The following is an 88,319-nucleotide window of genomic DNA, read 5'->3' as shown; positions in this document are numbered from 1 at the left end:
AACTCCGGCGGCGACTACGGCCTCCTGCCCTACCGGCCCGGACTGCTCACGCTCCAGCGCTGATCCGGCCGATCGAGGAGAGAGAGGTCCGATGAGAAGGCACCAGACGACCCGTACCGCGGTGTTGTCGGCCGGGGCCGTCCTGCTGGCGTCGACGGCGGTGGCCGCGGCGCTGCCGGCCGGGGCGGCGGCCGCCGGCTGCGCGGTCACCTACGCCGTGTCGTCGCAGTGGCAGGGCGGCTTCGGCGCGAACGTCACGGTCACCAACCTCGGCGACCCGGTCAACGGCTGGACGCTCACCTGGTCCTACGCCGCCGGTCAGACGGTCACCCAGGCGTGGAACGCCACCGTGACGCAGAGCGGGGCGGCGGTCAGCGCCCGCAACGTCGACTACAACGGGTCCATCCCCACGAACGGCAGCACGTCGTTCGGCTTCAACGGGGCCTGGACCGGCAGCAACCCCGCGCCGACCAGCTTCGCGCTCAACGGGGTGACCTGCACCGGTGGCACGACACCGACGACGTCGCCGTCCACGTCACCGTCCACCTCGCCGACGAGTTCGCCGACCAGCTCACCCAGCAGCCCGCCGCCCACCGGGGCGGCGGACATCACGGTCAACACCGCCAGCCGCTACCAGACCATCGACGGGTTCGGCGCCGCCGTGTCGATCTGGGGCGGCGCGTGGTCGACGGCGGAGACGCAGACCCTCGTCGGGCTCGGCCCCAACCAGCTCGGCCTGTCCATCGTGCGTACCGGCGTCTCGCCGGTGTCCGGCGAGTGGGGAACTCAGGTCAGCGCGCTGCGGACGGCGAAGTCGTACGGGTCGAACGTGAAGATCATGGCGTCGCCGTGGACCGCCCCGGCAGCCTGGAAGACGAACAACAGCCGGATCAACGGCGGCAAGCTGCGCACCGACTACTACGACGACTACGCCGGCCACCTCAACAGCTACGTCCAGTACATGCGCAACCAGGGCGTAACGATCGACGTCACCTCCGTGCAGAACGAGCCGGACTGGCACCCGGACTACGACTCGATGGACTGGAGCGGCACCGAGCTGCAGACGTTCGTGCGGGAGCAGGGCGCCAAGGTGCAGAACACGAAGCTGATGGTCGCCGAGGCGGTGAACCTGAACTACGGCTACACCGACCCGACGCTCAACGACGCGGCGGCCCGCAACAACATCGGCTACATCGGCGGTCACCTCTACGGCACCGAGGCGTCCGGTCGACTGAAGCCGTACACGCTGGCGCAGCAGTACAACAAGCCGGTGTGGATGACCGAGTGGAACCTGCACGAGGCCGACGGCGGCGGCTCGAACATCTGGGGCAACCCGGCCAACGCCACGGTCTGGAACGAGACGCTCGACGACATCATGCGCACCGTGCACAAGTCGATGGAGTCGAACTGGAGCGCGTACGTCTGGTGGTACGGCAAGCGCTACTACTCGTTCATCGGTGACGGGGAGTCCGCGTACGGCACCGTGGCGGGCGCGCCGCTCAAGCGCGGGTACGCGTTCTCGCAGTACGCGAAGTACGTGCGGCCCGGCTACCAGCGGGTCGCCCTGACCAAGAGCTCGAAGGCCTCCCCGCTGGAGGTGACCGCCTACTCCGGCGACGGGAAGGTCACGCTGGTGATCCTCAACCGGTCCACGAGCGCGGTGAACAACGCGGTCATCCAGGCGCCGCAGAACGTCAGCCGGGCGGAGTACGTGGCCACGTCGCAGAACGCCAGCGCGGCGAGCCAGCCGGTGGGCGTGAACGGCAACCAGGTGACGGTGAACGTCGGCGCGCGGAGCATCTCCACGGTCGTGCTCACCCTCTGACCGGGGGCGCGCACGAGGGCGGGGGCGGCCGGATCGGCCGCCCCCGCTCGTGTGTGACCGCTAACTGGCGTACGTCTCGAACTCGCCGACTCTCGGCGTACCGCCGGAGCTGTTGATCTTGAAGTTGATCTTCTTCAGCGACGTCGCGCCGAAGGTGATCTGGCCGGCCCCGCTGCCGGAGGCGAGCACCGCCCCGGTGTCGTTGTTGACGAGCTGCCACGACCCGATCGAACCCGAGGTGCCCGACGGCTCGCGGATGACCACGCGGGACACCGTGGTGGCCGAGCCCCACTTGATCGAGACGGTGCCGGTCGACCCGGACGGCGACCAGTACGTGCTCAGGTTGCCGTCGCGCACGTTGCCGTAGCTGGTGCCGTCGGCCTTGCTGGACCCGTCCGCGCCGGCCCCGGAGACCAGGCTCAGGTTGGTCCCGCCGGACGGCGGCGGGGCGGTCGTCCCGGGCGGCGGCGTGGTGGGTGCGGGCGTGGTCGGCCCCGGCGTGGTCGGGGCCGGGGACTGCGGAGTGCAGTTGCCGTCGGACACCCGCAGGCCGGTGTTGGCGCCCGCCGTCTGCCGCACGATGTCCGGCACGCAGCTCGCCGCGTCGAGCCGGTACGAGTACGGGACGCTCACCGTGGTCGTGGACGTCACGTTCGGACCCGCCGGGTAGTTGTCGCTCCCGGGCGAGGACCAGGTCACGTTGTCGAAGATGTTGCCGCTGACCTGCCACGTGCCGCGTTCGCTGGTGTAGAACGTGCCGAGCACGTCCTTGGAGTTGCGGAAGTAGTTGTTGTCCACCTTGGCCCGCGCGCCGGCCCGGGAGTTGATGCCCGACTCGTGCAGCCCGTTGTAGTGGTTGTTGAACATGTGGGCGATGCCGCCGCGCAGCAACGGCGTACGGGAGTCGATGTTCTCGTACAGGTTGTGCTCGAACGTGATGTAGCCGTTGCCGCGGTCGCTCTCGCTGGACCCGATGAGGCCGCCGCGGCCGGAGTTGCGCAGGATGCTGTACGACAGCGTCACGTACTGGGTGTCGTCCTTCATGTCGAACAGGCCGTCGTAGCCCTCGGACTCCCCGCCGGACGCCTCCAGCGTGACGTGGTCCACCCACACGTTGCGGACGCTGCTCTCCATGCCGATCGCGTCGCCGCCGTTGGAGGTGGGCGAGCCCGACTTCTTGACGTTCCGCACCGTCACGTTGCGGATGATGATGTTGCGGGAGTCGCGGATGTGGATGCCGAGCTGGTCGAAGACGGCACCGCTGCCCACGCCGATGATGGTGACGTTGCTGATCTGCTTCAGCTCGATCACGCCGTCGGCGGTGTTGCAGCTCGATCCGGAGACCTTGCTGGTGTTGCCGTGGTTGATGGTCCCGGTCACCTCGATGATGATCGGGGTGCTGCTGCTGGCCCGGCCGCACAGCGCGGCGTGGATGGCGGTGCCGGTGGTGGCGCGTACGGTCTGCCCGCCCGCGCCGCCGGTAGTGCCGCCGTTCTGGGTGGCGTAGCCGGTGGCGCTGCCGGCCGCCGCCGACGCCTGCGGGGACGGCAGCACCACGGCGACGGCGATCCCCACGACCGCCGTGGCCAGTGCCGCGTGGAGTCGCAGCACGACTGGTCTTCTCATGTCGCCTCATTCCTTTTTCGAGCATGCGGGAATTGCCGCCGAGCAGCGGCAGTCACCGAATGGGAATAATGAGGAGCCGCGACGCGATCAGGCGCGTCGCCGGCGAATGTCGTTCATCTGCGATGCCCGGCCCGCATATGAAACATCGATGTAACGCAATCGTATGAAAGCGCTTTCCAAGAAGGCAAGGGCTGGCGTTTGCAGGTTTTTTGCACTGCTCGGGGCGTCGCGCGCGAGGGACGGCGCCTTGACGGGATGTGGGATCGGTGGTTGCCTGCACGTCACCCTGAGATCGAAGTCTGTCTACTTCCCGCCCCCACGAGGAGCGCCATGCCCCGTCCCCGCACGAGCCGCCCGCTGACAGTGGTCGCCGGCGCGATCGCCGCCGTCCTGGCCGTCTCGCCGGCACCCGCCGCACCCCTGTCGGAACCGGCAGCGACCGGCAACACGTGGCACGCCGACCTCACCGTCGTCGACGCCGACGACGTCAACGTCCGCTGGTCCGGCGCCGGACTGCGCCTCGCCGGCGCGGAGAGCCGACCGGCCGCGCAGCGCCGGCACGCGGCCGAGGGCATGCTCGTCACCGCACCCCACCCGCTCGCCGTACCGGCCAACCGGGTCCGGGCCGACATCGCCGCGACCTCCGGCCGGGACGGCGCCGTCGAGGTGGCGGCGCGCGGCTGGCGGTCGGGCGCGTGGACCGAGTGGCGGTCCGTGTCCGGCGAGGCCGTCTTCGACCAGCCGGTCACCCGGGTGCAGATCCGGGTCGCCCTCACCGCCGAACGGCCGACCGCCACGCCCACCCTGCGCACGGTCCGGCTCGTCGCCGACTCGGTCGCCGCCGTCACGGCCGCCACCCCGGGCCTCACCTACCGGGTGTACGCCACCCGCGAGGGCCTGGTCGGCGGCACCACCGCCAACGGGCACGTGATCGTCTCGCGGGACCACTTCGTCGCGCTGCCGTCGGCCCGTGGCCTCGCACCGAAGAACACCGGCGACTACACCGTGCGGGTCTGCACCACCACCCGGAGCCGCTGCGAGTACGCGCCGGTCTGGGACATCGGGCCGTGGAACACCAGGGACGACTACTGGAATCCCAGCAGCACCCGGGAGATGTGGAAGGACCTGCCGCAGGGCCGGCTCGAGGCGCAGGCCGCGTACCAGAGCGGCTACAACGGCGGCCGGGACCAGTTCGGGCGCGTGGTGGGCAGCCCGGCCGGCATCGACCTCGCCGACGGCACGTTCTGGGACGGTCTGCTGCTGACCGACAACGCCTGGGTCGACGTCGCCTACCTCTGGACCGGCACCGGCACCCGGGGCCGGATCGGCAGCGGCCCGCTCAACATCCGCTCCGGCCCCGGCACGAGCAACCCCGTCGTCGGCCTGGCCGCCACCTACGCCAACGTGCCGATCGAGTGCTCGGTCGTCGGCCAGTCGGTGAGCGGCCCGTACCGGACCACCACCCAGTGGAACCGCCTCGCGTCAGGACACTTCGTCAGCCACGCGTACGTCTCCGGCGTGACCGGCACCATCGCGGCCTGCTGAGGACGGCCCGCCCGGGGCGGGCCGGTCCGCTGAGGACGGCCCGCCCGGGGCACGCGCCGGTGTCGCGCCGCCCCGGGTGCGCTGGATGAGCACGACGCAGGCGAGCACCGCGCCCGCCACCACCAGCGAGCCGGGCGTGACCGCCTCGCCCAGCAGCACTGCCGACCAGAACAGCGTGAGCACCGGCTGGACGAGCTGGATCTGGCCGACCTTGGCGATGCCGCCCCGGGCCAGCCCCGCGTACCAGGCGAAGAAGCCGAGGAACATCGACACCACCGTGAGGTAGCCGAACCCGGCCCAGGCGGCGGCGCCGCCCTGCGGAGGGTGGACGGCAGCGGCCACCGCCGTGACCGGCACGGTGACCGGGAGCGACAGCAGCAGCGCCCAGCAGATCGTCCGGGCGCCGCCGAGTTCGCGGGCCAGCCGGCCGCCCTCGGCGTACCCGAGGCCGCAGAGCACCACGGCGGCGAGCAGGAACAGGTCGGCGAACGACAGCGCGCCGCGCATCGAGCCGCCGGCGGCGAGGAAGGCGAGCACCAGCGCCAGCCCGGCGGCACCGGCGATCCAGAACAGCGGCGGCGGCCGTTCGCCCGCGCGCAGCACCGCGAACACGGCGGTCATGGCGGGCAGCACGGTGACGACCACCGCGCCGTGCGCTGATGTCTGCGTGGTGAGCGCCAGCGAGGTGAACAGCGGGAACCCGACCACGACGCCGAGCGCGACGATCGACAGCCCTCGCCACTGGTCCCGGGTGGGGCGCGGCGCGCCGGTCAGCCGCAGGTAGCCCCACGCGAGCAGCGCCGCCCCGACCGCCCGTCCGAACGCGACGAACCAGGGATCGAGTGTGTGCACCGCGACGCGGGTGGCCGGCAGCGACATGCTGAAGGCCAGCACACCCAGCGTGCCGAGGGCGACCCCGGCGCCCGGTCTCACCGTTACCGTCGTCGTAGTAGTAGTGCTACTCTTTACCGTCATGAATGATGGTAGCGCTATCGACCGTGTGGTCCGGCATCTGGGTGCGCTGGCTGCCGACGCTACTCCCGGCACGCGGCTGCCGTCGGTACGGGAACTGACCGCGCACCATCACGTCTCCCCCGTGACAGTCGCCGAGGCGACCCGGCGGCTCGTCGCGGACGGGCTGGTGGAGACGCGGCCGGGCCGTGGCGCGTACGTGGCGGCCCGGCGCACCGGACCGCCGCTGGCGGACCTGTCGTGGCAGACAGTCGCGCTGGGCTCGCGGCGGGGCGGCGAGGAGGAGATGCAGGCGCTACTGGCGTTGCCGCCCTCCGGCGCGATCCCGCTGACCGGAGGCTACCTGGACCCGGACCTCCAGCCGGCCGCCGCACTCGGTCCGGCACTCGCCCGCGCGGCCCGGCAACCCGCCGCCTGGCAGCGCGGCCCGGTCGAGGGGCGCCTCGACCTGCGCGCCTGGTTCGCCCGCGAGGCGGGCGGCGGCCTGCGCGCCGACGACATGGTGATCTGCCCGGGCGGTCAGGCCGCGCTCTCCTCCACGCTGCGGGCGCTCACCATCCCCGGCGACACGATCCTGGTCGAGTCCCCCACCTACCTGGGCGCGCTCGCCGCCGCGCGCGCCGCCGGGCTGCGGGTGGTGCCCGTCCCCGCCGACGCCGACGGGGTACGCCCCGACCAGCTCGCGGCCGCGTTCGCCCGTACCGGCGCCCGCCTGTTCTACTGCCAGCCGCTGTACGCCAACCCGCACGGCGCGACGCTCTCCCCCGCCCGGCGCGCCCAGGTCGCCGACGCCGTTCGCGAGGCCGGAGCGTTCCTGGTCGAGGACGACTACGCCCGCGACCTCACCATCGACGGCGAAGCCCCGCCTCCGCTGGCCGCCGACGACCCGGACGGCCACGTCGTCCACCTGCGCTCGCTCACCAAGTCGACGGCGCCCGGCCTGCGGATCGCCGCGATCGGCGCGCGCGGACCGGCCGGGGCGCGGCTGCGCGCCGCCCGCCTGCTCGACGACCTCTTCGTCGCCGGGCCGCTGCAACAGGCGGCGCTGGAGTTCCTCACCGCGCCGGCGTGGGACCGGCACCGCCGTACGCTGCGCCGCGAGCTGCGGGCCCGCCGGGAGGCGCTGCTCGCGGCGCTGGACCGGCACCTGCCGTCGCTGGCACCGCGCGACGTCCCACGCGGTGGCCTGCACCTGTGGGTACGGCTGCCCGACGGCACCGACGACGTCGCGGTGACAGCGGCGGCCGCCGCGGCGGGCGTCGCCGTCTTCCCCGGCCGCCCCTGGTACGCCGCAGAACCCCCCGCCCCGCACCTGCGCCTGACCTACGCCGCCGCCCCGCCCGACCAGATGGACGAGGCCATCCGCCGCCTCTCCACCACCCTCTCCCACTGACCACGGCGACGGCTCACACCGCCGTCGATCTTGGACTTGTGGTGCCACATCTTGTCGGCTTCGCCCGCTATCAGAGGTGCCACAACTCCAAGATCGGCGTTCGGCCCGCCCCGGCCCCCGCCCCGGCCCCCGCCCCGCCCCGCCCCGCCCCGCCCCGCCCCGCGATCTTGCAGTTCGGTGCCCCTCATTCCAGGAGTAATCCGGCATCGCGGGGGCCGAAAGTGCAAGATCGCGGGGGTGGGAGAGGGCGTGGCGGGGACGGAGGTCAGTTGCGGGTGATGGTGAAGGTTGTCGTGGTGTTCTTGATGTCCTGGGCGTTGTCGGTCAGCCGGAGGTTGGTGAAGGTCGCCGCGCCGACCGCGGGGCCCTGACCCGCCTCGGGCATCTCGTTGACCCAGATGCCGAAGCCGGACTTCGCGTCGAACGCGTCACCGCTGCGCCGCGCACCGGAGATCGACACGTTCGTCAGCACCGTGTCGGTGATCGGGTTCTCCGGCTGGCTGCCGTTGTACTTGGTCTGGAACATGATTCCCGAGTAGGTCGGATCGACGATGTCCACGTCGCTCACCCGGATGCCACGGAACTCCTTCGACGCCGAGAACAACCACATCGCCGGGAACGTCTGCGCGCCCCAGAAGTGGCCGCCGGAGCGGATCAGCGAGATGTTCTCGAACCGGGTGGGCGGGCTGGCGCCGAACCCGACGAACGGGTAGCCGAAGTCCAGCGAGCTGATCGTGATGCCCGAGTACGTGAGCTGGTCGGCGATGTAGAGGTTGCGGAACACGTTGTCGTACCCGCCGTACACCGCCAGCCCCGCCGCCCGCCAGGTCAGCGTGGCGGTCAGGTTCTCGAACACGTTGCCGTGGTTGCCGCCGGAGCCGCCCTGGTCGGTGGCGGAGAACAGCGCGAACGCATCGTCGCCGTTGGACCGGCCCTCCGAGTTGGTGACCAGGTTGTTCGTGCTGCCGTTGGTCATGTTCACCGCGTCGGCGAAGGTGTTGCGGAACCGGCTGTCCCGGATGGTCAGCCCATCCACGCTCACCCCCCAGTACGCGCAGACGGTGTGCTCCACCCAGACGTTGTCCAGGGTCAGGTCGTCCACGTCCTTCAGCTCGCCCCACACCTTGCCGGGACCGTCGATCCGGTTGGTGTAGTTGCCGAAGAACGCCAGGTGGGCGAACGTCGACCCGCTCGCCGAGGACTCGACCCGGAAACCCGCGTCGGTGTTCTGCTGGTTGCGCGGCGTCTGGAACCGGGTGTACCACATGCCGGCGCCGACGACCTTCACCGCCTTGCCGTACACCTGGAACTTCTGCGCCGTCTCGTACGTGCCGGCGGGCAGGTAGACGCCGACCAGGGTGCCGGTGGTGTCCATCCGTACCGCGTCCAGCGCGTTCTGCACGTCGGCGTGGCTGAACCCGGTGGGCACCTTGTAGCGGGCCGGGTCGGGGTTGGCACGCGGCGACACCAGTTCGGTGTCGACGAAGTCGATCGCGTACGTGGTGCTGTTCGCCGGGTCCTTCTGGAGCCGGATCCGGCTGCCCGCCGGGACCGTGGTGTCGAGCAGCACGTTCGCCTCGTCGTACAGGTGCCGGGGGGCACCGGCGCTCGGTGAGTCGCTCGGCCCGGCTTCGGCGCCGTAGAGCCAGATGTGCTTGGAGGTGAGGCTCATCGGCTTGTGCAGCACGCCGTTGACGTAGACGTTGATGGTCGAGTCGATCCCGCCGCCGCCCGGGGCGTCCGGGATGGAGAAGCGGGCGACCAGGGCGTTCGCGGCCGACCGGGTGGTCCACTCGACGTACGCGCCGGTGGTGTTGAGCGTGACCCCACGGCGGCCGGACGCCTCCCCGGCGAGGTCGCCGATGGTGCGGTTCGGGCCGATCACCTGCGCGCCGCCGCCGGTCGTACCGTCCTCGGCCTCGTACGCGTCGTACGGCAGGTTCGCCCCGCGGCCGACGAACAGCGCCCGGTCGCTGGTGTTGTTCTGCCGCTTCACCGGCAGTTCGTTGGCGTCGTCGGCGAGCACCACCCGCACCGTGTACCGGCCGTTGGCGGCGGTCCAGGTGCCCAGCGACACCGGGCCGGCGGTGGCCCCGGCCGCGATCGTGCCGCTGTACGAGCCGGTGAGCGTACGGACCACCGTGCCGGACTGGTCGCGGACCGTCAGCGTGATGCCGTGCGCGCCGCCGGCCGACGCGATCGTGCCCTGGTTGCGCAGCGTCACCGCGAAGGAGACGGCGGCGCCGGCGCTCGGCGTGCCGGGTGACCAGGTGACGGCGGACGCGACCAGGTCGGAGCTGGCAACCGGGCTGACGGTCAGCGCGGTCGGGCTGGTGTACGAGTTGTTCGCCTCGTTCTGCTCGATCACCGCGTTCGACTCGTCGACCTTCGCGGTGACCTGGTAGCTGCCGGCGTCGCGTACGCCGATGTTCGCCGAGACGGTGCTCGACGCGCCCGCGGCGAGCGCGCCGACGGCGGCGGTGCCGACCTTCGTCGTACCCAGGTAGAGGGTGACGGCGGTGGCCGCGGAGGCCGCGGTGCCGGCGTTGCGCACGGTGGCGGACAGCGTGATCGCGTCGGTCTCCACCGGCGTGGACGGCGACACGGTGACGGCCGTGACGGTGAGGTCCGGGTTCGGTGCCGGCACGCCGATGACCTGGAGTTCGGCGACCTGCCCGTTGGAGGAGCCGGAGTTCGCGGCGAACTGGAGCCGCACGTCGGCGGCGGTCGCGGAGACCGGGACGGTCACCGTGTTGGCGCTGTTCGGGTTGAAGGAGTACGTCGCGGAACCGGCCAGGCTGGTGAACCCGGACGCGGACTGTTCCCGGCCGAGCACCTGGAACGTCTGGGTGCGCGCGCCCCACGCCGGGTCCGGGTTGAGCTTCACCACCACCGCGCTGATGCTGGCGTTGGCGCCGAGCGCGACGGTGAGCGTGCTCGGGTACGCGCCGGGCGCACCCTCCCAGTACGTGGTGACGTCGTTGTCGACGGCGTTGGCGGCGGCGAACACGTGCACCATCGACGACGCGGTGGCGGGCTTGCCGACCGCCAGGTTCGTGCCGCCGGTGCCGCTGCCGGTACGGGTGACGGTGTTGCTGTTCGCCGACACGTTCCCGGCCGCGTCGCGGGCCCGGACGTGGTACGAGACGGTGGCGCTGTCCGGCTGGCTGTCGGTGTAGGCGAGCGTGGAGCCGCTGACTGTGGTGCGCAGCGTGCCGTTGGCGTACACCTCGTAGCCGGTGACGCCCACGTTGTCGGTGGACGCGGTCCAGGTGAGCCGGATCTGCCCGCCCGCCGGCTGCGTGTAGGCCAGGTTGCCGGGCGCTGTCGGTGCGACCGTGTCCCCGGTGTTGCCGGTACGGGTCACCGTGTTGCTGTTCGTCGACACGTTCCCGGCCGCGTCCCGCGCCCGCACGTAGTAGGAGACGGTGGTCCCGGCCGGCTGGGTGTCGGTGTACGTGAGCGTGGTGCCGCCGACGCTCGTGCGCAGCACGCCGTCGGCGTACACGTCGTAACCGGTGACGCCGACGTTGTCGGTGGACGCGGTCCAGGTCAGTCGCACCTGGTCGGTGGCGGGCTCGGTGAACGCGAGGTTGCCCGGCGCGCTCGGCGCCTGGGTGTCACCGGTGGCCGGTCCGTAGATCTCCAGCTCGGCGAGCTGGCCGGCGGGCCAGGCGCTGTTCGCGGTGAACAGCAGCCGCAGGTAGCGGGTGGACGCGGTGGGCACGGTGACCGTCACCGTGTTGCCGCCGCCCGGGTCGAACGCGTACGCGGCGGAGGCGACGAGCGTGCCGAACGTGGAGCCGTTCGTGCTGCCCTGCACGGTGATCGTCTGGGTGCGTGCGCCCCAGCCGGACGGCAGCCGCAGCACGAGCCGGTTGACGCTGGTGGGGGCGCCCAGGTCGGCCTGGATCCACTGCGGGAACGCGTTGTTCGGGCTCTCCCAGTAGGTGGCCGCGTTGCCGTCGTTGGCGTTGCCCGCGCCGTACACGTCGGCGTGGCCGCTCTCGGTCATGGCCCGGCCGAGCGCCAGGTTGGTCGAGGAGGTGGCCGCGCCGTACACCTCCAGCTCGGCGAGCTGCGCGGCGGCCCAGCCGGTGTTCGCGGTGATCACGACCCGCAGGTAGCGGGTGTTCGTGGCGGTGAAGCCGAGCGTCACGGTGTTGCCGGTGGCCGGACTGAACGAACGGCCCGCCGCGGCGACGACTGTGGTGAAGCCGCTGCCGTCGGCGCTTGCCTGCACGGACAGCGTCTGGGTTCGCGCCTCCCAGGCGGCCGGGAGCTTCAGCACGACCTGGTCGACGGCGCGGCTGGTGTCGAGGTCGACCTGCGCCCACTGGGGCAGCGCGCCGCTGCTCTCCCAGTAGCTGCCCTGGTTGCCGTCGGTCAGGTTGGCCGCGACGTAGGGACCGTTGACGCTGCTGGCGGTGGCGGTGCGTCCGGCGGCGAGGTTCGGGCCGCCGGCGGCGAGGGCCGGTGGGGCCGGGGCCGCGGTGACGGCCAGGCCGACCGCGGCGAGCACCGCGACGATTCGGGTACGGAATCTGGACATGGTGGACGGACACCTTCTTCCCGGGGGAGGTGGAGAGGCGTTCGGGGTGGGGGTGCGGTGCCGCGGCGGGGACCGGGATGGTCCCCGCCGCGCCGGGTCAGGAGGCGTACACCTCGAACTCGGACAGCTGACCGGCCGGCCAGCCGGTGTTGCCGGTGAAGGTCAGCCGCACGAAGCGGCGCTCCCCGGCGGGCAGCGTGATCGACACGCTGTTGCCGCCCGCCGGGTCGAACGTGTAGCCCGCCGCCGCCTTCAGGGTCGAGAACGACGAGCCGTCGGTGGAGCCGAGCACCGACACGGTCTGGGTGCGGGTCTGCCAGGCCGCCGACGGGGGCAGCTTCAGCACCACCCGGGAGACCGGCCGGGCGCTGCCCAGGTCGACAGTCACCGACTGGGGGAAGGCGTTGCCGGCGCTCTCCCAGTAGGTGTTCGCGTTGCCGTCGACGGTGTTGGCGGCGCCGTACACGTCGGCGTGGCTGGTCTCCGCGACCGGACGGCCCGCCGCCAGGTTCCCGGCCGGCGGCGCGGTGGTGGGCGGCGGTGTCGTGGCGGGCGGCGGCGTGGTCGTGCCGCCGCCGTACACCTCCAGCTCGGCGAGCTGGCCCGCCGGCCAGCCGGTGTTGCCGGTGACGGTGACCCGGACGAACCGCCGGTCGCCGGACGGCAGCGCGATCGACACGGTGTTGCCCGCGGCCGGGTTGAAGACGCGGCCCGCCGACGCGGCGAGCGTGCTGTACGAGGAGCCGTCGGTGGAGCCGAGCACCGACAGCGTCTGGGTGCGCCGTTCCCAGCCGGGCGGGAGCTTGAGCACCACCCGGTCGACGGTGCGGGACGCGCCGAGGTCGACGGTGAGCGACTGCGGGAACGCGTTGTTGGCGCTCTCCCAGTAGCTGGCGGCGTTGCCGTCGACGGCGTTGCCGGCGGCGTACGTCTGGGTGGTGCTGGTGGCGGTCGCCGGGCGGCCCAGGGCCAGGTTCCCACCGGTTGGCGGCGGCGTGGTCGGCGGCGCGGTGGTGGGTGGCGCGGTCGTCGGCGGTGCGGTGGTGGGCGGCGGCGGGCTGGTGGGCGGCGGGCTGGACGGGCCGTTGCCCCACTGCGGCTGCGGCCACGGCCCGCAGTACGGGGTGGGCGTGTACCAGCCGGAGTTGCCGGTGCCCTGGGTGATCTGGAAGCCGCTGCCGACGCAGTTGTGGATCGGGTTGGCCTGGGCGATGCCGGTGGCCCGCACGTTGGAGAACCGGACCTGGCTGGGCGCCTGCACCTGGAGCGCGTACGTGCCCGCGCCGTCGATGCGCACGTTGTCGAACGAGATGCCGCTGGTCTGCCCCTCGATCCAGTGCAGCGCCGCGTACGAGCTGTCCAGGATGTCGGTGTCGGTGACGGCGATCGTGGCGCCCTGGATCGGCTCGTTGAGCGCGGAGAACCAGATCGCGCCCACCCCGAACTGCCAGTTGTAGTCGGAGTTGCCGTTGCGGATCAGCGTGTTGCGGGCGACCGTGATCGTCCCGGCCACGGCGGTCGGCCCGGTGACGCCCGGATAGCGGTTCGCCACGTGGATGCCGCCGCCGTTGGTGACCGAGTCGGCGGTGACGTTGTCCGCGATGGTGATGTCCCGCCCGCCGTAGGTGACCAGGTGGTTGGCCAGGATCGTCACGCCGATGGTGTTGCGGGTGAAGGAGTTGCCGACGTTGGGCACGCTCTGCGCCCACATGGCCAGCGCGTCGTCGCCGGTGTTGCGGACGAACGTGTTGGTCACAGTGGAGTTGGTGACGCCCCAGTGGAAGTTCACCCCGTCGGCGGTCTGGTCGAGGATGCGGCTGTTGCGGATGGTGAAGTTGTCCATCGGCCCGTCCATCCAGGCGCCGACCTTGGTGTGCTGCAACCACAGGTTGTCCACCACCGAGTTCGTCATCGCGCCGCCGATGGCGTTCACCTGGTCCTCGTCCACCCGTTCCCGGATGTCGCCGATGATCGCGAAGTCCCGCAGCGTGACGTTGCGGCTGGGCCCGCCGGCCTCGTGCGGGCGGATCTCACCGGAGTAGCCGCCGCCCGGCACGTACTTGCCGTAGATGCCGGCGGCCCGTTTGCGGTCGGTGGGGTGCCGGCCGCCGAGCACCGAGTACCAGGGGCCGGCGCCGCGCAGCGTCACGCCGTCGACCACCACGTGATCCCAGAGCGTGAACGTGCCGGCCGGGATCCACACCGCCCGGCCCTGCGCCCTGCCGGCGTCCACGGCGGCCTGGAACTTCGCCGTCGAGTCGGTGGCGCCGGTCGGGTCCGCGCCGAAGTCGGTGACCACGTCCAGCACGCCGGACGGTTTGCTGATCGGCGCCCCGACCAGCTCGAAATCGGCCAGGTCGATGGTGAAGGTGGGCGACTGGGCGGTCGAGGAGACCTGGAGGCGGATCTTCGTGCCGGCCGGGTAGGTGGCGCCGAACATGGCCCGGGTCTCGTCGTAGAAGTGGTGCGGGTTGGTGTCGCCCGGGTTGTTGTTGAACGGGTAGCCGCCGTAGTACCAGCCGTACCGGGAGGTGACCGGCACGGCCTTGACCAGGGTGCCGTTGGCGCGCAGGTCGATGGTGGCGTCCCGGCCGGTGCCGGCGGCGTTGTCCGGGAGGCTGTACCGGAACGTGACCGCGTTCGCCGGGGCGGTGAGCGTGAACTCGACGTACTCGCCGACGGCGTCGAGGGTGACCGCCTCCCGGCCGGACGCCTCGGACGGCAGCGTGCCGTACCGCCGGTCGGGGCCGATCCTCGTGCCGGTGTGTGCGGCCTGCTCGGCCTCCTGCTCCCGGAACGGCACAGTGGCGCCGCGTCCGGTGATGTCGAACGGGGACAGCCCGGCGGCGCGCGCCGGGGTGGCGGTCGTGGTGAGCGCCACGACGACGAGTGTCGAGGCGGCGAGCGCGGCGGCGGCCAGGGCGGCCACGCCTGTGGTGCGGTGGCGGTGCGCGGTGCGGTGCTCGGCCATGCGGGGCGTACTCCCTTTCGTCGGTGCCGGATCCCCCGTGCGGCGTTGCCTCTCCTTCCTCCTCCCCAGGTGTGCGGCGTGGTGGCGGCCGGGACGGGCCGCCGGGTGTTTCGGCGGCGCCGGCGGCGGGACGGGGCCGCCGGCGCCGCGGTCAGACCGATCGGGTACGCAGCCAGACCGCGGTGTCCGGTGGCAGCCGGTCGTCGTCGAGTGGGCCGCTGGCGAGCAGCAGCTCGTCGTGCGCGGGCAGCGGAACGGCCGCGCCGCCGAGGTTGACCAGGCAGGTGAAGCCGGGTTCGCGGGCGAACGCGAGCACCCCGTGCGATGCGGGCAGCCAGGTCAGCGTGCCGTCGCCGAGCGCGGGTTCGGCGCGGCGCAGCGTCAGCGCGGCCCGGTACAGCTCCAGCATCGAGTGCGGGTCGCCGGTCTGGGCGCGGACCGTGCGGTCCTTCCAGTCGGCCGGTTGCGGCAGCCACGGCGCGGCGCTCGCGCCGTCGGGGCTGAACCCGAACGGCGGGGTGTCGCCCTGCCAGGGCAGCGGCACCCGGCAGCCGTCGCGGCCCGGGTCGACCCGCCCGGACCGCTCCCACATCGGGTCCTGCCGCAGCTCGTACGGGATGTCCTCGACCTCCCAGAGGCCCAGCTCCTCACCCTGGTACACGTAGGCGGCGCCGGGCAGCGCGAGCGACAGCAGCGCGGCGGCGCGGGCCCGGCGGGTGCCCAGTTCCAGGTCGGTGGGGATGCCCTCGCGCTTGGCGGCGAAGCTGAACCGGGTGTCCGCGCGGCCGTACCGGGTGACGTGGCGGGTGACGTCGTGGTTGGACAGCACCCAGGTGGCCGGCGCGCCGACCGGGGCGTGAGCGCCGAGCGTGCCGTCGATGCTCTCCCGCAGCGCCGTGGCGTCCCAGGCGCAGCCGAGGAAGTCGAAGTTGAACGCGGTGTGCAGCTCGTCCGGGCGCAGGTAGTTCGCGAACCGCTGCCGGTCGGGCAGCCACACCTCGCCGACGAGCGCCCGGCCGCCCGGGTAGGAGTCGGCGATGCGCCGCCACGCGCGGTAGACGTCGTGCACGCCGTCCTGGTCGCGGAACGGGTGCGGCCGGTCCGGGTGGACCTCGGGCAGCGTGCCGTCCTTGACCAGCAGACCGGCCGAGTCGATGCGGATGCCGTCCACGCCCCGGTCGAACCAGAAGCGCAGGATGTCCTCGAACTCGGCGCGGACCCGGGGGTGGTCCCAGTTGAAGTCGGGTTGCTGCGGGGCGAACAGGTGCAGGTACCAGTCGCCGGGGGTGCCGTCCGGGTCGGTGGTGCGGGTCCAGGTCGGTCCGCCGAACTCGCCGGTCCAGTCGGTGGGCGGCAGGTCGCCTCCCGGTCCCCGCCCGGTGCGGAACCAGAACAGATCCCGCTCGGGCGCGGCCGGTCCGCCGGCGAGCGCGGCCTGGAACCACGGATGCGCGTCGGAGCAGTGGTTGGGCACCACGTCGACGATGGTCCGGATGCCGAGCGCGTGCGCCTCGTCGATCAGCGCCTCCACCTCGGCGAGCGTGCCGAAGACCGGGTCGATGTCGCGGTAGTCGGACACGTCGTAGCCGGCGTCGGCCATCGGCGACGGGTACCAGGGGCTGAACCAGATCGCGTCGACGCCGAGCGCGGCGAGGTGATCCAGGCGGGACCGGATACCGGCGACGTCGCCGATCCCGTCCCCGTCGCCGTCGGCGAAGCTGCGCGGATAGACCTGGTAGATCACCGCGGAGCGCCACCACGGGCTGTTGTCGGCCATGGACACGGGCACCTGCTTTCTGCGGGGTCGGTTCTGCGGCGGCGGGCTCGCGGCCGGTCGCCGGCTCACGGCGGCGGCGCCCGGTCAGCCCTTGAGGCCGCCGGTGGTCAGGCCGGACATGATGTTGCGCTGGAAGATCAGGAACAGCACGACGGTGGGGATCGCGGCGATCACCGACGCGGCGATGACCACGTTCATCGGGGTGCCGCCGGCGAAGGCGTAGATGCCGACGCTGACGGTCCGCGTCTCCGGTGACGGCATGACCAGCTTCGGCCAGAGGAAGTCCTTCCAGACCGCCGTCACCGCGAAGATCGCCACCACGCCGAGGATCGGACGGGACATCGGCAGGACGATGGACCAGAGCGTGCGCAGCGGCGAGGCGCCGTCCATCACGGCGGCGGCCATCAGGTCCTCCGGGATGGAGTCGAAGAACCGTTTCAGCAGGAAGATGTTGAACGCGTTCGCCACCAGCGGCAGCCAGATCGCGAACGGCGAGTCGAGCAGGTTGACGTGCACGATCGGCAGGTCGATCACCGTGACGTACTGCGGGACGATCAGCACCATCGCCGGGATCATCAGCGTCGCCAGCATCATGCCGAGGATCAGCCTGCCCAGCACCGGGCGCAGCTTCGACAGCGCGTACGCCGCGGCGGTGTCGAACACGAGCTGGAACAGCACCGCGCCGGTCGCGTAGTAGAACGTGTTGAACAGCAGCTTCGCGAGATCCAGGTTGGTCCAGGCGTCGACGTAGTTGCCCGGCTGCGGGTCGCGCGGGAACAGCGTCGGCGGTGTCTGGGCGATCTCCTGGCCGGACTTCAGCGCGCCCGTGACCATCCAGTACAGCGGGCCGAGGAACACCAGCGTGAACCCGGCCACGACCACGGAGAGCACGGCCCAGTAGAGGACGCGGCCGCGACCGCGGCGCAGCTGGGCGTGGGAGATGAGGGTACGGGTGGTGGCGTCGGCGGCCATGTCCTAGTCCTGTCTCGCGGTCAGTCGCAGGTAGACGGCGGAGAACCCGGCCAGCACCACCAGCATGATCACGCCGAGCGCGGCGGCACCGTTGAGGTCGTTCTGGAAGAACCCGTGCTGGTAGATCAGGTATGCCACGGAGGTCGCCGAGTCCTGCGTACCGGCGCCGTTGGCGAGGATCAGCGGCTCGATGAACAGCTGCATGGTGGCGACGATCTGGAGCATCGCCAGCAGCGCCAGGATCAGCCGGGTCTGCGGCACGGTGACGTGCCGGATGCGCCGCCACACCCCGGCGCCGTCGATCTCGGCGGCCTCGTACAGCTCGCCGGGGATGTTCTGCAACGCGGCCAGGTAGATCAGCACGGCGCCGCCCATGTTCATCCAGGTCGACGCGATCACCATGGCCGGCATCGTCATCGTGGGCGACTGCATCCACTCCGACGTGGGCAGTCCCAGCGCGGTGAGGATCGCGTTGAACAGGCCCGCCTCGCTCGGGTCGTACGCGTAGAACTTGAACAGGAACAGCGCGGACGCCGGCGGCAGCATCACCGGCAGGTAGACCAGCACCCGCAGGTAGCCCTTCGCGTGGCGCAGCTCGTTGAGCAGGATCGCCACCACGAACGGCACCGCGTAGCCGAGCACCAGCGCCAGGCCGGTGAAGACGAAGGTGTTCTTCCAGGCGGTCCAGAAGCTCGGATCGGCGATGATCCGGCTGTAGTTGTCCCAGCCGACCCAGGTGGTCTCGCCCCTGCGGGTGCGCTGGAAGCTCATCACGACGCCGCGGACCATCGGGTACCAGGAGAAGACGGCGAAGCAGACGACAGCGCCGATGAGGAACGTGTGCCCGGTGAGGTTGTCCCGGACCTTGCGGCCGAGACCGGCGCGGCGTCCGGCGGTACGCGACGACGGCGGCGCGACGGGGCCGGGACGGCGGGTGGCACCGGGGGCGGCGGTGAGCGCCAAGGCGACTCCTGTGGTGCTCGGGGAGGTGGGGCCGGTGCGCCGGCCCCACCTCCGGTGGGGTCAGCTCTGCGCGGCCAGCAGCTGGTTGACCTTGTCTTCGGCGGTCTTGAGCAGCGCGTCGATGTTCGCGTTCGGGTTGGTCAGCACCCCGGACATCGCGGCGTCGAGCACCGCGTAGATCGCCTGCGCGTTGCGCGGCTCCCCCTTGATCGGCACCGGGTTCGCCTCGAAGACCGCGAAGTTGCTGGTGTCCACGTTCGCGTTGGCCTTGCGTAGCTCCAGTTCCTGCTTCTGGGCGTCGCTGCCGTTCGTGAACAGCAGCGGCTGGGGCAGGCCGACCGGGTAGTTCTGCGGCTTGGCGCGCACGTAGTCGAACTGGCCCTTACCAGGGGTGAGCTTCTGGTAGGCGAGCCACTTCAGACCGGCCTCGACCTGCTCCGGGCTCAGGCCCTTCTTGAAGAAGTAGCCCTCGCCGCCACCGAGCGTGGCCTTGGCCTGCCCGTCCTGGCCGGGCAGCGGGCCCATCGCCCAGTCCTGGTACTTGCCCTGGAACTGGCTGACGATCGCCTGGGTCGCGTCCGGGGCGCCGATGAACATGCCGACCTTGCCGGCGCCGGCGTTGGTGAGCAGGTCACCCCACTGGAGCAACTGCCGGGTGCCCATGCTGTTGTCGCCGTAGCGCATGTCCTTGAGGTTCTGCAGGACCTGCTTGCCCATGGCGTTGTTGAAGTCGGCCTTCTTGCCGTCGTCGCTGAGCACCTGGCCGCCCTGGGAGTAGAGCAGCGAGGTGAAGTGCCAGCCGCCGGTGTTGCCGGCGCTGTACTCGGCGTACCCGGCGATGCCGTCGCCGAGCGCGGCGATCTTCCTCGCCGCGGCCCGCACCTCGGGCCAGGTCTTCGGCGGGTTGTTCACGTCGAGCCCGGCCCGCTGGAACAGCGCCTTGTTGTAGATCAGGCCCATCGAGTAGTTCTTCACCGGTACGGCGTAGAGCTTGCCGCCGTCGGTGAAGACGTCCTTGAGCGCCGGGTCGACGCTGTCCCAGGTGGGGATGGTGTCCTTCGTGGCGTACCGGCCGATGTCCATCGCCTGGCCGGAGTCCAGCACCTGCTGGAGGTCGGTCATGTAGCCGTAGAACACGTCCGTGACGGTGCCGCCGGCCAGACGGGCGGTGAAGTCCGGCGGGTTGTTGCACTGCTCGCCGACGCTGACGCTCTTGACGACGATGTCCGGGTTCTGCCGCTGGAACTCGGCGACGTCGTCGTTCCAGTTCTTCAGCAGTTCCTTCTGCGCGCCGACCGGCTGGCAGTCGACGGTGATGGTGACCTTGCCGCCGGCGTCGCTGCTGTCGTCGCTCTTGGTGGAGCACGCCGCAAGGCTGAGCCCGAGGCCGGCCGCGAGCGTGAGCGCCGCGACCTTCCGATACTGCGGTACGGACATCTGTCCATCCCTTCGGGAACGGGTGTATCCATGGCCTTCACTGATGTGCGGTGACCGCGCGGCTGCCTGTGGTGGTGGAACGGCAACCGGCGCGCGCCCTGCCTCCGGAAACCGCGCCCCGGGTCAGGTGTGAGTGGAGTCACTGTAACGACGCGAACTGTCGACAGCAAGATGCCGACTCAACAACGCAAGAACACGACTTGGTCACGCAGATCGCGGAGTCGGTGTCACCTCGGGGAACGACGGCCGGCCCCGGGTCCTGGATGGACGCGGGGCGAGGCAGGAGAGGGTCGGGTCAGCGGCGGGGGGCGGGGGCGGTGGAGCCGCGTACCACCAGCTCAGGCTCGAACAGCAGCTCGTCGTGCAGCACGCCGGCGCCCTCGATCTGGGTCACCAGCAGGTCGACGGCGGCCTGGCCCATCGTCTCGATCGGCTGCCGCACCGTGGTCAGCGGCGGGTCGGTGCAGGTCATGAACGCCGAGTCGTCGAAACCGACCACCGACACGTCGGCCGGCACGGCGCAGCCCAGGCGGCGGGCGGCCCGGATGGTGCCCAGCGCCAGCACGTCGCTGGCGCAGACGATCCCGGTGGCGCCACGCTCGATCAGTTTCGTGGCGGCGACCCGCGCGCCCTCCATGGAGAAGCTGGACCGCTCCACCAGGGACCGGTCCTCGCCCCAGCCGGCCGCCCGGACCATGGCGTCGAGCTTGCGGCGCGAGGGCACGTGGTCGGCGGGGCCGAGCACCATGCCGATCCGCTCGTGACCGAGGGAGCGCAGGTGCCCGTACGCCTGCTCGACGGCGACCGCGTCGTCGGTGGACACCCGCGGGAAGCCCAGTTCCTCGACCCCGGCGTTCACCAGCACCACCGGCAGGCCCCGGTCGGTCAGGCGCCGGTAGTGCTCGTGCGAGGCGTCGGCCAGGGCGTACGAGCCGCCGGCGAAGATGACGCCGCTGACCTGGTGGTCGAGCAGCATCTCCACGTACCCGGACTCCGGCACGCCGCCGATGGTGCGGGCGCACAGCGCGGGGGTGAAGCCGCGCTGCGCGAGCGAGCCGGTGACCACCTCGGCCAGCGCCGGGAAGATCGGGTTCTGCAACTCCGGCAGCACCAGGCCGACCAGGCGGGCGCGCTCGCCGCGCAGCTTCGTCGGGCGCTCGTAACCGAGCACGTCGAGGGCGGTCAGCACGGCGGTCCGGGTCGCCTCGGACACGCCGCCGCGGCCGTTGAGCACCCGGCTCACGGTCGCCTCGCTGACACCCGCCTTGCGGGCCACCTCGGTCAGGCGCTTCGTCACGGCGGCAATCGTACGTCGGATTCTTGCAAGAAATGAACAGCCGGAGCGGTCAGTTCTTGCCGTCCGGGCGCCCAGCGGGTCCGAAAGATGCGAGCAGATTGATGCTTGAAAGCCAACAGAGCGCCGGAATAACATGAGGAGCCTTGTCGATGGCCTGCGCCGCCGAGGCCACCCGTCCCCCGAGAAAGTGGGTGCTCCGATGTCGCGGAGCGTGCCGAGGATCCTCACGGCGCTGGTCGCCGCCGCCCTGCTCGTACCGCCCGGCACCGCCACTGCGGGCCCGCCGCGCGGCCCGGCTCCCGTGGTGACCCGCGCCGGGCTCGACCCCGCGCTCGTCGCCGGTCGGGGTGCGACTGTGGACTACGTCGAACAGGAGGCGGAACACGGCCGGACCACCGGCACCGTGATCGGGCCGGACCGGTCGGCGTACACACTGGCCGGCGAGGCGTCCGGCCGCCGGGCCGTGCGCCTGCTGCCCGGTCAGTACGTCGAACTCACGCTCCCCCGGGCCACGAACGCGCTGACCGTGCGCTACAGCATCCCGGACGCGCCCGGCGGCGGCGGGATCACCGCGCCGCTGCGGGTCTCCGTCGGGCACGCGCCCGCCCGCACCATGACGCTGACCTCGCAGTACGCCTGGCTGTACAACCAGTACCCGTTCACCAACGACCCCGGCGCCGACCTGCTGCACCCGGACTGGTGGATCACCGAGTGCTCCTGCGTCCCGGCCGCCACCACGCCCGCGCCGGTGATCGGCAAGCCGTTCCGGCCGCACCACTTCTACGACGAGCAGCGGATGCTCCTCGGCCGCACCCACCGGGCCGGCGAGGTGGTCCGGCTGACCGCGCCGCCCGGCACGGCGGCCGCGTGGACGGTGATCGACCTGATGGACGCGCACCTCGTCGCGCCGCCCCGCGTGGTACCTCGCGCGGTGAACGCGCTGTCGTTCGGCGCCGACCCGACCGGCCGGCGGGAGTCCGCCGGCGCGTTCGACCGCGCGATCGCGTACGCCCGCCGGGTGGACCGCCCGCTCTACCTGCCGCCCGGCACCTACCAGGTCAACCGTCACGTCGTCGTCGACGACGTGACGATCGCCGGGGCGGGCAGCTGGTACACGATCGTGCGGGGACGCGAGGTCGTCCTGGACACGCCCGCTCCCGACGGCTCCCGCCACACCGGCGTCGGCTTCTACGGCCGCGACGCCGCCGACGGCGGCAGCAGCGACGTGCACCTGTCCGGCTTCGCGATCGAGGGCGACGTCCGGGAGCGGATCGACACCGACCAGGTCAACGCCGTCGGCGGAGCGCTCAACCACAGCACGATCGACGGCCTCTACCTGCACCACACGAAGGTCGGCATGTGGTTCGACGGGCCGATGACCGGCCTGCGGGTCACGAACACGGTGATCGCGGACCAGATCGCCGACGGGCTGAACCTCCACACCGGCGTCACGCACTCGTCGGTGACGAACTCGGTGGTCCGCAACAGCGGCGACGACGCGCTGGCGATGTGGTCGGAGGGCACTGCCAACGCGTCGAACACGTTCGCGTACAACACCGTGCAGTCACCGGTGCTCGCCAACGGCATCGCGCTGTACGGCGGCGCCGACCTGACCGTGGCGCACAACCTGATCGCCGACCCGGTGCGAGAGGGCAGCGCGATCCAGGTGGGCTCCCGGTTCGGGGCCGAGCCGTTCACCGGCCGGCTGCGGATCACCGGCAACACCACGGTCCGGGCTGGCACGTACGACCTGAACTGGAACATCGGCCTCGGCGCGATCTGGTTCTACGCGCTGGACCGCAGCATCGACGCCGCGGACATCGAAGTGAGCGGCGACGTGTACCTGGACAGCACCTACAACGCGATCATGCTGGTCAGCGACTGGCCGGTGAAGGACAGCGTCCGCATCGACAACGTCCGCTTCCGCGACATCCGGGTCGACGGCACCGGCACGTCGGTGGTCAGCGCGCGTACGGCGGGCGGGGCGAGCTTCGCGAACGTCGACGCCCGCAACGTGGGCGCGGTGGGCGTGAACAACTGCGGGTCGTTCCGCTTCACCCCGGCGGGGTCGGAGTTCGGCCTGACCGACCTCGGCGGCAACGACGGCGGCTGGCTGGCGCCGTGGCTGCTGCCGAACACCGTCACCTGCGACGACCGGCCGCCCGTGGTGCCGCCGCCTCCGCCCTCGCGCTGGTGACAGACGACGCGACCCCCGCCGGCCGGGCCGGCGGGGGTCGCGGTACGGGTGGCTCAGGCCTCGGTGAGCTGGCCGCGCAGCTTGGTCAGGGCGCGGGCGAGCAGCCGGGACACGTGCATCTGGGAGACACCGACCCGGGCGGCGATCTCGCTCTGGGTCAGGTTGCCGTAGAAGCGCAGCGTGAGGATCTTCTGCTCCCGCTCGTCGAGCGTGGCGAGCGCCGGGCCCAGCGAGGCGCGCAGGTCGGCCAGCTCGTACTCGTTGTCCTCGGTGCCGAGCGTGTCGCCCAGCTCGGTGGCGCTGTCGCCGTCGCCGATCGGGGTGGACAGCGAGACCGCGTTGTACGCGCGGGCACCCTCCAGGCCCTCCAGCACCTCTTCCTCGGTGACGTCGAGGTGGGCGGCGATGTCGGCGACGGTCGGGGCCCGGTTGAGCGTCTGGGTCAGCGTGCTGTTGGCCTCGGAGATGCGCAGCCGCAGCTCCTGGAGGCGACGCGGAACCCGGATGTTCCAGGTGCGGTCGCGGAAGTGCCGCTTGATCTCGCCGAGGATGGTCGGGATGGCGAAACCGGCGAAGTCGACGCCGCGCGAGGCGTCGAACCGGTCGACGGCCTTGATCAGGCCGAGCGCCGCGGTCTGGGCCAGGTCGCCGGCCGGCTCGCCGCGACCGCTGTAGCGGGCGGCCAGGTGGTTCGCCAGCGGCAGCCACGCCTCGATGACCTGGTTGCGCAGGGCGGCCCGCTGCGGGTGGTCGGCGGGCAGCGCGGCGAGCGCCGCGATCAGCTCACTGGCGCGGCTCTCCTCACCGGTCTGCGGCGCGCGCTGCACCTCGGTCGCGGTCGATGCCATGGTCATCGTGGTCATGCTGCCCTTCCTGTCCTCGGAGAACGGGTGGCCTCCCACACCGGTCGTGCCAGCCACACTAGACCAAAGGCCACTGCCAAATCAACCGAACGGACGATGGAGATTTCGTCTCATATCCGGACACATCGGCGAGGAAGGGTGTCAGCGAGGTAACAGCGGCCGGTAGTCGGCGGCGGTGAGCGGCAGCGCGGAGAGGCTTCCGTCCGCGCGCGGCACCTCCAGCGGCTGCCCGTCCCGGCGGAACGCCACGCTGTAGACGTCCGGCCGCTGAGTGAGGCTGCACACGATCTGCCCGAAGGCCAGCACCTCGTCGTTGCGACCGGTCTCCTCCCCCGCCTGGCGCACGTCGACGGTCGCCAGCGTGCCGGCCAGCGTCGCACCGGCCACCGCCACCGTCCCCGGCAGCGCCGTGGCCAGCCCCTGACGGCGCTCGCCGCCGTCCGGCCCGGCCAGCAGGTGCTGCAGGTGCGCGTCCACGCCGGGCAGCCCGTCCACGCGGCGCGTGACCACGACCAGCCCGTCGTCGCGGACGAAGCAGAACGGCTCGTCCACCCGCCCGTCCCCGTCGGCGGTCGAGGACACCGTGGGGGTCGGGAACGCCCCAGGCGGCGTCTGCACCAGGCGGGGCTCGTCGTCCACCGGCACCCCGCAGCCGGCCAGCAGCACGACCGCGAGCAGGCCCGGCAGGAGCCGCCGGCGGCTCATCGCAGCGCCCCGGGCAGCTCGACCCGGAACCGGGCGCCGGGCTCGCGGTCCAGCACCGCGGCCGTACCGCCGTGCGCGGCGGCGTGCTGCGCCACCAGCGCGAGCCCGAGGCCGGTGCCGTCGGTGCCGGCCCGGTCGTGCGCCGCCCGCCCCCTGACGAACCGGTCGAAGATGATCTCCCGGTCGCCGGGTGGCACGCCCGGACCGTCGTCGTCGACCTCCAGCACGCCCACGCCGTCGCGCCCGCCGAGGCGTACCGCGACCGGCCCGCCGCCGTACCGCTCGGCGTTCTCCAGCAGGTTCAGCAGCGTCTGGGCGAACCGGCGCCGGTCGACCCACCACAGGCGCGGGGCGGCGCCGTCGAGCGTCACCAGGCTCTCCGGCAGCGACCGTTCCCGGCAGGCGGCCCGGGCCAGCTCCACCACGTCGACCGTCTCGCGGTGCGCCGGCTGCTCGGTACGGGCCAGCTGGATCAGGTCGTCGACCAGGCGCTGGAACCGGGTCACCTCGTCGGCGACCAGGCCCGCCGCGGTAGCGGTGCGTTCGTCCTGGTGCTCCCGGCGGCGGTTGAGCACGCTCGCGGCGGCGGCCAGGGTCTGCAACGGCGAGCGCAGCTCGTGGCTCACGTCGGCGGCGAAGCGCCGGTCCCGCTCGATGCGGTGCACCAGCTTGTCGACCATCTCGTTGAACGAGCTGGACAGGCGGGTGAGGTCGGGATCGGTGGTCGGGTCGAGCCGGGTGGCGAAGTCGCCGGACGCGATCCGTTCCGCCGCGTCGGCGACCGCGGTGAGCGGCCGCAGGCTGTGCCGGGTGGCGTACCAGCCGAGCGCCGCCCCGGCCCCGGCGACCATGATCGCCACCGCGATCAGCGCCAGGCCCACCACCTGGAACGTCTCCTCGACCTCCCGCAGCGAGGTCAGCTCGTAGTAGCCGAGCGCGCCGGGCAGCGGCACGCCCACCAGCAGCGCGGGCTGCCCGTCGAGCCGGATCCGCTGCACAGCGGGCTTGCCGTCGGCCACCATGCGCTGCAACTCCACCGGCACCGAGCTGGCGCCCACGTCGGCGGTACGGGCGTACCAGCCGTCGGGCAGGTGCAGCAGCGGGCGGCGGGCGCTGCCGGTGTCGAGCGAGCGCAGCACGGCCACCACGTCCGGGGTGCCGGTGTCCAGGCCGGAGCGGACCACAGCGGCGTCGTAGTACGCGGCCCGGACCGCGGTGCGCTCCCGCTCGTCGAGCAGCGAGCGCCGGGTCAGGTCGTACGAGAAGAGGGCCATCAGCGCGGACAGCAGCAAAGCCCCCACGGCGAACGCCGCGGTGACCCGGGCGCGCAGGCCGGGGCGGGTCATCGCTGGAGCTTGTAGCCGAGGCCGCGCAGGGTGACCAGGTGGCGCGGGTTGGCCGGGTCGGGTTCGATCTTCTGCCGCAGCCGGCCCACGTGCACGTCGACGAGCCGCTCGTCGCCGGTCTCGTAACCCCAGACCCGGCTGAGCAGCTGCTGACGCGACAGCACCCGGCCGGCGTGCTCGGCCAGCTCGCACAGCAGCCGGAACTCGGTGCGGGTGACCGGCACCGGCTGTCCCGAGCGCCGTACCTCGCCGGCCTCCGCGCTGATCTCCAGGTCACCGAAGAACTGGGCGGGCACCGGCCCGGCCACCGTGCGTACGCGCCGGCGCAGCGCCCGCAGCCGGGCCGACAGCTCCTTGATCGCGACCGGCTTGACCACGTAGTCGTCGGCGCCCGCCTCCAGCGCGGCGACGATGTCGTGGGTGTCGTCGCGGGCGCTGATCACCACGACCGGCACGTCGTCGTCGCGGCGCAGCTGACGGATGCAGTCGAACCCGTTCATGCCGGGCAGCATCAGGTCGACGAGCACGTAGTCGGCCGGCTTCTCCCGCTGCCGGCGCAGGCCGTCCTCGGCGGTCGGCGCGCCGTACGCCTCGTAGCCCTCCTCCTCCAGGGCGAGCTGCAGCGCGAGCCGGATGCGGTCGTCGTCCTCGATCACCAGTACGGCCGTCATATGGGCATCATGACCGGCGCGCCACGGGTCGCCCAATCGCGTGGGCCGTTCGTGGTTTTTGTCATCGAACCGTCATACAACCGTCCGGTGACCTCCAAGATCCCTGCGCAGAGTGGGGTCTGACCCGATCCCGTCACGGAAGCGACCCGATGCCTGCCAGCCTGCCGTCCCCGCCGGAGTCCGCGGTGCCGCACGTGCGCGTGGACATCACCGACGAGCTGGGCCTCGCCGGGCTGCCCGAGGTCGCCCACGTGCTGGACCGCATCCTCGCGCTACGGCCCCGCGAGCTGACGATCGACCTCGCCGGGTGCCGGCATGTGGACGCGGCCGCCGTCGCGCTGCTGCTGGACGTGCACCGCCGGCTGGCCCGGCAGGGCGGCCTGCTCACGCTGAGCAATCCACATCCGCGGATCCGGCGCATCCTGGAGAACTCCGGGCTCGGTGCCGTGCCCGTCGTCGACACGCCCCGTCCGGCCGCGCGCGGCCGGGCCCGGGTCGCGTCCGCATCACGCTGAGGAGGAGTGGTGACCGGCAGCACGCTCGTCGGAGCGCTCGTGGTTGGTCTGGCCGTGGGCGGGCTGGGACGCCTCGTCCTGCCGGGGCGCAAGGCCGTCCCGGTGTGGCTGACACTCGCGCTCGGCGTGGCGGCCGCGCTGCTCGGCGCGATCGTGGTCGGGCTGGTGGACCACCGCACCGACGGATCGCCGGTGCTGCCGCTGATGGTGCAGACCGGCTTCGCCGCCGTGGCGGTCGTGCTGGCGGTGGTCGCCGCGGGCCGGCCGGAGGCCCAGGGGCAGACGCCTCCCGGCACGGGCGGCCGGCGGAAGGAGGAGGTGTGACTGTCGTACCCGCGGACCACCTGATGATGCTCATCTGCGACGGCTGCGGCGACAGCGTCACCGGCGCGGGCGCCACGCTGCCGGACGCCGAGGTGGTGTGGACGCTCGTGTTCGAGCACGACTGGGTCGGCTCGCCGTTCGCGTCCGGGCCGCATCACTGTCCCCGGTGCAGCGCCCGGGCGGCCATCGCCGACGACGGCCTGGGCACCGAGGATCTGGAGCAGGTGGGCGGCACCCCGGCCGCCCACGACGTCGACCCGGCCACGGCGGTCCGCCGCGCCCTCGACGAGCGCTCCCACCGCGACGACATGGAGCTGGTCGACCTGTCCGGCCTGGAGGTGATCGACTCCGCCGGGCTCAGCCTGCTGGTGCGCGCGCACCAGGACGCCCGGCGCGACGGCCGGCGGTTGTGCCTGCTGTCCCCGTCGCGGTTCGTGCTCACCGTGCTGCACACCATGCGGCTCGACGGCGTCTTCACAGTCGTCGACGGCCGCGTCCCGGCGCCGGGCCCCGCGCCCCGGCAGCCGGTCCTGACCGAACAGAAGGAGCCCTCCCCGTGGTGATGCCCTGGCCGTACCCCGAGTTCCCGTTCACCGGCGGCGGACCGGAGCCCGACGACGCGGACACCCGCCTCGCGTCGCTCGTCGCTCAGCGGCTCAGCGCCGACTGGACCACCCGCCGGCAGCAGATCACCGTGACCGTGCAGAACCGGGTAGTCATCCTCGCCGGCCTGGTGGCCGATCCGCAGACGCGCCTGGTCGCCGCCGAGCTGGCCTGGGACGTGCCGGGTGTGTACGACGTCTGCAACGCGTTGCGGCTCTACGGCGGGCGCCGCGGCGGCCGCTGACCGGCGGCGGTTGCATGCATCGGCATCCACCTCTACGCTCGGCCGTGGGAGCGCTCCCCCAGGCCGCCGCGTCGGGCTTTCCGGGCAGGTTCACGACGGGCACCGTCCGATCACCATCCAGACGATGGGACCTTCCCGCATGTTCTCGATTCCCCGCCCGTCCCGGCGGCACCTGCTCGTCGGCGGCGCGGTCGGCGCGCTCGCCCTGGCGGCCACGGCCGCCCTGCCGTCGCCGGACGCGATGGCGGCGACCGGCTGCGCCGTCACCTACACCACCAACTCCTGGCCCGGTGGCTTCACCGCGACGGTGGCGGTGCGCAACCTCGGTGACCCGGTGAGCAACTGGACGCTGGGCTTCACCTTCCCCGACGGCGGCCAGCGCGTGGTGCAGGGCTGGTCGGCCACCTGGCAGCAGAGCGGCTCGGCGGTCACCGCGCGCAGCCTCGACTACAACGGCGCGCTCGGCACCGGCGCGAGCACCACAGTCGGCTTCAACGGCTCGTGGACCGGGTCGAACCCGAACCCCACGTCGTTCACGCTCAACGGCACCGTCTGCACCGGCGGCACGAGCACACCGCCGCCGAGCACCCCGCCACCGCCGACCACTCCCCCGCCCACCACGCCGCCGCCGACCGGCACCACGCCGGTCGCGATCAACGGCCAGCTCCAGGTGTGCGGGGTCAACCTCTGCAACCAGTACGGGCGACCGATCCAGCTACGCGGCATGAGCACGCACGGGTTGCAGTGGTTCGCCAACTGCTACACCGACGCCTCGCTGGACGTGCTCGCGAACGAGTGGCGGTCCGACCTGCTGCGCATCTCCATGTACGTGCAGGAGCAGGGCTACGAGACCAACCCGGCCGGGTTCACCAACCAGGTGAACACGCTCGTGGACAAGGCCGAGGCCCGGGGCATGTACGCCCTCATCGACTTCCACACGCTGACGCCCGGTGACCCGATGTACAACCTGGACCGGGCCAAGACGTTCTTCGCCAACGTGTCGGCGCGCAACGCCGCGAAGAAGAACGTGATCTACGAGATCACCAACGAGCCCAACGGGGTGAGCTGGTCGACCATCCGCGACTACGCCGAGCAGGTCATCCCGGTGATCCGGGCCAACGACCCGGACGCGGTGGTCATCGTCGGCACCCGGGGCTGGTCCTCACTGGGCGTGTCCGAGGGCGGCAACTCCGACGAGATCGTGAACAACCCGGTGCGGGCGCAGAACATCATGTACACGTTCCACTTCTACGCCGCGTCGCACAAGGACAACTACCGCAACGAGGTGCAGCGGGCGGCGAGCCGGCTCCCGCTGTTCGTCACCGAGTTCGGCACCGTCACCTACACCGGTGACGGCGCTGTCGACACCGCCAGCAGCAACGCCTGGCTCGACCTGCTGGACCGGTTGAAGATCAGCTACGCGAACTGGACGCTCTCCGACGCCCCCGAGGGCTCGGCGGCGCTGCGGCCGGGCACCTGCGCGTCCGGCTCGTTCAGCGGGACGTCGGTGCTCACCGAGTCCGGCGCGTACATGCGCGAGCGCATCCGCACCGCCGACGACTTCCCCACCTCCTGACCGGGCGGCCGGCGGCGATCCTTTCCCCTTCGGGTCGCCGCCGGTCAGCCCTCCACCAGCCCGGCCCGGCGCCACAGCACCCGGCCCGGCCCGGCGACCAGGCCCAGCTCGGTCAGGTGGTCGGCGATCCGCTGCGCGGACCAGCGCAGCGTGGCCCGCCAGTGCGGGTTGGCCCGCGCCGCGGCCCGGCCGGCCGCCGGGTCGATCCCGACCGCCGCGTACGCCCGCGGGTGCACCAGGCGCCGCGTGATCGAGTACGCGGCCCGGCCGATCACCAGCCGCGCGTACGCCAGCGCCACCGGCCCGGCCGCCTCCACCTGCCGGGTCAGCTCGTCGCGGGCGAAACGCACGTGCCGGGCCTCCTCCACCACGTGGATGCGCGACACCATCCGGATCAGCGGCTGCAACGACTCGTCGGCCATGATCTCGCGCTGGAACGAGTCGAGGATCTCCTCGGCGATCAGGATGGCCGCGTACATCTGCGGGCCGGTCGCCGTGGACTTGAGCCAGCGCCCGAGCAGGTGGTCGAACGGCTCGGCGCGGTAGACCGGCGCGCCGGCGGCCTCGATGAGCCGACCGAACATGATGGAGTGCCGGCACTCGTCGGCGACCTCGGTGAGCGCGTACTGGGCGTGCCGGCTGGTCGGGTCGGCGTCGTAGTAGTGCCGGATCAGCATCTGCATGAGGATCGTCTCGAACCAGATCCCGGCGCTGGCCGCGCTGGCGACCTCGTGCTTGGTCAGCTCGACCCGCTGGTCCTCGGTCATGGCGTCCCACAGTGGCGTGCCGTAGAGGCTGCTGCGCGACGGCGGAAGCCAGTACGCGCCGGGCACCGGCGGCGCCGACCAGTCGATGTCGACGACCGGGTCGTAGCTGGTGCGTACCGAGGCGGAGAGCAGGCGATCGGCGACCGCCTCGCGCGGGAATCCGGCCGTGGTCCGCTCCATGACCCCTCCATATTGACGTAACTTCGAGTAACTGTTACGAGTGGTAGCATGCGACGGACCACCACCGATGTCAATGGCCCCGACGGTCCCCCGGAGCCGGCCGGACCCCGCCGAGGCGGGCGGCGCGACCGCTGGGCCGACCACCGCGAACAGCGACGGCAGGAACTGGTCGCGGCCGCCGTGCAGGCGCTGCTGCGGCACGGCCCGAGCGTCGACATGGACCAGGTCGCCGCCACCGCCGGGGTCAGCAAACCGGTGCTCTACCGATACTTCGCCGACAAGGCGCAACTCTGGCTGGCGGTGAGCGAGGTGGTCGCGGCGCGCGTGGTGGCCGCCATCGCACCCGCGGTCGAGCAGGTACGCGAGGAGCGCGCGCTGGTCGAGGCGACGATCGACGCGTACCTGAGCGTGGTGGAGTACGAGCCGTCGCTCTACCGGTTCCTCGTGCACGAGTCCGGGCATCCCGGCATCCAGCAGGTGGTCACCGGCACCAGCCGGCAGGTCGCGACCGGGCTGGCCCGGGTCATCGGCGACCGGCTGCGCGCGCTCGGCCTCGACGCCGGCCCGGCCGAGCCGTGGGCGTACGGTCTGGTCGGATTCGTGCAGGCGGTCGGCGACTGGTGGACCACACACGGGCAGCCGATCCACCGGGCCGCGCTCACCGAATACCTGACCACGCTGCTGTGGAGCGGCATCGAAGGGGTCCGCCGGGGCGCCGACCTGCCGCCGGAGCTGACCCGCGCGCACGAACGGATCGACAGGTGACCTGGCAGGGCACGGCCGAGATCGCCGGCACCACGGTACGGCTGCACGCCGGCGGGCGGTTCGAGCCGGTCGACGGCCGGTACCACTGGGCCGGGCGGGTCGAGCCGGAACCGCGCCTGGTGCGGCTGCTGCGCTCCGGCCGCCGGGACGTGGAGGTCCGGATCGGCGGGCGGGTCGCCCGGGCCCGGCTGGCCGAGGTGGACCCGTGGGGCGGCGTCCGGATCACCGGCGTCGGCACCCCACCCTGGCCGCCGGACGACGAGTGATCCGGCCCGTACCGTGAAGGGATGACGCCTCCCGCCACCGTGCTGCTGGTCTTCGGCCGTGGGGTGGTGGCCGGCGACGACGGCTACCGGCTGACCGCGGAGAGCGTCGCGCGCACCGAGGCCGCGGTGGCCTACGTCCGCGCGCACGCCGAGGCGTTCCGACGTACGCCCGGAGCCCGGGTGGTGTTCACCGGCGGCTGGCCGCACGGCTCGGCCGGCGCGCCCGCCCCGCCCGCCGGATACCGGGAGGCGGAGCTGATGCGGGCGCTGGCGCGCGACGCCGGGCTCGACGCGTACGCCCGGTCGGCGGCCGAGACCCGCTCCCGCACCACTGTGCAGAACCTGGCGCACACGGTGCAGGACGGGCTGCTCGGCGCGGCGGAGTTCACCGCCCAGCGGCCACTCGGGCTGGTCTCCCACCCGTGGCACCTGCCCCGCGTCCGGCTGCTCGCCGCGCGCGTGCTCGGGCTGTCCGGCCGGGCGCTGGCCGACGTGCCGGTGACCGCGCCCGACCCGGTGCCCGTCCGGCGGGAGCGGGCCGCCCGGGCGTTCAGCCGGATCGGCTTCCTCGGCGTGCGTACCCCGGAGGCGTCGCTGCGCCGCGAGCGCGCGCTGACCCGCGCCGCCGACCGGATCGGACGCCTCACGCCCCGGCGGTGATTCGCCGGAGCGGGCGCGGGGTACGACGGTCCTCGATCGACCCGGCGGGCCGTGCCGGCGGGCGAGTCCACCCGGGAGGTTCCGTGATCGTGCTCGTGCCGGTGTACCGGCCCGGTGACCGGCTTCCGCCGCTGGTCGGCGACCTGCGGGCCGCGCTGCCCGGCGCCGACGTGCTCGTCGTCGACGACGGCAGCGGCCCGGCCGCCGCCGGGGTGCTGGGCGCGGCCCGCGCCGAGGGGGCGACGGTGCTGCGCCGCCGGGTCAACCGGGGCAAGGGCGTGGTGCTGCGCACCGGCTTCCGGTACGCCTCGACGCACCGTCCCGGACGCGACGTGGTGTGTGTGGACGCCGACGGCCAGCACGGCGTGACCGACGTGTGCCGCGTGGCGGACCGGATGCGCGCCACCGGGGCGCCGACGCTCGGCGTACGCCGCTTCGACGGTGAGGTCCCGGCGCGCAGCCGGTTCGGCAACGCGGCGACCCGGGTGGCGTTCCGGCTGGCGAGCGGCCGGGACGTGCGCGACACCCAGACCGGGCTGCGCGCCTACCCGGCCGCCCTGCTCGGCTGGCTCACCACCGTCCCGGGTGACCGCTTCGAGTACGAGATGGCGGTGCTGCTGCGGCTGGTCCGCGCCGGAGTGCCGGTCGAGCAGGTGGACATCGCCACCCACTACCACGGCGACAACGAGGGTTCGCACTTCTCCGCGCTCGCCGACTCGGTGCGGATCTACCGCCCGCTGGCCGCCTCCGCCGTCGCCCGCCTGGCGGGGCGTTCCGAGGTGGACGCGGTACCGGCCGCCGCCGTCACGACGTCGCGTCCCACACCTGCGACTCGAACTGCCTGAGCTGGTCGCGCGGCGACGGCGGCCTCAGCCCTGCCGGGCCTTCTGCCGCCGGTCGGCCTTGTTGAGCACGAACAGCTTGCCCCGGCGCCGGACCACGATCGAGCCGGCCTTGCGCTTGAGCGCGCGCAGGGAGCTTCGGACCTTCATATCCGCTCCTTCGGTTCCCGCCGGTGTCCGTCCGGCACGGGTACCCGCCGCCGGTGCGGTCATGCCCGGCCGCGCCCGCCCCGCTCGGGACGGGTGCGGCCGGGATGCCGCCACGACCCCGCTCAGGCGGCCGTGCAGGTGCTCCCGTTGAGCGTGAACGAACCCGGCCTGCCGGTGTTGCCGGTATGGGTGGCCTGGAAGCCGATGTCCACCGAGCCGCCCGGCGGGATCGACGCGTTGTAGGACACGTTACGGGCGGTCACGGCGCCGCTGGACGGGCTGTACGTGGCGTTCCAGCCCCCGGTGATCGTCTGACCGCCCGGCAGCGTGAACGCGAGGTTCCAGCCGTTGATCGCCGTGGTGGACGTGTTGGTGATCGTCACGGCGGCGGTCAGGCCGTTGTTCCAGGCGTTCACCACGTACCCGACCCGGCAGGCCCCCGACGGCGGCGGCGTGGTCGGCGGCGCCGTGGTGGGCGGAGGCGTGGTGGGCGGAGGCGTCGTCGGCGGCGCGGTGGTCGGCGGCGCGGTGGTCGGCGGCGGCGTGGTGGAGTCCAGGCCGAAGAAGCGGACGGCCTGGGCCGCGTCCACCGGCAGGTTGTGCGTGACGCCCTGCATGCTGATCGCCTCGACGGTCGCGGTGCCGCCGGTGCCGCCGTAGCGGGTACGCGTGTAGCCGGCCTGCGGACTGTCCGTGTACGCGGGCGTCTGGCTCAGCCCGTTCACGTTCGTCCACTGGTCGATCTGCTCGCCGAAGTTCGGGTAGCGCAGCGTCTCGTCGTTGGTGCCGTGCCAGATCTGCATCCGCGGGCGCGGGCCGGTGTAGCCGGGGTAGGCGTTGCGCACCAGGTCACCCCACTGCTGCGGGGTCTTCAGCACCTGGCCGTTGGCGCACTCGCTGTTCCACTCCGAGCCGTTGGTGGTGGCGAAGCAGCCGAACGGCACGCCGGCGAAGGCGGCACCGGCGCGGAACACGTCCGGGTAGTCGCCGAGCAGCACGTTCGTCATCATCGCGCCGGACGAGGTGCCGGTGGTGAAGATCCGCTGCGAGTCGACCGGGTAGCGCTGCCGCACGTAGTCCACCATCGACTTGATGCCCACCGGGTCGCTGCCGCCGTCGCGGCGCAGCGCCTGCGGCGAGGAGACGTCGAAGCACTTGCTGCTGCGCGTCACCGACGGGTAGACCACGATGTAGCCGTACCGGTCGGCGAGCGCCGCGAACTGGGTGCCCGAGTACATGGCCGGGCCGCTGCCGGTGCAGTAGTGGTTCACCACGAGCAGGCCGGGACGGGCCGCGACGGTGTCCGGGACGTACAGGTACATCCGCAGGTTGCTCGGGTTGGCACCGAAGTTCGTCACCTCGGTCAGCGCGGCGGCCGAGGCCGGCCCGGGGACGGCGAGCGCCGCCCCGACGGCGAGCCCGGCGGCGGTCAGCGCCGCGCCGAGCAGCCGGAGTCTGCTCCTTCTGGACAGCATGCGTTCTCCTCGGATGGTGGGAACGCCGCGTGGCGCGGCGTTCTCGCCGGCGAGGCGCCTACGACGGGCGGCCCGGACCCTCGGAGACGAGATAGACAGTCGCGGATCGATGCGACTCGAATCGGAGTCTAGGCCCCGGCCGGCGGGCCGACAACCGCCGCGGCCACCCGGCGGGCGCGGCCCGGGTGGGTGAGCACGTCCACGCTGTCCACGTACTGGTCCACCGCGCCCACCGGAGGCCGGTCGCGCAGCTCCGGGTCGGTGATCGCGGCGCGCAGCGTCTCGACGAACCGGCAGGCGTGCAGCACCAGGAACGGCCGGTCGTGGAACGGCCGGGCGGCCGGGTCCACCGGCGGCGCAGCCGCGGCGTCGTTGGTCCAGCCGGCGACCGTCTCCAGCGCCCGGACCAGGCCGGGCTCCCGGGCCGCCCAGTCACCCGGGCCGAGCGCGGCGGCGAGCCCGTCCACCATCGGCGCCGCGTCCGGCAGCGTCGCGAACACCGTGCCGAGCCATTTCGCGTACGGGGGCCAGCGCCGGTGCAGCAGCAGGCCGAGGCGCATCAGGTCCCGGGCCAGTCCGGCGACCACGACCCGGCTGCCCAGATCGTCGCCGACCTCGGCGCACCGGCCGGCCAGGTGCTCGGCCTGCGCGACCCGCTGCCACCCGGAGGCGAGCACGTAACGCCACACGTCGTCCGGGTACCAGGCCAGGCGGGCGCGGACGGCGGTGAGCGCGTCACCGAGCCCGTCGTGGAACACCGCTCCCCCGGTCAGCTCGGCCAGCCGCTGCGTCGGCGTCGCCAGCCAGTCCGCCGCCGTCAGTCCGGCGCGCGGGTCGGCGCCGAGCCGCTCCCGCAGCCATCCGCCGAGTTCGTCCACGCTCACGCCGTGCCGGTCGCCGTCGGCGCGGACCGTGCCGAGGCGCGCCTCCGGCCCGCCCGCGTACCGGGTCGGCCAGCCGAGGAACCGCGCCGGCAACTCCGCGTCCAGCACCTCCCGGACCGGCGCCACGTCGTGCGCGTCCGCCACGAAGAGCTGGGTACGCGGGCCCCAGTCGTGGTCGGTGGAGCGGGGCGTGTCGAGGCCGAGCAGCTCGGAGCCGCCGTCGAGCAGACCGGCGGAGTACGGCAGGCCGGGCAGCCGCCGCGCCAGCAGCGGACCCACCACCTCGTCGTGGAACCGGCGGGCCAGGGTCAGGCCGGGTACGAAGCTCACCCCGCCAGTCTGCGCACCGGACGCCCGCCGCGCGCCCGGGTTTCCGGTCCGGCGGTCGCCTCCCCCATCTCGTCGCAGGCCTGTGGAAGGCTTGTCCGCGTGGCACACCGACAGCCGATCCTCCTGATCGACTCCCCCAGCCTCTACTTCCGCGCCTACTTCGGCATCCCCGAGTCGGCCGCGAAGACCGGCGACGGCCAGCCGGTCAACGCCGTGCGCGGCTTCCTCGACATGCTCGCCCAGCTCGTGCGCACCCGCCGGCCCGACCGGATGATCTGCGCGCTCGACCACGACTGGCGCCCGGCGTGGCGGGTCGAGCTGCTGCCGTCGTACAAGGCGCACCGGGTCGCGCCCGAGGGCGGCGAGGTCGTGCCGGACACGCTGTCCCCGCAGGTGCCGATGATCCTGGAGGTGCTGGACGCGCTCGGCATCCCGGCCGTGGGCGCCGACGGCTACGAGGCCGACGACGTGCTCGGCACGCTCTCGGTCACCCAGCCGGGCCCGGTCGAGGTGGTCTCCGGCGACCGCGACCTGTTCCAGCTCGTCGACGACGCCCACCCGGTGCGCCTGCTCTACGTCGGCCGGGGCGTGGCCAAGCTGGACGACTGCGACGACGCGGCGGTCCGCACCCGCTACGGCGTGCCGGCCGACCGGTACGCCGACTTCGCGGCGCTGCGCGGCGACCCCAGCGACGGGCTGCCCGGCGTGGCCGGGGTGGGCGAGAAGACCGCCGCCCGGCTCATCGACCGCTACGGCGGGCTGGACGGCATCCTGGCCGCGCTCGACGACCCCCGATCCGGTTTCGCGCCCGGGCTGCGGGCGAAGCTCGACGCCGCCCGCGACTACCTGGCCGTGGCGCCGAAGGTGGTCCGGGTCGCCACCGACGTGCCGCTACCCGAGCTGGACCCGGCACTGCCGACGTCCCCCGCCGATCCGGACCGGCTGCTGGAGCTGGCGCAGCGCTGGAACCTGGCCGGCTCGTGCCGGCGCCTGGTCGACGCGCTGGCCGGCGACCGGTCGTGATCAGTTGATCACGACTGGCGGTCGGTGCTCCGCCGGGACGGCAACTGTGCGCCGGGCTGTGCCAGCGTCGAGCGGGCACGCAGGCCGACCGGGTCCGGCGCGGGTTCGGCGGCCACGGTCTGCGGCCCCTCGTCGAGCCGCGCGCTGACGTACGCGGCCCCGGCCCGGTCGTCGTCCGACGGCGCGGCGAGCAGCGCGTAGACGAGCCCGACCACGCCGAACACCACCGCCAGCACGATCGGCACCAGCAGCCCGCTCACCTCGGTGCCGGAGGCCGGGCCGCGGCTCTCGTGCAGGTGCACCGACAGCGCGCTCATGCCGGTGAAGTGCATGCCGTTGACCGCGATGCCCATGACCAGCGCCGAGGCGGCGATGGCCAGCCCCCGCCGGACGGTCATCGCCAGCCAGAGCGCGACGGTGGCGGCCACGACCGCGATGACCACCGACAGCGTCACCCGCAGCGGGTCGTAGCCGAGCGAGCCGTCCAGGCGCATGGCGGCCATGCCGGTGTAGTGCATGGCCGCCACCCCGGCACCGGTGAAGAACCCGCCGGCGAGCAGCCGGGGCGCGGCGAGCCGGCCGGTGCCCACGATCGCCAGCCCGATGCCGACCGACGCCACCGCGATCACCGTGCTGGCGGCAGTCAGCGGCACGTCGTAGCGGATCCGGGTGCCGCCGACGGCGAACCCGAGCATCGCCATGAAGTGCATGGCCCAGATCGCCGTGCCGCCGAGCGCCCACGCGGCGAGCAGGCCCCACCAGGCGCGCTGGCCGGCGCTGGTGGCGGTCCGGATCCGCCCGGCGCAGACCAGCCCGAGCGCCGAGCCGAGCACCGACAACGCGTAGCTGAGCGCGGGTGTGATCCACCCGTACTCGAAGTGATTGATCTCGCCCACGACGCCCTTCCCTCACCCTCGGCGCAGCGCGACCCACGGCGCCCGGGGCAATGATGGGATAGGCCCTGACCAGGGCGTGCATCGGCCCCCCGACAATTCGCGGGGTGGTAGCGCCGTGACGCAGCGATGCGTCGGTTTCCGGCAAGCGGTGACCGAAAGTGACCGTCAGGCGGAGGCGTGGTAGGCCAGCACGCCCCGGTTGACCGCCGCGATGGCCTGCCGGGCGGTGCCGCGCAGCTCGGCCGAGGCACCGCCCGAGTCGGCGACCTGCCCGAGCAGGTCGACCACCTGTCGCGCCCAGCGGACGAAGTCGCCGGCCGGCATCTCCCCGTCGATCTGGTGGCCGCTGGCCAGCACCTTCGCCAGCGCCTCGCCGCGCGCCCAGCGGTAGATCGGCCAGGCGAAGCCGAGATCGGGCTCCCGGGTCACGGCCAGGCCGCGCGCCGCCTCGTCCGCCTCGATGTCGCCCCACAGCTTGAGCGTCTCGTCGACCGCGTCGGCCACCGCGCCGCGCGGCAGCGACGCCCTCTCGTCGACGTCCCGCCGGGCCTCGAAGACCACCACCGACACGGCGGCGGCCAGCTCGGCCGGGGACAGGCCGTCCCACACCCGGCGGCGCAGGCACTCGGCCACCAGCAGGTCCGCCTCGGTCCAGATCCGGGCCAGCATCCGGCCGGCGTCGGTGACCTCGCCGTCGGCGGCCAGATAGCCGCGCGCCGTCAGCAGCGCGACGATCCGGTCGAAGGTACGGGCCAGCGAGCCGGTCCGCCCGGACACCCGCTGACGCAGCTCCTCGGTGTCGCGTTCCAGCCGGCGCCGCCGCTCCGCCCAGCGGGCGTGCTCCTCCCGGTCCGGGCAGGCGTGGCACGGGTGTGCGCGCAGCTCGACGCGGAGCTGGCTGAGCCGGTGGTCCTCCCCCACCGCCTGACGGGACCGGCCGCCCCGCCGGCCGCCGTGCCGGTCCAGGCCGGTGCCGCTGACCGCGGCGGCCAGATCCCGCCGGGCTGCGGGCGAACGGTGGTTGAAGTGCTTCGGCACCCGGATGCGGGTCAGCACCTCGGCCGGGGTGGTGAAGTCACCCGGGGTGACCCGCCCGGCCCAGCGGTCCTGGGTGAGGACCAGCGGCCGGGGCTCGCCGAACCCGCCGGTGGCCGGGTCCAGCACCACCGCCAGACCGGCCCGCCGCCCGGACGGCACCCGGATCACGTCACCGACCCGCAGCCGCTCCAGCGAGGCGACGGCCGCCGCCTTGCGCTGGGTCTGCCCCTGCCGGGCGATGGCGCGTTCCCGGTCGGCGATGGCCACCCGCAGCGCGAAGTACTCGTCGAAGTCGCCGTGGTGGCAGGCGGCCTCCGCGCCGTACGCCTCGATGGTCTCGGTGTTGCGCTGCACCTGCCGGGCCAGGCCGACCACCGACCGGTCGGCCTGGAACTGCGCGAACGAGGACTCCAGCAGCTCCCGGGCCGGCGCCGCGCCGACGCTGCCGACCAGGTTGACGGCCATGTTGTACGACGGGCGGAAGCTGGAACGCAGCGGGTAGGTGCGGGTGGAGGCGAGGCCGGCGACGTGCCGGGGGTCGGTCTCCGGCGACCAGACGACGACCGCGTGGCCCTCCACGTCGATGCCCCGGCGGCCGGCCCGGCCGGTGAGCTGGGTGTACTCGCCGGGGGTGAGGTCGACGTGGGCCTCACCGTTGAACTTGACCAGGCGTTCCAGCACCACGCAGCGGGCCGGCATGTTGATGCCCAGCGCGAGCGTCTCGGTGGCGAAGACGGCCTTGACCAGCCCGCGGACGAACAGCTCCTCGACGACCTCCTTGAACGCGGGGAGCATGCCGGCGTGGTGGGCGGCCAGCCCGCGCTCCAGCCCGTCGAGCCACTCCCAGTAGCCGAGCACCGACAGGTCCTCGCCGGGGATGGCGGTGACCCGGGACTCCACCACCCGGCGGATCTCGGCGCGTTCCTCCGGGGAGGTGAGGCGCAGCCCGGCGGCGAGGCACTGCTGCACGGCGGCGTCGCAGCCGGCCCGGCTGAAGATGAACAGGATCGCCGGGAGCAGCCCTTCCCGGTCGAGCCGGTCGACGATGTCCGGCCGCATCGGGCCGCGCCAGCGGGGGCCGCGCCGCCCGCCGCCGGGACCGGCGCTGCGGCCCTCGCCCAGCTCCAGCCGGCGCATCGTGTCCCGGGTGTAGCGCAGCAGCTCGGGGTGCACGTCGTGCTTGCGGGCCGCGTCGGCGTCGTGGAACAGGTCGAACATCCGCTTGCCGACGAGCATGTGCTGCCACAGCGGCACCGGCCGGTGCTCGGAGACCACCACCGCGGTCTCGCCGCGCACGGTGACCAGCCAGTCGGCGAACTCCTCGGCGTTGGAGACGGTGGCCGACAGCGACACGAGCGTGACCGACTCGGGCAGGTGGATGATCACCTCTTCCCAGACCCCGCCGCGGAACCGGTCGGCCAGGTAGTGGACCTCGTCCATCACCACGTACGCCAGGCCCTCGAGCGTGGCCGAGCCGGCGTAGAGCATGTTGCGCAGCACCTCGGTGGTCATCACCACCACCGGCGCGTCGCCGTTGATCGCGTTGTCGCCGGTGAGCAGGCCGACGTGCTCGGCGCCGTAGCGGTCCACCAGGTCGTGGTACTTCTGGTTCGACAGCGCCTTGATCGGCGTGGTGTAGAAGCACTTGCGCCGGGTGGCGGGCGCGTCGCCGCCGGGCCGGCCGCGCAGCGCCAGGTGCACCGCGAACTCACCCACCACGGTCTTGCCGGCGCCGGTGGGAGCGCAGACGAGCACGCCGCTGCCCCGTTCCAGCGCCTCGCAGGCCTCGCGCTGGAAGTCGTCGAGATCGAACCCGAGATCCAGCGAGAATTCGTCCAGGGCCGGGAAGGCGGAGGCCTGCGCGGCCCGGCGGCGCGCCGCGGCGTACCGCTCGGCGGGGCTCGACATGGATCCAAGATTAATCGGTGCTGCCGAGGAGTACCGGTCAAGGCCATCCGGCAGGACGGTCGGACCGGTCGGTAGGGTGCACGACGTGCCGGACCGTACCGAACTGCCCCACGTCTCGAGCGGCGCCGACGACGCCGTCCGCCCGGGCCCGTCCCGCCGGCCGGTGGAGGCGGTGCTCTTCGACTTCCACGGCACCCTCGCCCAGGTGGAGGAGCCGCTGGCCTGGGTGCTCGCCGCCGCGTCCGCCTGCGGCGTCGAGCTGGACCGGATCCGGGCCACCTCGCTGGCCGACCGGCTGCTCACCGCCGGGCGTGCCGGCGGCCCGCTGCCGGCGCGGGTGCCGCCCCGGCTGGCCGAGCTGTGGGCCGACCGTGATCTCTACCCGCACGCGCACCGGGGCGCGTACACCGGGCTGGCCGAGACCGTGGACACCGGCATCGACGGGTTCGCCGACGCGCTCTACGAGCGGGTGCTGGTGCCCGAGGGCTGGGTGCCGTACCCGGACACCGCCCCGGTGCTCGGTGCGCTGCGCTCCGCCGGGGTGAAGGTGGCGGTGGTCAGCAACATCGGCTTCGACCTGCGGCCGCTGTTCGCCGCCTGGGACCTCGACGCGCTCGTCGACGCGTACGCGCTGTCGTACGAGGTGGGGCGCTGCAAGCCGGACCCGGGCATCTTCCTGCGGGCCTGCGGGATGCTCGGCGTCGACCCGGAGCGCACGCTCATGGTGGGCGACACACCGGCCGACGCGGGCGCGGTCGCGGCCGGGTGCGGGGTGCTGGTGCTGCCGTGCGCCGACGCGGGCCGCCCGAACGGGCTCGGCGCGGTGCTGGACCTGGCCGGGGCCGGCTGAGCGCTCGGCCCGCCGGCGGGGCGAACGCGTCCCGGCGCACCGGCTACCGTCAGGGGCATGACCGGTGCCCACCCCTTGCCGCCGCGTGCGCCGGGACGGCTCGGCGGGGTCGCGCTGGTGCTCGGCGGGGCGCTGTCGGTGCAGTTCGGCTCCGCGCTCGCCGCGCTGCTGTTCCCGCGTACCGGGGTGGCCGGGGCGGTGACCCTGCGGCTGACCGTCGGCGCGCTGCTGATGCTCGTGTTCTGCCGACCGCGGATACGCGGGTACGGGCGACGTGACTGGGCGGCGGTGCTGGCGTTCGGGCTGGCCCTGGCCGGCATGAACTCGATCTTCTACCAGGCGATCGAGCGGATCCCGCTCGGCCCGGCCGTCACGCTGGAGGTGCTCGGCCCGCTGGCGCTGTCGGTGATCGCCGCGCGCCGGGTGGCCGCCTGGTGCTGGGCCGCGCTGGCGCTGGCCGGTGTGGTCCTGCTCGGGCAGGGCGGCTTCGACCGGCTCGACCCGGCCGGCGCCGCGCTGGCGCTGACGGCGGGCGCCATGTGGGCCGCGTACATCGTCTGCTCGGCGCGGATCGGCGCGCGGTTCCCCGGCGCGGACGGGCTGGCCCTCGCCCTGGCCGTCGCCGCGCTGCTCACCCTGCCGTTCGGGCTGGCCGACGCGGGCGGCCGCCTCGCCGACCCGGTGGTGCTGGGGCTCGGCACGGGGCTGGCGCTGCTCGCCTCGGTGCTGCCGTACAGCCTGGAACTGGCCGCGCTGCGGCGGCTGCCGACCGCGACGTTCGCGGTGATGATGAGTCTCGGTCCGGCGATCGCCGCGGTGGCCGGCTGGCTGGTGCTCGGCCAGGCGCTGCGCCCGGTCGAGGTGCTCGCCATCGCGCTCGTGGTGGCCGCGAGCGCCGGTGCGGTCCGCGCCGCCGCCCCTGCGTCTTCCGCGCCGCCGCCTGCCGCCCCGCCGGCCGCCCCGCCGGCCGTTCCCGCTCCGCCCGCCGCGCCGGACCCGGCGGCGGTCAGCGCAGCAGCCGCAGCGCCGCCGGGGCGGCGGTGACGGTCACCGGCAGGTCGAGGGAGCGCTCCCCGTCGGCGTACGTGGTGATGCCCTCGGCGGACAGCTCCACCGTGCGCGCCCGGTAGACGCGCGCCAGCGGGTGCGTGACGTGGGTGCCCCGGTAGATCTGCGGCTTGACCCGCATCAGCGTGCGCCTGTCGAAGCGCCCGCCGACCACCACGTCCAGCAGGCCGTCGTGCGGGTCCGCGTCCGGGCAGATCCGCATGCCGCCGCCGTAGCTGGCCGTGTTGCCGACGGCGACCAGCACCGCGTCCACCTCCTGCGCCTCCCCGTCGAGGACCAGCCGGTAGCGGCGTGGCCGCAGCCGGGCCAGTTCCACCACGATCGCCAGGTCGTACCGGCGAGGGCCGCGCGGCCAGCGCATCCGGTTGGCGCGTTCGTTGACGATCGCGTCGAAGCCGGCCGCGAGCACCGCGCCGAACCAACGGTCGGCCTCCCCGGGCCGGGACAGCCGCGCCAGGTCGACCGGGCGGGCGCGCCCGGCGGCGAGCGCCGCGGTGATCACCTCGACGGCCGCCGCCGGGTCGGCCGGGAAGCCGGTGTCCACCGCGAAGTCGTTGCCGGTGCCCGCCGGTACCGGCCCGAACGGCACGGCCGTGCCGGCGACCGCCTGCAACGCGCGGTGCATCGTGCCGTCGCCGCCCACCGCCACCAGCGCCCCGGCGCCGCCGGCGACCGCGGCGTGGCACGCCGCCTCCGCCTCCCCGGGGGTACGCGCGCGCAGCAGCTCGACCGGGCGGCCCGCCGCGGCGAGGCGCTCCAGGATCCCGGGCAGCAGACCGCGGTGCCGCCCCCGGCCCGCTGTCGGGTTGGCGAGCACGGCGACGGGGCCGGGCGGGACATGATCGTGCGCGGTCACGGCGAGCACCGTACGGCACGGCTCGCGCCGCCCACCAGAGCCAGGTCACACGGCGGGTGGGCGGCACACGCCGACGGCGCCCGGCAGGGGGTGCCGGGCGCCGTGGCGGGGGTGGTTCAGGGCAGGTCGATCGGGCGCAGCACCCGGTCCACCGCGTGCGCGATCTGCTTGTTGCCCTTGTTGATGTCGTACCGCACCACCTTCGCGTTGCGGTCGCTGGTGTCGGCGTCGACCAGGCGCACCTCGCGGCCGTACCAGCAGCGCTTCACGTCCACCTCGACGGCGGCGCCGAGCGCGGTGGTCAGGTCCGCGCCGTCGGCCTTGAGCGCCGCCTTCCGGTCGATCGTCGCGCCGGGCACGACGTGGTAGAGCAGGACGTCCTCCACGGTGTCCACGCCCAGGCCGGCGACCGCGTCGAACGCGGCCTTCTCACCGGGCAGCTTCCTCGCGGCGGTGATGTCCCGCACCAGCTCGCGGAACGCGTAGTCGTTCGGCACGAACGCGGTCAGCGCGACGGTGCCGTCGGTGAGCACCTTCACCGGCGAGTCCGGCTTGGCCTGCAACACCGTCAGGACCGCCTTGGTGAGGACGTCGAAGTCCCGCGAGTTGCGGTCGAAGCCGCTCTTGTCGGCGGTGAGCACTGCCGCCAGCGACCGCGTACCCGGCTGCTTGGCGCCGGCCTGGGCGGGCACGGCGACGGCGGTGGTGGCCACCGCCGCGGCGGTGGCGCCCACGGCCAGCCGGGCGGCGAGACGAGCGATGTTCATCGGGGAGCCTTTCGTCGAAGCGACCAGGTCCGTGACTGTCGTCACGACCATTGCTTCGCCCCGACCGTCCCCGGTGGATGCACCCGGATCGACCGACTTCGGATCGACGCTGTTCCGCCTCAGCGGACCACCAACCGCTTGCTCACCGACGGCACGCCGTCGCCCTTGACCTTCAGCGACCAGTCCCCCGCCGCGCCCAGCGTCACCACCGTCTCGGCGGTGCCGTTGGCCTCGGCCTTCATCTCGGCGACCCGCTTGCCCTCGGGGTTGAGCACGTACAGCGTCCGGGCCCCGGCGGTCTTGTTCGTCACCTTGAACGCGAGCTTCTCGCCGGGCTCGGCGATCAGGGCGTCCACGCCGCTCATCGCGTCGTCGGTCAGCTCGATCGTCACCGACCGGTCGTAGGCCACCTCGGCCGCGGCGCTGGCGAGGTTGCCGTCGTCGGAGACGGTGATCCGGGTCCGCACGCCGTCGCCCTGCCGGCCCGGCTTGCAGGCCACCTCGTACGTGCCGGTCTGCAGCGAGGCGCGCAGGTCGCCGGTGCGGCCCGCCGGCACGTCCGCGACCTCGGCGATCACCTTGGTGAAGGCGTCGCCCTCCCGGCCGTAGACGTAGACCCCGGTGGCCTGCTGACCCCGGTTGGTGACGGTGAAGGTGACGGTGCCCGGGGTGAACAGCGTGGTGGTGACCTCGCAACTGGTGTCGGTGGCGGTCACCGGCACCTGCTGGCCCTTCGGCGCGGGCTCGTCGTCACCGCAGGCGGTGAGCGCGGCGGCCGCGCAGAGGACGGTCAGGACGGTGGCGGTACGGCTCTTCATCGGGCTCTCCGGAGCGCAGGTCAGACGGGCTGACCGGAACGGGGGCGCCGACGCACCCCGGCACACCGCCCGGGGGGCTCGGCGGAGTCAGCAGAGTCTAAGCGGGTACGGCGTCCCGGCAAGGCCCGAGGGCGACCCGATGTCCGGTGCGGACCGGCCCCGGGACGCGGCGACCGGCGCGCGGGGCATGATGACGGGCATGCGGCTGGTCTCCCTGCTCCCCTCCGCCACCGAGATCGTGTACGCGCTCGGCCTCGGTGACGACCTGGTCGGCGTCACCTTCGAGTGCGAGGTGCCCGCGTCGTACCGGTCGGGCACCACTGTGGTCGTCGGCGGCCGGGACACCCGGGGCATGAGTCCCGGCGACATCGACGCGTACGTCCGGGCGCAGGTAGCGGCCGGCGCCGACCTCTACACGCTGCACGCCGGTGCGCTCGCCGGGCTGGACCCGGACCTGATCCTCACCCAGGACCTGTGCCGCGTCTGCGCGCTGCCGTCGGGCCGGGTCGCCGACGCCGTGGCGCACCTGGGGTGCCGGGCCGACGTCCTGTCACTCGACCCGTACACCCTCGACGACGTGCTGGAGTCGATCCGCGCGGTGGGCGCGGCGGCCCGGGTGCCCGACCGCGCGGAGGCCCTGGTCGACGGCCTGCGTGCCCGGCTCGCGGCGGTCCGCGCGGCGGTGGCGGGCCGGCCCCGGCCGCGGGTCGCGGTGGTCGAGTGGGTGGACCCGCCGTTCGGCGCCGGGCACTGGATCCCCGACCTGGTCGACGTCGGCGGCGGCGAGCCGGTCGCCACCCATCGGGGCGCCCGGTCCACGCCGACCACCTGGGAGGCCCTGCGGGCCGCCCGCCCCGAGGTGGTGCTGGTCGCGCCGTGCGGGTTCCGCCTCGACGGCGCGGCCGAGCAGGCCGCCGCGGTGGCCGGGCACTTCCCGGACGCGCAGGTGTGGGCGCTGGACGCGGACGGGCTGATCGTGCGCGCCGGCCCGCGTCTGGTCGACGGCGCCGAGACGATCGCCGCGATCCTGCACCCCGACGCGGTCTCCCCACCCCGCCCCGGCACAGCCCACCGCCTGACCTGACCCCACCCCGCCGCCCCGGCCCCCGGCCCCCGGCCCCCGGCCCCCGGCCCCCGGCCCCCGGCCCCCGGCGATCTTGCAGCTTCGGCCCGGGCGAAGTGCGGATATCGGGCATTCGAGGGGCGCCAAGTCCAAGATCGGCGCAGGGTAGGCCGACGGCGTCCTCGAAGGCGGCAAGTCCAAGATCGGCGCGGGACGGGGGCGGTGACGCGCGGCTGAACAGACGCGGACGCCGTCCCCGTGGAGCGGGGACGGCGTCCGGAGGTGAGCAGGACCGGTCAGGTCATGTCGTCGTAGCGACGCTCGATCGGCTTCGGGGCGACGATCGGCTCGGGTGCGCCGATCGGCCCGGACGCCTCGATCCGGCCGCCGGCGGGCACCGGCTCGTCCGACAGGTCCAGCGGTGACACCTCGTCGTCGGCGATGCCGGCGTAGACCTCACGCCCGCGACCGCGCCGCTTGTCGTTGAGGAAGGCCACCCCCACCGCGGCGAAGTAGAGCGCGCAGAGGCAGATCGCCAGCGCTGTCATGCCGAACGGGTCGGGTGTCGGCGTGACCACAGCGGAGAACGCGAAGAACACGAACACCGCCACCCGCCACCAGCTCAGCAGCCGCTTGGCGCTGGCCAGGCCGACGAAGTTGAGCATCAGCACGATCAGCGGGAACTCGAACGCCACCCCGAACAGCAGGATCAGGTTCGTGACGAACGAGATGTAGCGGGTCACCTCGAGGTTGGTCGCGATGTCGTCGCCGGAGATGTCGAGCAGGAACTCGAGGCCCTTGGTGGTGACGAAGAACGCCAGCACCGCGCCGGCCGCGAACAGCGGGGCCGCCAGGGCGGTGAAGACGTACGCGTACCGCCGCTCGTGACGGTGCAGGCCGGGCGCGATGAACGCCCAGAGCTGGTAGAGCCAGATCGGCGCGGCGATGATCAGGCCCACCCAGAGGCCGATCTTGAGGTTCAGCAGGAAGACGTCGGCGACACCGAGCTGCACGAACTTGCACTTGCCGCTCGCCGCGTCGAACGACTGCGGCAGGTCGCAGTAGGGCTTGGACAGCAGCACCCGGACCGGCTCGGCCAGCCAGATGCCGAAGCCGAAGCCGACCAGGATCGCCAGCGACGCCCGGAACAGCCGGTTGCGCAGCTCACGGATGTGCTCGATGAGCGTCATCGAGCCGTCGGCGGCCCGCGCGAAGTTGCTCGGGCCGCGCTTCTTCAACCCGAAGGCCACGGTGGTTGAGGCCCTCTCGAATCAGTTCTCGCGGACGCGCTGCACCGGGTCGGCCGGCGGGGCCACGGGCTGCTGCGGCTGCGGCGCGTACGGCTGCTGCTGGGCGTACTGCTGCTGGCCCTGGGCGTACGGCTGCCCCTGCACGGGCTGCTGCGGCGTGAGCGGCTGGTAGCCGGCCTGCGCGTCGGCCTTCTCGGCGAGGTCGCGGTCGTCGTCGTGCAGGCTCTTGGTCTCGGCCTTGATGATCCGCAGCGAGCGGCCCAGCGAGCGGGCCGCGTCGGGGAGCCGCTTCGCGCCGAACAGCAGGATCAGCACGACCACGAGTACGGCGATGTGCCACGGCTTGAGGGCACCCATGGGAAGCTCCAGTCGCTCTGTGTCGGTGAGGGGTGGGTCGTCGCCCATCGTACGTGTGTCGCAGCGGCTTGCCACCCCCGCGGGCCTGCTGGTGCGGGCCCGATCGGTGAAGTTTCGACCAACCCGAAGTGTCCCGTCAACCGTCCAGGTCCGCGCATTTCTGCGCGTAACCGCCCGGGAACGCGCAGACGACGCTCACCGAGCCGACCGCCGTCGATCAGTCGCCGCGCTTGGCCTTGATCAATGCGATCCGCTCCTGCGCGAGCGCCGCCCGCTCCTGGAGCGACTCGGCCCGCGCCTGCAACTGCTCGGCGGCCGACCGCAGCGACTCGGCCTCGACCGCCCGGCGCTGCAACGCCAGCGCGGAACGGCGCAGCCCGGGCAGGCGGCTCACCACCGGACGGATCGCCAGGGCCAGTACGACCAGCGCGAACACCACGACCCCGAGCACGATCCACGTCACCACGGCGGTCAGCCTATCGGGTGCCGCCGACGGCTGCCGGGTCGGCGCTGCCGGCCGGGGTGGAGTACGCGTCGAGCGCGGCCACGGCCTGGGCGCGTACCTGCTCGGCCAGCTCTGCCGGGGCCACCACAGTCACCTCCGGGCCGAGCCCGAGCACGAACCGCCGGGCCCACCCGAGGTCGGTGACGCGCAGCGACACCAGCCACTGCTCGCCGTCGGCCTCGACCCGCTCGCACGGATAATATTCGGTGATCCACCGCTCGCCCCGGCCGATCCGCAACGTGATCAGCGGCAGGTCGGCCGACGGGCTGAACACGCCGTCGCTGAGATCGTGCGGGCGGGCCTGCGGCGGCACCACCGCCTGTTCCGGCAGCTCGGTCACCGCGTCGATCCGGTCGGCCCGGAACAGCCGCACCCCCTCGGCGCGGCGGCACCACGCCTCCACGTACGCCCGGCCGCCGACCATCAGCATCCGCAGCGGGTCGATGGTGCGTTCGGTGGTCTCGTCCCGGGCCGGGGTGTAGTAGGTGATCCGCAGCGCCCGGCCGCGCTCGACGGCGGCGCGCAGCTCGCGTACCCGGGCGCTGTCGCCGGGCAGGCGGACCTCGACGGGCGCGCCGGCCAGGTCGCCGGCGGCGTTCTCGATCTTGGCGAGTGCCCGCTCGACCGCCTCCCGGTTGGCCACGCCCGGCGTCTCGGCGATCATGCGCAACGCCACCACCAGGGCCAGGGCCTCGTCCGGGGTGAGCCGCAGCGGACGGTCGATCCCGGCGTCGTAGGTGATCGTCACCCGGTCGCCGTCGAACGCCATGTCGATCAGGTCACCGGGACCGTAGCCGGGCAGCCCGCACACCCAGAGCAGTTCCAGGTCCTCCCGGAGCTGCTTCTCGGTCACCCCGAGGTCGTGCGCCGCCTCGGCGATCTCGATGCCGGGGCGGGCCAGCAGGTAGGGCACCAGGTTGAGCAGCCGGGCCAGCCGGTCGGCGGAGGCACGGCCCGCGCGGGACGCCGGGCGGGTCACCGGGCACCCCCGGTCACGGCCAGCTCGTCGTGCCGGGCGGCGACCTCCTTGAGCCGCTGGATGACCGCCTCCCGCACCTCCGGTGGCTCCAGGACGCGGACGTCCGGGCCGTACCCGACGATCTGGCCGGCCAGGTAGTCGGCGTCGGCGTACGGCAGCACCAGCCGGTCCCCGTCGGGGCCGGCCTGGCACTCCACCGCCCAGCGGCGCAGCCCGGCGGCGCGGCCGGGAGTGGCCAGCACCGTGGCGCGGCCGGTGCGCTCCACCGGCCCGGACCAGCGGGCCACGTGGCTGATCAGGTCGACGCCGGCGGGCGGCTCGTAGGCGCCCGGCTCGCCGGTCGCCCGCACCGTGCCGACCACCCGGGACAGCCGGAAGCAGCGGGTCGCCGCGCGGTCGAGGTCGTGGCCGACGACGTACCACCGGCCGCGCCAGCAGACCACGCCCCACGGCTGCACCCGGCGGCGGGTGGGCGCGTCCCGGTCCGGCACGCGGTAGTCGAAGCTGACCTCGCGCCGGTCCCGCGCGGCGGCGGTGAGCGGCGCGAACGCCGGGTCGACGGTCACCATCGGCTCCAGGCCCAGCGTGGCCTGCGGGTCCACGTCGATGCCGGCGGCGCGCAGCTTCGCCAGCCCCGACGACGCTGCGGCGGCCAGCCCGGCGTGCTGCCACAGCCGGGCGGCGATGCCCACCGCGGCGGCCTCGTCCGGTTCGAGCGGGATGTCGGGCAACGCGTACGCGCGCGGCGCGATCCGGTAGCCCGGCTCGGCGTCGAAGACGCTCGCCGTGCCGGTCTCCAGCGGCACGCCCAGCTCACGCAGCTCAGCCTTGTCGCGCTCGAACTTGCGCTGGAACGCCTCGTGGTCCTTGGCGTCGTCCGGGTCGTGCTCGTAGCCGGGCACGGTCGCGGCGATCTGGGCGGCGGTGAGGAAGCGTCGCGTCGACAGCAGGCAGATCACCAGGTTGACCAGGCGTTCGGTACGGGTCCGGGACACGCCCAAACGCTAGCAGCCCGCGCGTCCGGCGCGGGCACCCGCGCGGCGCGGCGCGGGGGTCTTCCCACCCGGCGGCGGGCATCGACCGGTCATAGGGTGATCGCATGGCGGCACCGGAGGTCAAGACCGAGAGCGTCGGCACCGTCGTGGTGGCCGGCGCGGCGAACCTCGCCATCGCGGTCGCGAAGCTGGTCGCGGGCCTGATCTCGGGCTCCGCGGCGATGCTCTCCGAGGCCGCCCACTCGCTCGCCGACACCACCACCGAGGTGCTGCTCTACCTGGCGCTGCGCCGCGGCGCGCGGCCCGCCGACACCCGGCACCCCTTCGGGTACGGCAAGGAGAGCTACGTCTGGGCGTTCCTCGCCGCGCTGTTCACCTTCGTCGCCGGGGCGGGCTTCGCCGTCACGCACGGCGTCACCACCATCCTGGTGCACGAGCACAGCGGCGAGTACCTCGTCGCGTACGTGGTGCTGGCGGTCTCCTTCGCGATCGAGTCGGTGTCGCTGGCCCGGGCGGTCCGGCAGGTGCGCGGCGAGTCGCGCCGCTGGGGCACCACCCCGCGCCGCTACCTGCGCCTGACCGCCGACACCACGGTCAAGGCGGTCTTCCTGGAGGACAGCGCCGCGCTGATCGGCCTGCTGATCGCCGCCGGCGGGCTCACCCTGTCGCACCTGACCGGCGACGAGCTGTACGACGGGATCGCCTCGATCCTCATCGGCGTGCTGCTGCTGGTCGTCGCCGCCGTGCTGGCGCGCAGCAACATCTCGCTGCTGGTCGGCCGCTCCGTCTCCGACCGGCTGCACCGGCGCATCGAGCGGGAACTGGCGGACGTGCCGACGGTGGACCGGATCGACACCCTGATGACCATGTTCCTCGGCCCGGACGACATCCTCGTCGCCGCCAAGGTCGACTTCCGCGACGACGCCACCGGCGCCGACATCGAGGCCGCCGCCGACGAGGCCGAACGCCGGCTCACCGGGCACTTCCCGGAGATCGCGTACGTCTTCCTCGACCCCACCCGGTCCCGCTCCCCCGGCCGGCCCGCCCGCACCACCCAGGACGAGACGGACCGCCCGGTCGACGACCAGAACCCCTGACCCGCCCGCAGGCCGTCACGGCGACGGCCGATACCGTGCACCGCATGGTGCGATGGCGGTCCGGCACGGTCACGGCGGTACGGCGGCGGTGGGCCGGCGCTGTCGAACTCGACGTCGACCTGCCCGACGGCGCCCGGATGCGCGCCCTCGCCTACCCCGCCCTGGTCGGCGAGCCCGAACCCGGCGACCGGGTGCTGCTCAACGCCGGCGCGCTGCTGATGGGCCTCGGCACCGGCGGGTATGCGCTGGTCGTGGCGCTGCCCGACCGGCTGCCCCCGGACCCGCCGCAGGCCGGCGACAGCCGCGACGCCGGGCACCTGGTCAAGGCCCGCTACACGCCGCTGCAACCGATCCTGCTCGGCGTGGACGAGGAGGCGTCGCCGCACCACGACCGGCTGGCCGCCGCCGACTCGGTCGACGGCATGCCGGTGGTCGCCGCCGACCTGCACTCCGCGCTGCCCGCGATCCTGGCCGGCGTACGCGCAGACGCGCCCGACGCCCGGGTGGCGTACGTGCTGACCGACGGCGGCGCGCTGCCGGCCTGGTTCTCCCGCACCCTGGCCGGGCTGTTCGGGCACCTCGTGGGCACGGTGAGCGTGGGCCAGGCGTTCGGCGGCGACCTGGAGGCGAGCACGCTGCACAGCGGCCTGCTCGCCGCGCGGCACGTGCTCGGCGCGGACCTGACGATCGTCGCCCAGGGGCCCGGCAACCTCGGCACCGGCACCCGCTGGGGCTTCTCCGGTGTCGCCGTCGGCGAGGCGGTGAACGCCGTCGCCACGCTGGGCGGACGCCCGGTCGGGTCGCTGCGCATCTCCGACGCCGACGCCCGGCCCCGGCACCGTGGCGTCTCCCACCACAGCCTGACCGCGTACGGCCGGGTCGCGCTGGCCCCCGCGGAGCTGGTCGTGCCGGACGGCCTGCCCCCCGGTCTGGCGGCGGAGGTCGCCGCGGCGCTGGCGCCGCTGGCCGACCGGCACACGATCGTCACAGTGCCCACCGACGGCCTCGACGCGGCGCTGCGGGCCGCCCCGGTCGGCCTGTCCACAATGGGCCGGGGTCTGGACGCCGACCACGCCTACTTCCTGGCCGCGGCCGCCGCCGGGCGGTACGCCGCCGGCCTGCTGAGCTGACCGGCGCGGCCCGCCGGATCACGCGGCCGGCGTCGCGGGACCGGGCTGACCCGCGCGGTGCTCAGCCCAGGAAGAGGATCAGCCCGAGCCAGGCCCCCACGATCAGCACCAGCGCCGCCGCCAGCACCCACGTCGGCACCGTGTAGTCGCCGCGCCTGTTGCGCTCGATCTCGGCGCGGATCTTCTCCCGCCGGCGGTCGATCCAGTTGAGCTTCTCGGTGCCGTCACGGTCCGAGGACGTCTCGCGGCCGGACCCACCGGCGGATTCGGAAGTGTTCATCGCGACGCCAGCGTACCCGTGCACGGGCGGCCGGTGCCGGGCACCGGCCGCCCACCCGATCACATGCTGGCGATCAGCCGTTCCACCCGCTCGTCGTAGGCCCGGAACGGGTCCTTGCACAGCACCGTGCGCTGCGCCTGGTCGTTCAGCTTCAGGTGCACCCAGTCCACGGTGAAGTCGCGCCGCTTCTCCTGGGCGTGACGGATGAACTCGCCGCGCAGCCGCGCCCGGGTGGTCTGCGGCGGCGTCTCCTTCGCCTCGAAGATCTCCGGGTCGGTGGCCACCCGGTCCACCTCACGGCGGCGCTCCAGCAGCCCGTACAGGCCGCGCCCGCGCCGCAGGTCGTGGTAGGCCAGGTCCATCTGCGCCACCCGCGGGTGCGACAGCGGCAGGTCGTGCTTGCGCTGGTACCGCTCGATCAGCTTCAGCTTGGTGACCCAGTCGATCTCGCGGGCCACCGGGTCCAGGTCACCGGTCTCGACCGCGCGCAGCACCCGGCCCCACAGGTCGACCACCCGCTTCGCGGTCTGGTCGCCGCCCCGGCGCTCCACGAACTCCGTCGCCTTGGCCAGGTATTCCTGCTGGATCTCCAGCGCCGAGACCTCCTTGCCGGAGGCCAGCCGCACCTTGCGCCGGCCGGTGATGTCGTGCGACACCTCGCGGATCGCCCGGATCGGGTTCTCCAGCGTCAGGTCGCGCATCACCACACCGGCCTCGATCATCCGCAGCACGATGTCGGCGGTGCCGACCTTCAGCAGCGTGGTGACCTCGTTCATGTTCGAGTCGCCGACGATCACGTGCAGCCGCCGGTAGCGCTCCGCGTCCGCGTGCGGCTCGTCCCGGGTGTTGATGATCGGACGGCTGCGGGTGGTCGCCGACGAGACGCCCTCCCAGATGTGCTCGGCCCGCTGGGACAGGCAGTAGACCGCGCCGCGCGGCGTCTGCAGCACCTTGCCCGCGCCGCAGATCAACTGCCGGGTGACCAGGAACGGGATGAGCACGTCGGCGAGCCGGCCGAACTCGCCGTGCCGGGACACCAGGTAGTTCTCGTGGCAGCCGTACGAGTTGCCCGCCGAGTCGGTGTTGTTCTTGAACAGGTAGATCTCGCCCGCGATGCCCTCGTCGTGCAGCCGCTTCTCCGCGTCGACGAGCAGCCCCTCCAGGATCCGCTCACCGGCCCGGTCGTGTGCCACCAGGTCGGTCACCGAGTCGCACTCCGGAGTCGCGTACTCCGGGTGCGAGCCCACGTCCAGATAGAGGCGGGCGCCGTTGCGCAGGAACACGTTGCTCGACCGGCCCCACGACACCACCCGCCGGAACAGGTACCGCGCGACCTCGTCGGGGGACAGTCGGCGTTGCCCGCGATAGGTGCAGGTGACGCCGTACTCGGTTTCGAGGCCGAAGATTCGCCGCTCCATGATGAGACATTAGCCGCCCGGAGCCTCCGATGGGCAGCGCCGACGCTCGCCGCTTGCGATCTCCCCGGCGCGGATCGGTGAGGTGGCGGCATCCGTACGCGAAAGACCCCGCCACCTCGGCGAGGTGTCGGGGTCCGCGAACGCGCGTCACTCGGCGGGCTCGTCCTCCGCGTTGCCCTCCAGATCGGCCGAACCCGCCGACATGGTCGGCTTCTTCGCCTCCTCCGTGGGCACTGTCGGCGTCTTCGCCCGGCCCGGCGCGGGCGCGGTGTCGGCCTCGGCGTCGCCGTCCAGCAGCGCGGTCAGCGCCGCGCCGGTCACCCGCCGGAACGTACGTCCCACCCGGCGCCGGTCCAGGACCGCCACCTCGAGCTGGTTCGCGGCGATCGTGCGGGCCGCCCCGCCCTCACCGCCGACGCTGCTCAGCGCCTTCATGGCGGCGCGGACCGCCTCCGACAGCGACATCTCCGGCCGGTGCTCGTTCTTCAGCACCCCGCTGATCGCCTCGGCCTGCCCGCCCATCGCCATCCGGCCCGGCTCGTCGTTCACCGAGCCGTCGTAGGTCACCCGGTAGAGGGAGTCGTCCTCGGGCGCGGCGCCCACCTCGGCCACGCAGATCTCCACCTCGAACGGCTTCGACTGCTCCGTGAAGATCGCGCCGAGCGTCTGCGCGTACGCGTTGGCCAGTGCCAGGCCGTTCACGTCCCGCCGGTCGTAGCTGAGGCCGTTGAGGTCGGCCATCCGCACGCCCGCGCGGCGCAGGTTCTCGAACTCGTTGTACCGGCCGACAGCGGCGAAGCCGATCCGGTCGTAGATCTCGCTGACCTTGTGCAGCGTGCTGGACAGGTTCTCGGCGACGAAGAGCACCCCGCCCGCGTAGCTCAGGACCACCGCGCTGCGGCCCCGGGCGATGCCCTTGCGGGCCAGCTCGGAGCGGTCGCGCATGATCTGCTCGGGCGAGGCGTAGAACTGCATGGCCACGGCGGCGGTTCTCCTTCTGCGGGACTGCTGACTCGGTGGACGGTGGGAGCGGCCTCAGCCGCCGGGGTTCTCCATCCGGCCGGACACCACGCTCTCCGCGATCGCCGCCGTCTCGGCGTCGGTGAGCCGGTGGGTGCCCTCGGCGGTGGCGGTCATCACGACCGGGTAGATCCGCCGGGTCAGGTCGGGGCCGCCGGTGGCGGTGTCGTCGTCCGCCGCGTCGTAGAGCGCCTCGACCGCCAGCCGCGTCGCGTCCTCGACCGACAGGCCGGCCCGGAACCGCTTCTTCAGCGCGGACTTGGCGAACAGCGAACCGGAGCCGATGGCGTCGTAACCGGTCTCCTCGTACGGGCCGCCGGTCACGTCGAAGCTGAAGATCCGCCCGGCCCGCGCCGGATCGCTCGCGGCCAGGTCGAAGCCGGCGAACAGCGGGATCACGGCGAGGCCCTGCATGGCCGCGCCCAGGTTGCCGCGGATCATCGACGCCAGCCGGTTGGCCTTGCCGTCGAGCGAGAGCATCGCGCCCTCGATCTTCTCGTAGTGCTCCAGCTCCACCTGGAACAGTCGCATCAGCTCGATGCCGATGCCGGCCGTACCCGCGATGCCGACGAGCGAGTACGCGTCGGCCGGGTGCACCTTCTCGATGTCGCGCTGGGCGATCAGGTTGCCCATCGTGGCGCGCCGGTCGCCGGCCATGACCACACCGCCGGCGGCCGAGATGGCCACGATCGTGGTCGCGTGCGGCGCCATGTCGGCGGCCATGCCGGGCGGCAGCGGCCGACGGCCGGGCAGCATCTCGGGGGCCACCTTGCTCAGGAACGCTGTGAAGGAGGACGTCCCCGCGTTGGTGAACACATCTGGAAGACGCCCGGATGGATCAAAACCCGCTGCCACGTGGTTCCTCTCAGGTACGTGATCGCCCTGGCCAGGACGTCGGCGTTGTCCTTGAACTGGCCAAGACCACCGTTGCAGTTGAAGCAGAGTATCCCGCGCACCCATCCGGTGCGATGATCGTGGTCCAGATGTTCCGGATCAGGGCGCCGACAGATCGCGCAGACGCCGCCCTGCTCGGCCAGGAGCTCCTGGAACTCCTTCTCCCCGACCCCGTAGCGGCGGCGCAGGTGGTACTCGCGATCGCCACCGTAGAGCCGCTGCTTGGTCTCACGAGTCCGGTGGTTGTGGCACGGCTTGCAGTAGGTCGCATAGCCCGTGCTGTCAGAGCGGTTACGAGGGAAGTCGGCTACGGGCTTTACGGTTCCACAGTCGGCGCAGAAGCGATGGCCGTCCGGGACTTCCCTCGGCGTTTTCACCTCACGGTCGTACCGCTGCTTCACCCGCTTCGCATAGCTCGCCTTCGAGCGAGCGTTGACGCAGGGCTTGCAGTAGCTGCCGCGGCCGCTGGGACGTTCGCTGCTCGCACAGAACTCATCGAGCGGGTTCCAGTCACCGCAGTCGCGGCAACGACGTCGGCCATCCTGATCGTCAAGGGGAACCGGCATGTCCGTTTCAGTCCTGTTTGATCACTGACCTCCCTTTTGCACGTATCCTCGCACAAACTCCTCTGCGTTCTCCTCCAGGACGGAGTCGATCTCGTCGAGCAGGTCGTCCACGTCCTCGGTGATCTCGGCGTGCCGCTCGGCCACCTCGGGGTTGGCCTCAGCGGTGACCTCCTCGACCTCCTCGCGGGACTTGCCGGACTGGGTCTGCCCACCCTCTTGCGTCGCCATGGTGGTGCCTCCTCCACGATCGCCTGCGATCAACTTACCTCGCGGGAGCGACGAAAGGCCCGTCGCGTGCCCGTTTCCGGCACCCGGCGGGCCTTCCGGCATCGGGGTCACCCGCCGGTGAGCGTCTCCAGCAGATCCTTGGCGCTCTCGCAGCGGTCGAACAGCTCGCCCACGTGCGCGCGGGTGCCCCGCTCGGGCTCCATCATCGGCACCCGGACCAGCGACTCCCGGCCCACGTCGAAGATGACCGAGTCCCAGCTCGCGGCGACCACCTCGGAGGCGTAGCGGTCCAGGCAGCGGCCCCGGAAGTAGGCCCGGGTGTCCTCCGGCGGTTCGGTCATCGCGGTGCGGGTCTGCTCGTCGGTGAGCAGCGTCTTCATCGAGCCGCGCTGCACCAGGCGGTGGTAGAGGCCCTTCTCCGGCCGCACGTCGGAGTACTGGAGGTCGACCAGTTGCAGCTTGTGCGAGCCCCAGCCGAGCTTCTCCCGCTCCCGGTAGCCCTCCAGCAGCCGCAGCTTGGCCACCCAGTCCAGCTCGTCGGCGCACTCGAACGCGTCCCGGCCGAGCCGGTCCAGCACGCTCTCCCAGCGGCGCAGCACGTCGGCGGTCTGTGCGTCCACGTCCTTGCCGTAGCGGTCGTCCACGAAGGAGCCGACCCGCTCCAGGTACGCCCACTGCACGTCCAGCGCGGTCAGCCTGCGGCCGTCGCGCATCCGCATCAGGTGCTTGAGCGACGGGTCGTGGCTGACCGCGCGCAGCTCGGCCACCGGGTCGGCGATGCCCAGGTCAGCGCCGAGCGCCTTCTCCTCGATCATGGCGAGGATCAGCGAGGTGGTGCCGACCTTGAGGAACGTGGAGATCTCGGACAGGTTCGCGTCGCCGATGATGACGTGCAGCCGGCGGTACTTGTCGGCGTCGGCGTGCGGCTCGTCGCGGGTGTTGATGATGGGCCGCTTGAGCGTCGTCTCCAGTCCCACCTCGACCTCGAAGAAGTCGGCCCGCTGGGAGATCTGGAAACCGGCCTGGCCGCCGTCCTGGCCGATGCCGACCCGCCCGGCGCCGCAGACGATCTGCCGGGTGACGAAGAACGGCGTCAGGTACGCCACGATGTCGGCGAACGGCGTCTGCCGGCGCATCAGGTAGTTCTCGTGCGCGCCGTAGCTGGCGCCCTTGTTGTCAGTGTTGTTCTTGTACAGGTGGATCGGGTGGGTGCCCGGGATGGTCGCGGCCCGCCGGGCCGCCTCGGCCATCACCCGCTCCCCCGCCTTGTCCCACCGCACCACGTCGAGGGGGTTCGTCACCTCGGGCGTGGAGTACTCCGGGTGCGCGTGGTCGACGTAAAGGCGGGCGCCGTTGGTGAGTATGACGTTGGCGAGCCCGAGGTCCTCGTCGGCGAGCGCCTCGGCCGGGTCGTACGCGGCGCCGGAGTAGGTGAACCCGCGGGCGTCGCGCAGTGGCGACTCCTCCTCGTAGTCCCAGCGGGCCCGGCCGCCCCGGTTGAGTTCCGGCCGCGCCCCGTAGGCGTTGACCACCTGGGAGGAGGTGACCATCGGGTTGGCTCCGGCCTGACCGGGCACGGAGATGCCGTACTCGACCTCGGTGCCCATGATCCGTCTAACGCTCATCGACCTGCCCGCTCCGCTCGCCGTCCCGGTCCCCGTCACGTCGAGCGTAGTCGGCGTGACGCGCCGAGGGGGCGTGGCGGCAGCGGCGGTCGGGTGTGGCGGCCTCCCCGAGTACGCGCGGAGGCCCGTGGCGCGTACGCCACGGGCCTCCGTCGAGCGGTCGGACTAGAGGTATTGGCCGGTGTTGCTGGCGGTCTCGATGGACCGTCCGGCCTCGGCGCCCTTGCCGCCGGAGACGAGCGTGCGGATGTAGACGATCCGCTCGCCCTTCTTGCCGGAGATGCGGGCCCAGTCGTCGGGGTTGGTGGTGTTGGGCAGGTCCTCGTTCTCGCGGAACTCGTCGACGCACGCGTCGAGCAGGTGCTGCAGGCGCAGTCCCTTGCGTCCGGAGGTGAGGAACTCCTTGATGGCCATCTTCTTGCCCCGGTCGACGATGTTCTGGATCATCGCGCCGGAGTTGAAGTCCTTGAAGTAGAGGACTTCCTTGTCGCCGTTGGCGTAGGTGACCTCGAGGAAGCGGTTCTCCTCGGTCTCGGAGTACATCCGCAGGACCACCGCGTCGATCATCGCCGCGACTGTGGCCTGGGCGTCGCCGCCGTGCTCGGCCAGGTCGTCGGCGTGCAGCGGCAGGCCGGCGAGGATGTACTTGGAGAAGATGTCCTTCGCCGCCTCGGCGTCCGGCCGCTCGATCTTGATCTTCACGTCGAGCCGGCCGGGGCGCAGGATCGCCGGGTCGATCATGTCTTCCCGGTTGGAGGCGCCGATGACGATGACGTTCTCCAGGCCCTCGACGCCGTCGATCTCGCTGAGCAGCTGCGGAACGATGGTGTTCTCCACGTCGGAGGAGACGCCGGAGCCGCGGGTGCGGAACACCGAGTCCATCTCGTCGAAGAACACGATCACCGGCGTGCCCTCGCCGGCCTTCTCCCGCGCCCGCTGGAAGATCAGCCGGATGTGCCGCTCGGTCTCGCCGACGTACTTGTTGAGCAGCTCGGGGCCCTTGATGTTGAGGAAGAAGCTGGTGTGCCGCTCCTTGCCCTCCCGCTCGGCGATCTTCTTGGCCAGCGAGTTGGCCACCGCCTTGGCGATCAGCGTCTTGCCGCAGCCGGGCGGGCCGTAGAGCAGGATGCCCTTCGGCGGCCGGAGCTGGTGCTCGCGGAACAGGTCGGAGTGCAGGAACGGCAGCTCCACCGCGTCGCGGATCTGCTCGATCTGCGCCTGGAGGCCACCGATGTCCTCGTAGTTGACGTCGGGCACCTCCTCCAGGACCAGTTCCTCGACCTCGCTCTTCGGGATCCGCTCGTACGCGTACGCAGAGCGGGGCTCGATCATGAGCGAGTCGCCGGCCCGGATCGCGCTGCCGATCAGGGTCTCGGCGAGGTGCACGATCCGCTCCTCGTCGGAGTGCGACACCACGAGCGCCCGGTCACCCGGAGCGCCCTCGGGGCCCGCCAGGATCTCCTTGAGCATCACCACCTCGCCGACCCGCTCGTAGCCGAACGCGTCGACGATGTTGAGCGCGTCGTTGAGCAGGACCTCCTGGCCACGGCGCAGCTCGTCGACCTCGAGCGAGGGCGAGACGGCCACCCGGAGCTTGCGCCCGCCGGTGAACACGTCCACCGTGCCGTCGTCGTGCTTGGCCAGGAAGACGCCGTAGCCACTCGGCGGCTGGGCGAGCCGGTCGATCTCCTCCTTGAGCGTCACGATCTGCGCGCGAGCCTCCTTGAGGGTGCTCACGAGCCGTTCGTTGTTCTCGGTCAGCCGCGCCAACTGTGCCTGGGTGGCCGCCAGCCGCTCTTCGAGCTGCCGGACGTGTCGGGGGCTTTCGGTCAACTTGCGCCGCACCAGAGCGAGTTCCTCTTGCAGGAACGCGACCTGCGTGGAGAGATCGTGGGCTTCCTTTTCCCACCGTGCGGCGCGCGAGTCCGCGTCGTCGCTGCGTGCCACGTCCCACCTCCCCGGGGGGCTTGAACGTTCTGACCTAACACTAGCCGCTATGAGCCCGATTCGGTCCACAGCAACGCGCTCGTCACCGAAGCTTGATCGCGAAGGGCTGGTCGCGGGGCGGGTACGGGCGTTCGGGTACCGTCGGAGCGTGGGACGGGAGAACATGGGGGGTGCTTCGTGACCGACGTCGCGACCGACCAGCTGCAGGTCTGGGTGGATCAGGATCTCTGCACCGGTGACGGGCTCTGCGTGCAGTACGCGCCGGAGGTCTTCGAGTTCGACGTCGACGGCCTGGCGTACGTCAAGGGCCCGGACGGCGAGCTGCGGCAGGCCCCTGGCGCCCGGGTGGACGTGCCGGAGCACCTGCGCCTCGAGGTGATCGACTCGGCGAAGGAGTGCCCGGGCGAGTGCATCCACGTCGTGCGCGGCAGCGACGGCGTCGAGGTGGCCGGCCCGGAGGCCGAGGACTGAGCGGAGACGGACACGACGGGCCGGGGACACACGTCCCCGGCCCGTCGTGCGTCCGCCTCAGAGCAGGGGCCGGCCGACGACCGAGGCGACCAGCCGGGCGAACTCCTCAAGCCGGGCGATCTGTCCCGCCCCGCCGTCGTCGAGGGTCTTGCCGAAGCGCAGCGCGTCGTGCCGGGGTGCGCCGATCGCCTCGTCGCTGGGCGGCGCCTCGTCCAGCGAGCTGAGCAGCAGGTACACGTCGATGCTGTCGACCCGTACGGTGCCGTTGTCGGCGCGCATGAGCCGCCGCCGGCAGCCGACCTCGGTGACGGTGGACAGCGGCACCACGCGCAACGAGGAGGTCATCGCGCCGGGCGGCCCCTCCCCCGGCGGCACGTCCTCGCCGTGCCAGAGCACCAGCCGGCTGCCGTCGCAGACGACGACCTCCTGCCACACCCCGTTCACCTCGTTGACGAAGCGTTCCAGCGTGAAGCCGAGCACGGACGCGCCGCGCAGCACGCCGTCGAGCGCCTCCAGCGCGATGTCCGGGTCGCGCAGGTACGCCCGGGCGGCCGACTCCAGGTCGGTGTAGGGCGACCAGTCCGGGAAGACGGCGGGCAGGTCGCCGTTGCCGTAGCCGGGGTTGCTCACGCCGCCTCCCGCCGACCCGCGCCGAGGCGCCGCCATCGGTTTCGGTCACCGGCACGGGCGCGCCGCCCGACGCGCGCCCCGATCCGCTCGCTCATGCCACCGTCTCCACCCGCTCAGGTGTCGTCCCCACCGGCACACATGATCCGCCCGTGCGCGCGCGCCCGCGCGGCGGGGGTCAGGACTCCTGCGGCTCCTCCGCCGCGCGGGCGGCCGCGGCGGCACGCAGGGCGTCGCGGCGCTGCGCGTACGCCTCGGCGCCCTTGCTGGGCTTGCGCCGGCGCGGCGGCGCGGTGACGCCGGGGGCGAGCTTGCGGGCGGAGACCAGGAACGCGGTGTGGGCGATCATCCGGTGGTCCGGGCGGACCGCGAGCCCTTCGGCGTGCCAGTCGCGCACCAGCGACTCCCAGGCGCGCGGCTCGGTCCAGCCGCCGCGCTCGCGCAGCGCCTCGACCAGCTCGGACAGCTGCGGGGTGGTGGCCACGTAGCCGATCAGCACGCCGCCGGGCACGAGCGCCCGCTCGACCATGTCGAGCATCTCCCACGGGGTGAGCATGTCGAGGATGATGCGGTCGAAACCGGTCTCGGCGCAGTCGGCGACGTCGCCGACGTGCAGGTTCCAGGCCGGGTGCGGGCCGTTGAAGAACGCTTCCACGTTGCGGCGGGCGATCTGGGCGAAGTCGTCGCGCAGCTCGAACGAGTGCAGCTCGCCCTCGGTGCCGACGGCCCGCAGCAGCGAGCAGGACAGCGCGCCGGACCCGGCGCCGGCCTCCAGCACCTTGGCGCCGGGGAAGATGTCGCCCATGGCGACGATCTGCGCCGAGTCCTTCGGGTAGATCACCTGGGCGCCGCGCGGCATGGACAGCACGTAGTCCGACAGCAGCGGCCGCAGCGCCAGGAACGCGGTGCCGCCGCCCGCGGTGGTGACCACGCTGCCGTCGGGCAGGCCGATCAGGGTGTCGTGCCTGAGGATCCCGCGGTGGGTGTGGAACTCCTTGCCGGGCTCCAGCGTCACGGTGTGCATCCGGCCCTTCGGGTCGGTCAGCTGGACCCGGTCGCCCGGCCGGAACGGCCCGCGGTGGACCGGGGGCAACGCCGGGACGGTGGAGATCTCTGCGGTCACGTGTTCGTCTTCCGTTCGGGTTCCAGGAGCTGGGCGAGATCCGCGATGTGCAGCACGCCGACCACATCTTCGCCTGCCGTCACGACGTACTGCGCGCCCGGGTGGGTGCGCACGGTCTCCAGCACGCGCTCGCCGTCCGCCCCGAGCGGCAGGGCCGGCACGGCGGACAGGTCGCGGGCCACCTCGTCCACCGCGACCCACGGCCTCCGTTCCGGGGGTACGGCGGCGACGCGGGCCGGGTCGACCAGGGCGACGGTACGGCCGGCCGAGTCGACCACGCCGAGAGCCGCCTCGGAGCTGCCCGCCTCGTCGCGGCGGCGCTGGGCCTCCGCCAGCGGCGTGCCGGCGGGCACCGGCAGCACCGGGCGGGCCAGCCGGGCCAGGTCGACCAGGTGCAGCCGGCGGCCGATGCGGGCCAGCCGGATCGACTGGCCGGCGCCGCGCCACAGCGTCAGCGCGACGAGCAGCAGCAGCGGCAGGGCCAGCGGGGCCAGCGCCCGGCGCATGGTGAGCACGACGACCAGCACCAGCGTGCCCAGCGCGACGGCCCGGCCCACCCAGCCGGCCACCTCGGTGCCGCGGTGCCGGTCGCGGGTGAGCGCCCACACGGCGGCGCGCAGCGCCCGTCCGCCGTCCAGCGGCAGGCCGGGCAGGCTGTTGAAGATCGCCACCACCACGTTGCTCACCGCGAGCTGAAAGGCGAGCTGGTGGCCGAGCGTGCCGGCGGGCAGGGCGAGGGTGGCGGCGACCGCCCCGGCGCCGAGCACGGCGGAGACGGCCGGGCCGGCCAGGGAGATCAGCAGCTCGACCCGCGGGCTGGGGGCGTCGCGGTCCATCTCGGTGTAGCCGCCGAGCAGTTCCAGCGTGATCCCCCGCACACCGATGCCGTACCGGCGGGCGGTCAGCGCGTGCCCCAGCTCGTGCAGCAGCACGGAGCCGAGCAGCGAGATCACGAAGCCGAGGCCGACCAGGTAGCCGCCGAGCGGGCCGAGGTCGAGCTGGCGGCGGGCCAGCGCCGCGTACAGCACGGTGACGACGACGGTGAGCAGCAGCATCGAGGCGTCGACGCGCAGCGGCACCCCGAGGACCCGGCCGAGGCTGAGCCCCGGCCGGTGGGGTCCTCGGCTCCGCTGCTGCACCGGCCCGATGCTACGTGAGCTGAGCGTCGGTGAGCCCCCGCAGCCGTGGACGGCTGAGGGCGCTCGATCCCGATCATGCTCCGGTGCGGCGGCGACGGCCGTGTCACACGCGTGCCCTAACCTTCCGGTCATGACGGCGGAACCGATGATCGACAGTCACGGCGACCAGACGGCGGCAGCGGCGCCGGTCACCGTGCGGGCCTCGTTGTCGCCGTCGCGGGCGGCCGACTTCAAGACCTGCCCGCTGCTCTACCGGTTCCGCAGCATCGACCGGCTGCCCGAGCGGCCGACCGTCGAGCAGGCCCGGGGCACGCTCGTGCACGCCGTGCTGGAGCGGCTGTTCGACCTGCCGGCCCCCGCCCGCACCCCGGAGTCGGCGGGTGACCTGGTCGCCCCGCAGTGGGACCGGCTGGTCACCGAGGAGCCGGAGCTCGCCACGCTGTTCGCCGACGGCGACGCCGTCGGGCCGCAGGAGTTCCTCCGGTCGGCGACGGCCCTGCTGGACGGCTACTTCGCGGTGGAGGATCCGCGCCGGCTGGAGCCGGCCGAGCGCGAGGCGCTGATCTCCGCGGTGGTGGACGACGAGCTGCTCATCCGGGGCTACCTCGACCGGCTCGACGTGGCGCCGGACGGCGCGCTGCGGGTGGTCGACTACAAGACCGGCGGGGCGCCGCGGGAGGCGTTCGAGGCGCGGGCGCTGTTCCAGCTCAAGTTCTACGCGCTGGTGCTGTGGCGCACCCGGGGCGTGGTGCCGCGGGTGCTGCGCCTGCTCTACCTCAAGGACGCCGAGGTCTGCGACTACGCGCCGGACGCCGACGAGCTGGTGCGCTTCGAGCGCACGGTGGTGGCGCTGTGGCGGGCGATCGAGCAGGCCACAGCCCGGCAGGACTTCCGTCCCCGGCCGAGCCGCCTGTGCGACTGGTGCAACCACCAGGCGCTGTGCCCGAGCTACGGCGGGACGCCGCCACCGTTCCCGACGTCCGCCGCCGCCCCCGACCCGCTCGTGGACGCCCGCTCCCGCCCGGCCACCCCCGGCGCCGACGAGTAACCCCACCCCACCCCACCCGCTCCTCACCCGCAGCACTGCGGCACGGACGCGGCGATCATGAGGTTGGCTGCCTCGGGAAGCGCTTTCCCGCCAGCCAACTTCATGATCGCCGGGCGATGAGGCGACCAGGGCGGGCGAGGGCGAGGCGGGGTGCGGCCATCCTGCGGGAACGGGGCGGCCTGGTCGGGGTGCGGGCGGCCGGGGCCCTCTACCGTGGGTGCGGGTGGCCGGTCCCACGCCGGGTGGGCAGCGGGTGGGCGCCGGCGCCGCCCGGACGACGAGGGGGACGCATGACCGAGGGCGCCGTGTCCCGGCCGGTGCGGGTCCTGCTCGCCGACGACCAGCCGCTGCTGCGTACCGGATTCCGGATGGTGCTCGGCGCGGAGGACGACCTCGACGTGGTGGGTGAGGCCGGCGACGGCGCGGAGGCGGTGGAGCTGGCCCGGCGGCTGCTGCCCGACGTGGTGCTGATGGACGTCCGGATGCCGCGCCTGGACGGGGTGGCCGCCACCCGGGCGATCGTGTCGGCACGGCTGCCGGTACGCGTGCTCGTGCTCACCACGTTCGCGCAGGACGAGCACGTCGTCGGGGCGCTGCGGGCCGGGGCGGGCGGCTTCCTGACCAAGGACGTGCCGGCCGAGGACCTCGTCGCCGCGATCCGCACGGTGGCCGCCGGAGGCGCGGTGATGTCCCCGCGCGTCCTGCGCCGGCTGCTGGACCGGTTCGCCCAGGTGCTGCCGGACCCGGCCGCCGCGCCGGCGCGGGCGCTGGAGCCGCTGACCGACCGGGAGCGCGAGGTGCTCACCCACATGGCGCGCGGACTGTCCAACGCGGAGATCGCCCGGGTGCTGTCGGTCAGCGAGACCACCGTGAAAACCCATGTCGGGCACGTGCTCACGAAGCTACGGTTGCGCGACCGGGTGCAGGCGGTCGTGCTCGCGTACGAGACGGGCCTGGTCCGTCCCGGCGGCTGAGGTGGCGCGGGTCACCTACCGTGACCAGCGGCGGGGCTGATGTGTTGACCATCACGCCGGGTGAGGCCTTAGCGTCGGCGTCGCCTGCCGGTCAGGGGTCACCCTGAGCCCGCATGGGGGTCGCCCCTCACCGGAAGTTCGGCGCGGATTCCACCCCAGGTCGGAGGGCTTTCGGGCGCGCGACCCCGAGGATGGATTCCGCCGCACCGGCCAGCGGGGGCGGTGCGGCATGAGAACGACATACGGAAGAGGTAGATGACGTGACCGCGACGGTAGGCCGAGAGCAGGCCGCGGCCCGGGCGAACGACGTGTGGAAGGTGTACGGCAGCGGCGAGGCGCAGGTCGTCGCGCTGCGGGGGGTGAGCGCCGAGTTCGAACGCGGCCGGTTCACCGCGATCATGGGGCCGTCCGGCTCGGGCAAGTCCACCCTGATGCACTGCCTCGCCGGTCTGGACACGGTGACCAAGGGCACCGTCATGATCGGCGACACCACGGTGACCGGGCTCAACGACTCCGGCCTGACGAAGCTGCGCCGCGACAAGGTGGGCTTCATCTTCCAGCAGTTCAACCTGCTGCCCACGCTCACCGCGCAGGAGAACATCCTGCTGCCGCTGTCGATCGCCGGGCGCAAGCCCGACCCGGCCTGGTACGACACGGTGATCGACACGGTCGGCCTGCGGGAGCGGCTCGGGCACCGCCCGGCCCAGCTCTCCGGCGGCCAGCAGCAGCGCGTGGCGTGCGCCCGCGCGCTCGTCGCCCGCCCCGAGGTGATCTTCGCCGACGAGCCGACCGGCAACCTGGACTCCCGCTCCGGCGCCGAGGTGCTCAAGTTCCTGCGCAACTCGGTACGCGAGCACGGCCAGACCATCGTGATGGTCACGCACGACCCGACCGCCGCCGCGTACGCCGACCGCGTCGTGTTCCTCGCCGACGGGCAGATCGTCTCGGAGCTGATCGAGCCGACCGCCGAGACGGTGCTGGACACGATGAAGAAGCTGGACGCCCCGGTCGAGGTGGGCAACTGATGCTGCGGGCAACGCTCAAGAGCCTGCTGGCGCGCAAGCTGCGCCTGCTGCTGTCCGGCCTGGCGGTGGTGCTCGGCGTCATGTTCGTCTCCGGCGCGTTCGTGCTCACCGACACGCTCGGGCGGTCCTTCGACGCGGTCTTCGCCGACGCGTACGCCGAGGTCGACGTCAGCGTCGAGGCGAAGCCGAAGATCGACGTCTCCACGGCCGAGGGCATGCCGGTGAGCACCCCGATGCCGGCGTCCGTGCTCGACCGGGTCAAGGCGGTGCCGGGCGTCGCCGACGCCAAGGGCGTGGTCGCCGCCGAGGGCGCCCGCATGATCGGCAGCAACGGCAAGGTGGTCACCTCGTTCGGCCCGCCGCAGCTGGGCCAGAACTGGCTCGGTGAGAGCGACCTGGTGGAGATGCGCGAGGGCCGCGCGCCGCAGGCCGACGACGAGATCGTGATCAACGCCGCGCTGGCCGAGGCGGGCAAGGTCAAGGTCGGTGACCGGGTCGGCGTGCTGACCCTCGCCCCGAAGAAGGAGTTCACGCTCGTCGGCGTGTTCGGCTACAGCGGCGGCCGGGACTCGATCGGCGGGGCCAACGAGGTCTACTTCACCACCCCGGTGGCGCAGCAGCTGATGCTGGGCGAGCCGGACGTGTTCAGCAGCGTCAGCGTCCAGGCCGCCGGCGGCACCACGCCGGCCGCGCTGCGCGACGAGGTGGCCCGCACGCTGGGCGCCGACTACCAGGTCAAGACCGGCGAGCAGCTCGCCGCTGACGCCTCGGCCGGCCTCAAGGAAGGGCTGTCGTTCTTCAACAAGATCCTCCTCGGGTTCGCCGCGGTGGCGCTGCTGGTCGGCACGTTCCTGATCCTCAACACGTTCTCGATCATCGTGGCCCAGCGCACCCGTGAGCTGGCCCTGATGCGGGCGATCGGGGCCAGCGGCAAGCAGGTCATCGGTTCGGTGGTGCTGGAGGCGCTCGCGGTCGGCCTGATCGCCTCGGTGCTGGGGCTCGCCGCCGGCATCGGCGTGGGCGCGCTGCTGGCGTACCTGTTCGGTCAGCTCGCCGGGGGTCTGACCCTGGCCGGGCTGGGCGTACCGGCCTCGGCGGTGATCGGCGCGTTCGCGGTCGGCATGCTGATCACGGTGATCGCCGCGCTGCTGCCGGCGCTGCGCGCCTCGCGCATCCCGCCGATCGCCGCGATGCAGGACGTCGCCACTCCGGACCGGCCGCTCACCAAGGTCACCCTCGGCGGCGCCGTGGTGACCGGCATCGGCGCGGTGCTGCTGTTCCTCGGTCTCGGCGGGCACGCCGGCGACAGCACCCTGGCGACCATCCTCGGCGGCGTGCTGTTCGCGTTCATCGGGGTGGCGCTGCTGACGCCGATCATCAGCCGGCCGGTGGTCGCGCTGCTCGGCGCGATGTTCTCCTGGTCGGTGCCGGGCAAGCTGGGCCGGCTCAACTCGGGCCGCAACCCGCGCCGCACCGCGATCACCGCGGCCGCGCTGATGGTGGGCATCGCCCTGGTCACCGGCGTGACGGTGATCCTGGACTCGGCCAAGGGGAGCATCGGCAAGCTGGCCGAGGACAACATCAAGGCGGAGCTGGTGATCTCCGGGTCCACGACCGGGCCGCGTCCGGCGAGCTTCGACCCAGCGGTGCTGGAGAAGGCCGCCGCGATCCCGGGCGTGCGGATGGTCAGCGGCGAGTACGGCGACATGGCGGTGGTCGGCGGTGAGCGGACCTGGGTGGCCGCGTCGAGCAACGTGGCCGCGCTCCAGCAGATCTTCGGGGCGAAGGCCGCCGCCGGTGACATCAGCAGACTGGCGCCGGACCAGATGCTGGTCAGCTCGGACACCGCGGAGGCACGCAACCTCACCGTCGGTTCGACGGTGCCGGTGCAGCTGTCGCGCGGCGAGGCCCGCACCTACACGGTCAGCGGCATCTACTCCAGCTCGCAGCTGACCAACCCGGTGACGCTGCCGCCGCAGGCCGCGGCGGACTTCAGCATCCCGCAGCCGATCCAGGGCTTCCTCCAGCTCGCCCCCGGCACGTCGGTGGACGCCGTGCAGCCGCAGGTCGAGCGCCTGCTGGCGGACAGTCCCGAGGTGTCGGTGGCCGACCGGGCCGCGTTCATCGAACAGCAGACCGGTCAGCTGGACTCGCTGCTCCAGATGATCCAGATCCTGCTGGCGCTGGCCATCGTGATCGCGGTGCTGGGCATCATCAACACGCTCGCGCTGTCGGTGCTGGAGCGGACCCGGGAGCTGGGCCTGCTGCGGGCGATCGGCCTGCGCCGCGCCCAGACCATGCGCATGATCACGGTCGAGGCGGTGGTGATCTCCATCTTCGGCGCGCTGCTCGGCGTGGTGGTCGGCACCGGTCTCGGCGCGGCGGTGGTCGAGGCGCTCAAGGACGAGGGCATCACCGATCTGGTCCTGCCCTGGGGTCAGATGGTGACGTTCCTGGTCCTGGCCGCGATCATCGGGGTGGTCGCGGCGGTGCTGCCGGCGATCCGCGCCGCGCGGATCAACGTCCTGGGCGCCATCGCCCACGACTGACACACCACCGGAAAGGGCCCCTCTCGTCGAGAGGGGCCCTTTCCGCTACCGGTGGAGCAGCGCGGCGAGCAGCTCCAGGTCCGCCCCGGTCAGGCTCTCCACCTGGTGTACGCCGTCGGCGGGCGCCAGCGGCACCTCGGCCGGTACGGCCAGCACCGCCGCCCCGGCGGCCAGCGCGCTCGCCACGCCGGTCGGTGAGTCCTCGATCGCCACGCACCGCTCGACCGGCACGCCCAGAAGACGCGCGGCGGTCAGGTACGGCTCCGGGTGCGGCTTGGCCGCATCCACCTCGTCACCGCACACCACCGCGTCGAAGCTGTCCCGGCCCAGCGTGTCCAGGGCCACCTCGACCAGCGCCCGGCCGCTGGAGGTGACCAGCGCGGTGGGGATGCCGGCGTCCCGTACCGCGCGCAGCAGCGCCAGCGCGCCGGGACGCCACTGCAGCCCGGTGCGGAACAGGTCCAGGATCCGGGCGCTGATCCAGTCGGCGCTGGCCTGCACGTCCCGCTCCGGCTGGCCCAGGTCGTCGTGCACGATACGCATCGCGTCGGCCATGCCGGTGCCGACGATCGCGCGGCGGGCGTCGTCGGACAGGACACCGCCGTACACGGCGGCCAGCTCCTGCAACGCGACGTCCCACAGTTTCTCGCTGTCGACCAGGGTGCCGTCCATGTCGAAGAGCACGGCGGCGGGGTGTGGGCTGCTCAGCGGGGGCCTCCTTCGGTACGCGTACCCCGCCGATCCTGCCAGCCGCGCCCGGTGCGCCCGTCACCGTCCCCGATCGGGGTGACCCGCGGCATCACCCGAGGCCGCAGGCGCCGAGCGACTTCTCGTATCCGCGGAAGAACGAGTCGCTGCGCTGCTCGGCGGTGCCGTGCGAGCCCTCGGCGAACCACGGCTGGTCGGGGTCGTCGCCGACCGCGAGCAGCCCTTCCCGGAACTCCTCCAGGTCACCGTCCTCCAGCTCCAGCGCCCCGGACCGCACGCTGTCCCCGAGGTACGCCCCGGCCATGCAGTCGGCCTGCAACTCCTGCTGGATGGTGAAGTTGTAGCGGATGCCCAGCCGCACCTGCATGCCGTGGGCGTACTCGTGGCCGAGCAGGTAGAACAGGAACGCGTCGCCGATCTGCCGGAACGCCGCCACCGACCAGTTCACGTCGTAGGCGATGAAGTCACCGGCCGAGCAGTACACCGCGTTGTTGCGCGGCAGCCCCTGCCCGGCACAGGCCACCTCGCCCTCGCGGCTGTAGGGCACCACCCGCCGGATCGGGGTGAACCGCTGGCCGGAGGCGCGGAACTGCTCCGCCCAGTAGCGTTCGGCCAGGCGGACCGCGTCCTGGATGTCCTGCTTGAACTCGGCCACGCTGGTGGTGCCGTCCGCCCGGGTGGTCTGCGACTCGGGCTGCGCGCTGCGCGGGGGTGCGGGCTGCTGCGGCTCGCCCTGGTCGTAGCCGCCGGCCATGCAGCCGGCCGCCACCAGCGCGGCCACCACCAGTCCGGCGACCGGCCCGCGCCCCTGACGTCCCGCCCTGTCCCCCACCATGACCTCCCGGCTGTCGCACCCGTGTCCCGCAGCAGTACCCCCGGCAGGCACCGGTGATGCTCACCGGCTCTCACGTACCGCCGCCGGGAAACGTTCACCGGGCCACGGGAGCGGTACGGTCGTCGTCGTGGAGCCGTCGTACGCGGGAATCGTCTATTGGCGACGCAGTCTCTGGAACGGCATGCGCTGCGTACCGGTGCTGCTGACGCTGGAGGAGGGCTGGCTGCGCGCCTGCGACCGGCACGGCGCGGAGGTGTTCGCCGCTCCCGCCGGCCGGGTCGAGGCCCGGGGAACGATCTTCGGCACGATGCTGCTGACAGTCGACGGCCGCCGGTACGCCCTGGTCGGCGACGGCGCAGCGGTCTCACCGGCGCCGGGCGCGGAGCAGTGGCGGCGGCTGGAGGAGTACACGGCCCGCGCCGATCCTGTTCCCGACCTCGCGTCGTGGTGGGAGCCGCTGGCGCGGGCCGGTGTGACGGTGCGCTGACCGGCGCGGTCAGTCCAGGCCGCGCATGATGTGCGGCTCGCCGTCGTCGTCGCCGAAGCAGCGGTGCAGCACCTGGGCGCGCGCCCACAGGTCCAGGCTGCTCGGCGGTCCGACCGGTCCGGTGCCGGCGGGCGTGGTGGTCAGCACGGGAGCCGGTTCCGGCGGGACCTGCGACGTCACCTCGTCGGTCATGTCCGCCCCTTTCGTCGTACCCATGCTCGTCCGCGGGCGTTTCCGCCACGTCAACTCCGACGGCGCGGGCATGGACGCGGCGCGCCTGACCCACGCCGGCCCGTACTCCGGTGACGGTAGCCCGCCGGGCCGCCGAGCACAGCCGTATTCCCGACGTCGCCGCAGGTCGCGGCCGCTGATCACGCCCGGCGACCGCGGACGGCACCGCACGGCAGGTGGGGCGAGGTCGGGATCAACGGCAGGCTCGTCAGCGGCATCCGGGCGTCCGCCTGCCGCGACCAAGGCGCGGGTGTTCCTGCCGGGTGCCGGGCTTGCATCCGGTACCGGGGTACGAGCTTACCGTCGAGGCGTGACCGACGACTCCTGGGTGCCCGACGCCTGCACGCTGCCGACCACCGAGCGGCCGCTGCGGCTGGCCGAGTTCGACACGCTGTTCCGCGACGCGCTGCGCGGCGTCGACCGGCTGACCGCCCGGCACCTGCGGCTGCACCTCGACGACGCCGCCGAACCGGCCGCCGGCGACCTGGTCGCCCGCGAGTCGGCGTGCTGCTCGTTCTTCACGTTCGACCTCGCCCGCCCGGACGGCGGCACGCTGAGGCTCGACATCCGGGTTCCGGGCGCCCGTGTCGCCGTACTCGATGCCCTGGCCCTACGGGCCACGGCCGCGCGGGCCCGGTGATGGGCGAGCCGGTGCTTCGCAGCGGCCAGGTCGCCGACGCGGCCGGGGTCAACGTGCAGACACTGCGCTACTACGAACGGCGCGAGCTGCTGGCCGCGCCCCGGCGGTCGCCCGGCGGGCATCGGCTCTACCCGGCCGAGACGGTCACCCTGCTGCGGGTGGTGAAGGCCGCGCAACGTCTCGGCTTCGCTGCCCTTCGCCGGTCCGGACCACGGCCCGGCTACGGTCTGACGCATGACTGTCGTCCGGTCCGTCCTGCTGTTCCTGCTCGCCGCGCTCGCCGAGATCGGCGGCGCCTGGCTGGTGTGGCAGGGCTGGCGGGAGAACCGCGGGCTGCTCTGGATCGCCGCCGGGGTGATCGCGCTCGGCGCCTACGGGTTCGTGGCCACGTTCCAGCCGGACCCGAACTTCGGCCGCATCCTCGCCGCCTACGGCGGCGTGTTCGTCGCCGGGTCGCTCGCCTGGGGCATGGTGGTCGACAAGTTCCGGCCCGACCGCTACGACCTCGTCGGCGCGGCCATCTGCCTGGTCGGCGTCGCCGTCATCATGTACGCCCCGCGCACGGGCTGACGGCGCGGTGATGAGTTTCCGCGCCCGTGCCCGTCACACGTACGACGGGACACGACGACGCGGAAGGATGACGTCATGGGTACGGACACGCGGCTGCAGGAGCTGGGCGTACGCGACCTGGCCGAGGTCGACGAACCGGCGTTCACCGGGCTGGCGCAGCGGCACCGGCGAGAGCTGCACGTGCACTGCTACCGGATGCTCGGGTCGTTCGAGGACGCCGAGGACACCGTCCAGGAGACGTTCCTGCGGGCGTGGCGGCGGCGGGAGACGTTCGCGGGACGGTCCACGTTCCGGGCCTGGCTGTACCGGATCGCCACCAACGCCTGCCTCGACCTGCTCGCCAGGTGCCGTCCCGAGCCCGCGACCGGCGGTGAGGTGCGGTGGCTCCAGCCGTACCCGGACCGGCTCCTCGACGAGCTGCCCGCAGCCGGCGCGGACGAGCCGGAAGCGGTCGCTGTGGCACGGGAGACGATCGAGCTGGCGTACCTGGTCGCCGTGCAGCACCTCGCGCCGCGCCCACGCGCAGTGCTGATCCTGCGCGACGTGCTCGGCTGGCCCGCCAAGGAGGTCGCGGAGCTGCTCGGCGACTCGGTCAACTCGGTCAACAGCGCGCTGCAGCGGGCCCGCGCGGGCATGCGGGAACACCTGCCCCCGCAGCGGCAGGACTGGACCGGCGACGAGACGGACACCCGGACCCGCGAGCTGGTACGCCGCTTCACCGACGCCGCCATCGCCAAGGACATCGACGGTCTCGCCGCGATGCTGCGCGACGACGTGCGCTGCTCGATGCCGCCCACCCCGGGCCTGCAGATCGGCCGCGACGCGGTGGTGAACGACTGGATCGCGGACGGCTTCGAGAGCCTGGGCAGCCTGCGGGCCGTGCCCACCGCCGTCAACCGGCAGCCCGCCGTCGCGTTCTACCTCCGGCAGGACAGCGACGGCGCGTACCTGCCGCTCACCGTCGACGCCCTGCGCATCACCGGCGGGGCGATCACCGAGATCGTCACCTTCCACGCCGACCGGTTCCCGCGACTCGGGCTGCCGGAGCGCCTGCCGGCCGACCCCACGCCGTAGTGCCCGCGCGGACGCTCGCGCTGCCCGGCGGCGCGCGTGTTCCGGTGGTCGCGGACCGGTGGCACCACGCGTACGGCGTCGTCACGCGCGGACGCGTGCAGCTGGAGCTGCGTGACGGCACCCCCGGGCCGGTCCTCGGCCGCGACGCCGGTTTCTGGCTGCGCGGCACCGGCGTACGCGCGCTGCGCAACCCCGGCCGTCGCACCGCGACGGTACGCGTCCTCACCCCCGACTCCTGGAGGAACGACATGATCAGCAGCACCGACACCGCCGTCCGGGTGGGCCGTGCGCACGGCTTCCGGCGGCTCGCCGTCACCGGCCTGGTCGCCACGCCCGCCGCGATGGTGGTCACCACGCTCGCGGCCGCACTCGCCCGGACCGCCGGTGTGGACTTCGAGATCCCCGACGGCGGCGAGACCATCCCGTTGGGCGGGTTCGCAGTGGTGACCGGCTTCTTCTCGCTCGTGGGCGTCGTCGCCGCCGCCGTCCTGCTGCGGTTCAGCGCGCGTCCCGCGCGGCGGTTCGTGTGGACGGCGGTGGCGCTGACCGCGCTGTCGATGGTGCCGCCGTTCCTGGTCGGGGCGGCTGCACCGACTGTCATCGCCCTGGTCGGGTTGCACCTGGTAGCGGCGGCGGTGATGATCCCCGCCCTGACACGGAGCCTGGGCGCGCGGGCCGACTGACGCTCCACCTTCGGCGGCGAATCGAGGCCACCGGGGCGCCTGCTGTCTCCGGCCGGAGGCACGCGCTGTCCCGTCCGCAAGCCTCCCACCGCGCGACGGCTTCGATCGGGCGCCTACCATCCCCACCCGTGGAGGGTCTGTTCTGGATGGCCGTCGTACCGCTGTGCGGCCTTTTGGGCTGTCTGGTTCCGTGCGCCGTCCTGGCGGCGCTGGCCACGTGGCCGAGGAAGGGCGACCGCGGGTAGCCGTCCTCGACGTGTCACCCGTAGTCGGGCGGGCCATCCCCCCGGCGAGTGCACCCGGCGGTTACTCGGCCTTGGCTCCGCGACGGCGGTTGGCCACCGTGGTGCCGCCGAACGCGACGAGCCAGGGCAACACCAGGAAGCCTCCGCAGCCGATCACGATCAGCCACAGCGTCTCGCTCGGCTCTCCCTGGTGCTCGAGTTCGGGCCACGTGAAGGCACTGCCGAGCAGCGACAAGGCGTAGCACAGGACGATCACGATCGCGGCAGCCGCGCTGACCCGGCGGCTGCGCGGGCTGCCCGCAGCGCGGAGAACTCCAAGCACGAACATGACGATCGGGGCGACGTACATACCGGACAGGACGACGAGGGTGAAGTACCTCGCGCGGGGGCCGAGATCCGAGTCCGCCAACGGCGGCAGATCGGCTCCGGCCACGTGGACGACAGAGAGAAGGGCGGAGTTCAGCACCTTGGACTCCTCACGCCGGGACGCTCGCACGCCATCGGGATCGATCCCTCAGTCTGGCATCGGCCGCCCTGGCGCCACGTACCACCGGGAAGCGACACCACGACCGTCCGTGCCAGGCTCGTCGGCGCCGCGCTCGTCGGGACGCTCGCCACCGGTGCGTCCGCGCCGACCGACCCTCGCGTTCGATGCTTCGCCGTGGTGAACGACGCCATCTTCGTGCCACTTCATGCTGTGCGGGTCGGCTGACCGGGACATTTGTGCAAGCCACCAGCACCCGGGCGCGGCGACAGTGAGCCCATGACTACTTCGCCGGCGTTCGACGACCATCCGGACCACCCCGATCCGCAGGCCCCTGACCGGGAGCCACAGGTGAGACGCCCTCGCCGCCGAAACCGCCGCATCGTCGCCTCAACGATTCTTCTCGTCGTCGCCGGGGCGCTCTCGGCAAACACGGCAATGGTGAACTCGCAGGATGCCGACGCCACCGGGGACTCGACCCTGCCCCTGGACGGCGGAAACATCCACGTGAGCCAGGACGGCCCCCGCGACGCTCCTGCACTCGTCCTGATCCACGGGCTCGGCGCCTCGACCCGCTGGTGGGATCCGGTCGTTCCTATGTTGGCCAGGTCCCATCGCCTCATCCGGATCGACCTGCTCGGGCACGGCCGATCCGCCAAACCAGCCGGTGGCGGCTACGCCATCCCGCAGCAGGCACACCGGGTCGGACAGGCGTTGGACCGGCTGGACGTCGAGCACGCCGTACTGGTCGGCCATTCCACCGGCGGCTACGTCGCCACCGCCCTCGCCGGGCAACGAGGGGACCTGGTAACCGCACTGGCGCTCATCGACACCGGACCCCGCATGGACGCCTTCATCTCCGACGGGCCCGTCGGCAAGCTCATCGACGTCCCGGTGGTGGGACAACTACTGTGGCGACTGCGAACCGACGGCTTCATCCGCCGGGGACTGAGTACCGCGTTCGCGCCAGGATTCAAGGCCCCGCAGCAACTCGTCGCCGATACGCGCGCCATGACCTACCACGCTCTCACCGCCACGTCGCGTGCGTCCGACGACTATCTCGCGGAGCGTCCGCTCCCCGACCGGCTCACACCTCTCGGCAAGCCACTGCTGGTGATCTTCGGCGAGGAAGACCAGCGATGGCGATCCTCCTCCGCCGCCTCGTACCGCGCCGTAGCGGGTGCCAGGGTGGAGTTGATCCCCGGCGTCGGACACTCTCCCATGCTTGAGGATCCCCCGCGCACCGCCGCACTTCTCCTCACCTTCACCGCTTCCGTGCCCGGCGGTCGGTAGCGCAGGGCATCAGTTTTGAGTGACAGCGATCAAGCACGGGTGGCTACGTTCTCGCCTGCGTCAGGAAGGTTCGGGCGGCCAGCTCGCCGGAACGATCGCGAGCCCACATCGCCCACCGGACGCCGGAGCCGGGGAACACGGCGGCGAACGTCTTCCAGATGTGCAGCCGGAAGCCGTCCTGCTCCCACCAGCGCTCGGTGTACCCGGACGCCTCCGGTATCGGGGTGAGGTGCGCGGCGTGCGCCTCGACCGCCGCCAGGCCCGGCGCGTCGTCGAGCGACACCGGGATCCAGGTGGCGCACTCCTGGTAGAGCGCCTCCGCTTCGAGCAGCGCGTCGATGCCAGGAAAGACGGGCACCACCGGCGCCGAGTGCGGGCCGGTGAAGCAGTAGACGACAGCGCCGTCGCCACGCAGCCAGACCGCGTACGGGTGCGCGGTGTCGTGCGCGACAAGGTCGGCCATGGCGTCCCGGTCCTCGGGGCCGTAGTCGTCTGCCTCCCACGGAACCGGCACAAACGTGACGGCCTCTTCGAACGACCACGCGACGCTGCGGTACCGCAGGCCCCCGTACCGGGCCGCGGCCCGCCGGAACAGGGTCAGTGTTGCCTCAACGTCGACGCCTGGCAGACGGCTCAGCAGCGACCGCAGCTCGTCGGTCGTGGGCCGATGTGACACGTCGAGCGACGTTCGTTCGGCGGCGTGCCGGAGGAAGCGGACGGCTCTCGGCGACAATCCCGACGGATCGTCCAGGACGTGATGCACGACTCCATGATCGAGGACACTCGGCAGAACACGGCGTGCACGTCCGACGCCACCCGTAGGCCTCGGTCCTGCCCGACGCGGGGCGACGTCACTTGGCGTTGAAGTAGTTCGCCTCCGGGTGGTGCACCACGATCGCGTCGGTGGCCTGCTCCGGCACCAGCTGGAACTCCTCCGACAACTGCACCCCGATCCGCTCCGCGCCCAGCAGCTCCACGATCTTCGCCCGGTCCTCCAGGTCCGGGCAGGCCGGGTAGCCGAACGCGTACCGGCAGCCCCGGTAGTCGGTGCGCAGCAGACCCGCCAGGTCGGCCGGGTCGTCGTCGGCCACCGTGCCGCCGCCGGGCAGCACCAGTTCGGCCCGGATCCGCCGGTGCCAGTACTCCGCGAGGGCCTCGGTGAGCTGCACGGACAGGCCGTGCACCTCCAGGTAGTCGCGGTACTCGTTGCCGGCGAACATCTTCGCCGTGTACTCGCTGATCGGCTGCCCCACGGTGACCAGCTGCAACGCCACCACGTCGAGCTGGTCGCCCTTGGGCCGGAAGAAGTCGGCCAGGCACAGCCGCCGCTCCTGCCGCTGCCGGGGGAACGAGAACCGGGCCCGCTCGCTGTGCCCGTTCTCGTCCAGCACCACCAGGTCGTTGCCCTCGGAGTAGGCCGGGAAGTAGCCGTACACCACGGCCGCCTCCAGCACCTGGTCGGAGATCAGGCGGTCCAGCCAGTACCGCAGGCGGGGCCGGCCCTCGGTCTCGACCAGTTCCTCGTACGACGGGCCCTTCCCGCCACGGGCGCCGCGCAGGCCCCACTGGCCCAGGAACGTGGCCCGCTCGTCGAGCAGTGCCGCGTAGTCGGCCAGCGGCACACCCTTGACGACGCGGGTGCCGAAGAACGGCGGCTTCGGCACCGTCACGTCCACCGCCACGTCGGAGCGGACCGACGCGTCGTCCAGTTCGGGCAACGCCTCGCGCACCTGCGCCCGCTGCCGCTCGCGGCGCTCCCGGCGGGCCGCCAGTGCCGCCTCGCGCTCCGGGTCGACCATCGGCGCGCCGCCGCGCTTGGCCGCCATCACGCGGTCCATCAGGGACAGCCCTTCGAACGCGTCGCGGGCGTAGTGCACCTGGCCCGGGTAGATCGACCGCAGGTCGTCCTCGACGTACGCGCGGGTCAGCGCCGCGCCGCCGAGCAGCACCGGCCAGCGCTCGGCCACGCCTCGGGAGGCCATCTCGGCCAGGTTCTCCTTCATGATGACTGTGCTCTTGACCAGCAGGCCGGACATGCCGATCGCGTCGGCCCGGTGTTCCTCGGCGGCGTCGAGGATCGCGTTGATCGGCTGCTTGATGCCGATGTTGACCACGTCGTAGCCGTTGTTGGACAGGATGATGTCGACCAGGTTCTTGCCGATGTCGTGCACATCGCCCTTCACCGTGGCGAGCACGATCCGGCCCTTGCCGTCGTCGTCGGTCTTCTCCATGTGCGGCTCCAGGTAGGCCACCGCGGTCTTCATCACCTCGGCGGACTGGAGCACGAACGGCAACTGCATCTGGCCGGAGCCGAACAGCTCGCCGACCACCTTCATGCCGTCCAGCAGCAGGTCGTTGATGATGGACAGCGGCGTACGCCCCTGCGCCATCGCGGTGTCCAGGTCGGCCTCCAGGCCGTTGCGCTCGCCGTCGATGATCCGCCGCTTGAGCCGCTCGTCCAGCGGCAGCGCGGCCAGTTCCTCGGCCCGGGTGGCGCGCGCCGACGCCGCGTCCACGCCCTCGAACGCCTCGATGAACCGCTGCACCGGGTCGTATCCCTCGCGGCGCCGGTCGTACACCAGGTCGAGCGCCACCTCGCGCTGCTCGTCCGGGATCCGCGACATCGGCAGGATCTTGCTGGCGTGCACGATCGCCGAGGTCAGCCCGGCCTGGGCGCACTCGTGCAGGAACACCGAGTTGAGCACCTGCCGGGCCGCCGGGTTGAGGCCGAACGACACGTTGGAGATGCCGGCGGTGAAGTTGACGCCCGGGTAGCGCGCCGCGATCTCCCGGATCGCCTCGATCGTCTCGATGCCGTCGCGGCGGGTCTCCTCCTGCCCGGTGGCGATCGGGAACGTCAGCGCGTCGATGAGGATGTCCTCCCGGCGCATCCCCCACCGGCCGGTCAGGTCGTCGATCAGCCGGGCGGCCACCCGTACCTTCCACTCGCGGGTGCGGGCCTGGCCCTCCTCGTCGATGAGCAGCGCCACGACGGCGGCGCCGTGCTCCCTGACCACCGGCATGACCCGCGCGTAGCGGGAGTCGGGGCCGTCGCCGTCCTCGAAGTTGACCGAGTTGACCACGCACCGGCCGCCGAGCATCTCCAGCCCGGCCTCGATCACCGCCGGCTCGGTGGAGTCCAGCACGATCGGCAGCGTCGACGCGGTGGCGAACCGGCCGGCCAGCTCCCGCATGTCCTGCGTGCCGTCGCGGCCCACGTAGTCGACACAGAGGTCGAGCAGGTGCGAGCCGTCCCGGGCCTGGCTGCGGGCGACCTCCACGCAGGCCTGCCAGTCCCCGGCGAGCATGGACTCGCGGAACGCCTTCGAGCCGTTGGCGTTGGTCCGCTCTCCCACCATCAGGATGCTGGCGTCCTGGGCGAACGGCACGTGGTGGTAGATCGAGGAGACCCCGGCCTCCGGCTTCGGCTCCCGCGCCACCGGCGCCCGCCCGCCCAGCCGCTCCACCAGCACCCGGATGTGCTCCGGGGTGGTGCCGCAGCAGCCGCCGATCAGCGCGACGCCGTAGTCGGTGACGAACTGCTCCAGCGCGTCGGCCAGCTCGTCCGGGCTGAGCGGGAAGTACGCCCCGTCTGCGGTCAGCACCGGCAGGCCGGCGTTCGGCATCACCGAGACCGGAATACGCGAGTGCTGCGCCAGGTAGCGCAGGTGCTCGCCCATCTCCGCCGGGCCGGTGGAGCAGTTCAACCCGATCAGGTCGACGCCGAGCGGCTCGATCGCGGTCAGCGCGGCGCCGATCTCGCTGCCGAGCAGCATGGTGCCGGTCGTCTCCACCGCCACCTGGCAGATGATCGGCACGTCCCGGCCCGCCTCGTCGCGCGCCCGCTTCGACCCGACCACCGCCGCCTTGACCTGGAGCAGGTCCTGGCAGGTTTCGATGATCAGCGCGTCCGCCCCGCCGGCGATCAGGCCGGCGGCGTTCTCCTGGTACGCGTCACGCAGCGACGCGTAGCTCGCGTGGCCGAGCGTCGGCAGCTTGGTGCCCGGGCCCATCGAGCCGAGCACGAACCGGGGATGCTCCGGCGTCGCGTACGCGTCGGCTGCCTCCCGCGCGATCCGCGCGCCCGCCTCGGACAGCTCCCGGATGCGGCCGGGGATGCCGTACTCGGCGAGGTTGGGCAGGTTCGCGCCGAACGTGTTGGTCTCCACACAGTCCGCGCCGGCCGCCAGGTAGGCGTCGTGCACGCCGCGGACCACGTCCGGCCGGGTCACGTTGAGGATCTCGTTGCAGCCTTCGAGGCCGTCGAAGTCGTCGAGGGTGAGGTCGGCGGCCTGGAGCATCGTCCCCATCGCGCCGTCCGCGATCAGGATCCGATCGGCCAGCAGGTCACGCAACGAAATAGGCACATGCCCCAGGTTAGTGCGCCCGAGTGCGGCAGAGTCACCCGAACCGGGCCTTCCCACATTCTGCCCACCGGGCCGGCGTACACCTTTCCGCCGGTTCGCCGGGGTGGTCCGACCCGGCGACCGGCGCGGCCGACGGGCCGGGCCCCGCGGCGGCACGTAGGCTGACGGACGTGAAGGACAACAGGGGTGCGACAGTGCGACGGGGCGACGCCGCGCCCGACGAGCAGGGTGAGGTGACGGCGTGACCGAGTTCGACGGGCTGCCGGTACTGCGCTCGCCGGTCGCCATCGCGGCCTTCGAGGGCTGGAACGACGCCGCCGACGCCTCCACCGCCGCCGTGGAACACCTGGAGCAGGTCTGGCAGGCCCGGGAGGTGACCGAGCTGGACCCGGAGGACTTCTACGACTTCCAGGTGAGCCGCCCGACGATCACCATGGCCGACGGGGAGACACGGCGCGTCGAGTGGCCCACCACGCGGTTCATGGTGGCCAGCCCGGAGGGCACCGAGCGGGACGTGGTGCTGATCCGCGGCATCGAGCCGAGCATGCGCTGGCGGACGTTCTGCGAGCAGGTGCTGGAGATCTGCCACAGCCTGGAGGTCGAACGGGTGGTGCTGCTCGGCGCTTTGCTGGCCGACGTGCCGTACACCCGGCCGCTGCCGATCAGCGGCAGCGCGTCGGACGCCGACGCGGCCAGGCGCTACCAGCTCACCCCCACCCGGTACGACGGGCCGACCGGCATCGTCGGCGTGCTGCACGACGCCTGCACCCGGGCCGAGGTCGACGCGGTGTCGTTCTGGGTGCACGTGCCGCACTACGCGAACAACCCGCCCTGCCCGAAGGCCACCCTCGCCCTGCTGCACCGGGTCGAGGAGGTGCTCGACCTGCCGGTGCCGATGGCCGACCTGGCCGAGGAGGCCGCCGAGTGGGAGCAGCGGGTACGCAGCGCCGCCGAGCAGGACGCCGAACTCGGCGAGTACGTGCGTGAGCTGGAGGAACGGGTCGGCGACGCCGGCATCACCCCGTTGACCGGGGACGAGATCGCCCAGGAGTTCGAGAAGTACCTGCGTCGCCGCGGTGGTTCCGCCGGACCGACCGCGGGTTCCTGGTAGTTCTCCCGCTCTCCCGAAGCCGGGCTCCCCTCTGTGCCGGAGCCCGGCTTCTTCGTGTCCGGGGTGGCGCTGTCACACCCTCTAGGGCATCCTAGGAACCTAGCTGTTCTGAGGAGGCGGGCAATGCAGATCAATCCCGGCGCGGCCGAGTTCCCGCACCGGCAGATCGCCGCGCAGCTCAAGGCCCAGGTGCGCCGCGGCGACTGGGGTCCGGGCGAGCGGCTGCCGTCCATCCCGGCCATCGCCGAGATGTTCGGCGTCGCGAAGCAGACCGTGCAACGCGCCGTCGACCAGCTGCGGGTCGAGGGCATCCTGATCACCAAACCCGGCTCCGGTACGTACGTCCGGGGCACCCGCCGCCGCCTCAACCGCCTGTCCCGGGGCCGGTACGGCGGCTTCCGCGGCTACCACACCGACCTGGCCGCCCGGTACCGCCAGCAGCTCGTCTCCGTCGGCCGCTCCCCCGCCCCGGCGGAGGTGGCCGACGCCTTCGGTGTCGCCGACGGCACCGAACTGCTCTGCCGGCGACACCTGGTACGCACCGACGACTCCCCGGTCGAGGTCGGCGCGTCGTGGTTCCTGCCCGCCGACACCGCCGGCACGTCCCTGGAGCGGGCCGAGGCGTTCGGGCGTCCGCTCTACCAGGAGGCGGAGGAGGTCACCGGCCGGCGGTACGTCACCGCGACCGACACGATCAGCGCCCGCCAGCCCAGCCGGGAGGAGGCGGAGATCCTCCAGATTCGCCCGGACACCCCGGTGCTGCACCTGCTGCACGTCGCGTACGACGAACGGCACAAGCCGATCGAGGTCGCCCAGGCCACCTGGCCCGGCCCGATGACCACGCTGACCGAGGAGTACAAGATCCCCGCCCCCGCTCCCGACCAGGACCCCGACCCCGGCCTGGTCCTGGGCTGACCCAGGGCACCCGGCACCCGGCACCCGGCACCCGGCACCCGGCACCCGGCACCCGGCACCCGGCACCCGGCACCCGGCACCCGGCACCCGGCACCCGGCGATCTTGCACTTTCCGCCCCGGCACACAGGGCATTCACGGCATCCCCGGGGCCCCAACTGCAAGATCGCCGAGGACTGCGAGGGCCGGGCACGCCTGAGTGGAACACCACGGGTGTCAAACCGCCCTCGACACACCCATCACGTTCCACCCGCTTCCCCGGTTGGCGCGATCTTGCACTTACGGCCCTGCGAACCGACCCAAAAGGGGCGGAACGCGGGCCGCAAGTGCAAGATCGAAGGCGCGAGACGGGCGGGGCCGCGCGAAAGGGCCGGACTCGGCGGAGGCGGCGGCTAGAGGGCGATGCCGAGGAGGGCGTCCACCGTGTCGCGGAAGAGGGCCGGAGCGGTCTCGTCCTCGGTCACGCCGTCGAGGACGCCTTCGGCCCAGCGGTCGGCCGCCGCCAGGGCACCCGGAGTGTCCAGGTCGTCGGCCAGCCGCTCGCGTACCTCGGCCAGCAACGCCGCCCCCGACGGCCCGGCCGGCGCGGCGGCGGCCCGCCGCCAGCGGCCCAGCCGCTCCTGCGCCTCGGTGAGCAGCTCGTCGGTCCAGGAGCGGTCGCTGCGGTAGTGCCCGCTCATCAGCGCCAGCCGGACCGCCATCGGGTCCACCTTGTCGGCCCGCAGCCGGGACACGAAGACCAGGTTGCCCTGGGACTTCGACATCTTCTCGCCGTCCAGGCCGATCATGCCGGCGTGGACGTAGTGGTCGGCGAACGGCGCCTCGCCGGTCAGCCGCTCGGCGTGCGCGGCGGAGCACTCGTGGTGCGGGAAGATCAGGTCGTTGCCGCCGCCCTGCACGTCGATCCGGTCGCCGAGCAGGTTCAACGCGATGACTGTGCACTCGATGTGCCAGCCGGGACGGCCCGCACCCAGGTCGCCGCCGGGCCAGGACGGCTCGCCCTCGCGGGCGCCGCGCCACAGCAGCGGGTCGAGCGGGTCGCGCTTGCCGGCGCGCTCCGGGTCGCCGCCACGCTCGGCGAACAGCTCGATCATCTGCTCGCGGGTCAGGTTCGACTCGTAGCCGAACCGGGGCGCGGCGGAGACGTCGAAGTAGACGTCGCCGGTGCCGTCGTCGAGCCGGTACGCCGCGCCGTCCTTGAGCAGCATCAGCACCTTCTCGGCGATGTCCGGGATCGACTCGACCGCGCCGACGTAGTGCGCCGGCGGGATCATCCGCAGCGCCTCCATGTCCTCGCGGAACAGGGCGGTTTCCCGCATGGCCAGGACCTTCCAGTCCTCGCCGTCGCGCTCGGCGCGCTCCAGCAGCGGGTCGTCGATGTCGGTGACGTTCTGCACGTACCGCACGTCGAGGCCGGCGTCGCGCCACATCCGCTGCACCAGGTCGAACGTGATCATGGTGGCGGCGTGCCCGAGGTGCGTGGCGTCGTACGGGGTGATGCCGCAGACGTACATCGAGGCGGCGCCCTCGGGCCGGCTGGGGTGGGCGCCCTGCCGCGCCGAGTCGTACAACCTCAGCGACACGCCCTCGCCGGGCAGCCGTGGCACGTCATGTCCCGCCCAAGACTCCATGACCGCCAGCCTAACGATCCGTCAGACGCTCGGGTGCCGCCCTACGGGTGATCAACGCGACAGCAGCTCACATCGGCGGCCAGGGCATCGCCGGCCACTCCTGCGGCGGCAGCGGGAACCGGCCGCTCTCGCCCAGCCGCTCGACCCGTTCCGCCAGCGCGGCCAGCTCACCGATGGTGAGGTGCTCGGCCAGTTCCTCACCGAGCGGCCCGCGCAGCTGCCCGGCCAGGCCGTCGAGCATCTCGACCGCGTCCGGCGGCAGCTCACGGCCGGCCCAGCCCCACAGCACCGTACGCAGCTTCTCCTCGACGTGGAAGCTGACGCCGTGGTCGACGCCGTAGATCCGGTCGTCCGGGCCGACGAGCACGTGCCCGCCCTTGCGGTCGGCGTTGTTGATCACCGCGTCGAGCACGACGAGCCGGGCCAGGCGGGGGTCGTCGGCGTGCGCCAGCGCGTACGCCGTCCCGTCGTCGTCGCGGGCCGCGGCCACCGGGAACCAGCGCGGCGGGATCTCCCGCGCCGGCACGAACCCGACCAGCGGCTCGGCGTCGTCCGGCTCGTCGATCCAGAGCTGGCACGAGCCGGGACCGAACGGCCCGTCGCGCAGCACGGTCGGGGGAACCAGGTCCCAGCCGGTGGCCCGGGACACCAGGTAGGCGGACACCTCCCGGCCGGCGAGCGTGCCGTCCGGGAAGTCCCAGAGCGGACGCTCGCCGCGTACCGGCTTGTAGACGCAGTGCGCGGACACGTCGCCGAGGGCGATGACACCGCGCAGTGTCGCGTTGGAGGCGTCGACGAGCCGCCCCTCCAGGGTCAGCTCACCGTCGGCGAGCAGCCGCAGCGCCTCGGCGCCGTCCTGTCGGGGCTGCAGTTCCGACGAGGTCACCGGTGATAGCCGTTGTGCCGGGGGCAGAGGTGACCGGCCGGGTCGAGCGGCTGGCCGCACAGCGGGCAGGGGGGCCGGCCGGCGTTCACGACGCGCTTGGCGCGCTCGATGAACTCGCGGGTCGCCTCCGGGGTCAGCCGTACCCGGAGGCGGTCGAGGTCGTCGTCCGGCTCATCCGGGTCCTCGTCGGCGTCGTCGTCCGCGTCGCCCAGCTCGACCTCGACCTCCGCCTCACCGACGGCGATCGCCTCGATCACCACCGTGGCGGTGTCCACGTCGAAGGCCAGGCCCAGCGTGCCGACCCGGAACTCCTCGTCCACAGGCGTGTCGAGCGGCTCGTTGTCACCGGTAACCGTGGTGACCGGCTCCGGGAGCTTCACGCCGAAGCGGCGCTGCGCCTCGGCGAGCAGCTCTTCGAGCTTCTCGGCGAGCAACGACACCTGGACCTTCTCCAGCGACACGCTGACCAGCCGGCCGCCGCCGCGCGCCTGGAGGAAGAACGTGCGCTCCCCCGGCGGGCCGACCGTACCGGCGACGAACCGCTCCGGCGGCTCGAAGGCGTGCACCTGGTGCGTCATACCCACGACCCTATCCGGCGTGTGGAAGCACCGCGCAGCCCACCGACGCCGAATCCGCCCAGAGCGAACGCGCCGCGTACGCCCCGGCTCATCCGCCCGCGCCCGCGCCTCCGCCGACCGCCGCGTCGGACTCGGCCGCCCGCGCCGGGCGCCGGCGCCGCTTGCGCGGCGGCGGGACCAGCGCCGACAGGTCGCCGCCGGTGTCGTTGAGCCGGACCAGGAACGGCCGCAACGGGGTGTAGCGGATCGCCGTCACCGACGCCGGGTCGGCCACGATCCGCTGGAAAAGATCAAGGTGTACGCCGAGCGCGTCCGCCACGATCGCCTTGATCACGTCGCCGTGGCTGCACGCCAGCCAGACCGCCTCCGGCCCGTGCTCGGCGGTGACCCGCGCGTCCCACGCCCGTACCGCCGCCACCGCGCGCGCGGACATCGCCGCCATCGACTCACCCTGCGGGAACGCGGCGGCGCTCGGGTGCTGCTGGACCACCGGCCAGAGCGGCTCCTTCGCCAGCTTCTTCAGCGACTGCCCCTCCCAGTCGCCGTACCCGCACTCGATCAACCCCTCGTCGACGACCGGCTCGGTGCCCGGCAGCGCCAGTTCCAGGGTCTGCCGGCAGCGGATCAGCGGGCTGGTCACCACCGCCGCCAGCGGCAGCCCGGCGAGGCGCGCGCCGACCGCCGTCGCCTGCGCCCGGCCGGTGTCGTCCAGCTCGACCGGTTGCCGCCCGGCCAGGCCGCCGTCGGCGTTCGCGGTGGTCCGGCCGTGTCGCAGAAGCAGAAGGGTCGCCACGCTGACCACCCTAGGCGGTACGTCCCCCGATGATCGTCCCGCCACGACACCCACCGCCTACCCGCCCCGCGCACCGGTCCCCGCCCTCCACCCGTCAGCGTCGATCATGAAGTTGGACCGGACAAACCGGTCGGTTCGTGCCGTCAACTTCATGATCGCCCGTCGCGTTGCTTCGCTTGTCCGCCTCGGGCGGCGCCGACGCCTGCCCTGCGCTGATGCTGTTCGCCGCGGCCGGGTGGAGATCTCGCCCCGATGAGGGCCGTTTCGTACCAAGATCTCGCGCAACTCGGGGTGGGCCGGGGTGGGTGGGGTGGGGGCGGGTGCCGGCGGTGGGCGGGGTGTCCGGTTTCGGGGTGGTCGGGGACACCCGGGCGGTGGAATCGGTGGCGGGGTCGGGGCGTTGTACCTGGTGAACGACCGCAGCAGCGCCCCCCGCACCCCCGCAACGCGGGCGGCAGCGTCCGGGAATGATCCCGGGCCGGCGGTCGTTGGACATGTCTCCGGCGCGACCAGCGAACCCCCTCGCACGCCACCCCCGGCGTCCGCGGGCCGCGTGAGCAGAC

Annotated in this window: 80 protein-coding genes and 1 pseudogene; 33 read left to right on the top strand and 48 right to left on the bottom strand. The window is 72.8% G+C overall.

Going from position 1 to position 88,319, the window contains the following annotated elements:
* Positions 1-91: 91 nt before the first annotated feature.
* Positions 92-1,825: a cellulose binding domain-containing protein gene (locus V6U82_RS25365; RefSeq protein ID WP_128138666.1), complete on the top strand. Its 1,734-nt coding sequence runs from the start codon at positions 92-94 to the stop codon at positions 1,823-1,825.
* Between the two features lie 60 nt (positions 1,826-1,885).
* On the opposite strand, the gene V6U82_RS25360 is transcribed toward V6U82_RS25365, so the two are convergent.
* A complete protein-coding gene (locus V6U82_RS25360) occupies positions 1,886-3,451 on the bottom strand; it encodes a pectate lyase family protein (protein WP_334465148.1) in 1,566 nt (521 codons plus the stop codon).
* Between the two features lie 330 nt (positions 3,452-3,781).
* Here V6U82_RS25360 and V6U82_RS25355 point away from each other — a divergent pair, with 330 nt between their 5' ends.
* Complete coding sequence (locus V6U82_RS25355; protein ID WP_334465146.1) at positions 3,782-4,996, top strand: hypothetical protein; 1,215 nt, start codon at positions 3,782-3,784, stop codon at positions 4,994-4,996.
* Here V6U82_RS25355 and V6U82_RS25350 read toward each other — a convergent pair.
* Complete coding sequence (locus tag V6U82_RS25350; RefSeq protein WP_334465142.1) at positions 4,934-5,929, bottom strand: DMT family transporter; 996 nt, start codon at positions 5,927-5,929, stop codon at positions 4,934-4,936. The genes V6U82_RS25355 and V6U82_RS25350 overlap by 63 nt on opposite strands.
* 40 nt (positions 5,930-5,969) lie before the next feature.
* Here V6U82_RS25350 and V6U82_RS25345 point away from each other — a divergent pair, with 40 nt between their 5' ends.
* On the top strand, positions 5,970-7,361 hold the full coding sequence (locus tag V6U82_RS25345) for an aminotransferase-like domain-containing protein (RefSeq protein ID WP_334465140.1): 1,392 nt from the start codon (positions 5,970-5,972) through the stop codon (positions 7,359-7,361).
* A 265-nt stretch (positions 7,362-7,626) separates the two neighbouring features.
* Here the strand turns inward: V6U82_RS25345 and V6U82_RS25340 are convergent, their stop codons facing one another.
* The 7 genes from V6U82_RS25340 to V6U82_RS25310 all read right to left on the bottom strand — a co-directional run bounded on the left by V6U82_RS25340 (position 7,627) and on the right by V6U82_RS25310 (position 21,330).
* Positions 7,627-11,913 (bottom strand): discoidin domain-containing protein, encoded by a 4,287-nt coding sequence (locus V6U82_RS25340; protein WP_334465138.1) that lies wholly within the window; start codon positions 11,911-11,913, stop codon positions 7,627-7,629.
* Between the two features lie 97 nt (positions 11,914-12,010).
* Positions 12,011-14,884: a discoidin domain-containing protein gene (locus V6U82_RS25335; RefSeq protein ID WP_334465136.1), complete on the bottom strand. Its 2,874-nt coding sequence runs from the start codon at positions 14,882-14,884 to the stop codon at positions 12,011-12,013.
* Positions 14,885-15,035: 151 nt separating this feature from the next.
* A complete protein-coding gene (locus tag V6U82_RS25330; RefSeq protein ID WP_334465164.1) occupies positions 15,036-16,661 on the bottom strand; it encodes a glycoside hydrolase family 13 protein in 1,626 nt (541 codons plus the stop codon).
* 84 nt (positions 16,662-16,745) lie between these two features.
* Positions 16,746-17,633, bottom strand: a complete 888-nt coding sequence (locus V6U82_RS25325) for a carbohydrate ABC transporter permease (RefSeq protein ID WP_128137582.1) — start codon at positions 17,631-17,633, stop codon at positions 16,746-16,748.
* A gap of 3 nt (positions 17,634-17,636) precedes the next feature.
* The gene (locus V6U82_RS25320) at positions 17,637-18,596 is read right to left on the bottom strand and encodes a carbohydrate ABC transporter permease (protein WP_128137581.1); all 960 of its coding nucleotides are present in this window, start codon (positions 18,594-18,596) and stop codon (positions 17,637-17,639) included.
* 60 nt (positions 18,597-18,656) lie between these two features.
* Complete coding sequence (locus V6U82_RS25315; protein WP_334465133.1) at positions 18,657-20,033, bottom strand: ABC transporter substrate-binding protein; 1,377 nt, start codon at positions 20,031-20,033, stop codon at positions 18,657-18,659.
* 295 nt (positions 20,034-20,328) lie between these two features.
* Positions 20,329-21,330, bottom strand: a complete 1,002-nt coding sequence (locus V6U82_RS25310) for a LacI family DNA-binding transcriptional regulator (protein WP_013286147.1) — start codon at positions 21,328-21,330, stop codon at positions 20,329-20,331.
* A 199-nt stretch (positions 21,331-21,529) separates the two neighbouring features.
* Between V6U82_RS25310 and V6U82_RS25305 the strand changes: the two genes are divergently transcribed.
* Positions 21,530-23,527, top strand: coding sequence for a glycosyl hydrolase family 28-related protein (locus V6U82_RS25305; protein ID WP_334465131.1), 1,998 nt, complete (start codon positions 21,530-21,532; stop codon positions 23,525-23,527).
* Positions 23,528-23,580: 53 nt separating this feature from the next.
* On the opposite strand, the gene V6U82_RS25300 is transcribed toward V6U82_RS25305, so the two are convergent.
* The 4 genes from V6U82_RS25300 to V6U82_RS25285 form a co-directional block, all read right to left on the bottom strand.
* On the bottom strand, positions 23,581-24,390 hold the full coding sequence (locus tag V6U82_RS25300; protein ID WP_091428154.1) for a SigB/SigF/SigG family RNA polymerase sigma factor: 810 nt from the start codon (positions 24,388-24,390) through the stop codon (positions 23,581-23,583).
* A gap of 141 nt (positions 24,391-24,531) precedes the next feature.
* Positions 24,532-25,095, bottom strand: a complete 564-nt coding sequence (locus V6U82_RS25295; RefSeq protein ID WP_334465126.1) for a GerMN domain-containing protein — start codon at positions 25,093-25,095, stop codon at positions 24,532-24,534.
* Entirely contained in the window at positions 25,092-26,441 is a 1,350-nt protein-coding gene (locus tag V6U82_RS25290) for a sensor histidine kinase (protein ID WP_334465124.1), read from the bottom strand. Before V6U82_RS25290 ends, V6U82_RS25295 begins: the two co-directional genes overlap by 4 nt.
* Positions 26,438-27,112 (bottom strand): response regulator transcription factor, encoded by a 675-nt coding sequence (locus V6U82_RS25285; protein ID WP_128138374.1) that lies wholly within the window; start codon positions 27,110-27,112, stop codon positions 26,438-26,440. The genes V6U82_RS25290 and V6U82_RS25285 overlap by 4 nt, the downstream gene beginning before the upstream one ends.
* Before the next feature lie 149 nt (positions 27,113-27,261).
* Between V6U82_RS25285 and V6U82_RS25280 the strand changes: the two genes are divergently transcribed.
* From V6U82_RS25280 to V6U82_RS25260, 5 genes are all read left to right on the top strand, one after another.
* Positions 27,262-27,627: an STAS domain-containing protein gene (locus tag V6U82_RS25280; protein ID WP_334465121.1), complete on the top strand. Its 366-nt coding sequence runs from the start codon at positions 27,262-27,264 to the stop codon at positions 27,625-27,627.
* A 9-nt stretch (positions 27,628-27,636) separates the two neighbouring features.
* On the top strand, positions 27,637-27,951 hold the full coding sequence (locus V6U82_RS25275) for a hypothetical protein (protein ID WP_120573797.1): 315 nt from the start codon (positions 27,637-27,639) through the stop codon (positions 27,949-27,951).
* Complete coding sequence (locus V6U82_RS25270; protein WP_128138373.1) at positions 27,948-28,514, top strand: STAS domain-containing protein; 567 nt, start codon at positions 27,948-27,950, stop codon at positions 28,512-28,514. Before V6U82_RS25275 ends, V6U82_RS25270 begins: the two co-directional genes overlap by 4 nt.
* Positions 28,508-28,798, top strand: coding sequence for a BON domain-containing protein (locus V6U82_RS25265; RefSeq protein WP_091428140.1), 291 nt, complete (start codon positions 28,508-28,510; stop codon positions 28,796-28,798). Before V6U82_RS25270 ends, V6U82_RS25265 begins: the two co-directional genes overlap by 7 nt.
* 139 nt (positions 28,799-28,937) lie before the next feature.
* Positions 28,938-30,374 carry a cellulase family glycosylhydrolase gene (locus V6U82_RS25260; RefSeq protein ID WP_334465161.1) on the top strand — a complete coding sequence of 479 codons (1,437 nt, stop codon included), beginning with the start codon at positions 28,938-28,940 and terminating at the stop codon, positions 30,372-30,374.
* Between the two features lie 44 nt (positions 30,375-30,418).
* Here the strand turns inward: V6U82_RS25260 and V6U82_RS25255 are convergent, their stop codons facing one another.
* A complete protein-coding gene (locus V6U82_RS25255; protein ID WP_334465115.1) occupies positions 30,419-31,321 on the bottom strand; it encodes an AurF N-oxygenase family protein in 903 nt (300 codons plus the stop codon).
* Between the two features lie 48 nt (positions 31,322-31,369).
* Between V6U82_RS25255 and V6U82_RS25250 the strand changes: the two genes are divergently transcribed.
* From V6U82_RS25250 to V6U82_RS25235, 4 genes are all read left to right on the top strand, one after another.
* Positions 31,370-32,086 (top strand): TetR/AcrR family transcriptional regulator, encoded by a 717-nt coding sequence (locus V6U82_RS25250; protein WP_334465113.1) that lies wholly within the window; start codon positions 31,370-31,372, stop codon positions 32,084-32,086.
* Positions 32,083-32,352, top strand: coding sequence for a DUF4873 domain-containing protein (locus tag V6U82_RS25245; RefSeq protein WP_334465111.1), 270 nt, complete (start codon positions 32,083-32,085; stop codon positions 32,350-32,352). The genes V6U82_RS25250 and V6U82_RS25245 overlap by 4 nt, the downstream gene beginning before the upstream one ends.
* A gap of 21 nt (positions 32,353-32,373) precedes the next feature.
* Positions 32,374-33,012 (top strand): YdcF family protein, encoded by a 639-nt coding sequence (locus V6U82_RS25240; RefSeq protein WP_334465110.1) that lies wholly within the window; start codon positions 32,374-32,376, stop codon positions 33,010-33,012.
* A gap of 83 nt (positions 33,013-33,095) precedes the next feature.
* Positions 33,096-33,857 (top strand): glycosyltransferase family 2 protein, encoded by a 762-nt coding sequence (locus tag V6U82_RS25235; RefSeq protein WP_334465108.1) that lies wholly within the window; start codon positions 33,096-33,098, stop codon positions 33,855-33,857.
* Positions 33,858-33,881: 24 nt separating this feature from the next.
* Here V6U82_RS25235 and V6U82_RS25230 read toward each other — a convergent pair whose 3' ends face one another.
* The 3 genes from V6U82_RS25230 to V6U82_RS25220 all read right to left on the bottom strand — a co-directional run bounded on the left by V6U82_RS25230 (position 33,882) and on the right by V6U82_RS25220 (position 36,693).
* Positions 33,882-34,004, bottom strand: coding sequence for a ribosomal protein bL36 (locus tag V6U82_RS25230; RefSeq protein ID WP_091428126.1), 123 nt, complete (start codon positions 34,002-34,004; stop codon positions 33,882-33,884).
* 122 nt (positions 34,005-34,126) lie between these two features.
* On the bottom strand, positions 34,127-35,479 hold the full coding sequence (locus tag V6U82_RS25225) for an extracellular catalytic domain type 1 short-chain-length polyhydroxyalkanoate depolymerase (protein WP_334465098.1): 1,353 nt from the start codon (positions 35,477-35,479) through the stop codon (positions 34,127-34,129).
* Positions 35,480-35,607: 128 nt separating this feature from the next.
* Positions 35,608-36,693, bottom strand: coding sequence for a DUF4037 domain-containing protein (locus V6U82_RS25220; protein ID WP_334465096.1), 1,086 nt, complete (start codon positions 36,691-36,693; stop codon positions 35,608-35,610).
* A 99-nt stretch (positions 36,694-36,792) separates the two neighbouring features.
* Here V6U82_RS25220 and V6U82_RS25215 point away from each other — a divergent pair, with 99 nt between their 5' ends.
* Entirely contained in the window at positions 36,793-37,716 is a 924-nt protein-coding gene (locus tag V6U82_RS25215; protein WP_128139087.1) for a 5'-3' exonuclease, read from the top strand.
* Positions 37,717-37,724: 8 nt separating this feature from the next.
* On the opposite strand, the gene V6U82_RS25210 is transcribed toward V6U82_RS25215, so the two are convergent.
* Positions 37,725-38,612, bottom strand: a complete 888-nt coding sequence (locus V6U82_RS25210) for an MHYT domain-containing protein (RefSeq protein WP_334465094.1) — start codon at positions 38,610-38,612, stop codon at positions 37,725-37,727.
* Between the two features lie 165 nt (positions 38,613-38,777).
* Positions 38,778-41,558 (bottom strand): DEAD/DEAH box helicase, encoded by a 2,781-nt coding sequence (locus V6U82_RS25205; protein WP_334465092.1) that lies wholly within the window; start codon positions 41,556-41,558, stop codon positions 38,778-38,780.
* A gap of 85 nt (positions 41,559-41,643) precedes the next feature.
* On the opposite strand from V6U82_RS25205, the gene V6U82_RS25200 reads away from it, so the two are divergent.
* Together V6U82_RS25200 and V6U82_RS25195 are read left to right on the top strand one after the other, a co-directional pair.
* Positions 41,644-42,408, top strand: coding sequence for an HAD family hydrolase (locus tag V6U82_RS25200; protein ID WP_151501409.1), 765 nt, complete (start codon positions 41,644-41,646; stop codon positions 42,406-42,408).
* Between the two features lie 57 nt (positions 42,409-42,465).
* Complete coding sequence (locus V6U82_RS25195) at positions 42,466-43,452, top strand: EamA family transporter (RefSeq protein ID WP_334465089.1); 987 nt, start codon at positions 42,466-42,468, stop codon at positions 43,450-43,452.
* Here V6U82_RS25195 and V6U82_RS25190 read toward each other — a convergent pair.
* From V6U82_RS25190 to V6U82_RS25180, 3 genes are all read right to left on the bottom strand, one after another.
* Positions 43,415-44,341, bottom strand: a complete 927-nt coding sequence (locus tag V6U82_RS25190) for a diacylglycerol kinase family protein (protein ID WP_334465087.1) — start codon at positions 44,339-44,341, stop codon at positions 43,415-43,417. The genes V6U82_RS25195 and V6U82_RS25190 overlap by 38 nt on opposite strands.
* A 107-nt stretch (positions 44,342-44,448) precedes the next feature.
* Positions 44,449-45,099, bottom strand: coding sequence for a fasciclin domain-containing protein (locus V6U82_RS25185; RefSeq protein ID WP_258545617.1), 651 nt, complete (start codon positions 45,097-45,099; stop codon positions 44,449-44,451).
* Between the two features lie 119 nt (positions 45,100-45,218).
* Positions 45,219-45,917, bottom strand: a complete 699-nt coding sequence (locus tag V6U82_RS25180; protein WP_334465083.1) for a hypothetical protein — start codon at positions 45,915-45,917, stop codon at positions 45,219-45,221.
* Positions 45,918-46,056: 139 nt separating this feature from the next.
* On the opposite strand from V6U82_RS25180, the gene V6U82_RS25175 reads away from it, so the two are divergent.
* Positions 46,057-47,001 (top strand): ABC transporter substrate-binding protein, encoded by a 945-nt coding sequence (locus V6U82_RS25175; RefSeq protein ID WP_334465081.1) that lies wholly within the window; start codon positions 46,057-46,059, stop codon positions 46,999-47,001.
* 275 nt (positions 47,002-47,276) lie between these two features.
* Here the strand turns inward: V6U82_RS25175 and tatC are convergent, their stop codons facing one another.
* The 5 genes from tatC to V6U82_RS25150 all read right to left on the bottom strand — a co-directional run bounded on the left by tatC (position 47,277) and on the right by V6U82_RS25150 (position 51,066).
* Positions 47,277-48,230: a twin-arginine translocase subunit TatC gene (gene tatC, locus V6U82_RS25170; protein ID WP_128138900.1), complete on the bottom strand. Its 954-nt coding sequence runs from the start codon at positions 48,228-48,230 to the stop codon at positions 47,277-47,279.
* Positions 48,231-48,251: 21 nt separating this feature from the next.
* Positions 48,252-48,587, bottom strand: a complete 336-nt coding sequence (gene tatA / locus V6U82_RS25165; protein ID WP_128138899.1) for a Sec-independent protein translocase subunit TatA — start codon at positions 48,585-48,587, stop codon at positions 48,252-48,254.
* A 217-nt stretch (positions 48,588-48,804) separates the two neighbouring features.
* Positions 48,805-49,053, bottom strand: coding sequence for a hypothetical protein (locus V6U82_RS25160; RefSeq protein WP_334465078.1), 249 nt, complete (start codon positions 49,051-49,053; stop codon positions 48,805-48,807).
* Between the two features lie 10 nt (positions 49,054-49,063).
* The gene (locus V6U82_RS25155) at positions 49,064-50,071 is read right to left on the bottom strand and encodes a helix-turn-helix transcriptional regulator (protein ID WP_334465076.1); all 1,008 of its coding nucleotides are present in this window, start codon (positions 50,069-50,071) and stop codon (positions 49,064-49,066) included.
* On the bottom strand, positions 50,068-51,066 hold the full coding sequence (locus V6U82_RS25150; protein WP_013286115.1) for a helix-turn-helix transcriptional regulator: 999 nt from the start codon (positions 51,064-51,066) through the stop codon (positions 50,068-50,070). The genes V6U82_RS25155 and V6U82_RS25150 overlap by 4 nt, the downstream gene beginning before the upstream one ends.
* Positions 51,067-51,170: 104 nt before the next feature.
* Between V6U82_RS25150 and V6U82_RS25145 the strand changes: the two genes are divergently transcribed.
* Both V6U82_RS25145 and V6U82_RS25140 read left to right on the top strand, forming a co-directional pair.
* On the top strand, positions 51,171-52,163 hold the full coding sequence (locus V6U82_RS25145) for a cation diffusion facilitator family transporter (protein ID WP_334465073.1): 993 nt from the start codon (positions 51,171-51,173) through the stop codon (positions 52,161-52,163).
* Between the two features lie 44 nt (positions 52,164-52,207).
* The gene (locus V6U82_RS25140; protein ID WP_334465071.1) at positions 52,208-53,293 is read left to right on the top strand and encodes a DUF3866 family protein; all 1,086 of its coding nucleotides are present in this window, start codon (positions 52,208-52,210) and stop codon (positions 53,291-53,293) included.
* Positions 53,294-53,354: 61 nt separating this feature from the next.
* On the opposite strand, the gene V6U82_RS25135 is transcribed toward V6U82_RS25140, so the two are convergent.
* From V6U82_RS25135 to arc, 8 genes are all read right to left on the bottom strand, one after another.
* Entirely contained in the window at positions 53,355-53,573 is a 219-nt protein-coding gene (locus V6U82_RS25135; RefSeq protein ID WP_013286110.1) for a hypothetical protein, read from the bottom strand.
* A gap of 59 nt (positions 53,574-53,632) precedes the next feature.
* Complete coding sequence (gene pafA / locus V6U82_RS25130) at positions 53,633-54,991, bottom strand: Pup--protein ligase (protein ID WP_013286109.1); 1,359 nt, start codon at positions 54,989-54,991, stop codon at positions 53,633-53,635.
* A gap of 147 nt (positions 54,992-55,138) precedes the next feature.
* Complete coding sequence (prcA, locus tag V6U82_RS25125; RefSeq protein ID WP_442933465.1) at positions 55,139-55,972, bottom strand: proteasome subunit alpha; 834 nt, start codon at positions 55,970-55,972, stop codon at positions 55,139-55,141.
* A 54-nt stretch (positions 55,973-56,026) separates the two neighbouring features.
* Entirely contained in the window at positions 56,027-56,866 is an 840-nt protein-coding gene (gene prcB / locus V6U82_RS25120; RefSeq protein ID WP_181726645.1) for a proteasome subunit beta, read from the bottom strand.
* Positions 56,785-57,471: an endonuclease VII domain-containing protein gene (locus V6U82_RS25115; protein ID WP_334465067.1), complete on the bottom strand. Its 687-nt coding sequence runs from the start codon at positions 57,469-57,471 to the stop codon at positions 56,785-56,787. The genes prcB and V6U82_RS25115 overlap by 82 nt, the downstream gene beginning before the upstream one ends.
* Before the next feature lie 21 nt (positions 57,472-57,492).
* The gene (locus V6U82_RS25110; protein ID WP_013286106.1) at positions 57,493-57,699 is read right to left on the bottom strand and encodes a ubiquitin-like protein Pup; all 207 of its coding nucleotides are present in this window, start codon (positions 57,697-57,699) and stop codon (positions 57,493-57,495) included.
* Between the two features lie 107 nt (positions 57,700-57,806).
* Entirely contained in the window at positions 57,807-59,324 is a 1,518-nt protein-coding gene (dop, locus tag V6U82_RS25105; protein ID WP_128137894.1) for a depupylase/deamidase Dop, read from the bottom strand.
* Between the two features lie 165 nt (positions 59,325-59,489).
* On the bottom strand, positions 59,490-61,271 hold the full coding sequence (arc, locus tag V6U82_RS25100) for a proteasome ATPase (RefSeq protein ID WP_018784497.1): 1,782 nt from the start codon (positions 61,269-61,271) through the stop codon (positions 59,490-59,492).
* A gap of 177 nt (positions 61,272-61,448) precedes the next feature.
* Here arc and V6U82_RS25095 point away from each other — a divergent pair, with 177 nt between their 5' ends.
* On the top strand, positions 61,449-61,742 hold the full coding sequence (locus tag V6U82_RS25095) for a ferredoxin (RefSeq protein WP_013286103.1): 294 nt from the start codon (positions 61,449-61,451) through the stop codon (positions 61,740-61,742).
* Between the two features lie 57 nt (positions 61,743-61,799).
* Here V6U82_RS25095 and V6U82_RS25090 read toward each other — a convergent pair whose 3' ends face one another.
* The 3 genes from V6U82_RS25090 to V6U82_RS25080 form a co-directional block, all read right to left on the bottom strand.
* A complete protein-coding gene (locus V6U82_RS25090; protein WP_013476950.1) occupies positions 61,800-62,372 on the bottom strand; it encodes a hypothetical protein in 573 nt (190 codons plus the stop codon).
* A 175-nt stretch (positions 62,373-62,547) separates the two neighbouring features.
* A complete protein-coding gene (locus V6U82_RS25085; protein WP_334465059.1) occupies positions 62,548-63,492 on the bottom strand; it encodes a tRNA (adenine-N1)-methyltransferase in 945 nt (314 codons plus the stop codon).
* Positions 63,489-64,547, bottom strand: a complete 1,059-nt coding sequence (locus tag V6U82_RS25080) for a M50 family metallopeptidase (RefSeq protein ID WP_334465156.1) — start codon at positions 64,545-64,547, stop codon at positions 63,489-63,491. Before V6U82_RS25080 ends, V6U82_RS25085 begins: the two co-directional genes overlap by 4 nt.
* A gap of 214 nt (positions 64,548-64,761) precedes the next feature.
* Here V6U82_RS25080 and V6U82_RS25075 point away from each other — a divergent pair, with 214 nt between their 5' ends.
* From V6U82_RS25075 to V6U82_RS25060, 4 genes are all read left to right on the top strand, one after another.
* Positions 64,762-65,679 (top strand): RecB family exonuclease, encoded by a 918-nt coding sequence (locus tag V6U82_RS25075; protein WP_435123553.1) that lies wholly within the window; start codon positions 64,762-64,764, stop codon positions 65,677-65,679.
* A 290-nt stretch (positions 65,680-65,969) separates the two neighbouring features.
* A complete protein-coding gene (locus V6U82_RS25070; protein WP_128136325.1) occupies positions 65,970-66,653 on the top strand; it encodes a response regulator in 684 nt (227 codons plus the stop codon).
* Between the two features lie 260 nt (positions 66,654-66,913).
* Complete coding sequence (locus tag V6U82_RS25065) at positions 66,914-67,678, top strand: ABC transporter ATP-binding protein (RefSeq protein WP_128136324.1); 765 nt, start codon at positions 66,914-66,916, stop codon at positions 67,676-67,678.
* Positions 67,678-70,227 carry an ABC transporter permease gene (locus V6U82_RS25060; protein ID WP_334465056.1) on the top strand — a complete coding sequence of 850 codons (2,550 nt, stop codon included), beginning with the start codon at positions 67,678-67,680 and terminating at the stop codon, positions 70,225-70,227. The genes V6U82_RS25065 and V6U82_RS25060 overlap by 1 nt, the downstream gene beginning before the upstream one ends.
* 45 nt (positions 70,228-70,272) lie before the next feature.
* Here V6U82_RS25060 and V6U82_RS25055 read toward each other — a convergent pair whose 3' ends face one another.
* Together V6U82_RS25055 and V6U82_RS25050 are read right to left on the bottom strand one after the other, a co-directional pair.
* Positions 70,273-70,911, bottom strand: coding sequence for an HAD family hydrolase (locus V6U82_RS25055; protein ID WP_128136323.1), 639 nt, complete (start codon positions 70,909-70,911; stop codon positions 70,273-70,275).
* 115 nt (positions 70,912-71,026) lie between these two features.
* Positions 71,027-71,767 carry a neutral zinc metallopeptidase gene (locus V6U82_RS25050; protein ID WP_128136322.1) on the bottom strand — a complete coding sequence of 247 codons (741 nt, stop codon included), beginning with the start codon at positions 71,765-71,767 and terminating at the stop codon, positions 71,027-71,029.
* Between the two features lie 130 nt (positions 71,768-71,897).
* On the opposite strand from V6U82_RS25050, the gene V6U82_RS25045 reads away from it, so the two are divergent.
* Entirely contained in the window at positions 71,898-72,257 is a 360-nt protein-coding gene (locus V6U82_RS25045) for a hypothetical protein (protein WP_334465053.1), read from the top strand.
* Positions 72,258-72,266: 9 nt separating this feature from the next.
* Here V6U82_RS25045 and V6U82_RS25040 read toward each other — a convergent pair whose 3' ends face one another.
* Positions 72,267-72,449 carry a hypothetical protein gene (locus V6U82_RS25040; protein ID WP_013286093.1) on the bottom strand — a complete coding sequence of 61 codons (183 nt, stop codon included), beginning with the start codon at positions 72,447-72,449 and terminating at the stop codon, positions 72,267-72,269.
* 349 nt (positions 72,450-72,798) lie between these two features.
* Here V6U82_RS25040 and V6U82_RS25035 point away from each other — a divergent pair, with 349 nt between their 5' ends.
* The 5 genes and pseudogenes from V6U82_RS25035 (at position 72,799) to V6U82_RS25015 (ending at position 75,455) form a co-directional block, all read left to right on the top strand.
* Positions 72,799-73,128, top strand: coding sequence for a hypothetical protein (locus tag V6U82_RS25035; RefSeq protein ID WP_334465050.1), 330 nt, complete (start codon positions 72,799-72,801; stop codon positions 73,126-73,128).
* Positions 73,128-73,304 (top strand): annotated as a pseudogene (locus tag V6U82_RS25030) (MerR family DNA-binding transcriptional regulator); the annotation flags it as partial. The gene V6U82_RS25035 and the pseudogene V6U82_RS25030, both read left to right, overlap by 1 nt.
* Before the next feature lie 58 nt (positions 73,305-73,362).
* The gene (locus V6U82_RS25025) at positions 73,363-73,698 is read left to right on the top strand and encodes a YnfA family protein (protein WP_302907094.1); all 336 of its coding nucleotides are present in this window, start codon (positions 73,363-73,365) and stop codon (positions 73,696-73,698) included.
* A gap of 75 nt (positions 73,699-73,773) precedes the next feature.
* Positions 73,774-74,772 carry an RNA polymerase subunit sigma-70 gene (locus V6U82_RS25020; RefSeq protein WP_334465045.1) on the top strand — a complete coding sequence of 333 codons (999 nt, stop codon included), beginning with the start codon at positions 73,774-73,776 and terminating at the stop codon, positions 74,770-74,772.
* Positions 74,772-75,455 (top strand): DUF6069 family protein, encoded by a 684-nt coding sequence (locus V6U82_RS25015; protein ID WP_334465043.1) that lies wholly within the window; start codon positions 74,772-74,774, stop codon positions 75,453-75,455. Before V6U82_RS25020 ends, V6U82_RS25015 begins: the two co-directional genes overlap by 1 nt.
* A 306-nt stretch (positions 75,456-75,761) precedes the next feature.
* On the opposite strand, the gene V6U82_RS25010 is transcribed toward V6U82_RS25015, so the two are convergent.
* The gene (locus V6U82_RS25010) at positions 75,762-76,166 is read right to left on the bottom strand and encodes a hypothetical protein (RefSeq protein WP_334465041.1); all 405 of its coding nucleotides are present in this window, start codon (positions 76,164-76,166) and stop codon (positions 75,762-75,764) included.
* A 297-nt stretch (positions 76,167-76,463) separates the two neighbouring features.
* On the opposite strand from V6U82_RS25010, the gene V6U82_RS25005 reads away from it, so the two are divergent.
* Complete coding sequence (locus V6U82_RS25005) at positions 76,464-77,477, top strand: alpha/beta fold hydrolase (protein WP_334465039.1); 1,014 nt, start codon at positions 76,464-76,466, stop codon at positions 77,475-77,477.
* A 43-nt stretch (positions 77,478-77,520) separates the two neighbouring features.
* Here V6U82_RS25005 and V6U82_RS25000 read toward each other — a convergent pair whose 3' ends face one another.
* Complete coding sequence (locus V6U82_RS25000) at positions 77,521-78,153, bottom strand: hypothetical protein (RefSeq protein ID WP_334465038.1); 633 nt, start codon at positions 78,151-78,153, stop codon at positions 77,521-77,523.
* A 175-nt stretch (positions 78,154-78,328) separates the two neighbouring features.
* Positions 78,329-81,844 carry a methionine synthase gene (gene metH / locus V6U82_RS24995; RefSeq protein WP_334465036.1) on the bottom strand — a complete coding sequence of 1,172 codons (3,516 nt, stop codon included), beginning with the start codon at positions 81,842-81,844 and terminating at the stop codon, positions 78,329-78,331.
* Between the two features lie 241 nt (positions 81,845-82,085).
* Between metH and V6U82_RS24990 the strand changes: the two genes are divergently transcribed.
* Positions 82,086-82,955: a PAC2 family protein gene (locus V6U82_RS24990; RefSeq protein WP_334465034.1), complete on the top strand. Its 870-nt coding sequence runs from the start codon at positions 82,086-82,088 to the stop codon at positions 82,953-82,955.
* A 123-nt stretch (positions 82,956-83,078) separates the two neighbouring features.
* Positions 83,079-83,870: a GntR family transcriptional regulator gene (locus tag V6U82_RS24985; RefSeq protein ID WP_030504101.1), complete on the top strand. Its 792-nt coding sequence runs from the start codon at positions 83,079-83,081 to the stop codon at positions 83,868-83,870.
* A gap of 390 nt (positions 83,871-84,260) precedes the next feature.
* Here the strand turns inward: V6U82_RS24985 and mshC are convergent, their stop codons facing one another.
* The 4 genes from mshC to V6U82_RS24965 all read right to left on the bottom strand — a co-directional run bounded on the left by mshC (position 84,261) and on the right by V6U82_RS24965 (position 87,765).
* Complete coding sequence (mshC, locus tag V6U82_RS24980) at positions 84,261-85,499, bottom strand: cysteine--1-D-myo-inosityl 2-amino-2-deoxy-alpha-D-glucopyranoside ligase (RefSeq protein ID WP_334465029.1); 1,239 nt, start codon at positions 85,497-85,499, stop codon at positions 84,261-84,263.
* 67 nt (positions 85,500-85,566) lie between these two features.
* A complete protein-coding gene (locus tag V6U82_RS24975; protein WP_334465027.1) occupies positions 85,567-86,385 on the bottom strand; it encodes an SCO1664 family protein in 819 nt (272 codons plus the stop codon).
* A complete protein-coding gene (locus V6U82_RS24970; protein WP_013286077.1) occupies positions 86,382-86,963 on the bottom strand; it encodes a DUF3090 domain-containing protein in 582 nt (193 codons plus the stop codon). Before V6U82_RS24970 ends, V6U82_RS24975 begins: the two co-directional genes overlap by 4 nt.
* Positions 86,964-87,051: 88 nt before the next feature.
* Positions 87,052-87,765 (bottom strand): histidine phosphatase family protein, encoded by a 714-nt coding sequence (locus V6U82_RS24965; protein ID WP_334465151.1) that lies wholly within the window; start codon positions 87,763-87,765, stop codon positions 87,052-87,054.
* Positions 87,766-88,319: the final 554 nt, after the last annotated feature.

Origin of the sequence: Micromonospora sp. CPCC 205554, assembly GCF_036902745.1 — a bacterium.
Classification (GTDB): domain Bacteria; phylum Actinomycetota; class Actinomycetes; order Mycobacteriales; family Micromonosporaceae; genus Micromonospora; species Micromonospora tulbaghiae.
This window is presented reverse-complemented; position numbering and strand designations above follow the sequence as displayed.

Excerpts from the sequence above, each read along its gene's own strand:
- V6U82_RS25225 (WP_334465098.1), bottom strand. The coding sequence starts at position 35,479 with ATGCTGTCCAGAAGGAGCAGACTCCGGCTGCTCGGCGCGGCGCTGACC.
- V6U82_RS25145 (WP_334465073.1), top strand. The coding sequence starts at position 51,171 with ATGGCGGCACCGGAGGTCAAGACCGAGAGCGTCGGCACCGTCGTGGTG.
- V6U82_RS25280 (WP_334465121.1), top strand. The coding sequence starts at position 27,262 with ATGCCTGCCAGCCTGCCGTCCCCGCCGGAGTCCGCGGTGCCGCACGTG.
- dop (WP_128137894.1), bottom strand. The coding sequence starts at position 59,324 with ATGAGCGTTAGACGGATCATGGGCACCGAGGTCGAGTACGGCATCTCC.
- V6U82_RS25005 (WP_334465039.1), top strand. The coding sequence starts at position 76,464 with ATGACTACTTCGCCGGCGTTCGACGACCATCCGGACCACCCCGATCCG.
- V6U82_RS25110 (WP_013286106.1), bottom strand. The coding sequence starts at position 57,699 with ATGGCGACGCAAGAGGGTGGGCAGACCCAGTCCGGCAAGTCCCGCGAG.
- V6U82_RS25185 (WP_258545617.1), bottom strand. The coding sequence starts at position 45,099 with ATGAACATCGCTCGTCTCGCCGCCCGGCTGGCCGTGGGCGCCACCGCC.
- V6U82_RS25240 (WP_334465110.1), top strand. The coding sequence starts at position 32,374 with ATGACGCCTCCCGCCACCGTGCTGCTGGTCTTCGGCCGTGGGGTGGTG.
- V6U82_RS24985 (WP_030504101.1), top strand. The coding sequence starts at position 83,079 with ATGCAGATCAATCCCGGCGCGGCCGAGTTCCCGCACCGGCAGATCGCC.
- V6U82_RS25180 (WP_334465083.1), bottom strand. The coding sequence starts at position 45,917 with ATGAAGAGCCGTACCGCCACCGTCCTGACCGTCCTCTGCGCGGCCGCC.
- V6U82_RS25250 (WP_334465113.1), top strand. The coding sequence starts at position 31,370 with ATGCGACGGACCACCACCGATGTCAATGGCCCCGACGGTCCCCCGGAG.
- V6U82_RS25365 (WP_128138666.1), top strand. The coding sequence starts at position 92 with ATGAGAAGGCACCAGACGACCCGTACCGCGGTGTTGTCGGCCGGGGCC.
- V6U82_RS24970 (WP_013286077.1), bottom strand. The coding sequence starts at position 86,963 with ATGACGCACCAGGTGCACGCCTTCGAGCCGCCGGAGCGGTTCGTCGCC.
- V6U82_RS25040 (WP_013286093.1), bottom strand. The coding sequence starts at position 72,449 with ATGACCGACGAGGTGACGTCGCAGGTCCCGCCGGAACCGGCTCCCGTG.
- V6U82_RS25140 (WP_334465071.1), top strand. The coding sequence starts at position 52,208 with ATGGTGCGATGGCGGTCCGGCACGGTCACGGCGGTACGGCGGCGGTGG.
- V6U82_RS25135 (WP_013286110.1), bottom strand. The coding sequence starts at position 53,573 with ATGAACACTTCCGAATCCGCCGGTGGGTCCGGCCGCGAGACGTCCTCG.
- tatA (WP_128138899.1), bottom strand. The coding sequence starts at position 48,587 with ATGGGTGCCCTCAAGCCGTGGCACATCGCCGTACTCGTGGTCGTGCTG.
- V6U82_RS25330 (WP_334465164.1), bottom strand. The coding sequence starts at position 16,661 with ATGGCCGACAACAGCCCGTGGTGGCGCTCCGCGGTGATCTACCAGGTC.
- V6U82_RS25060 (WP_334465056.1), top strand. The coding sequence starts at position 67,678 with ATGCTGCGGGCAACGCTCAAGAGCCTGCTGGCGCGCAAGCTGCGCCTG.
- V6U82_RS25300 (WP_091428154.1), bottom strand. The coding sequence starts at position 24,390 with ATGACCACGATGACCATGGCATCGACCGCGACCGAGGTGCAGCGCGCG.
- V6U82_RS25315 (WP_334465133.1), bottom strand. The coding sequence starts at position 20,033 with ATGTCCGTACCGCAGTATCGGAAGGTCGCGGCGCTCACGCTCGCGGCC.
- V6U82_RS25195 (WP_334465089.1), top strand. The coding sequence starts at position 42,466 with ATGACCGGTGCCCACCCCTTGCCGCCGCGTGCGCCGGGACGGCTCGGC.
- pafA (WP_013286109.1), bottom strand. The coding sequence starts at position 54,991 with ATGGAGCGGCGAATCTTCGGCCTCGAAACCGAGTACGGCGTCACCTGC.
- V6U82_RS25290 (WP_334465124.1), bottom strand. The coding sequence starts at position 26,441 with ATGACCCGCCCCGGCCTGCGCGCCCGGGTCACCGCGGCGTTCGCCGTG.
- V6U82_RS25080 (WP_334465156.1), bottom strand. The coding sequence starts at position 64,547 with ATGCTGCTGCTCACCGTCGTCGTCACCGTGCTGTACGCGGCGCTGGCC.
- V6U82_RS25325 (WP_128137582.1), bottom strand. The coding sequence starts at position 17,633 with ATGGCCGCCGACGCCACCACCCGTACCCTCATCTCCCACGCCCAGCTG.
- V6U82_RS25025 (WP_302907094.1), top strand. The coding sequence starts at position 73,363 with ATGACTGTCGTCCGGTCCGTCCTGCTGTTCCTGCTCGCCGCGCTCGCC.
- V6U82_RS25260 (WP_334465161.1), top strand. The coding sequence starts at position 28,938 with ATGTTCTCGATTCCCCGCCCGTCCCGGCGGCACCTGCTCGTCGGCGGC.
- V6U82_RS25355 (WP_334465146.1), top strand. The coding sequence starts at position 3,782 with ATGCCCCGTCCCCGCACGAGCCGCCCGCTGACAGTGGTCGCCGGCGCG.
- V6U82_RS25205 (WP_334465092.1), bottom strand. The coding sequence starts at position 41,558 with ATGTCGAGCCCCGCCGAGCGGTACGCCGCGGCGCGCCGCCGGGCCGCG.
- mshC (WP_334465029.1), bottom strand. The coding sequence starts at position 85,499 with ATGGAGTCTTGGGCGGGACATGACGTGCCACGGCTGCCCGGCGAGGGC.
- V6U82_RS25360 (WP_334465148.1), bottom strand. The coding sequence starts at position 3,451 with ATGAGAAGACCAGTCGTGCTGCGACTCCACGCGGCACTGGCCACGGCG.
- V6U82_RS25295 (WP_334465126.1), bottom strand. The coding sequence starts at position 25,095 with ATGAGCCGCCGGCGGCTCCTGCCGGGCCTGCTCGCGGTCGTGCTGCTG.
- V6U82_RS25075 (WP_435123553.1), top strand. The coding sequence starts at position 64,762 with ATGACGGCGGAACCGATGATCGACAGTCACGGCGACCAGACGGCGGCA.
- V6U82_RS25255 (WP_334465115.1), bottom strand. The coding sequence starts at position 31,321 with ATGGAGCGGACCACGGCCGGATTCCCGCGCGAGGCGGTCGCCGATCGC.
- V6U82_RS25305 (WP_334465131.1), top strand. The coding sequence starts at position 21,530 with ATGTCGCGGAGCGTGCCGAGGATCCTCACGGCGCTGGTCGCCGCCGCC.
- V6U82_RS25175 (WP_334465081.1), top strand. The coding sequence starts at position 46,057 with ATGTCCGGTGCGGACCGGCCCCGGGACGCGGCGACCGGCGCGCGGGGC.
- V6U82_RS25335 (WP_334465136.1), bottom strand. The coding sequence starts at position 14,884 with ATGGCCGAGCACCGCACCGCGCACCGCCACCGCACCACAGGCGTGGCC.
- V6U82_RS25345 (WP_334465140.1), top strand. The coding sequence starts at position 5,970 with ATGAATGATGGTAGCGCTATCGACCGTGTGGTCCGGCATCTGGGTGCG.
- V6U82_RS25115 (WP_334465067.1), bottom strand. The coding sequence starts at position 57,471 with ATGCCGGTTCCCCTTGACGATCAGGATGGCCGACGTCGTTGCCGCGAC.
- V6U82_RS25285 (WP_128138374.1), bottom strand. The coding sequence starts at position 27,112 with ATGACGGCCGTACTGGTGATCGAGGACGACGACCGCATCCGGCTCGCG.
- V6U82_RS25020 (WP_334465045.1), top strand. The coding sequence starts at position 73,774 with ATGGGTACGGACACGCGGCTGCAGGAGCTGGGCGTACGCGACCTGGCC.
- V6U82_RS25070 (WP_128136325.1), top strand. The coding sequence starts at position 65,970 with ATGACCGAGGGCGCCGTGTCCCGGCCGGTGCGGGTCCTGCTCGCCGAC.
- V6U82_RS25230 (WP_091428126.1), bottom strand. The coding sequence starts at position 34,004 with ATGAAGGTCCGAAGCTCCCTGCGCGCGCTCAAGCGCAAGGCCGGCTCG.
- V6U82_RS25340 (WP_334465138.1), bottom strand. The coding sequence starts at position 11,913 with ATGTCCAGATTCCGTACCCGAATCGTCGCGGTGCTCGCCGCGGTCGGC.